At 69.5% G+C, this 113,515-nt stretch carries 97 protein-coding genes, 2 tRNA genes, 3 pseudogenes and 1 riboswitch (2 of these 103 only partly in view); of the genes and pseudogenes, 42 read left to right on the top strand and 60 right to left on the bottom strand.

Annotation, left to right across the window (positions count from 1 at the left end; translation table 11 throughout):
• Positions 1-229 carry the beginning of a branched-chain amino acid aminotransferase gene (locus QE438_RS00735; protein ID WP_306993201.1) on the bottom strand. It extends 866 nt beyond the left edge of the window, so the window shows 229 of its 1,095 coding nt (coding positions 1-229); it begins with the start codon at positions 227-229; its stop codon lies beyond the left edge, outside the window.
• A gap of 109 nt (positions 230-338) precedes the next feature.
• The gene (gene sufT, locus QE438_RS00730) at positions 339-890 is read right to left on the bottom strand and encodes a putative Fe-S cluster assembly protein SufT (RefSeq protein WP_306993203.1); all 552 of its coding nucleotides are present in this window, start codon (positions 888-890) and stop codon (positions 339-341) included.
• Positions 891-1,045: 155 nt separating this feature from the next.
• On the opposite strand from sufT, the gene QE438_RS00725 reads away from it, so the two are divergent.
• Positions 1,046-1,459 (top strand): hypothetical protein, encoded by a 414-nt coding sequence (locus QE438_RS00725; protein WP_130515891.1) that lies wholly within the window; start codon positions 1,046-1,048, stop codon positions 1,457-1,459.
• Between the two features lie 28 nt (positions 1,460-1,487).
• On the opposite strand, the gene QE438_RS00720 is transcribed toward QE438_RS00725, so the two are convergent.
• Positions 1,488-2,942: an NAD(P)(+) transhydrogenase (Re/Si-specific) subunit beta gene (locus tag QE438_RS00720; RefSeq protein ID WP_306993205.1), complete on the bottom strand. Its 1,455-nt coding sequence runs from the start codon at positions 2,940-2,942 to the stop codon at positions 1,488-1,490.
• Positions 2,939-3,238 carry an NAD(P) transhydrogenase subunit alpha gene (locus tag QE438_RS00715; protein ID WP_130533625.1) on the bottom strand — a complete coding sequence of 100 codons (300 nt, stop codon included), beginning with the start codon at positions 3,236-3,238 and terminating at the stop codon, positions 2,939-2,941. The genes QE438_RS00720 and QE438_RS00715 overlap by 4 nt, the downstream gene beginning before the upstream one ends.
• A gap of 151 nt (positions 3,239-3,389) precedes the next feature.
• On the opposite strand from QE438_RS00715, the gene QE438_RS00710 reads away from it, so the two are divergent.
• Genes QE438_RS00710 through QE438_RS00700 form a run of 3 tightly spaced genes read left to right on the top strand, consistent with a single transcriptional unit; the run spans position 3,390 to position 4,803 of the window.
• The gene (locus QE438_RS00710; RefSeq protein WP_228257775.1) at positions 3,390-3,956 is read left to right on the top strand and encodes an RNA polymerase sigma factor; all 567 of its coding nucleotides are present in this window, start codon (positions 3,390-3,392) and stop codon (positions 3,954-3,956) included.
• Positions 3,953-4,321: a hypothetical protein gene (locus QE438_RS00705; RefSeq protein WP_130528899.1), complete on the top strand. Its 369-nt coding sequence runs from the start codon at positions 3,953-3,955 to the stop codon at positions 4,319-4,321. Before QE438_RS00710 ends, QE438_RS00705 begins: the two co-directional genes overlap by 4 nt.
• Complete coding sequence (locus tag QE438_RS00700; RefSeq protein WP_130523391.1) at positions 4,318-4,803, top strand: DUF3106 domain-containing protein; 486 nt, start codon at positions 4,318-4,320, stop codon at positions 4,801-4,803. The genes QE438_RS00705 and QE438_RS00700 overlap by 4 nt, the downstream gene beginning before the upstream one ends.
• A 187-nt stretch (positions 4,804-4,990) precedes the next feature.
• Here QE438_RS00700 and QE438_RS00695 read toward each other — a convergent pair whose 3' ends face one another.
• The 3 genes from QE438_RS00695 to QE438_RS00685 form a co-directional block, all read right to left on the bottom strand.
• Positions 4,991-6,088 carry an NAD(P) transhydrogenase subunit alpha gene (locus QE438_RS00695; RefSeq protein WP_306993207.1) on the bottom strand — a complete coding sequence of 366 codons (1,098 nt, stop codon included), beginning with the start codon at positions 6,086-6,088 and terminating at the stop codon, positions 4,991-4,993.
• 67 nt (positions 6,089-6,155) lie between these two features.
• Complete coding sequence (locus tag QE438_RS00690; RefSeq protein WP_306993210.1) at positions 6,156-8,546, bottom strand: DUF1631 domain-containing protein; 2,391 nt, start codon at positions 8,544-8,546, stop codon at positions 6,156-6,158.
• Positions 8,547-8,682: 136 nt separating this feature from the next.
• On the bottom strand, positions 8,683-10,908 hold the full coding sequence (locus QE438_RS00685) for a DUF1631 family protein (protein WP_306993212.1): 2,226 nt from the start codon (positions 10,906-10,908) through the stop codon (positions 8,683-8,685).
• Positions 10,909-11,046: 138 nt separating this feature from the next.
• Here QE438_RS00685 and QE438_RS00680 point away from each other — a divergent pair, with 138 nt between their 5' ends.
• From QE438_RS00680 to QE438_RS00660, 5 genes and pseudogenes are all read left to right on the top strand, one after another.
• Entirely contained in the window at positions 11,047-11,631 is a 585-nt protein-coding gene (locus QE438_RS00680; RefSeq protein ID WP_306996196.1) for a nitroreductase, read from the top strand.
• A gap of 60 nt (positions 11,632-11,691) precedes the next feature.
• The gene (locus tag QE438_RS00675; RefSeq protein ID WP_306993214.1) at positions 11,692-12,642 is read left to right on the top strand and encodes a 5'-3' exonuclease H3TH domain-containing protein; all 951 of its coding nucleotides are present in this window, start codon (positions 11,692-11,694) and stop codon (positions 12,640-12,642) included.
• Positions 12,639-13,190 (top strand): NUDIX hydrolase, encoded by a 552-nt coding sequence (locus QE438_RS00670; protein WP_306993216.1) that lies wholly within the window; start codon positions 12,639-12,641, stop codon positions 13,188-13,190. The genes QE438_RS00675 and QE438_RS00670 overlap by 4 nt, the downstream gene beginning before the upstream one ends.
• Positions 13,183-13,959: an N-formylglutamate amidohydrolase gene (locus tag QE438_RS00665; protein WP_306993218.1), complete on the top strand. Its 777-nt coding sequence runs from the start codon at positions 13,183-13,185 to the stop codon at positions 13,957-13,959. The genes QE438_RS00670 and QE438_RS00665 overlap by 8 nt, the downstream gene beginning before the upstream one ends.
• A 43-nt stretch (positions 13,960-14,002) precedes the next feature.
• Positions 14,003-14,617 (top strand): annotated as a pseudogene (locus tag QE438_RS00660) (transglutaminase family protein); the annotation flags it as partial.
• A 266-nt stretch (positions 14,618-14,883) separates the two neighbouring features.
• On the opposite strand, the gene pip reads toward QE438_RS00660, so the two are convergent.
• Together pip and prmC are read right to left on the bottom strand one after the other, a co-directional pair.
• Positions 14,884-15,825 carry a prolyl aminopeptidase gene (gene pip / locus QE438_RS00655; protein ID WP_306993221.1) on the bottom strand — a complete coding sequence of 314 codons (942 nt, stop codon included), beginning with the start codon at positions 15,823-15,825 and terminating at the stop codon, positions 14,884-14,886.
• Positions 15,826-15,860: 35 nt separating this feature from the next.
• On the bottom strand, positions 15,861-16,733 hold the full coding sequence (prmC, locus tag QE438_RS00650) for a peptide chain release factor N(5)-glutamine methyltransferase (protein WP_306993222.1): 873 nt from the start codon (positions 16,731-16,733) through the stop codon (positions 15,861-15,863).
• 63 nt (positions 16,734-16,796) lie between these two features.
• Here prmC and QE438_RS00645 point away from each other — a divergent pair, with 63 nt between their 5' ends.
• The 5 genes from QE438_RS00645 (at position 16,797) to QE438_RS00625 (ending at position 22,721) form a co-directional block, all read left to right on the top strand.
• Positions 16,797-17,636 (top strand): alpha/beta hydrolase, encoded by an 840-nt coding sequence (locus QE438_RS00645; RefSeq protein ID WP_306993224.1) that lies wholly within the window; start codon positions 16,797-16,799, stop codon positions 17,634-17,636.
• A gap of 154 nt (positions 17,637-17,790) precedes the next feature.
• On the top strand, positions 17,791-18,351 hold the full coding sequence (ahpC, locus tag QE438_RS00640; RefSeq protein ID WP_130515863.1) for an alkyl hydroperoxide reductase subunit C: 561 nt from the start codon (positions 17,791-17,793) through the stop codon (positions 18,349-18,351).
• 158 nt (positions 18,352-18,509) lie between these two features.
• Positions 18,510-20,105: an alkyl hydroperoxide reductase subunit F gene (ahpF, locus tag QE438_RS00635; protein ID WP_306993226.1), complete on the top strand. Its 1,596-nt coding sequence runs from the start codon at positions 18,510-18,512 to the stop codon at positions 20,103-20,105.
• Positions 20,106-20,755: 650 nt separating this feature from the next.
• Positions 20,756-21,718 (top strand): LysR substrate-binding domain-containing protein, encoded by a 963-nt coding sequence (locus QE438_RS00630; protein WP_131660854.1) that lies wholly within the window; start codon positions 20,756-20,758, stop codon positions 21,716-21,718.
• Positions 21,719-21,761: 43 nt separating this feature from the next.
• Positions 21,762-22,721: a transaldolase gene (locus QE438_RS00625; RefSeq protein ID WP_286576878.1), complete on the top strand. Its 960-nt coding sequence runs from the start codon at positions 21,762-21,764 to the stop codon at positions 22,719-22,721.
• A gap of 93 nt (positions 22,722-22,814) precedes the next feature.
• Here QE438_RS00625 and serB read toward each other — a convergent pair whose 3' ends face one another.
• The 22 genes from serB to aspS form a co-directional block, all read right to left on the bottom strand.
• Entirely contained in the window at positions 22,815-23,528 is a 714-nt protein-coding gene (gene serB / locus QE438_RS00620; protein ID WP_306993229.1) for a phosphoserine phosphatase SerB, read from the bottom strand.
• 72 nt (positions 23,529-23,600) lie between these two features.
• Positions 23,601-24,287: a YoaK family protein gene (locus QE438_RS00615; protein ID WP_130515852.1), complete on the bottom strand. Its 687-nt coding sequence runs from the start codon at positions 24,285-24,287 to the stop codon at positions 23,601-23,603.
• A 111-nt stretch (positions 24,288-24,398) separates the two neighbouring features.
• Positions 24,399-25,307, bottom strand: coding sequence for a DUF922 domain-containing protein (locus QE438_RS00610; RefSeq protein WP_306993231.1), 909 nt, complete (start codon positions 25,305-25,307; stop codon positions 24,399-24,401).
• Positions 25,308-25,811: 504 nt separating this feature from the next.
• Positions 25,812-25,887, bottom strand: a tRNA-Lys gene (locus QE438_RS00605).
• A 70-nt stretch (positions 25,888-25,957) separates the two neighbouring features.
• A complete protein-coding gene (gene queC, locus QE438_RS00600; RefSeq protein ID WP_130528873.1) occupies positions 25,958-26,623 on the bottom strand; it encodes a 7-cyano-7-deazaguanine synthase QueC in 666 nt (221 codons plus the stop codon).
• Positions 26,624-26,708: 85 nt separating this feature from the next.
• Entirely contained in the window at positions 26,709-27,398 is a 690-nt protein-coding gene (gene queE, locus QE438_RS00595; RefSeq protein ID WP_306993234.1) for a 7-carboxy-7-deazaguanine synthase QueE, read from the bottom strand.
• 104 nt (positions 27,399-27,502) lie between these two features.
• Complete coding sequence (gene ybgF / locus QE438_RS00590) at positions 27,503-28,336, bottom strand: tol-pal system protein YbgF (RefSeq protein ID WP_306993236.1); 834 nt, start codon at positions 28,334-28,336, stop codon at positions 27,503-27,505.
• Positions 28,337-28,505: 169 nt separating this feature from the next.
• A complete protein-coding gene (pal, locus tag QE438_RS00585) occupies positions 28,506-29,021 on the bottom strand; it encodes a peptidoglycan-associated lipoprotein Pal (protein WP_130528867.1) in 516 nt (171 codons plus the stop codon).
• Positions 29,022-29,110: 89 nt separating this feature from the next.
• Positions 29,111-30,439, bottom strand: coding sequence for a Tol-Pal system beta propeller repeat protein TolB (gene tolB, locus QE438_RS00580; RefSeq protein ID WP_130515839.1), 1,329 nt, complete (start codon positions 30,437-30,439; stop codon positions 29,111-29,113).
• A 109-nt stretch (positions 30,440-30,548) separates the two neighbouring features.
• Positions 30,549-31,580: a cell envelope integrity protein TolA gene (tolA, locus tag QE438_RS00575; RefSeq protein WP_306993240.1), complete on the bottom strand. Its 1,032-nt coding sequence runs from the start codon at positions 31,578-31,580 to the stop codon at positions 30,549-30,551.
• Positions 31,570-32,028 (bottom strand): protein TolR, encoded by a 459-nt coding sequence (gene tolR / locus QE438_RS00570; RefSeq protein WP_130515836.1) that lies wholly within the window; start codon positions 32,026-32,028, stop codon positions 31,570-31,572. The genes tolA and tolR overlap by 11 nt, the downstream gene beginning before the upstream one ends.
• An 11-nt stretch (positions 32,029-32,039) precedes the next feature.
• Positions 32,040-32,813 (bottom strand): protein TolQ, encoded by a 774-nt coding sequence (gene tolQ, locus QE438_RS00565; RefSeq protein ID WP_306993243.1) that lies wholly within the window; start codon positions 32,811-32,813, stop codon positions 32,040-32,042.
• A gap of 52 nt (positions 32,814-32,865) precedes the next feature.
• Positions 32,866-33,315 carry a tol-pal system-associated acyl-CoA thioesterase gene (gene ybgC, locus QE438_RS00560; protein WP_306993245.1) on the bottom strand — a complete coding sequence of 150 codons (450 nt, stop codon included), beginning with the start codon at positions 33,313-33,315 and terminating at the stop codon, positions 32,866-32,868.
• Between the two features lie 52 nt (positions 33,316-33,367).
• Entirely contained in the window at positions 33,368-34,408 is a 1,041-nt protein-coding gene (gene ruvB, locus QE438_RS00555) for a Holliday junction branch migration DNA helicase RuvB (protein ID WP_286576869.1), read from the bottom strand.
• Positions 34,409-34,495: 87 nt separating this feature from the next.
• Complete coding sequence (locus QE438_RS00550) at positions 34,496-36,349, bottom strand: potassium transporter Kup (RefSeq protein ID WP_286577680.1); 1,854 nt, start codon at positions 36,347-36,349, stop codon at positions 34,496-34,498.
• Between the two features lie 114 nt (positions 36,350-36,463).
• Entirely contained in the window at positions 36,464-37,054 is a 591-nt protein-coding gene (gene ruvA, locus QE438_RS00545; RefSeq protein WP_306993249.1) for a Holliday junction branch migration protein RuvA, read from the bottom strand.
• A complete protein-coding gene (gene ruvC / locus QE438_RS00540) occupies positions 37,051-37,563 on the bottom strand; it encodes a crossover junction endodeoxyribonuclease RuvC (protein ID WP_306996199.1) in 513 nt (170 codons plus the stop codon). Before ruvC ends, ruvA begins: the two co-directional genes overlap by 4 nt.
• A gap of 149 nt (positions 37,564-37,712) precedes the next feature.
• Positions 37,713-38,450 (bottom strand): YebC/PmpR family DNA-binding transcriptional regulator, encoded by a 738-nt coding sequence (locus tag QE438_RS00535; RefSeq protein ID WP_130515824.1) that lies wholly within the window; start codon positions 38,448-38,450, stop codon positions 37,713-37,715.
• A gap of 345 nt (positions 38,451-38,795) precedes the next feature.
• Complete coding sequence (locus tag QE438_RS00530) at positions 38,796-39,356, bottom strand: alpha/beta fold hydrolase (RefSeq protein ID WP_130516237.1); 561 nt, start codon at positions 39,354-39,356, stop codon at positions 38,796-38,798.
• An 83-nt stretch (positions 39,357-39,439) separates the two neighbouring features.
• Positions 39,440-39,694: a hypothetical protein gene (locus QE438_RS00525; RefSeq protein WP_306993252.1), complete on the bottom strand. Its 255-nt coding sequence runs from the start codon at positions 39,692-39,694 to the stop codon at positions 39,440-39,442.
• A gap of 86 nt (positions 39,695-39,780) precedes the next feature.
• Positions 39,781-40,290, bottom strand: a complete 510-nt coding sequence (locus QE438_RS00520; protein WP_130515820.1) for a GNAT family N-acetyltransferase — start codon at positions 40,288-40,290, stop codon at positions 39,781-39,783.
• An 82-nt stretch (positions 40,291-40,372) separates the two neighbouring features.
• Positions 40,373-42,124, bottom strand: a complete 1,752-nt coding sequence (gene aspS, locus QE438_RS00515; RefSeq protein WP_306993254.1) for an aspartate--tRNA ligase — start codon at positions 42,122-42,124, stop codon at positions 40,373-40,375.
• Between the two features lie 165 nt (positions 42,125-42,289).
• Between aspS and QE438_RS00510 the strand changes: the two genes are divergently transcribed.
• Positions 42,290-42,997 carry a DUF3011 domain-containing protein gene (locus QE438_RS00510; protein WP_306993256.1) on the top strand — a complete coding sequence of 236 codons (708 nt, stop codon included), beginning with the start codon at positions 42,290-42,292 and terminating at the stop codon, positions 42,995-42,997.
• Between the two features lie 693 nt (positions 42,998-43,690).
• Here QE438_RS00510 and QE438_RS00505 read toward each other — a convergent pair.
• Both QE438_RS00505 and QE438_RS00500 read right to left on the bottom strand, forming a co-directional pair.
• Positions 43,691-43,987 (bottom strand): zinc ribbon domain-containing protein, encoded by a 297-nt coding sequence (locus QE438_RS00505; protein ID WP_130523365.1) that lies wholly within the window; start codon positions 43,985-43,987, stop codon positions 43,691-43,693.
• A gap of 65 nt (positions 43,988-44,052) precedes the next feature.
• Positions 44,053-45,354 (bottom strand): cation:proton antiporter, encoded by a 1,302-nt coding sequence (locus QE438_RS00500; RefSeq protein WP_130523364.1) that lies wholly within the window; start codon positions 45,352-45,354, stop codon positions 44,053-44,055.
• 223 nt (positions 45,355-45,577) lie between these two features.
• Between QE438_RS00500 and QE438_RS00495 the strand changes: the two genes are divergently transcribed.
• From QE438_RS00495 to QE438_RS00485, 3 genes and pseudogenes are all read left to right on the top strand, one after another.
• Positions 45,578-46,819 carry an MFS transporter gene (locus QE438_RS00495; RefSeq protein WP_306993259.1) on the top strand — a complete coding sequence of 414 codons (1,242 nt, stop codon included), beginning with the start codon at positions 45,578-45,580 and terminating at the stop codon, positions 46,817-46,819.
• Positions 46,820-46,880: 61 nt separating this feature from the next.
• Positions 46,881-49,172: a glucosylglycerol-phosphate synthase gene (gene ggpS, locus QE438_RS00490; protein WP_307184155.1), complete on the top strand. Its 2,292-nt coding sequence runs from the start codon at positions 46,881-46,883 to the stop codon at positions 49,170-49,172.
• Between the two features lie 38 nt (positions 49,173-49,210).
• Positions 49,211-49,351 (top strand): annotated as a pseudogene (locus QE438_RS00485) (phosphatidate cytidylyltransferase); the annotation flags it as partial.
• A 28-nt stretch (positions 49,352-49,379) separates the two neighbouring features.
• Here QE438_RS00485 and QE438_RS00480 read toward each other — a convergent pair.
• Positions 49,380-50,708, bottom strand: a complete 1,329-nt coding sequence (locus tag QE438_RS00480; protein WP_306993263.1) for a DUF6056 family protein — start codon at positions 50,706-50,708, stop codon at positions 49,380-49,382.
• Positions 50,705-51,217: a hypothetical protein gene (locus tag QE438_RS00475; protein ID WP_306993265.1), complete on the bottom strand. Its 513-nt coding sequence runs from the start codon at positions 51,215-51,217 to the stop codon at positions 50,705-50,707. The genes QE438_RS00480 and QE438_RS00475 overlap by 4 nt, the downstream gene beginning before the upstream one ends.
• 47 nt (positions 51,218-51,264) lie before the next feature.
• Here QE438_RS00475 and QE438_RS00470 point away from each other — a divergent pair, with 47 nt between their 5' ends.
• A complete protein-coding gene (locus QE438_RS00470) occupies positions 51,265-53,166 on the top strand; it encodes an ATP-binding cassette domain-containing protein (RefSeq protein ID WP_306993267.1) in 1,902 nt (633 codons plus the stop codon).
• 380 nt (positions 53,167-53,546) lie between these two features.
• On the opposite strand, the gene QE438_RS00465 is transcribed toward QE438_RS00470, so the two are convergent.
• Entirely contained in the window at positions 53,547-54,575 is a 1,029-nt protein-coding gene (locus QE438_RS00465; RefSeq protein WP_306993269.1) for a DUF4105 domain-containing protein, read from the bottom strand.
• 110 nt (positions 54,576-54,685) lie between these two features.
• Here QE438_RS00465 and QE438_RS00460 point away from each other — a divergent pair, with 110 nt between their 5' ends.
• Positions 54,686-55,513: an aldo/keto reductase gene (locus tag QE438_RS00460; protein WP_131660594.1), complete on the top strand. Its 828-nt coding sequence runs from the start codon at positions 54,686-54,688 to the stop codon at positions 55,511-55,513.
• Positions 55,514-55,751: 238 nt separating this feature from the next.
• Here QE438_RS00460 and ppc read toward each other — a convergent pair whose 3' ends face one another.
• Complete coding sequence (gene ppc / locus QE438_RS00455) at positions 55,752-58,463, bottom strand: phosphoenolpyruvate carboxylase (protein ID WP_306996202.1); 2,712 nt, start codon at positions 58,461-58,463, stop codon at positions 55,752-55,754.
• Positions 58,464-58,579: 116 nt separating this feature from the next.
• Positions 58,580-58,669: riboswitch (S-adenosyl-L-homocysteine riboswitch) on the top strand.
• 38 nt (positions 58,670-58,707) lie between these two features.
• Between ppc and ahcY the strand changes: the two genes are divergently transcribed.
• The 4 genes from ahcY (at position 58,708) to ybaK (ending at position 61,724) form a co-directional block, all read left to right on the top strand.
• Positions 58,708-60,150 (top strand): adenosylhomocysteinase, encoded by a 1,443-nt coding sequence (gene ahcY, locus QE438_RS00450; RefSeq protein ID WP_130515798.1) that lies wholly within the window; start codon positions 58,708-58,710, stop codon positions 60,148-60,150.
• A 149-nt stretch (positions 60,151-60,299) separates the two neighbouring features.
• A complete protein-coding gene (locus QE438_RS00445) occupies positions 60,300-60,584 on the top strand; it encodes a DUF1778 domain-containing protein (RefSeq protein WP_130533591.1) in 285 nt (94 codons plus the stop codon).
• Between the two features lies 1 nt (position 60,585).
• The gene (locus tag QE438_RS00440; protein ID WP_306993273.1) at positions 60,586-60,885 is read left to right on the top strand and encodes a type II toxin-antitoxin system RelE/ParE family toxin; all 300 of its coding nucleotides are present in this window, start codon (positions 60,586-60,588) and stop codon (positions 60,883-60,885) included.
• A 365-nt stretch (positions 60,886-61,250) separates the two neighbouring features.
• Positions 61,251-61,724 (top strand): Cys-tRNA(Pro) deacylase, encoded by a 474-nt coding sequence (gene ybaK / locus QE438_RS00435; protein ID WP_130515794.1) that lies wholly within the window; start codon positions 61,251-61,253, stop codon positions 61,722-61,724.
• Positions 61,725-61,739: 15 nt separating this feature from the next.
• On the opposite strand, the gene QE438_RS00430 is transcribed toward ybaK, so the two are convergent.
• The 5 genes from QE438_RS00430 to QE438_RS00410 form a co-directional block, all read right to left on the bottom strand.
• Positions 61,740-63,164, bottom strand: coding sequence for a porin (locus tag QE438_RS00430; protein WP_306993276.1), 1,425 nt, complete (start codon positions 63,162-63,164; stop codon positions 61,740-61,742).
• A gap of 116 nt (positions 63,165-63,280) precedes the next feature.
• Positions 63,281-64,057 (bottom strand): ABC transporter permease, encoded by a 777-nt coding sequence (locus QE438_RS00425; RefSeq protein ID WP_130515792.1) that lies wholly within the window; start codon positions 64,055-64,057, stop codon positions 63,281-63,283.
• Complete coding sequence (locus QE438_RS00420) at positions 64,041-64,874, bottom strand: ABC transporter ATP-binding protein (RefSeq protein ID WP_306993278.1); 834 nt, start codon at positions 64,872-64,874, stop codon at positions 64,041-64,043. Before QE438_RS00420 ends, QE438_RS00425 begins: the two co-directional genes overlap by 17 nt.
• Positions 64,875-64,889: 15 nt before the next feature.
• A complete protein-coding gene (locus QE438_RS00415) occupies positions 64,890-65,966 on the bottom strand; it encodes an ABC transporter substrate-binding protein (RefSeq protein ID WP_130515788.1) in 1,077 nt (358 codons plus the stop codon).
• A gap of 61 nt (positions 65,967-66,027) precedes the next feature.
• Positions 66,028-67,134 (bottom strand): 4-oxalomesaconate tautomerase, encoded by a 1,107-nt coding sequence (locus tag QE438_RS00410; RefSeq protein ID WP_306993280.1) that lies wholly within the window; start codon positions 67,132-67,134, stop codon positions 66,028-66,030.
• A 108-nt stretch (positions 67,135-67,242) separates the two neighbouring features.
• Between QE438_RS00410 and QE438_RS00405 the strand changes: the two genes are divergently transcribed.
• Positions 67,243-68,163: a LysR family transcriptional regulator gene (locus tag QE438_RS00405; RefSeq protein WP_130523353.1), complete on the top strand. Its 921-nt coding sequence runs from the start codon at positions 67,243-67,245 to the stop codon at positions 68,161-68,163.
• Between the two features lie 361 nt (positions 68,164-68,524).
• On the opposite strand, the gene QE438_RS00400 is transcribed toward QE438_RS00405, so the two are convergent.
• Entirely contained in the window at positions 68,525-71,398 is a 2,874-nt protein-coding gene (locus QE438_RS00400) for a TonB-dependent receptor (RefSeq protein ID WP_306993282.1), read from the bottom strand.
• 142 nt (positions 71,399-71,540) lie between these two features.
• Here QE438_RS00400 and agaR point away from each other — a divergent pair, with 142 nt between their 5' ends.
• A complete protein-coding gene (gene agaR, locus QE438_RS00395) occupies positions 71,541-72,323 on the top strand; it encodes a transcriptional repressor AgaR (RefSeq protein WP_306993284.1) in 783 nt (260 codons plus the stop codon).
• Positions 72,324-72,570: 247 nt separating this feature from the next.
• Here the strand turns inward: agaR and QE438_RS00390 are convergent, their stop codons facing one another.
• Positions 72,571-73,713, bottom strand: a complete 1,143-nt coding sequence (locus QE438_RS00390; RefSeq protein ID WP_306993286.1) for an amidohydrolase family protein — start codon at positions 73,711-73,713, stop codon at positions 72,571-72,573.
• A 117-nt stretch (positions 73,714-73,830) separates the two neighbouring features.
• On the opposite strand from QE438_RS00390, the gene QE438_RS00385 reads away from it, so the two are divergent.
• The 7 genes and pseudogenes from QE438_RS00385 to QE438_RS00355 all read left to right on the top strand — a co-directional run bounded on the left by QE438_RS00385 (position 73,831) and on the right by QE438_RS00355 (position 82,130).
• A complete protein-coding gene (locus tag QE438_RS00385; RefSeq protein ID WP_306993288.1) occupies positions 73,831-75,921 on the top strand; it encodes a glycoside hydrolase family 36 protein in 2,091 nt (696 codons plus the stop codon).
• Positions 75,918-76,838: a DMT family transporter gene (locus QE438_RS00380; RefSeq protein ID WP_306993290.1), complete on the top strand. Its 921-nt coding sequence runs from the start codon at positions 75,918-75,920 to the stop codon at positions 76,836-76,838. Before QE438_RS00385 ends, QE438_RS00380 begins: the two co-directional genes overlap by 4 nt.
• A gap of 16 nt (positions 76,839-76,854) precedes the next feature.
• Positions 76,855-78,144, top strand: a complete 1,290-nt coding sequence (locus QE438_RS00375) for a D-tagatose-bisphosphate aldolase, class II, non-catalytic subunit (RefSeq protein WP_306993292.1) — start codon at positions 76,855-76,857, stop codon at positions 78,142-78,144.
• Positions 78,104-78,622: pseudogene (locus QE438_RS00370) on the top strand (SIS domain-containing protein); the annotation flags it as partial. The gene QE438_RS00375 and the pseudogene QE438_RS00370, both read left to right, overlap by 41 nt.
• A 139-nt stretch (positions 78,623-78,761) precedes the next feature.
• Positions 78,762-79,289: an SIS domain-containing protein gene (locus QE438_RS00365; protein WP_309736112.1), complete on the top strand. Its 528-nt coding sequence runs from the start codon at positions 78,762-78,764 to the stop codon at positions 79,287-79,289.
• Positions 79,290-79,294: 5 nt separating this feature from the next.
• Positions 79,295-80,242 (top strand): BadF/BadG/BcrA/BcrD ATPase family protein, encoded by a 948-nt coding sequence (locus QE438_RS00360; RefSeq protein ID WP_306993295.1) that lies wholly within the window; start codon positions 79,295-79,297, stop codon positions 80,240-80,242.
• A gap of 43 nt (positions 80,243-80,285) precedes the next feature.
• Positions 80,286-82,130, top strand: a complete 1,845-nt coding sequence (locus tag QE438_RS00355) for an NPCBM/NEW2 domain-containing protein (protein WP_306993297.1) — start codon at positions 80,286-80,288, stop codon at positions 82,128-82,130.
• 72 nt (positions 82,131-82,202) lie between these two features.
• Here the strand turns inward: QE438_RS00355 and QE438_RS00350 are convergent, their stop codons facing one another.
• Entirely contained in the window at positions 82,203-82,760 is a 558-nt protein-coding gene (locus QE438_RS00350; RefSeq protein WP_130523344.1) for a DUF3228 family protein, read from the bottom strand.
• Positions 82,761-82,766: 6 nt separating this feature from the next.
• Positions 82,767-83,690, bottom strand: coding sequence for a M14 family metallocarboxypeptidase (locus tag QE438_RS00345; RefSeq protein WP_306993299.1), 924 nt, complete (start codon positions 83,688-83,690; stop codon positions 82,767-82,769).
• Between the two features lie 137 nt (positions 83,691-83,827).
• Between QE438_RS00345 and metF the strand changes: the two genes are divergently transcribed.
• Both metF and QE438_RS00335 read left to right on the top strand, forming a co-directional pair.
• Positions 83,828-84,658 (top strand): methylenetetrahydrofolate reductase [NAD(P)H], encoded by an 831-nt coding sequence (gene metF, locus QE438_RS00340; RefSeq protein ID WP_130515763.1) that lies wholly within the window; start codon positions 83,828-83,830, stop codon positions 84,656-84,658.
• A gap of 471 nt (positions 84,659-85,129) precedes the next feature.
• On the top strand, positions 85,130-85,732 hold the full coding sequence (locus QE438_RS00335) for a DUF4124 domain-containing protein (RefSeq protein WP_306993302.1): 603 nt from the start codon (positions 85,130-85,132) through the stop codon (positions 85,730-85,732).
• A 76-nt stretch (positions 85,733-85,808) separates the two neighbouring features.
• Here the strand turns inward: QE438_RS00335 and QE438_RS00330 are convergent, their stop codons facing one another.
• The 8 genes from QE438_RS00330 to QE438_RS00295 form a co-directional block, all read right to left on the bottom strand.
• Entirely contained in the window at positions 85,809-87,176 is a 1,368-nt protein-coding gene (locus tag QE438_RS00330; RefSeq protein ID WP_130528804.1) for a HAMP domain-containing sensor histidine kinase, read from the bottom strand.
• Positions 87,139-87,816 (bottom strand): response regulator transcription factor, encoded by a 678-nt coding sequence (locus QE438_RS00325; protein WP_130515758.1) that lies wholly within the window; start codon positions 87,814-87,816, stop codon positions 87,139-87,141. Before QE438_RS00325 ends, QE438_RS00330 begins: the two co-directional genes overlap by 38 nt.
• A 186-nt stretch (positions 87,817-88,002) precedes the next feature.
• Positions 88,003-88,920, bottom strand: a complete 918-nt coding sequence (gene rimK, locus QE438_RS00320; RefSeq protein ID WP_306993304.1) for a 30S ribosomal protein S6--L-glutamate ligase — start codon at positions 88,918-88,920, stop codon at positions 88,003-88,005.
• A gap of 79 nt (positions 88,921-88,999) precedes the next feature.
• On the bottom strand, positions 89,000-90,289 hold the full coding sequence (locus QE438_RS00315) for a hypothetical protein (protein WP_307184045.1): 1,290 nt from the start codon (positions 90,287-90,289) through the stop codon (positions 89,000-89,002).
• Positions 90,290-90,400: 111 nt separating this feature from the next.
• Positions 90,401-92,086: a CshA/CshB family fibrillar adhesin-related protein gene (locus QE438_RS00310; protein ID WP_306993310.1), complete on the bottom strand. Its 1,686-nt coding sequence runs from the start codon at positions 92,084-92,086 to the stop codon at positions 90,401-90,403.
• On the bottom strand, positions 92,086-92,958 hold the full coding sequence (locus tag QE438_RS00305) for a hypothetical protein (protein WP_306993312.1): 873 nt from the start codon (positions 92,956-92,958) through the stop codon (positions 92,086-92,088). Before QE438_RS00305 ends, QE438_RS00310 begins: the two co-directional genes overlap by 1 nt.
• A 294-nt stretch (positions 92,959-93,252) precedes the next feature.
• On the bottom strand, positions 93,253-95,805 hold the full coding sequence (locus QE438_RS00300; RefSeq protein WP_306993314.1) for a hypothetical protein: 2,553 nt from the start codon (positions 95,803-95,805) through the stop codon (positions 93,253-93,255).
• A gap of 48 nt (positions 95,806-95,853) precedes the next feature.
• Positions 95,854-100,221 carry an Ig-like domain-containing protein gene (locus QE438_RS00295; RefSeq protein ID WP_307184046.1) on the bottom strand — a complete coding sequence of 1,456 codons (4,368 nt, stop codon included), beginning with the start codon at positions 100,219-100,221 and terminating at the stop codon, positions 95,854-95,856.
• 633 nt (positions 100,222-100,854) lie between these two features.
• Between QE438_RS00295 and QE438_RS00290 the strand changes: the two genes are divergently transcribed.
• Positions 100,855-101,097 carry a hypothetical protein gene (locus QE438_RS00290; RefSeq protein WP_306993330.1) on the top strand — a complete coding sequence of 81 codons (243 nt, stop codon included), beginning with the start codon at positions 100,855-100,857 and terminating at the stop codon, positions 101,095-101,097.
• A 27-nt stretch (positions 101,098-101,124) separates the two neighbouring features.
• On the opposite strand, the gene QE438_RS00285 is transcribed toward QE438_RS00290, so the two are convergent.
• Positions 101,125-102,645: an XVIPCD domain-containing protein gene (locus QE438_RS00285; RefSeq protein ID WP_306993332.1), complete on the bottom strand. Its 1,521-nt coding sequence runs from the start codon at positions 102,643-102,645 to the stop codon at positions 101,125-101,127.
• 654 nt (positions 102,646-103,299) lie between these two features.
• Between QE438_RS00285 and QE438_RS00280 the strand changes: the two genes are divergently transcribed.
• Positions 103,300-104,040 carry a DNA/RNA non-specific endonuclease gene (locus QE438_RS00280; protein ID WP_130523334.1) on the top strand — a complete coding sequence of 247 codons (741 nt, stop codon included), beginning with the start codon at positions 103,300-103,302 and terminating at the stop codon, positions 104,038-104,040.
• Positions 104,041-104,049: 9 nt separating this feature from the next.
• On the opposite strand, the gene QE438_RS00275 is transcribed toward QE438_RS00280, so the two are convergent.
• A complete protein-coding gene (locus tag QE438_RS00275) occupies positions 104,050-104,751 on the bottom strand; it encodes a response regulator transcription factor (protein ID WP_306993335.1) in 702 nt (233 codons plus the stop codon).
• Between the two features lies 1 nt (position 104,752).
• Complete coding sequence (locus QE438_RS00270) at positions 104,753-106,105, bottom strand: HAMP domain-containing sensor histidine kinase (RefSeq protein ID WP_306993337.1); 1,353 nt, start codon at positions 106,103-106,105, stop codon at positions 104,753-104,755.
• A gap of 121 nt (positions 106,106-106,226) precedes the next feature.
• Between QE438_RS00270 and QE438_RS00265 the strand changes: the two genes are divergently transcribed.
• Entirely contained in the window at positions 106,227-106,961 is a 735-nt protein-coding gene (locus tag QE438_RS00265) for a hemolysin III family protein (RefSeq protein ID WP_306993338.1), read from the top strand.
• A gap of 367 nt (positions 106,962-107,328) precedes the next feature.
• Here the strand turns inward: QE438_RS00265 and QE438_RS00260 are convergent.
• Together QE438_RS00260 and QE438_RS00255 are read right to left on the bottom strand one after the other, a co-directional pair.
• A tRNA-Gly gene (locus tag QE438_RS00260) sits at positions 107,329-107,402 on the bottom strand.
• A gap of 109 nt (positions 107,403-107,511) precedes the next feature.
• A complete protein-coding gene (locus tag QE438_RS00255) occupies positions 107,512-109,308 on the bottom strand; it encodes an autotransporter domain-containing protein (protein WP_306996204.1) in 1,797 nt (598 codons plus the stop codon).
• A gap of 404 nt (positions 109,309-109,712) precedes the next feature.
• On the opposite strand from QE438_RS00255, the gene trmB reads away from it, so the two are divergent.
• From trmB to QE438_RS00240, 3 genes are read left to right on the top strand one after another with little or no spacing between them, the layout of a single operon-like run.
• Positions 109,713-110,447: a tRNA (guanosine(46)-N7)-methyltransferase TrmB gene (gene trmB / locus QE438_RS00250; protein ID WP_130523298.1), complete on the top strand. Its 735-nt coding sequence runs from the start codon at positions 109,713-109,715 to the stop codon at positions 110,445-110,447.
• A 36-nt stretch (positions 110,448-110,483) separates the two neighbouring features.
• Positions 110,484-112,346: an SLC13 family permease gene (locus QE438_RS00245; RefSeq protein ID WP_130515739.1), complete on the top strand. Its 1,863-nt coding sequence runs from the start codon at positions 110,484-110,486 to the stop codon at positions 112,344-112,346.
• Between the two features lie 18 nt (positions 112,347-112,364).
• On the top strand, positions 112,365-112,769 hold the full coding sequence (locus QE438_RS00240; protein WP_306993341.1) for an ACT domain-containing protein: 405 nt from the start codon (positions 112,365-112,367) through the stop codon (positions 112,767-112,769).
• A gap of 240 nt (positions 112,770-113,009) precedes the next feature.
• Here the strand turns inward: QE438_RS00240 and QE438_RS00235 are convergent, their stop codons facing one another.
• Entirely contained in the window at positions 113,010-113,333 is a 324-nt protein-coding gene (locus QE438_RS00235; protein ID WP_130515735.1) for a Rieske (2Fe-2S) protein, read from the bottom strand.
• An 83-nt stretch (positions 113,334-113,416) separates the two neighbouring features.
• Between QE438_RS00235 and QE438_RS00230 the strand changes: the two genes are divergently transcribed.
• On the top strand, positions 113,417-113,515 hold the beginning of the coding sequence (locus QE438_RS00230) for a hypothetical protein (RefSeq protein WP_130515732.1). It continues 177 nt past the right edge of the window; only the first 99 of its 276 coding nucleotides appear in the window; the start codon lies at positions 113,417-113,419; the stop codon falls past the right edge of the window.

The raw sequence follows: 113,515 nt of genomic DNA, 5'->3' as shown, positions 1-113,515 counted from the left end.
CGAAGATCTCCTGGCCGTAGTGCAGCACCGAGGCGGCCGGATCCAGCGACAGCGGACCGTAGGGCTGCACGCGGGCGTCGTGCCAGCCGTCGGCGCGCGTCCAGCGGATGGCGACCATGTGGTCGGTGAAGTGGTTGCCGAAGCCCGGTGCGGCGAGGATCGCCTGGCGATCGGCATCGCTGCGCGCGGCGGCGGAGGGCTGGACGGTGAAAGCCTGGGACGAAGACATGGACCGCGACCTTGCTGGAGGACAAAACCCGGCAAGGATAGCGCCGCGCGCGCGGCGATTCACCCGACGCGACCACACGCAACCAATGCGCCGGCCCCGGCGCGGCGCCTTACAGCATGCCGGTTTCCAGGCGCGCAGCCTCGGACATCATCGTGCGGTTCCACGGCGGGTCGAACACCAGCTCGACATCGGCCTCGGTGACGGTGGGGATCATCTCCAGCTTGCTGCGCACGTCGTCGACCAGGATCTCGCCCATGCCGCAGCCGGGCGCGGTCAGGGTCATCTTGACGCCCACCTCGCGCTGCCCACCGTCGCGATGGCGCAGGTCGACCTCGTAGACCAGGCCCAGATCGACGATGTTGAACGGGATCTCCGGGTCGAAGCAGGTGCGCAGCTGGCGCCAGACCAGCTGCTCGACCTGCTCGTCGCTGGCGTTGTCGTCCAGTTCCAGCGGCTCGGGCGGCTCCTTGCCCAGCGCATCGGCGTCCTTGCCCGCGATGCGGAACAGGTTGCCTTCGACGAAGACGGTGTAACTGCCGCCCAGGGCCTGGGTGATGTAGCCGTAGGTGCCGGCCGGGAGCGTCACCGACTCGCCGGCGGGCACCATGACGGCGGCGCAATCACGCTCGAACTGGACCGGTTCGCTGCTGCTGGAATACATGGGGGAGAAATGGGGACGCGGGGCCGCGAGGCAAGCGCGCATTCTACCCGGCGCATCGCCCGGCCACGGCGCCACGCCGCGCGCCACAGCGTTGCGGGCCGATCGCGCCGGCCGGGACAGGTATGCTTGTCCGATTGCCCTGCGCGCCGTTGCCGATGCCCGCCCCGTCCGTTCGCTTCCCTCCGCTGACCGCCCTGGTCGTCTTCGCGCTGCTGGCCCTGCTGCAATCGCTGATGTGGATCGGCCTGGCCGCCTGGCTGGACCGCCAGTGCGGCTGGATGGCGCTGCTGCCGGCGCTGACCGCGGCCTGGCTGCTGCGCGCCGGCGGCATGGCGCCCGGCGCGTGGCGCGCGCTGTGGGCCGGCCTGCTGACCCTGCTGACGGTGGCCTGGGCCAACTGGGGCATCGTGGTGCTGCAGGTAGGCGTGATGATGGGCGTGACGCCGCAGGAATCGGCCGGCAAGCTCGGCGCGCACCTGGCCTGGACCCTGATCACGCTGGCCACCACGCCGCTGGACTGGGCGCTGATGGCGCTGGCGGTGATCGTGGCGGCGGTGCTGGCGCGCTGACGGCCAGCGCGCAGGTGCTGCCGGTGGCTCAGTGGCCGCCGTCGAGCGCCTTGAGTTCGCTCACCAGCGCGCTGGCCATCTCCGCGCCGTCGCCGTAGAGCATGCGCGTGTTGTCGGCGTAGAACAGCGCGTTCTCGATGCCGGCAAAGCCGGTGCCCTTGCCGCGCTTGATCACGATGACGTTGCGGGACTCGACCACGTCCAGGATCGGCATGCCGTAGATCGGGCTGGCCGGATCGGTCTTGGCGACCGGGTTGACCACGTCGTTGGCGCCGATCACCAGCGACACGTCGGTGTTGGGGAACTCGGGGTTGATGTCGTCCATGTCGGCGATCAGGTCGTAGGGCACGCCCGCCTCGGCCAGCAGCACGTTCATGTGCCCGGGCATGCGCCCGGCGACCGGATGGATGGCGAACTTCACCTTCACCCCGCGCGCGATCAGGCGCTGGGCCAGTTCCCAGATCTTGTGCTGGGCCTGGGCCACGGCCATGCCGTAGCCGGGCACGATCACCACGCGCTCGGCGTAGGCCATCATCGCCGCCACGTCGCCGGCCTCGATCGGCTTCTGCGTGCCGCTGATCTCGGCGGCCGCGCCGCCGCCGCCGAAGTTGGAGAACAGCACGCCGCTGACCGGGCGGTTCATCGCCTTGGCCATCAGCCGGGTCAGCAGGATGCCGGCCGCACCGACCATCATGCCGGCGATGATCAGCGCCTCGTTGCCCAGCACATAGCCCTCGAAGGACACCGCCAGGCCGGTGAAGGCGTTGTACAGCGAGATCACCACCGGCATGTCCGCCCCGCCGATGGGCAGGGTCATCAGCACGCCCAGCGCCAGCGCGGCCACGAAGAAGGCCACGATCGCCAGCGGCGACAGCGACACCGCCGCCCACACGCCCAGCGCGACCACCGCCAGCGCCACGCCCAGGTTGAACAGCTGCTGGCCCGGGAAGGTCACGCGCCGGTCCAGGCGCCCGTCCAGCTTGGCCCAGGCGATCACCGAGCCGGACAGCGACACCGCGCCGATGGCCGAGCCGATCACCGCCAGCGCCAGCGTGGTCGCTCCGGGCGCACGCGCGGCCAGCTGGGCCACGGCGGCCTCGCTCCAGTTGGACGTGTCGCGATGGACGATGAAGGCGTAGCGCAGCAGCTCCACCGCGCCGATGGCCGCGGCCGAGCCGCCGCCCATGCCGTTGTACAGCGCCACCATCTGCGGCATGTCGGTGATGGCCACCTTCTTGGCCGAGATCCAGGCCGCGCCGACGCCGATCGCCATCGCCAGCACGATCAGCGCCAGGTTGTGCAGGCCCGGCAGGAAGAACGTGGCGCCGGTGGCCAGCAGCATGCCCGCGCCGGCCCAGCGGATGCCGCTGCGCGCGGTCACCGGCGAGGCCATGCGCTGCAGGCCCAGCAGGAACAGCGTGGCCGCCACCAGATAGCTCGCGCTGACCACCCAGTCCAGCACGCCCACGGTGATCGGGTTCACGGCGTGTCCCCGGGTTTGCGGCTGGGCTTGAACATGTCCAGCATCCGCTCGGTCACCACGTAGCCGCCGGCGGCGTTGCCCGCGCCCAGCAGCACCGCGACGAAGCCCAGCGCCTTCTCCAGCGTGGTGTCGGCATGGCCCAGCACCACCATCGCGCCGATCAGCACGATGCCGTGGATGAAGTTGGAACCGGACATCAGCGGCGTGTGCAGGATCACCGGCACGCGCGAGATGATGACGTGGCCGGCGATGGCCGCCAGCATGAAGATGTACAGCGCAACGAAGCCGTCGATCATGGAACCGCGCTCCTCATGGACCCGCGCCCGGCACCGACCGGGGCGGGGCGCATCATAACCGCGACCTGACCGGGCCCGCCGCGCCGGTCAACCGCGCCGCGCGCGGCGCGTTTGCTCCGGTAACCGTGCTGCGTTGGCTATCCTCGTGCTGGTGAGTCCCCTGCTCCCCGATCCACCCGACATCCAATCGCCTGCGCCCGCCGTGCCCCCGGCCTCGCTGGAGGCGTTCCTGGGCGGCATTTCCACCCGCGCCTTCCGCTTCGCCGAGGCCGGGCTGCGCAGCCGCGAGGACGCCTTGGACGCGGTCCAGGATGCGATGATCAAGATGCTGACCTACGCCGACAAACCCGCCGCCGAATGGACGCCGCTGTTCTGGAGCATCCTGCGCCGGCGCATGATCGACCTGCAGCGCCGCGGGCGCTTCCGCCTGCGCTGGATGGTGCCGGCCAGCGAGCGCAGCGAGGAGTCGCTCATCGACTGGGCCGATCCGCATGCCGGCCCGGCCGACACCCACGACCAGCGCGAAGGCTATGCGCGCCTGGTCGAGGCCCTGCGCGGCCTGCCCGCCCGCCAGCGCGAGGCCTTCACCCTGCGCGTGCTGGAGGAGCTGGACGTGGCCCAGACCGCGCGCGCGATGGGCTGCTCGGAAGGCTCGGTCAAGACGCATCTGTCGCGTGCGCGCGACGCTCTGCAGAAACAACTGGAGGAGTTCCGATGAACGCCCCGTCCGACTTCGACCACCGCATGCGCCAGTGCCATGCCGCCTCGCTGCAGGCGCTGTCGCCGCAGACGCTCGCGCGGCTGCGCGATGCGCGCCACGGCGCCGGTCGCGCGCGGCGGCCGCGCGGCTACGCCTGGCTGGGCGCCAGCGCGTTGGCGGCCGTGCTGGCGGTGGCCGCCGCCGCCCGGCTGATGCCGCCTTCTTCCCCGGCCGTTTCGTCCAGCGCCACCCACCAGGTGCTGGCCGTGCAGGCCACCCTGCCTTCCGATGCCACCGACGCCTACGTCAGCACCGCCGACGTGCTGGACCAGAACCCGGACCTGTACGTCTGGCTGGGGGCCTCGGACACCAAGATGGAATGACGCCCATGCGCCGCTTTGCTTCCCCCCTGCTGCTGTTGCTGCTCGCGTTGTGCTCCGTCACGGCCACCGCGCAGGACCGTCGTCCGCCGCCCCCGCCTCCGCCGCCCCCGGGCGACCAGGGGCCGCAGCAGAACTGGCCGGCCTGGGACCAGCTCACCGCGCAGCAGCGCGACGTGCTGGTCTCGCAGCTGCGCGATCGCTGGAACGACGACCCGTCCCGGCGCGGCCGGATGATGGACCACGCCCAGCGTTGGCAGCGCATGAGCCCGCAGCAGCGCGACCAGGCCAAGCGCGGCATGGAGCGCTACGAGCGCATGAGTCCCGAGCAGCGCGACCAGGCCCGCGCCCTGTTCGACCGGATGCGCACCCTGCCCCCGGCCCAGCGCAAGCAGCTGCGCGACCAGTGGGACGCCATGACGCCGCAGCAGCGCGAGGACTGGGTCCGCGCCCACCCGCCGTCGCCGGAAGACGATCCGGATTGACGGTGTGCGCCGTGTTCGTGGCCTTCGGGCCAGTGGCGGCGATCGGTCTCTCGGTAAAGCCGCATCGCCGGCATGCCGGCTCCCACTCGTAGAGCGGAGCTCGCTCCGCTGGGGCTTCCCCGATTGATCCCACCGAAGAGCAGCGGAGCAAGCTCCGCTCTACAGGTGAGGGACGTGCCGGCCGTCTTCAGGCCGGCACGGCCTCGGCCTGCCACCGCGTCTTGGCCAGCAGCTCGTCCTCCCAGTCGAACGAGAGGGCATCGCCCTTCAGGAACAGCGCCACGAAGTTGTAGACGTTGCGCGCATACATCTCGCTGGCGTGCACCGCGCCCAGGCTGGCCAGGTTGAGCGGCCCGGCGACGGTCACGCCGCCCTCCGTGGTCACGGTCTGGCCGGGCTGGGTCAGTTCACAGTTGCCGCCGGTCTCGGCCGCCAGGTCGACGATCACGCTGCCAGGCCGCATGCCTTCCACCATCGCGGCGCTGACGATCTTCGGCGCCGGGCGCCCGGGCACCGCGGCGGTGCACACCAGGGTGTCCACGCTCTTGAGATGTTCGGCCAGGCGGCGCTGCTGCTCGGCGCGCTCGTCCTCGGTGAGCTGGCGCGCATAGCCGCCCTCGCCGGCCGCGCTCACGCCCAGGTCGAGGAACTTGCCGCCCAGCGATTCGATCTGCTCGCGCGTCTCCGGACGCACGTCGAAGCCTTCCACCTGCGCGCCCAGCCGGCGCGCGGTGGCGATCGCCTGCAGCCCGGCCACGCCGGCGCCGACGATCAGCACCTTGGAGGGCCGGATGGTGCCGGCCGCGGTGGTCAGCATCGGGAAGAAGCGCGGCGTCAGCTCGGCCGCGATCAGCACCGCCTTGTAGCCAGCCATGCCGGCCTGCGAGCTGAGCACGTCCATGGCCTGGGCGCGCGTGGTGCGCGGCAGCCGCTCCAGCGGGAAGGCCAGCACGCCGGCGCGCTGCAGCGCCTGCGCGCGGTCCGCATCGGCCTGCGGATGCAGGATGCCCACCAGCACGGTGCCGGCCGGCCAATTGGCGATGGCCGGCGCCGGCGGGCATTGCACGCACAGCACCAGCCCGCCGCCGATCGGCGCGCCGGCGTCCACCACGGCCGCGCCGGCATCGCGATAGGCCTGGTCGGGGAACCCGGCCTCGGCCCCGGCGCCGGACTCGACCTGCACGGCGGCGCCGGCGGCGATGAGCTTCTTCACGGTCTCCGGGACGGCGGCCACGCGCCGTTCGCCCGCTGCCGTCTCCCGCACCACCCGTACCTCGACCGTCATCCCGGTTGCGCCCGCCATCGAAGGAGCCGCGATGCTAGCAAAGCGCCGCGCCGCCGGTGGCCGGCCCTCAGCCCGGACCGGGCTGGCGCAGCACGCCGTCCAGGCGGTCGATCACGCCCTGCATGGCGCTGTCGAAGGCGTCCTCGTGCCGGTGCCGGCGCAGGCGGCCCAGCCGCACCATCACCGCCAGCTCCTCGGGCGAGGCCACGCAGAAGCGCACGCCACGGCGGTTGACGAACAGCAGCCGCGCCGAGATCGGGCTGACCCAGGACAGCTTGCCGGCCTGGACCTTGTTGTCCTTGTCGATGAAGTCCAGCCAGGTGCCGATCGGCAGCCCGCGGAAATGCTCGGCGTCGGCGCTGTCGAACTCCAGCGCGTCGGTGCCGCCGACCAGGGCCAGGTTGGGCGACTGCGCCGCGGCCGCGGCGGCCTGCGCGGCCGGTTCGGCCACCGGCGGCAGATCGGGCAGCGCGCGTTCCAGGTCCGGACGCGAGACCGACACCGCCTGCAGCGTGTCGTGCAGCGCGTCGATCGCCGCGCCGGCGGCCTCGCCGCCCATGCCCACGCTGCTGAACACCTTGATCAGCCCGTGCCGCCATTCGGACAGCCACGGCTTGCCGACCACCTGCGCCTGGGCCTCGGCCAGCTCGTGCAGCACGCCGTCGGCCAGGGCCAGGGCGCTGTCCGCCATCTGGCTGTCCTCGCCCTCGCGCAGCAGGGCCATGGTCAGATGGTGCGCCCAGGGCTGGCGCAGGAAGTCCTCGATCGTCTGCGGCACGCGCCGGCTCTCCAGGCGCTTGGTCAGCTCGATCGCGGCGCGCGCCCGCGCCGCCTCCAGCCGCTCCTGGCCGCGCTGCAGCTCGGTGGCGCGCCGTTCGGCGATCTCGATGCGGCGCTTGTGCTGGCCGAGGAAGTCGCGGAACTCCTCCTCCAGCATCTGGAAAATCGCCAGGTTCTCGTTGAACTCGGCCACCAGCCGGTCGACCACTTCCTCCACCTTGGCCAGCAGCGTGCGGTCGGCCTGCGACTCGCCGGTATTGCCCTCGCAGGCCTCGGCCAGCACGTTGAGCAGGCGCCGCGCCGGATGGGTCTTCTGCACGAACATGCGCCGGTCCAGCAGCGCGACCTTGACGAAGGGCACCACCAGCTTGCCCATCAGCTCGCGCGAGTGGGTCTCCAGGTCGCGCTCGTCGAGCATCACGTCGAACAGCATGCCGACCAGGTCGATGGCGTCCTCGTCCACCGGCGACAGGCGCGTGGCGCCCGGCTCCATGCCCAGGCGCGAGGCGTTCTGGATGACCTCGCTCTTCAGGCGCTGGGCCAGCGATTCGCTGCTGCTGCCGGTGGCCACCTCCTGCAGCGTGTCGCTGGGCGTGGTCTGCAGCATGGACAGCACCGAGAGCATCTCGCGCTTGGACAGCGAGCGGCTGTCCATGCCTTCCACGCCCTGGCCGCGGCCGTCGCCAGGCCCCGCCGCGGCGGCGTCGCCGACGCGGTGGCTGCGCGATTCCTGCAGCAGGTGGTGCAGGGCCTCGAGCAACACGCCCTGCGCGCCGGGCGCCAGCGGCGCCTCGGCCCCGGACCAGGCGCCGTAGCCGTCGCCGCCCTGGCCCTCGCCGGGCCAGCGCTGCGCGGGCGAGCTCAGGCGCTCGGTGAAGCGCGCCATCCATGCGGGCAGCGCGTCGTCGTCGTTGACTGCGCTCTGGCCCTCGCTGGCGGCCTGGCGCACCTCCACCGATTCCAGGCCCGGGATCGCCGCCGGCGGCGGCGCGGCCGGACGCGGCACCGGCCTGCGCGCGGCGGTGGGGTGCTCGGGCATCACCCCGGCCTGGGCCAGCAGCAGATCGAGCGTGTCGTAGATGCGGCCCAGCTGCGGGACCAGCTCGCGTTCGCCCAGCTTGAGCACGGTCAGGCGCACTTCCAGGGCGAAGTCGCAGGGCGCGAAGGCCTCGTGCAGGGCCACGCCCACGTGCTCGGCGCCGATCGGGTTGTGCTCGGCGTCCAGCTCCTCGATCCCGGCGATCAGGGCCAGGCGCCGGTCCAGGCGCTGCAGCACCTGGCGGCAGTCGCGGCCGACCACGCTGGCCAGGTTGCGCGCGGCCAGGCGCGATTCCAGCTCGGTCTCCGACAGCAGGCTCAGGCCGGTGACGTTGGCATCGGTCAGCGCGGTGTCGACCGACAGCGGCTTACCGTCCTCCAGCGCGCGCCAGGCCTTTTCCAGGTGATCGCGGAAGCGGGCCACGGAGGGTTCGCGCTGGCGGCGCAGTTCGCGCATGCCGTCCAGGAAGGCCATCTGCGCCGGACCCGCGCGCTCGGCGCGGTCGAACAAGGCATCGTCGAACCGCCCCAGCGCCTCGCCGAACGCGCTGGTCAGCGCGGGCAGTACCGTGCGCCGGGCCTGCTCGAGCAGACGCGGACTGCGTCCCAGTCCGTGCTGGAAGTCGGCGTAAGAAGACATACGGGCATCGTGTCCGTGGGGGTCAGACTGGGGGGAATGCGGTCCCCGACCGCTGCGTCATCCTAGTGTGAGCCCGGGCCATGAACCGTGACGGAACTCCCACTGCCTGTCCCTCCAAAAACAAGGACTTAGCGCCTCAGTTCTCCAGCTGATCGATGGCGCCCTGCATGGCGCTGTAGAAGGCGTCCTCGTGCCTGTGCATGCGCACGCGATCCAGCTGCGCCATCGCCGACAGCTCGTCGGGCGAGGCCACGCACATGCGGCTGCCGCTGCGGTCCACGAACATCAGCCGCGCCGAGATCGGGCTGATCCAGCTCAGCTTGCCGGCGCGCACGCTGCCGCTGCGCGAGACGAAGTCCAGCCAGGTGCCCATCGGCAGCTGGCGGAAGTAGTCGGCGGTGACCTCGTCGACCTCGGCCAGCGCGTGCGGCTCCTCCCACGCCGCCGGCGCGGGCGCCTCGGGCTGGGCGATCAGCGGCGGACGCGGCAGCGGCGGCAGCTCGGACAGGGCCGCCGCATCCTTGCTGGCCTGGCCGGACAGCGCATCGCGCAGCGCGGCGCGCGCGGCCTGCGCATCGGCCTGGCTCAGCCCCAGGTTGTCCAGCAGCTTGGTCAGCGCCGGCTGCAGCTGCTCCAGCCAGGGCCGGGCCTGGTCGTGGACGCGGGCCAGGTCCAGTTCCTCCAGCAGCGCATCGGCCAGCGCCAGCGCCTGAGCCAGGTCGTCCGCGCCGCTCTCCCCGCGCAGCACGGTCATGCCCACATAGGGCGACCAGTAGCGGGTCATGAAATCGCTGATTGCCGGCGGCAGGGTGCGGCCCTGCAGCCGCGCGGCGGCGGCGCCGTCGGCGAAGCGGCGCGCTTCCTCGCGGCGCTCCTGGGCGCGATGCAGCTCGGTGGCGCGGCGCTCGGCGATCTCGACCCGGCGCTTGTAGCTGGCAAAGGCGGTGCCGAAGGACTGCAGCCAGCCGGCGAACACCTCGGTGTGCTCGGCGAAGTCCTGCTGGATGGCGTCGACGGTGCGGTCGAACTCCGCGCGCAGGGCCTTCTCGGCAGCCTCGTCGCCGACCAGGGATTCGGCCGCATCCGCCAGCAGGTTGAGCAGGCGGCGCGGCGGGTCGTTCTCGCGCAGAAACAGGTCCGGGCTCAGCAGCGCGACCTTGGCGTAGGGCACCAGCAGCTGCTGCATGTCCTGGCGCACCGGGCCCTGCAGGTTGCATTCGTCGAGCATCACCTCGAACAGCATCGCCACCAGGTCCAGCATGTCCTCATCGACCGGATCCAGCCGCACCCGCGCCGGGTCGATGCCCAGCTTGGCGCCGGTGGCGCGGATGTCGTCCTTCAGCCGGTCCTTGAGCCGCACCGGGCGCGGGCCGGCGGGCGACTCCTCCGGCATGGACTGCAGCAGCGAGAGCACCGAGAGCAGCTCGCGCTGGGACAGCGCCCGCCGCGCGTCCGGGCCGGCCTGCTGCTCGAGCTGGCGCGAGCGCTGCAGCAGCGCGTGCAGGTCCGCCGGCAGGATCTCCTGCACCGCGCGGGCGTGCTCGTTGCCGGCCGGCGCGGCGCCGGCCGCGTCCGGCGGCTGCCACTGGGCGAAGAAGCGCGCGATCCAGTCCGGCGCCTGCTCGCCATCGGCCTCACCCTCGGTGATCAGCCGCGCGCTGGGGATGCGCCGGCGCGAACGCGGCTGCAGCAGCGCGCGCTCTGAGGCCTGGATCACCTGCATCAGGCGCTGTTCCAGCCCGGCATACAGCACGCCCAGGCGCGACTGCAGCTCGTCCTCGCAGATGCGGATGATCTCCAGGCGCGCGGCCGGGGCCAGGGTCAGCTCCTCGAAGGCGTCGAACACACCGGCGCCGAGGTGGTGCGGGCCGAACGGCAGCGTGTCGTCGCTGAGCTTGATCCCACCGGCGAGCAGGCCGACGTAGCGGTTCACCCGCATCAGCTCGGTCCGCCAGCGCGCGGCAATGGCGTCGGCCATGCGCCGGATCGCCAGGCGCACCTCCATGTCCTGGTAGCTGAGCAGGCTCAGGCGCGCGGCGCCATCGCGGTCCAGGTCGGCCTCGGCCAGCTTGTACTCCACCGACAGTGGCCGGCCCAGTTCCAGCAGTTGCCAGGCGTTGACCAGATGGCTGCGGAAGCGCGACAGGCTGTGTTCGCGGCGGCGGCGGACTTCCTGCTTGGCCTCGATCAGGTCGATCTGCGAGGCGCCGCCGCTGCCGGCCTGTTCATCCAGGCGCGCGGGCAATACGTCCATCACCGACTGGAAAATCTCGCCCAGCGGCACGACGGCCAACAGCCGCACGTGCTCCAGCAGCGCCGCATTGCGGTCGCGCCTGCTGTCCTGGGTGAAACCGTTCAACATGCCCCGATCCCACGCCCCCGTCAGTGCCGTCAAGTCGCTCGAGAATCTCCTGGCCGGATGACCATGAGACCGGCGCCGCATGCGCCGGTCGACCTGTCCAACACTCAAAAACCGTGCCAAGCCGCTAAACTTCAGCGTATGCCGACCCCAGAACTGCTGCAAGCGCTCGACCAGCGCCGTTCAGTCCCGTCAAAGCAGCTTCATGCGCCCGGGCCGGACACGCCGACGCTGTTGCGCATGCTGGAGAGCGCCAGCCGCGTGCCCGACCACGGCAAGCTGGTGCCGTGGCGCTTCATCCGCATCGAAGGCCAGGCCCGCGCGGCGATGAGCCGGCTGCTGGAAGCCCGCACGCGGCAGAAGGATCCGCAGGCCTCCGAGGCGGCGTTAGAGAAGGAGCGCGGCAGGTTTTCTTACGCGCCCGTCATCATCACCGTGGTCGCCCGCCTGCAGCCCGGTCACAAAGTGCCGCTCGAGGAGCAATGGCTGACCGCCGGCAGCGTGTGCTTCGCCCTGCTGCAGGCCGCGCAGGCGCTCGGCTTCGGCGCGCAATGGCTGACCGGCTGGGCGGCAAGCGATCCGGTAGTGTGCACCGAACTGGGCCTGGGCCCGGACGAGCGCATCGCCGGCTTCATCCATATCGGCACCGCCACGATCGAGGTCCCCGAGCGCGAGCGCCCGGACGCGGCGGCCCTGCTCACCGACTGGACCGGCGAACGTGCCTAGTCCCCACCCGGCCTGCGTGCGGCCTTGCCGGGCCAGGCATGGCGGCGGAGGTGGGTCGTGATGAAGGACCTGTATCTGGTCGATGCCAGCCTGTACGTGTTCCGGGCCTGGCACTCGATGCCCGATCAGTTCCGCGATGCCGAGGGCTGGCCGACCAATGCCGTGCATGGCTTCGCACGCTTCCTGCTGGAGCTGGGCGAACGCCAGCGCCCGACGCATATCGCGGTGGCCTTCGACGAGGCGCTGAACAGCTGCTTCCGCCACGGCCTGTATCCGGCCTACAAGGGCAACCGCGAGCCGGCGCCGCCCGAGCTGCGGCGCCAGTTCGCGCACTGCAAGGCGCTGTGCGCGGCGCTGGGCTTCAACGTGCTGGCCCACACCGAGTACGAGGCCGATGACCTGATCGGCAGCGCCCTGCACGCGGCGCGGCCGCTGGGCTTCCGCGGGGTGATCGTCTCGGCCGACAAGGACCTCTCCCAGCTGCTGGGCGAAGGCGACGAGCAGTGGGATTTCGCCCGCGGTGTGCGCTGGGGCGCGGCCGGGGTCAAGGCGCGCCATGGCGTGGAAGCCCACCAGATCGCCGACTACCTGGCCCTGTGCGGCGATGCCATCGACAACATCCCTGGCGTCAGCGGCATCGGCGCCAAGACCGCGGCGATCCTGCTGGCGCACTTCGGCAGCCTGGACGCGCTGCTGGCGCGCTGCGACGAAGTCGCCTTCCTGCGCCTGCGCGGCGCCGCCCAGGTCGCCCTGCGCCTGCGCGAGCAGCGCGAGCACGCGCTGCTGTGGCGCCAGCTGACCACCATCGCGCTGGACGCGCCGCTGGACGGCATCATGCCCGGCTTCGCGCGCGCGCCGGCCGATGGTCAGCTGCTCGACGCACTGTGCGAAGCGCTGCGCTTCGGTCCGACCCTGCGCCGGCGCCTGCGCGCCGCCTCCGGGCTGGAACAGCCGTGGACGCCACCGCACGACGACGCCCCCCATTTCCCCTCCTACGAGCCGGCCCAATGAGTTCCAAGACCGAACCCGCAGAAGTGATGTACGACGGCCAGTACCTGCGCCTGATCCGGCGCGGCACCTGGGAATACGCCGAGCGCGCCCACGCCGGCGGACTGGCGGCGATCATCATCGCCGTCACGCCGCAGGACAAGATCGTCTTCGTCGAGCAGTTCCGCGTGCCGCTGCAGGCCAAGACCATCGAGATGCCGGCTGGCCTGGTCGGCGACATCCACGCCGGTGAGTCGATCGAGGTCTCGGCCATCCGCGAGCTGGAGGAAGAAACCGGCTGGACCGCCGAGCATGCCGAGGTGCTGCTGATCGGGCCGGTGTCCTCGGGCTCGACCAACGAGCGCATCGCCTTCGTGCTCGCCACCGGCCTGCGCCGCGTCGGTCCCGGCGGCGGCGACGAGGACGAGAACATCACCGTGCACGAGATCCCGCGCGCGCAGGCCGCGGCCTGGCTGGTGGGCAAGCTCAGCGAGGGCTATGAGCTCGACGCCAAGCTCTGGGCCGGCCTGTGGATGATCGAGCACCACCTGGACGGCACGCCGCGTGGCTGAGCCGACCCTGCTGGGGCCGCAGGACCCGCCGCCGTTCACCGTGATCGGCGCGCAGGGCGCCTCGCCCTACCTGCTCATCGCCGACCACGCCGGCCAGGCCGTGCCGGCCGCGCTGGACCAGCTGGGCCTGCCGCAAGCCGAACTGGACCGCCACATCGGCTGGGACATCGGCATCGCCGGCACCACGCGCGCGCTGGCCGCGCTGCTGGACGCCACCGCGATCCTGCAGACCTATTCGCGCCTGGTGATCGACTGCAACCGGCCGCTGGACGCGCCGGGCTCGATCGCCGCGGTCAGCGACGGCACCGACATCGCCGCCAACGTCGCCGCCAACCCGCAGCAGCGCGCGCAGCGGGCCGCGGAGATCTTCCAGCCCTACCACGACGCGATCCGCGGCCAGCTCGACGCGCGCGCCGCGCGCGGGCAGCCGACGATCCTGATCGCCATGCACAGCTTCACCCCGGTGTTCGCCGGCATCGTGCGGCCCTGGCACGCCGGCGTGCTCTACCAGCGCGACGCACGCCTGGCCCACGCCCTCAAGCCGCTGCTCGAGGCCGAGGGGCTGACCGTCGGCGACAACGAACCCTACGCGGTCAGCGACGCCACCGACTACGCCATCCCCGTGCACGGCGAGGCGCGCGGGCTGGTGCACCTGGAGCTGGAAATCCGCCAGGACCTGATCGCCACCGACGAGGGCCAGCGCGCCTGGGCGCAGCGGCTGGCGCGCCTGTTCACCCGTCTGGCGCCGGATTTCACACCACAACCCTGAAAATCCCGCTATATGGAGGGCTGTCCCCCGACCGCCCTCCCACATGCTCATCCGCCTGGGTTACGAAATCGCCTTCCGGCTGCCGCAGCCCACCTCGATGCTGGTGACGCTGAACATCCACGACAGCCGCCGCACCGACATCGTCATCGGCCAGGAGCTGCGCGCCCTGCCCGGCGTGCCGATGCGCCAATACCACGACAGCTTCGGCAATACCTGCACCCGCCTGCACGCGCCGGCCGGGCTGTTCACCCTGTACGCCGACGCGGTGGTGCAGGACGACGGCCAGCCCGATCCCGTCGCGCCAGGCGCACGCGAGGTGCCGGTGGACCAGTTGCCGGACGACACGCTGCTGTTCCTGCTCGGCAGCCGCTACTGCGAGACCGACCAGTTGGTCTCCATGGCCTGGGACCTGTTTGGCGCCACGCCGCCGGGCTGGGCGCGCGTGCAGGCGATCTGCGACTACGTGCACAACGCGATCCAGTTCGGCTACCAGCATGCGCGCGCCACCAAGGGCGCGGTCGAGGCGCTGCAGGAGGGCCGCGGCGTGTGCCGCGATTTCGCGCACTCGGCCATCGCGCTGTGCCGCTGCATGAACATCCCGGCGCGCTACTGCACCGGTTATCTGGGCGACATCGGCATCCCGCCGGTGGATGCACCCATGGATTTCTCGGCCTGGTTCGAGGCCTATCTGGACGGGCGCTGGTACACCTTCGACGCGCGCCACAACACCCCCGCGCATCGGCCGCGTGCTGATCGCCCGCGGCCGCGATGCGGCCGATGCGGCGATCAGCAACAGCTTTGGCTTCAACACGCTGGAGAAGTTCGAGGTCTGGACCGACGAGACCGACGATCCGACCCTCTCCCCGCGCGTGCCGGTGCCGCCCATGCCGCTGGGCTACGCGCTCACCTGAGCGCGCGGCCGGCTCAGGCGAAGCGGTCCGTCGCGCGCACCAGCGCGTCGATGTTCTCTTCCTCGAAGGCCGAGTGGCCCGAGGTCGGCGTGATCTCCAGGCTCGCCTTCGGCCAGGCCTGGTGCAGGTCCCACGCATTCTGGAGCGGGCAGACCACGTCGTAGCGGCCGTGCACGATCACGCCGGGGATGTCGGCGATACGGTGCGCGGCGCGCAGCAGCTGGTCCTCGACCTCGAAGAAGCCGCCGTTGACGAAGTAGTGGTTCTCGATGCGGGCGAAGACCAGCGCGAACTCCGCATCCTCATGGCCGCTGACGAAGTCCTCGTCCACCCGCAGATAGCTGGTCGCGCCTTCCCACACCGACCAGGCGCGCGCGGCGGCCAGGCGCGTGGCCGCATCGTCGCTGGTCAGCCGGCGGTGGAAGGCCGAGATCAGATCGGCGCGCTCCACTTCGGGGATCGCGGCGATGTAGTGCTGCCAGGCCTCGGGGAACAGGCGGTTGGCGCCTTCCTGGTAGAACCACTCCAGCTCCCAGCGGCGCAGCATGAAGATGCCGCGCAGCACCAGCTCGGTCACGCGCTGCGGATGGGTCTGCGCGTAGGCCAGCGCCAGGGTCGAGCCCCAGCTGCCGCCGAACACCTGCCAGGTCTCGATGCCCAGGTGCGCGCGCAGCTTCTCGATGTCGGCCACCAGGTCCCAGGTGGTGTTGTCCACCAGATCGGCGTGCGGCCGCGAGCGGCCGGAGCCGCGCTGATCGAACAGCACGATGCGGTACTTGGCCGGATCGTGGAACTGGCGCATCTTCGCGTTGCAGCCGCCGCCCGGCCCGCCATGCAGCATCACCACCGGCTTGCCCTGCGGATTGCCGCACTGCTCGAAGTAGAGCGTATGACGCGCGTCGACCTGGAGTTCGCCGGTGTCGAAGGGTTCGATGGCGGGATAGAGCTGGCGCATGGACGGCCTGTAAGTCGGGAAAAACGATCGGCAGTTTACGCCACGCCCCGTTGCGACTCGCCGGGCCAGTGGCCCAGGCTCACGCGGTCGCGGTGCTCCAGATCCTGTTCGGTGCGCGCCTGATCGAAGCCCGCCTCGCGCAGCAGCGCGCGCACTGCCTCGCCCTGGTCCAAGCCATGCTCCAGCAGCAGCCATCCGCCCGGCCGCAGGTGCGCGGGCGCCTGGGCGACGATGCGGCGGATGTCGTCCAGGCCGTCGGCGCCCGAGGCCAGCGCGCTGGCCGGCTCGAAGCGCAGGTCGCCGCGCGTCAGGTGGGCATCGCCGGCCTCGATGTAGGGCGGGTTGCTGGCGATCAGGTCGAAGCGCTCGCCAGCCAGCGGCGCCAGCCAGTCGCCGTGGACGAAGCGCACCTGGCCCAGGCCGTGTTCGCGCGCGTTGGCCTGGGCGATCTCGAGCGCGGCGGCGCTGGCGTCGGTGGCGACCACCTGCGCGCGGGGACGCTCGCTGGCGATGGCCAGGGCGATGGCGCCGCTGCCGGTGCCCAGGTCCGCGACCCGTGCCGGTGTGTCGGCCGGCAGGCGGTCCAGGGCCAGTTCGACCAGGCGTTCGGTCTCGGCGCGCGGGATCAGCGTGGCGGGGCCGACCCGCAGGTCCAGCGTCCAGAAGCCGCGCCGGCCCGTGATGTAGGCGATCGGCTCGCCGGCCGCACGCCGCGCCAGCAGCGCGGCGTAGGCGTCGTGCACGGTGGGTTCGACCGGGTCGGAGCCATGCGCGAACAGCCAGGCGCGGTCGCGGCCCAGGGCGTGCAGCAGCAACAGCTCGGCCTCGAAGCGCGCCGCGTCGCTGCCCAGCTGTGCGGCGCCGTGCCGCAGCAGCGCGTCCAGGCGTTCGGGTGACTGCGTTTTCATTCGCGCCATGGTAGCCGTTGCACCCTGCGCCCTTTCCTATCGTCCCTACCGGAGCCCTACGCCTTGAAGCCTTCCCGTTTGCTGCGCCTGGGTCTGGGCGCGCTGAGCGCACTGACCCTGAGCGCCTGCCAGAGCCTGGCCTTCGGCATCGCCAACCATGGTCAGGGCCAGCCCGACGCCACGGCCGTCTACGACCCGGTGCGGCAGCTCTCGCTGGACGTCTATCGCCCCGTCGCCGCGGGCCACGACGCGCCGGTGCTGGTCTATTTCTACGGCGGCAGCTGGCAGCACGGGTCCCGCAGCGATTACCGCTTCGTCGGCCGGCGGCTGGCCTCGACCGGCGCGGTGGTGATGATCGCCGATTACCGGCTGGCGCCGGACACGGTCTTTCCCGGCTTCGTCGAGGACGGCGCGCGCGCGGTGGCCTGGGCGCGCGCCCATGCGGCCGATTACGGCGCCAACCCGGCGCGGATCTTCCTGGCTGGCCATTCGGCCGGGGCGCAGATCGCCGCCCTGCTGGGCACCGATGCGCACTATCTGGCCGACCAAGGCGTGCCCCGCTCGGCGATCGCCGGCGTGATCGGGCTGGCCGGGCCGTACGACTTTCAAATCAGCGGGGAACTCACCGAGGTGTTCGGGCCGCCTTCGCGCTGGCCGCGGGCGCAGCCGATCGGCTTCGTCGATGGCGACGAGCCGCCCTTCCTGCTGGTCAGCGGGCGCAAGGACACCGAAGTCGAACCGCGCCAGACCGAGGACCTGGCCGAGCGCCTGCGCGCGGCGGGCGGGCAGGTCGAGGTGCTGTGGCTGCCCGGTGGCCATTTGGCGCCGCTGATCGACCTGTACGCGCCCCGCCGGCACCCGGCGCTGCTGGCGCGGATCGGGGAGTTCGTCCGCGCGCCGTGACCGAACTGAAACGTGGCGCGGCCTAGGATGAGGCACTCGCCCGTTAATTGATATCAGCTATCGATTCGATGCCATCCATCGATTTGAGAAATCGATTCGCGGTGCGTAGGATGCCCCTATCGCCTCCACCCCCTCAGCAAAAAGGAAGAAAACGATGTCCGTCATCAACACCGAAATCCTGCCGTTCAAGGCCACCGCCTACAAGGACGGCGAGTTCATCGAAGTCTCCGATGCCGACCTGAAGGGCAAGTGGTCCGTGGTCGTGTTTTACCCGGCCGACTTCACCTTCGTCTGCCCGACCGAGCTGGAAGACCTGGCCGACCATTACGCCGAGTTCCAGAAGCTGGGCGTCGAGGTCTACTCGGTCTCCACCGACACGCACTTCTCGCACAAGGCCTGGCACGACACCTCGGCGGCGATCGGCAAGATCAAGTACGCCATGATCGGCGACCCGACCCACCAGATCTCGAAGAACTTCGACGTGCTGCGTCCGGCGGGTCTGGCCGACCGCGGCACCTTCATCATCGACCCGCAGGGCGTGATCCAGTCGGTGGAAATCACCGCCGAGGGCATCGGCCGCGAGGCCGGCGACACCCTGCGCAAGGTCAAGGCTGCGCTGTACGTGGCCTCGCACCCGGGTGAGGTCTGCCCGGCCAAGTGGAAGGAAGGCGCCAAGACCCTGGCTCCGTCGCTGGACCTGGTCGGCAAGATCTAAGCCGTTCCGCTGCTGCCACGCCGCCCCGCCTCACGCGGGGCGGCGCAGGCGGTAAACCGGAGCCCGCCTACGTCGCGGTCTGCGGTTTGCCCCCTGACCCCCTCGTCTGCCCACTCCGGGCCGGACGGTCCTTTGCCGCCCTTTCAAGGAGAAGCGCCATGTTGGACGACACCCTCAAGACCCAACTCAAGGCCTACCTGGAGCGCCTGACGCGCCCGGTGGAGCTGATCGCCTCGGTCGACGACTCGCCTACCTCCAAGGAGATGCTCGAGCTGCTGAGCGACATCGTGCTGCTGTCCGACCAGGTCTCGCTGGTCGAGCACCGCGATGCCGACGTGCACACGCCCTCCTTCGCCCTCAACTCGCCGGGCCAGGACATCCACCTGCGCTTCGCCGGCCTGCCGATGGGCCATGAGTTCACCTCGCTGGTGCTGGCGCTGCTGCAGGTCGGCGGCTATCCGTCCAAGGCCTCGCTGGAGACCATCGAGCAGGTGCAGGGGCTGGAAGGCGACTACAGGTTCGAGACCTATTTCTCGCAGAGCTGCCAGAACTGCCCGGACGTGGTCCAGGCCCTGAACCTGATGGCGGTGCTCAACCCCAGGATCCAGCACGTGGCCATCGACGGCGCGGTGTTCCCCGACGAGGTGGAACAGCGGCAGGTGATGTCGGTGCCGACCGTGTACCTCAATGGTGAAACCTTCGGCCAGGGTCGCATGAACCTGGAAGAGATCGTCGGGCGTCTTGACGCTGGTGCGGCCAAGCGCGACGCCAAGAAGATCTCGGCCAAGGCGCCGTTCGAGGTGCTCGTGGTCGGCGGTGGCCCGGCGGGCTCGGCCGCGGCGATCTACGCCGCGCGCAAGGGCATCCGCACGGGCGTGGCCGCCGAGCGCTTCGGTGGCCAGGTGCTGGACACCATGGCGATCGAGAACTTCATCTCCGTGCAGGAGACCGAGGGGCCGAAGATGGCCGCCGCGCTCGAGGCGCATGTGCGTCAGTACGAGGTGGACATCATGAACCTGCAGCGGGCCGAGAAGCTGATCCCCGCCGGGCCCGATGGCCTGATCGAGGTGCAGCTGGCCAACGGTGCCTCGCTCAAGAGCAAGACGGTGATCCTGTCCACCGGTGCGCGCTGGCGGCAGATGAACGTGCCGGGCGAGAACGAGTACCGCAACAAGGGCGTGGCCTATTGCCCGCATTGCGACGGTCCGTTGTTCAAGGGCAAGCGCGTGGCGGTGATCGGCGGTGGCAACTCGGGCGTCGAGGCGGCCATCGACCTGGCCGGCATCGTCAAGCACGTCACGCTGATCGAGTTCGATCACAAGCTGCGTGCCGACGAGGTCCTGCAGCGCAAGCTGCGCAGCCTGCCCAACGTGGACATCATCGTCTCGGCGCTGTCCACCGAGGTGCACGGCGACGGCAACAAGGTCACTGGTCTGTCCTACACCGACCGCACCAACGAGGCCAAGCACACGCTGGAGCTGGAAGGCATCTTCGTGCAGATCGGTCTGCTGCCCAACACCGAGTGGCTCAAGGACACCGTGGCGCTGTCGCCGCGCGGGGAGATCATCGTCGACGACCGCGGCGCGACCAACGTGCCGGGGGTGTTCGCCGCCGGCGATGCCACCACGGTGCCGTACAAGCAGATCGTGATCGCCATGGGCGAAGGCTCCAAGGCTGCGCTGAGCGCCTTCGACCACCTGATCCGCCACAGCGCCCCCGCTGCGCAGGAGCCGGCTGCCGCCAAGGCTGCCTGATCCGGACACGCGACAAGGTGCGAATGACGCCCGCCGGCAAAACCGGCGGGCTTTTGCTTTTCGCGGTTGAGGGATCGCCACGGCTGAGTGCTGCGGCTTCGGATGGGCAGCGGTCCGGCGGGCAGGGGCCGCTTTTCCCTCAATCAGGGCATCCTGCCCTGATTCGGGCGCTCGGCTCCTGCCTCGCTGGTCGCGGCCCCTGCCCGCCGGCCCGCTGCTCGCGCGTGTTGGTCTATGCCTTCGGGTCGAAAGAAGTCCCGCTCCATCCGTAGCGGGCCTCTAGCGGTAAGGCGCGGACCCCAGGTCATCGTGGGAGCCGCCATGGCGGCGATAGGGCTTTCCCATCAAAGTTTCAGCGCTGCTCAAGCATTATCCGGCCGAGCCCATCGCCGCCATGGCGACTCCCACCCAAGCGTGAGGCGCGGTCAATCCTTTCCCATCCCGGCGTCGGCGAACCAAGCCGAGGAGCCGTGCCCGGCCGGGTCGAGGCTGCTCGGCGGAGTCCGCTCACCTACCTCGCGGGCACCATCAACTCATTCAAGTCCCCAAACCCTTGCCGGGGGTTCAGCCTGCGTCGATTGATCGGGCGAGGCAAAAGGCGTTGAATGCATCGACGGCGCCGATGGCCGTGTCAGACAAGTCCTCCAGCCGTGAACCTGCGTGACCTCAAGTACCTGGTCGCCCTCGCCGACCACATGCATTTCGGCCGCGCCGCGGCGGCCAGCTTCGTCAGCCAGCCCACCCTGTCCACCCAGATCAAGAAGCTGGAGGACGAGCTGGGCGTGTCGCTGGTCGAGCGTGCGCCGCGCAAGGTCATGCTGACCCCGGCCGGTCGCGACGCGGCCGAGCGCGCACGCCGGATCGTGGCCGAGGTCGAGCAGATGAAGGAATCGGCGCGGCGCAGCCAGGACCCCGAGGCCGGCACCGTGCGGCTGGGCATCTTCCCCACGCTCGGCCCGTATCTGCTGCCGCATGTGGTGCCGTCCATCCGCACGCGATTCCCGCAGCTGGAGCTGCTGCTGGTGGAGGAGAAGAGCGACGTGCTGCTGCAGCGGCTGCGCGAGGGCAAGCTCGACGCCGGCCTGCTGGCGCTGCCGGTGGACGAGGATCAGCTGCACGTGGAGTTCCTGTTCGAGGAGCCCTTCGTGCTGGCCGTGCCCGAGGGGCATCCGCTGGCGGCGCGCGATTCGCTGACCCTGGACGAACTGTCCGACCAGAAGCTGCTGCTGCTCGAGGATGGCCACTGCCTGCGCGAACAGGCGCTGGAGGTATGCCGGCTCTCGGGCGCCAACGAGAAGTCCGAGTTCCGCGCCACCAGCCTGGAAACCCTGCGCCAGATGGTCGCCGCCGACGTCGGCGTGACCCTGCTGCCGACGCTGGCGGTCAAGCCGCCGGTGGCGCGCTCGGACAACATCCATCTGCTGGGGTTCAGTGACTCCCATCCCAGCCGGCGCATCGCCATGGTGTGGCGCAAGAGCTCGGCGATGTCCGGCTTCCTGATGCAGCTTGCGCAGGTCTTCAAGGATCTGCCGCCCGCGCTGCTGGATCCTTCCGCGCCTGCCGCCGCACCGCCGCGCCGCGCCGCATCGACGATCCGGCAACGACGCGCGTGAGACCCTTTCCCCATTCCTCTCTTCCAACCTGACGGAACGACCCATGAGTGCCCCAAGCAAACTGCAGCAGCTGCGCGACCTGTCGGTGGTCGTGGCCGACACCGGCGACTTCGATGCGATCAAGCGCCTCAAGCCGGTGGACTGCACCACCAACCCGACCCTGGTGAAGAAGGCGCTGGACCTGCCGGTCTATGCCGACCTGATCGACGAGCAGATCGCCTGGGCGCGCGGCCAGGGCGAGGTCACCGATGAACTGGTGGCCGAGGTCGCCGACCGCCTCACCGTCGGCGTTGGCACCAAGCTCTCCGGCCTGATCGAGGGCCGCGTGTCGACCGAGGTCGATGCCGACCTGGCCTATGACACCGCCGCCAGCGTGGCCAAGGCGAAGAAGTTCATCGCCATGTACGCCGACAACGGCGTGCCCAAGGACCGCGTGCTGATCAAGCTCGCCTCGACCTGGGAAGGCGTGGAGGCCTGCCGCCAGCTACAGGCCGAGGGCATCGACTGCAACTGCACGCTGATCTTCAACCCGACCCAGGCCCTGGCCTGCGCCGAGGCCGATGCGTTCCTGATCTCGCCGTTCGTGGGCCGCATCCTGGACTGGTACAAGGCCCACGGCCAGGCACCGGCCAACATCGATGAGGACCAGGGCGTGGTGTTCGTGCGCGGCGTCTACGACACCTTCAAGCGCCGCGGCATCAAGACCGTGGTGATGGGCGCCTCGTTCCGCTCGACCGAGCAGATCGAAGCGCTGGCCGGCTGCGATCGCCTGACCATCTCGCCGGACCTGCTGGACAAGCTCGATGCCGACCACGGCGAGCTGCCGCGCAAGCTGACGCCCGCCAAGGCCGAAGGCGGCAGCCACACGCCGGTGGATGCGGCCAAGTTCAAGGCCGACGTCGAAGCCGACCCGATGGCCAAGGAGAAGCTGGCCGACGGCATCCGCATCTTCGCCGAAGACCTCAAGAGCCTGCGCAAGACCATCGCCGACCGTCTGGCCTGATCGGCTCCGCCGCGCCCTGCCCTCGCTCGTGAGGGTAGGCGCTGCACCCGGGCCTGCTTCCGCGCCAACCGCGGAAGCGGGCTCGCGACTGCGCTATCCCAGGACGTCCAGCAGCCGTTCCAGCCCACCCGTGTCGATCGACACCTCCGCCACCTCGCGCACGCGCGGCTTGGCGTGGAAGGCCACCGACAGGCCCGCGGCCTGCATCATCGGGATGTCGTTGGAGCCATCGCCCACCGCGATCGTGCGCGCCGGGTCCAGGCCCAGCAGCGAGGCCACGTCCAGCAGCGTCGCGCGCTTGACCGCGCCATCGCAGACATCGCCCCAAGCCTGGGCCAGCACGCGCCCGGTCAGCACGCCGTCGGCCACCTCCAGCCGATTGGAGCGGACGAAGTCCAGCCCCAGCCGCGCGCGCAGGCGCTCGGCGAAGAAGGTGAAACCGCCGGAGACCAGCAGCGTCTTCAGCCCGGCGGCCTTGCAGGCCTCGAGCAGCTGCTCTGCGCCAGGCGTGAGCTGCAGGCGTGTGTCGTAGACCTCCTGCAGCGCACCCTCGGGCACGCCCTTGAGCAGGGCCACGCGGCGCAGCAGGCTCTCGCGGAAGTCGGCGATCTCCCCGCGCATGGTCGCCTCGGTGATCGCGGCCACCTGCGCCTTCAGGCCCACCGCCGCGGCGATCTCGTCGATGCATTCGATGGTGATCAGCGTCGAATCCATGTCCAGCGCGATCAGGCCGAAGTGCGCCAGCGGCGGGAGCGGCGTGGCGCGACGCAGCTGCAGGCCATCGGCGGGTGCGTGGAAATCGGTCATGGGCGAACAGGCGCACCGGCCGTGGGACGAAGGGCCTGCAAGCGTAAAGACCTCGGCCGCGCCGGGATAGGCCTAGGCGACGCCCTTGGAAGCGGCATGCTCCGCCACGCGCCGCGCATAGAGCGCGTACACGCAGGCCAGCGCCAGGCAGATCAACGCCGGCGCGATCAGCACCGTATACGACCAGCGGTGGAACCCCAGCGCGCCGGCCAGGCCGCCGGCCAGGAAGCCGGTGATCACCGTCACGCACAGCGACAGCCGGCGCCACGGCAGCGGCATGCGCCGCAGCCCATGGCCGATGGCCAGCCCCAGGTCGGTGAACATGCCCGAGACATGCGTGGTGCGCACGACCGCGCCGCTGTAGGTGGTGGCCATCGCGTTCTGCAGGCCGCAGGCGCAGGCCGCCAGCCACAGGCCCCACATCGAGGCACGGGTCATCAGCGGCACCGAGGCCAGCAGCAGGCCGGCTTCCAGCACCAGCACCAGCCCGTAGCGCCGCCCCAGCTGCAGGGCGACATCGCCGATCAGCGCCCCGCTGAGCGCGCTTCCCGCCACGAAGAAGAACGCGCCACCGGCCAGCTGCGCCAGCCCCCGCAGATCCAGCACCGCCGCGCGCGCGCCCATCTCCGAGGTGATGCCGGTCATATGGCTCACGCCCTGATGGCCGAACCCCAGCAGCGCCACGACATTGACGATGCCCGCGGTAAAGGCCATGACCCAGGCACCGGACCAGACCCAGCGCGGCAGTTTGGAAATCATCGAAGGGGCGCCAATGGCTTGCGGACGCAGCAAGCGTCGCGCCGCGGCGCGATGGCTGTCAACGCCACGGCCGGCAAAATCTCAATGGTGGCGACGGACCGTTCGCCAACACTAGCGCCGCTTGACTCCGGCCATGATGCGTCCTGCAACGATGGCTGCCGGAACGATCGAGCATCCCCAGGCCAGGATGAAAATCAGCACCGCAGGCCCGCTCGCTCTCCCATGCTCGATCAAGAGCATGGCCAATGGCGGAAGGATTGCGGTGGCGAAGAGGCAAGCGACCGCGACCACGTCGTCTTGCAGCCTCGGGCCGGCCCGCGTGCGTTCGGCCGCAGCCTGCCTGCGCGCCATCAGCGCCCAGAGATAGCGCGCGCCGATGCCATACGCGGCGAAGAAGAAGACCCACAGCAGGGATTTGCTCGCTCGCGAATTCGACAGCCTGCGTTCGACCGCCGCACCAGGCTTCGCCCATGAAAGCTTCAGGTGTCCATCGACCTTGTCGAAGTCCGCTTGCGCCTTCTGCATCTGAGCGACGACCTCGGTACCCTTCTGCTTGGCCAGCCGCTCAGCGGTTGAACACGAAGAGGCCTGGATGCGCTCGACCGCGTCTGCCAGCTGGTGTGCATAGCGGCGGGCGATCGCCACATGGTGCTCTTCATGGACCTGCACTCGCTGCTGGAGATCACGCCAGAATTGGCGCGTCGCCACCGACGCCCTGGGATCCGGGGTCCAGACAGGCAAGGCGACGGAGATACCGATCCCCACTTGACTCCTGGTGATGCGGCAAGCCCCTGACGACTCGCGCAGGACATAATCCAGGCGCATTTTTGCGCGCGTCAGGCCAGCGAGTGTTTCCTCCGCCGGCCCATCATCCTTTCCCAGCTGAGCCTTGGCCCGATCGCTCCAGGCCTTCATGGAGGCAAGGATCTGGTGACCATCCCGCCCCGTCACGGTGTAGCTGGAATCCTTGCGGTTCTCCCGAACCGTGCCAGCGTGCGCACCGGTGGCCAGGGCAAGCATGACCACGACAGCAAGACGCCATCCAGCGCGTCGCAACATCCTTGAGCACATTAGACCGTCCATTGTCTGTCCCCTCGGATCAGCCTAACGCATCCACCTCGCGGAAAGATGTTCGCGGACTAGCAGGACAGTGGCTGAATCTCTCAAAGCGTCGGCACTCGCAAGGGACTGGAGATCTGCATGACCAAGTGAGACTGGCGGGCTGCCGTACAGCGCTGAGAAGTGGACAAGGCTCGGCGGAACCAATTGTTCAAGCCACCTGTTGTTCTGGCGGTACGCATCGCTGCAGCGCGGGTCATTATTCCTGCGGAGTCCGCAGTCTGCGGCAGCGTTAATGCGCTCATTCTGAGCGCTCGTCTTTTTGCAACGCGGGCAGTCGCTTACTCGAGCGGAAGACCGCCGACTCATGGAGGGCGGTCCGAGACTCACTGAGACCTAAACCATGTACTTTTAAGGCCTTTCCGGCATTGCTGAAAACTCACCGGACACCCTGAAATCCTGCGATGGTGGGCCGTGAAGGATTCGAACCTTCGACCAAAAGATTAAAAGTCTTCTGCTCTACCGACTGAGCTAACGGCCCGGACACGCGGCCCGGCGTTGCGCCGGGGCCGGCCATTCTACCGGAAAGGGCTGGTGATGCGACCCGCGCTTCAGGCGTAGCGCGTGGGATCGGGCACGCCCGCGTCGGCGAAGCCCGCCGCGCGCAGGCGGCAGGCGTCGCAGCGCCCGCAGGCCGCGCCGCTGGCATCGGCGTTATAGCAGGACACGGTGGCACCGAAGTCCACGCCCAGGCGCACGCCCTCGCGCACGATGTCGGCCTTGCTCATGAACTGCAGCGGCGCATGCACGCGCAGGCCGGCGCCTTCCACGCCCGCCTTGGTCGCCAGGTTGGCCAGGGTCTGGAAGGCGGAGATGAATTCGGGCCGGCAGTCCGGATAGCCGGAGTAGTCCACGGCGTTGACGCCGCAGAAGATGTCCGCCGCGCCGAGCACCTCGGCCCAGCCCAGCGCGATGGACAGCATGATGGTGTTGCGCGCCGGCACGTAGGTGACCGGGATGCCTTCGCCGCCGGCCTGCGGCACCTCGATGTCGTCGGTCAGCGCCGAGCCGCCGATGCTGCGCAGGTCGACGTGGACGGTCTTGTGCGCGGCGGCGCCGAGTTGCTGCGACACGCGCGCGGCGGCGTCGAGTTCGGACGTGTGGCGTTGGCCGTATTGCACGCTCAGCGCGTGCGTGCGGAAACCGTGTTCGCGGGCGATGGCCAGGACGACGGCCGAATCCATGCCCCCGGAGACGAGGACGACTGCATTGTTCATGTGGGGTGTTCTTCTTGCCGGCGAGACAGGCCGGGGAGCGCATAGCCTACCGCCCGGGCGCCGGGCCGGCACTTCCCGCGCGGGTTCAGCGGCCGGGTTCGTCGTTCCACAGCAGCTTGTGCAGCTGCATCTGGAAGCGCACCGGCAGGCGGTCCGCGACGATCCAGTCGGCCAGCGCGCGCGGGCTCACCTGGTCCTTGGACGGCGAGAACAGCACGGCGCAGCGCTGGTCCAGCGCGTGCTCGCGCACGACCTCGCGCGCCCATTCGTAGTCGGCGCGGCTGCACAGCACGAACTTGACCTGGTCGCGCGCGGTCAGCAGCGGCAGGTTGTCCCAGCGGTTGCGGTGTTCCTCGGCCGAGCCGGGGGTCTTGATGTCGACCACGCGCGAGACGCGCGGATCAACCTGCGAGACGTCCAGCGCGCCGGAGGTCTCCAGCGAGACGTCGTAGCCGGCATCGCACAGCCGCGCCAGCAGGCCGATACAGCGCTTCTGCGCCAGCGGCTCGCCGCCGGTCACGCAGACATGGCGCACGCCCGCGCGCGCGACCTCGGCCAGGATGTCCTCGATCTCCCACCAGGTGCCGCCGTGGAAGGCGTAGGCGGTGTCGCAGTACTGGCAGCGCAGCGGGCAGCCGGTCAGGCGCACGAACACGGTCGGCCAGCCGGCGGCGTCGGCCTCGCCTTGCAGCGAGACGAAGATCTCGGTGATCTTCAGCCGGTCCTGCGGCGATTGTTCGATCTGGCTGGGGACGGCGGCGGCGGCGGCGTTCATTGCGGGGACTCTCTCAAAACGGCGGCGCCACCGCAGACCTCGCGGTGGCGTTCGAGTGATGCGTGTTGCGGTACTGCGGAAGGTCCTGGCGGACCTCGTCGGGCTCAGCGGATCTGCCCGACCTGGATCGAATGCAGGCGATCGTCGGCGGTGCGGGCCACGTCGCTGCCGGGGTATTGCTGGATCACCTGTTGCAGCGTGGTCTGGGCCTCGTTGACCTTGCCCAGTCCGTACTGCGCCAGCCCCAGCTTGAGCAGGGCGCCTGGCGCCTTGTCATGGGTGGGATAACGCGAGAGCAGCGCGCGGAACTGGTCGGCGGCCATCTGGTAGTTCTGGGTGACGTAATAGCTCTCGCCCAGCCAGTACAGCGCGTTGGGCGCATAGACGCCGCTGGGATACAGCTGCAGGAAGCTGGTGAACAGGTTGGCCGCGTCGGCGTAGTCGCCCTTCTTCAGCGCGTCGAAGGCCACACCGTAGGCGGTGCGCTCGTCGCCGGCCTGGGCCATCGCGCCGGCATCGCCGTGAACCGCGGGCGGGGCCTCTGCGGCCGCGGCCGGCGCACCCGCCGCCGGCGGCGCAGCCTTGGCGCCGGCCGCGGGCGCCGCGGACACGGGCGGCTGCGCGCCGGCGGCCGCGCCGCCGCCGCTCTCCAGGCGGCCGATGCGGCCGTCCAGGTCGAGGTACTGGTCGCGCGCGCGCTGCTTGAGCTGCTCGTTCTCGTTCTGCAGCTGCTCGACGGTGCCGCGCAGGCTGGCCAGGTCCTGGCGCAGCTGGGTGATCTGGTTGAGCAGGTCGGTATTGGCCTGGGTGTTGTTGGCACGCACTTCCAGCGCGGCGACGCGGTCGGCCAGGCTGGCCTTCTGCGCGAAGGCGGCGGGCGCGGCGCCCAGCGACAGCAGCAGGGCCGGCAGGAGAAGACGGAATCGGATGGGACGCATGGCGCTCACGTAACGAGGGTTGCGGATCGGACGGCCGGAGCATTGAACCATGGCCATCCAACGAAAAGGGCCGGTGCCGACCGGGGCAGACAGGTTGTGTCCTGTTGCCCCGCCCCGGTCACCGGCCCCGTTGGACCACCGCGAACGGTGGCCCGAGGTCGAACGTCGATTACTTCGCGGTGTACACGATCTCGACGCGACGGTTCTTGGCCCAGCACTCCTCGGTCGACTCGGTGCAGACCGGGCGCTCTTCGCCGTAGCTCACCACCGACAGCTGGCTGGCCGAACCACCGGCGGCCTGCAGGGCGGAGGAGACCGCGTTGCCGCGACGCTCGCCCAGGCCCATGTTGTACTCACGCGAACCGCGCTCGTCGGTGTTGCCTTCCAGGTTGATGCGGGCCGACGGACGATCGTTGAGGTACTTGGCGTGGCAGGCCATGATCGCCTGGAACTCCGGCTTGACGGCGTCCTGGTCCAGATCGAAGTACACCACGCGCTGGCGCAGGCACGCGTCGGTATCCAGATCGCTCGGGCCGTAGGCACCGGCGTTGGTGGTCGGCTGGGTCATGGCCGGCGGCGGCTCGACGGCCGGCGGCGGCGGCGGAGCCTTGGTGTTCTTCTTACAACCGGCCAGAACGGCCACGGACATCAGGGACAAAGCAACGACGCGGAGAGTGGTGTTCATTTGGGTTCCTTACGCGGATCCGGGGTGGTGGATGCAAAAACGCGGGTTAGTTTAACGCAATGTTAAACCGGCGGAATGACCCTTTCGCATTATTTTTGCGGGGTCTGGTTCCGATACGGCGACCATGCCGGCTCACGCACATCGCCCTGGGCCAGCACCAGGCGCTGGCGGACACGGCCATCGGCGGACACGGCGTACAGCACCCCCCGACCGCCCTCGCGTGCGGCGTACAGAATCATCGAGGCGTTGGGGGCAAAGCTCGGCGACTCATCGAGCGAACCGGGCGAAAGCGTGGTCCAGCGCGGCGAACCGGTGCTGGAATCCATCATGGCGATGCGATAGGTGTTGCCCGAACCCTGGGCCACGGCGATCTTCTTGTCGTCGTAGGAGACGGTCGGGGTGGCGTTGTAGTTGCCCTCGAAGGTCACGCGCGTGGCGCCGCCGCCGCTGGCCGAGGCCTTGTAGATCTGCGGACGGCCGCCGCGGTCGGAGGTGAAGTAGATCGAGCTGCCGTCGGCGCTCCAGGTCGGCTCGGTGTCGATGCCGTACTGATTGGTGATCTGGGTCAGCGCCTTGCTGCCCAGGTCCATCACGTAGATCTCCGGATTGCCGCTGCGCGAGAGCGTCAGCGCCAGCTTGCGGCCATCCGGCGAGAACGCCGGCGCGCCGTTGATGCCGCGGAAGCTGGCGACCAGCTCGCGTGCGCCGGTGGTGATGTCCTGGATGTAGATCGAGGAGTTGCCGCGCTCGAAGCTCACATAGGCCAGCTTGCGGCCATCCGGGCTCCAGGCCGGCGACAGCAGCGGCTCGGCCGAGCGCACGATGGTCTGCGGGTTGAAGCCGTCCGAGTCGGCGACCATCAGCGCGTAGCGCGCATTGGCGCCCAGGCCGGTCTGGGTGACGTAGGCGATGCGGGTCCAGAAGGCGCCGCGGATGCCAGTGATCTTCTCGTAGATGGCGTCGGCCATCTGGTGGGCGACATCGCGCATGGCGTTGGCGCGGCCGGTCATGGCCAGGCCGAGCAGGCGCTCCTGCTTGGCCACGTCGAACAGTTCGTACTCGACGCGGTAGGCGCCGTTGCCGCCGTCCAGCACGCGACCGACAACAATGTAATCCTGCTTGAGCGCGCGCCAGGTCGGGTACTGGATCTCCGAGCCGCGGGTCGGCTTCTCGACGATGCTGGCCACCGGCAGGGTGCGGAACGCGCCGGAGCGATCCAGGTCGGCGCTGACGACCTGCGAGACGTCGGTGGTCGGTGCGGCGCCCGAGCCCTGGTAGGGCATCGGCACGATGGTGATCGGCAGCGCGGAAGGGTTGCCACCGACGATGTTGATCTCAAGGCCCTGGCTCTGGGCGAAGGCCGCTGCAGGCAGGAACAGGGCCACGACAAGGGCGAAGTACCGCGTGAGTTTCTTCATGAAGGCTGGGCTTGTGCGAAAAGATCGGCTAGGGATAGCAGCCGACGGGTGAACATTTTCGCAATCATGAACGCCAAGGCGGTGTGAACCACCGCCCGGCGTGCCGCGATCAGCGGTCCTGCGCCTCGAAATTGAAGATCAGGCGGCGGTTGAACACCGGTTCGAAGCCGCGGTACGGCAGCGGCTGGGCCTTGAGCACGGCCGCCTCGATCGAACGCTGACCGGCCGCGTCCATCGGACAGCCCGGCTGTACCTCGGCCGAGATCACCTCGCCGCCGGGCAGCTGGGTCACCAGCACCTTGCAGCGCGTGCCCACCGCCACCGAGTCCGGACGCGTCCACTGGTTCATGACCGCGCTCTGGATGGCCGCTTGGTACTTGGCCAGCAGGCCCGGATCGGTGCCGTTCTGCCCCGGCGAGGGGTTGGACGCGGCGGCCTGCGACGAGGACGCCTGCGTGGCCTGCTGCTGCGAGGCCTGGCGGGCGCGCGCGTCGGCCAGCTGGCGCAGCTTCTGCTCGGCCAGCTGGGCCTGCTTGTCGGCCTGGGCGCGCTGGGCGCGGATGGCGGCCAGCTTCTTCTGCCGGTCGTCCTCTTCCTGCTGCGCGGCCAGGCGCTGGAGGCGCTCGGCTTCTTCCTGCTTCTTGCGCTCGGTCAGGTCGATCTGCTCCTGGCGGCGCTTGGCTTCCTGCTCCTTCTCGGCCTTCTCCTGGGCGATGGCCAGGCGGCTGGCCTCTTCCTGGTTGACCTGCTGCGGATCGGGCACGCGCTCCTGGGCCTGCTGCTGGCGCGGCACGGGCGAATCCTGCGGCTTGGGCTCCGGCACCGGCTGCGGCGGCGGCACGGTGTCCTCGTCGGCCACCGGCGGCGGCATGGGCGTGGGCGGAGTCGGCTTGGGCTCGACCTTGGCCGACTCGCGCACGGCCTGCTGCGCGGCGCGCATGTCGGCGGCCGACAGGTCCAGCGAGGCCTCGATCGCGGGCGAGCCGGCGGCGGCCTCGGCCTGGTCCTGGTTCCAGTGGAAATAGGAGGAGGCGATGATCAGGGCCAGCAGCAATACGTGCACGCCCACGGCCAGGGCGACCGCCGTGCCAGGGCGGTCGCGCGGGTCGCGGCGATCCAGATGCGTGGCCTCAGCGTGCATTGCCGCCCGTGCCGCCGGGTTGCGAGACCAGCCCCACCTTCTTGACGCCGGACTCGGACAGCAGCGCGGTGGCAGTGATCACCTTCTGGTAGTCCGCATCGCCGGGCGCGGCCAGCATCACGCTGATCTTGTCCTCGCCCTGCTCGGCCACCATCGCCTTCAGGCGCGCGGAGATCTCCTCGGGCGAATACGCCTGCAGCTTGTCGTCCTTGGTGACCTTGAGGAAGTAGTTGCCGTCCTTGTCCACGGTCATGATGATCGGATCGCTCTTGCTCTCCACCGACTTGGCGTGCGACTTGGGCAGTTCCACGTTGACCGCCAGGGTCAGCATCGGCGCGGTCACCATGAAGATGATCAGCAGCACCAGCATCACGTCGATGTAGGGCACGACGTTGATCTCGGATTTCAGCTTGCGCCGCTTGCGGCTGCGCGAAATGGCCGACTGCATGGACGCCTCCCTCAGGCTTCGCCGGTCTGGCGCTGCAGGATGGAGCTGAACTCGTCGGCGAAGGTTTCATAGCGCACCGAGATGCGCTCGACGCGGGTGGTGAAGCGGTTGTAGGCCCACACCGCCGGGATGGCCACGAACAGGCCAATGGCCGTGGCGAACAGCGCCTCGGAAATGCCCGGCGCGACCGCGGCGATGCCGGCCTGCTCACCACTGTTGAGCATGTCGTGCATGGTCACCATGATGCCGAACACCGTGCCGACCAGGCCCACGTAGGGCGCGGTCGAGCCGATGTTGGCCAGCAGCTCCAGGTTGCGCTCCAGCGCGTCGATCTCGCGCACGTAGGCGGTGCGCATGGCGCGCTGGGCGCCCTCCAGCTGCACGCGCCCATCGGTGTGGCGCTTGTCGCGCAGGCGGGCGAACTCGCGGAAGCCCGACTCGAAGATCGCCTCCAGGCCGGTGACCACGCGACCGCGATCGGTGGCCGCCGCGTACAGCTTGCCCAGATCGGCGCCGGACCAGAACCGGCCCTCGAACTCGTCGGCATCGCGGTTGACGCGCTTGAACACGCCGGCCTTGCGGAAAATGATGATCCAGCTCACCAGCGAGCCGGTCAGCAGCAGCAGCACGATCACCTTGACCGGCAGGCTGGCCTTGAGCAGCAGCTCGAAGTAGTTGATGGAGCTGTGGGCGGCCTGCGCGGTGGCCTGGGCAGCCGCGGCGGCAGCCTCCGGCGGCAGGGTCTCGGTCACGGCGTCCTGCAGCGCCAGGAGCAATCCAATCATCCGTTGTTTCCTCGGGGGTTCTACGCTTTAAAGAAGGGGGAGCGGCAAAGGGTCAGGCGGGGACTTCCAACAGCTTGAATTCCTGGTACAGCGTCTCGTCCAGCCCGACCGGGCGGAACGCGGACGCGGACACCGCGGCGATCTTCACCTGCGCGGCCAGCAGCCGTTCCTCCCCGCGCCAGATCGCCTGGTCGAACAAGATGCTGGCGCGCCGCACCTGGCGCACCTGCACGGTCACGGTGAGCAGGTCGTCCAGGCGCGCGGGCCTGAGGAAGTCCAGCTGCATGCCGCGCACCACGAACACCAGATCGTGCTCGCGGCGCAGTTGTTCCTGCATCTGGCCGCGCGATCGCATCCATTCGCTGCGCGCGCGCTCGAGGAAGGCCACGTACTGCGCGTGGTAGACCACCCCGCCCGCGTCGGTATCTTCCCAGTAGACCCTTGTCGGAATACTGAACGGTTGCCCATCGCTGGCGGCCTGGGCGGGGGATTCGACAGTCATCAGGTGCTCCGGAGCGCTGCGGGGCGCGGGAATCGGCGGGCCGTATGCGGCATCAGAACAAGGCCTCGGAGTCCGGGAACGGCAGCCCGGCGTCGCGCTTGGGCTGCAGCCCCAGGTGCGAATAGGCCTTGGCCGTGGCCATGCGCCCGCGTGCGGTCCGCACCAGGAAACCCTGCTGGATCAGGTAGGGCTCGATCACGTCTTCCAGCGTGCCGCGCTCCTCGGACAGGGCCGCGGCCAGCGACTCCACGCCGACCGGCCCACCGTCGAAGCTCTCCACGATGGTGTGCAGCAGGCGGCGGTCGAGCTCGTCGAAGCCTTCCGGATCGACCTTGAGCATGGCCATGGCGGCATCGGCGGTGTCGCGGCTGATCTGGCCACCGGCCTTGACCTGCGCGTAATCGCGCACGCGCCGCAGCAGGCGGTTGGCGATGCGCGGCGTACCGCGCGAGCGGCGCGCGATCTCGGCCGCGCCCTCGGGCTCGCAGGGAATGCCCATGATCTGCGCCGAGCGGCGCACGATCCGGGTCAGCTCGGCGGTGTCGTAGAACTGCAGGCGCTGGACGATGCCAAAGCGGTCGCGCAGCGGCGCGGTCAGCAGGCCGGCGCGGGTGGTCGCGCCGATCAGGGTGAACGGCGGCAGGTCGATCTTGATCGAACGCGCGGCCGGGCCCTCGCCGATCATGATGTCCAGCTGGAAATCCTCCATCGCCGGGTACAGCACTTCCTCCACCACCGGCGAGAGACGATGGATCTCGTCGATGAACAGCACATCGTGCGGCTGCAGGTTGGTCAGCAGCGCGGCCAGGTCGCCAGCCTTCTCGATCACAGGGCCAGAGGTCGTGCGCAGGCTGACGCCCAGCTCGTTGGCGATGACGTGGCTGAGCGTGGTCTTGCCCAGACCCGGCGGCCCGAAGATCAGCACATGGTCCAGCGCCTCGCCGCGACCCTTGGCGGCCTGGATGTAGATGTCCAGCTGCTCGCGCACCGGCTGCTGGCCCAGGTAGTCGGCCAGGCGCTTGGGCCGGATCGAGGCCTCCAGGGCATCGTCCTCACGGGTGGCGTCGGCGGCGATGATGCGGTCCTGGGTCATGCGGCTATGGTACGGGCAGGAGTGCGGCGTGAGGGGAAGCGAGCCTGCTTTGACGCGTGCTCACTGCGCTTCGCTTACGCCCCGCCCTCAGATCTCCACCTGCGCCCCCAGCTCCACCAGGCGGTTGCCGGGGATGCGGAAGAAGTTGGTGGCCGGGGCGGCGTTGCGGTGCATGGCGGCGAACAGCTTGTCGCGCCAGACCGGCATGCCGCGGTGGGCGCTGGCCACGATGTTCTCGCGGCTGGCGAAGAAGGTGGTGTCCATCGGGTCGAAGTACGGCCCGCCCTGATCGCAGCTGCGCATCAGCGCCAGCGGCACGTCCGGGGTCTCCATGAAGCCGAACTTGACGATGACGCGGTAGAACTCGTCGCCGATCTCCTCGACCTTCATGCGCTTGTCGGCCGGCGCGTACGGCAGCGGCAGCGTATACACGGTCAGGAAGACGTTGCGCTCGTGCAGCACCTTGTTGTGCTTGAGGTTGTGCAGCAGCGCGTGCGGCACCATGCCGGTCTGCGCGGTCAGGAACACCGCCGTGCCCGGCACGCGCGCCGGCGGGGCCAGCATCAGCCCGGGCAGGAAGCTGTCCAGCGCGATGCCGTCCTTGCGGATCTCCGCGCCCAGCAGCTCGCGCCCGCGCCGCCAGGTGCGCAGCAGGGTGAACACCACCAGGCCCAGCGCCAGCGGGAACCAGGCGCCGTCGAAGAACTTGGCGCCGTTGGCGATGACGAAGCCCACATCGACGATGAAGAACACCACGCACAGCGGCAGCACCCAGGTGCGCCACTTCGGCCACAGCGCGCGCGCCACCAGCGCCAGCAGCATGGTGTCGATCATCATCGTGGCCGACACCGAGATGCCGTAGGCGGTGGCCAGCGCGGTGGAGCTGCCGAAGGCCAGGACCACGGCCAGCACCGCCAGCATCATCATCCAGTTCACGCCCGGCACGTAGATCTGGCCGATGGTGTCGTGCGAGGTGTGCTTGACCGTCATGCGCGGGATGTAGCCCAGCTGCATGGCCTGGCGCGCCACCGAGAAGGCGCCGCTGATGACCGCCTGCGAGGCGATGATGGCCGCCATGGTGGCCAGCACGATCATCGGGTACAGCGCCCAGTCCGGCACGGCCTCGTAGAACGGGTTGTTGACCGCGGCCGGGTCCTGCAGCACCAGCGCGCCTTGGCCCAGGTAGTTGAGCATCAGGCATGGCAGCACCAGGATGTACCAGGCGTAGCGGATTGGCTGGGCGCCGAAGTGGCCCATGTCCGCGTACAGCGCCTCGCCGCCGGTCACCGCCAGCACCACCGCGCCCAGGATCAGCACCGAGTGCCAGCCGTGGGTCATGAAGAAGTTCACCGCCCAGAACGGGCTGAAGGCCTTGAGCACCTCGGGCGCATCAACGATGTTGTAGATGCCGATCGCCGCCAGGGACAGGAACCACACCGTGGTGATCGGCCCGAAGATCTTGCCCACCTTCTCGGTGCCGAAGCGCTGGGCCATGAACACCAGGATCAGGATCACCACCGTGATCGGCACGATCCAGTGGTCCAGCGCCGGCGCGGCCACCTCCAGGCCCTCGACCGCGCCCAGCACCGAGATGGCCGGGGTGATCACGCCGTCGCCGAAGAACAGCGAGGCGCCGAAGATGCCGAGGATGCCGACCACGTAGGCCGAGCGCGAGCCCTTGGGCAGGGTGCGCTGGGCCAGGGTCATCAGCGCCATGATCCCGCCCTCGCCGTCGTTGTCGGCGCGCATGATGATGGTGACGTACTTGACCGTCACGGTGATCACCAGCGCCCAGAACACCAGCGACAGGATCCCCAGGATGGTGTCGTGGTTGCCGACCAGGCCGAAGTGCGGCGAGAAGGCTTCCTTGAGCGTGTACAGCGGGCTGGTGCCGATGTCGCCGAACACCACGCCGATGGCGCCCAGCACCAGGCCGGGCATGCCCTGGTTGCCGTGGCCGTGGTGGGCGGGCGCGTTGCTGGTCGAGGTCGTGGCGGAGGGCGAAGACATGCGGCGCTAGCCTACTGCTGAAAAAGTGAGGATGTCCTGCACGCTTCAGCGCAGGGCCGAACGCAGCGCCTTGCGGATGATCTGCGCCGCGTCGTCGCCGGCGGCGGCCGCGTCGCGGGCCATGCGCTGGGCCTCGGCCGGCTTGTAGCCGAGCTGCTGCAGGGCGATGACCGCCTCGGACTGCGGGTCGGCCGGCGCGCTCATCGGCGTGACCACATCGCCGCCGGTCAGCGCCGCGGCGCGGTCGCGCAGCTCCACCACCATGCGCTCGGCGGTCTTCTTGCCGATGCCGGGGACGCGGGTGAGCGCGGTGACGTCGCCGGCCTGCACCAGCCGGGCGAACTCGTCCACGCTGACGCCGGACAGGATGGCCAGGGCGATCTTGGCGCCGATGCCGGTGACCTTCTGCACGTCGCGGAACAGCCGGCGCTCGCCCTCGCGCAGGAAGCCATACAGCGAGACGCTGTCCTCCTTCTGCGCGTAATGGGTGAACAGGGTGACCTCGCGGCCGAGCTCGGGCAGGTCGTAGATGGTGCTCATCGGCGCCTCCAGCTCGTAGCCGACGCCGCCGCCGACCTCGATCAGGAGCCAGGGCGGGGACTTGGCGATGAGGATGCCGCGCAGGCGCCCGATCATTTGCGGCTCCACGCCATGCGCGCGTCCACGCCCATGCGGGCGGCGGTGGCGCGCACGTGGGCATGGGTGATGGCCACCGCCAGCGCATCGGCGGCGTCGGCCTGCAGCTTGCCTTTCAGGTTGAGCATGATCGCGACCATGTGCTGGATCTGTTCCTTCTCGGCGCTGCCCCGACCGACCAGCGCCAGCTTGATTTCCTTCGGCGCGTACTCGTGCACCGGCAGGTCGCGCAGGACCACGGCGCTGATCGCCGCGCCACGCGCCTGGCCCAGCTTGAGCGCCGAGTCGGCGCTCTTGCCGACAAACACCTGCTCGATCGCCACCTCGTGCGGTCGCCAGGCGTCCAACAGCTCGGCCAGCCCCAGCAGCAGGCGCTTGAGCCGCAGCGGGAACCCACCCTCGCCCAGCAGCACCAGCGGGCCGTTGTACACGTGCACCGCGCGCCCGGCGGCATCCACATCGATGATGCCGATGCCGGTGCGCTGCGAGCCCGGGTCGATGCCGAGGATGCGGACGAAACCGGGACCGGGGACCGGGGACCGGGGACCGGGGGAAGCGTGGTCGGTAGCGTTTGCCTCTGCGGAGATCGCCGCTTTTCCCGGGTCCCGGGTCCCCGGTCCCCGGTCCCGCCCAGGCCGGCGCCCCGGGCCGCGTCACCTCAGCTTCCCTCGCCCAGCGCCGCCTGATCGGCGTTGGAATAGACGTTCTGCACGTCGTCCAGGTCCTCGAGCATGGCCAGCAGCTTGGACACCTGCTGGGCGGTCTCGCCGTCCACCGCCACGTCGTTGTCGGCGCGGAAGGTGACCTCGGCATAGCCGGGGGTGAAGCCGGCGGCGGCGAGCGCCTGCCGGACTTCCTCGAAGCCCTCCGGCGTGGTCAGCACGTCGATCGCGCCGTCCTCCGGGTACACCACCACGTCTTCGGCGCCGGCCTCGATGGCCGCCTCGGTCAGCGCGTCCTCGTCCAGGCCACCGTCGAAGCTCAGCACGCCGAGCTTCTTGAACATGAAGGCCACCGAGCCCTCGGTGCCCATGTTGCCGCCGCACTTGGCGAAGGCATGACGCACGTCGGCCACGGTGCGCACGCGGTTGTCGGTCAGGCAGTCCACGATCACGGCCACGCCACCGGGCGCGTAGCCCTCGTAGCGGATGGTCTCGTACTCGACGCCTTCCAGCTCGCCGGTGGCCTTCTTGATCGCACGTTCCATGACGTCCTTGGTCATGTTGGCCGCCAGGCCCTTGTCCATGGCCGTGCGCAGGGCAGGATTGTTGGCCGGATCGCCGCCGCCGGGGCCGCGCGCGGCCACGCTGATCTCGCGGATGATCTTGGTGAACACCTTGCCGCGCTTGGCGTCCATGGCGTTCTTGCGGGCTTCGATCGAAGGGCCTCGACCCATGACACACTTCCGTTGGCTGAACTTGAGACGAAGCGGCAATTTTACCCCATGCCGCGCGCCCTGCCGCTGGGGACTAGGGCCTGTCATTCCTCCCCGGGCAGGCCGCGCCGCCCTTGCGCGTGCCCGGGGCAAGGAAGCGGGAGGGAGTGGACGTCCGTCCACGACCGAGCAATGACGCAGCCCCGGGTGCGCGCAAGGGCGGCCCTCCGGGTTGGCGCTGCAAGGCCGCCATCTTCGCGCCGCGCGGCTTGGCCTGACGGCCAGTCAAGCCTGCGCCACGCGACGCAAACCTGACGGCCTTGCAGCGCCAACGCGGCCTACCCGGGGAGGAATGACAGGCCCTACCTAGCGCCGGAACCGCCCGTGCCGCAGGAAGGCCACCACCTGGCGCGCGGCCTGCGGCGAGAACGGCAGGCCGGTATGGCTGGCGTGCACGCAGCAGTGATCGACCAGGCCGGACAGGCGGGTCTCGGCCAGGGCCACGGTGCCGTCTGAAGTCTCGTCCACGCCGGCCAGCAGGCGGCCCACGCCGCGCGGCACATCGCCGGCGATCATGCCGACCTCGGTCGGGCCACTCCAGGGCGGACAGCCCCGGTCCAGCAGCAGCGCGCTGCGGCCGAGCACGCTGCCCCAGCCGCGCTGCGCGAGCACCTGCGCGGTCGCACTGCCGGACAGCGGCGAGCCCAGACAGACCAGGCGCGGCACGGGCAGGCCCGGATGCCGGCGCAAGGTCTCCAGCGCGATCAGCCCGCCGAGGCTATGCCCGACCAGATGGGTCGGGCGCGCCTGGCGCAGATGCGCGGCCAGGCGCGCGATGGCCACCTGTGGACCGCCGGTGACGCCGGGATAGCCGAAGGGCTCGGCGGCGAAGCCCGCCCGCCGCAGCCGCCAGGCCAGCGGCTGCATCCACAGCGGCGCGTTCCAGATGCCATGCAGCACCAGCACCGATGGCAACGGCGCCCGCAGCGCGTCGCGGGCGTCGGGTCGGCTCAGTCGCAGGTCACCGCGGTGATCCGGTCCTGCGCGTCGACGTGGACGGTGACCCGATCCATGCCGATATCGGACGAGGTCTCGCCGGCGCCGAGGGTGCGCAGGCGCTTGGCCCGGCTCTCGGCCTGGATGCGGTCCAGCACGCCCTGCTCGGCCACCCGGCCGATGGCCCAGCTGCCCGAGGCCGACGTACAGCGCATCATCTTCTCTCCCCCGCAGCCGGCCAACAGCCCGCAGGCCAGGGACAGTGCCAACAGCGCGCGCCTTCCGTGCATTTCGGATTCCTCCTTGGACATGGGGCGCAGCATGACCCAAGCGCGGGCCGCGCTCAACCGCGCGCTCAGGCCGGGCGCCGCAGGATGAACTCGTCGTCCAGCACGTTGCCCACGGCGAACTGGTACTCGCCCACCTTGTGAAACCCGTGCCGGGCATAGAAGCGCTGCGCGCCGAAGTTCTGCGACCACACCCCGACCCACAGCGTGCGCGGCCCCTCGCGCAGCAGCCAGTCGAGGGTGGCCTGGAACAGGTGGGTGCCGACGCCGGCGTTCTGCTGCCCCTGCAGCAGATAGAGGCGCTTGAGCTCGCCATCGCCGGGCTGCACGCCCGGATGCGGCAGCCCGCAGGGACCGGCGGCCGAATGCCCGATCGCCTGGCCATCGCGCTCGGCCAGGAAGATCGCGTAGTCCGGATGCGCCAGCACGATCCGCATGCGCTCCAGCGCATAGGCCTCGTCGAGGAAATCGCGCAGGTCGCCCGGCGGATACAGATGACCGAAGGTCTGCACGAAGGTGCGCTCGGCCAGCGCCGAGAGCGTGTGGGCGTCGTCGAGGGTGGCGCGGCGGATCAGCATCGGGCCAGAAGTGAGCGTTGAGGAGTGAGAAGTGAGTGAAAGCGGATCGCGCCGCCCGCCCTTGCTCACTCCTCAGCGCTGGTCACTCGCTCTTTGGCCGCACCTGCACGTGCACCTCGGCCAGCTGCGCGTCCGGGATCGGCGAGGGCGCGTCGGTCATCAGGTCCTGCGCGCCGGTGGTCTTGGGGAACGGAATCACGTCGCGGATCGACTCGGTGCCGGCCATCAGCGCGGCGATGCGGTCGATGCCGAAGGCGATGCCGCCGTGCGGCGGGGCGCCGTAGTTGAGCGCGTCGAGCAGGAAGCCGAACTTGGCGCGCGCCTCCTCGGCGCCGATGCCGAGCAGTTCGAACACCGCGCTCTGCATCTCCGGGCGATGGATGCGGATCGAACCGCCGCCGATCTCATTGCCGTTGAGCACCATGTCGTAGCCGCGCGAGACCGCGGTCCTGGCGTGAGCGCGCAGGTCCTCGATCGAATCCACCGCCGGCGCGGTGAAGGGATGATGCAGGGCCACATAGCGCTGCGCCTCCTCGTCCCACTCGAACATCGGGAAGTCGGTGACCCACAGCGGGCGCCAACCCTCCTGGACCAGGCCGAAGTCCTTGCCGGCCTTCAGGCGCACGGCGCCCATGAAGTCCGAGACCTTGCCGTAGGCACCGGCGCCGAAGAACACCAGGTCGCCCTTGCCCGCGCCGACATGCGCGATGAGCGCGGCGAACTTGTCCTCGGCGAAGAACTTGGCGATCGGCGAGGTGATCTCGCCGCTCTCGCCGATCTTGATATAGGCCAGGCCCTTGCTGCCGTACTTGGCCGCGTGCGCGGCGTACTCGTCGATCTGCTTGCGCGACAGCGTCGCGCCGCCCGGGATGCGCAGCGCGGCCACGCGGCCGTCGGCATCGTTGGCCGGGCCGGTGAACACGGCGAAGTCGCTGTCCTTGACCAGCTCGGCCACGTCGACAAGTTCCAGGTCGATGCGCAGGTCCGGCTTGTCCGAGCCGTAGCGGCGCATCGCCTCGGCCCAGGTCATGCGCGGGAACTGCGCATCCAGTTCCACGTCCACGACCTCCTTGAAGATCGCGCGGATCATCTCCTCGACGAAGTCCTGCACGTCGCGCTCGCGCACGAAGGCGAACTCCATGTCCAGCTGGGTGAACTCCAGCTGGCGGTCGGCGCGCAGGGCCTCGTCGCGGAAGCAGCGCGCGATCTGGTAGTAGCGGTCGAAGCCGGCCACCATCAGGATCTGCTTGAACAGCTGCGGGCTCTGCGGCAGGGCGTAGAACTCGCCCGGGTGCATGCGCGCCGGCACCAGGAAGTCGCGCGCGCCCTCCGGCGTGGCCTTGGTCAGGATCGGCGTCTCGATGTCCTGGAAGCCGCGCGCATCCAGATGACGGCGCAGGGCCTGCACCAGCCTGATGCGGGTGCGCTGCATGCGCTGCATCTCCGGACGGCGCAGATCGAGATACCGGTACTTCAGGCGGGTGTCCTCGCCGGGGTTCTCGTGCGCGTGGAACGGCAGCGGCGCGGCCTTGTTGAGCACGGTGATCTTCGAGGCGATCACCTCGACCTTGCCGGTCTTGAGCTTGTCGTTGACCGCGTGGCGCGCGCGGACCACGCCCTCGACCTGCAGCACGTCCTCGTAGCCCAGCGAGGCGGCCACGGCGAACACCTCGGCGTTGTCCAGCTCGACGGTGACCTGGACGATGCCCTCGTGGTCGCGCAGGTCGATGAAGCACACCCCGCCCTGATTGCGGGCCACGTCGGTCCAGCCGGCCAGAGTGACAGTTTGGCCGATCAGGGTCTCATCGACCAGGCCGCAGAAGTGGGTACGCATGTGAGCAAACTCCGGGCAGGCCGCACGCCGCGGCCGGGAAAGCCGGCTATTTTGCGGCCCGCGCCGGGGCGCGGCAAATGCGGGCCCAGCGGCCCGCGCCGGCTGACGGGACGGCGGCGGGGCCGCGTGTATAGTCCGGCCCACTCGACCACCCGGAGCCGTGCCATGTTGCGACTGTTTGCGGTGCTGCTGTTTGCCTTGGGCTTGTATGCGGCCGCGCCGGCCCACGCCCAGGATTCAGTCACCTGCGAGAGCCAGAACAACCGCTACCGCGAATGCCGCGGCTTTGGCGGCCGCGTGCGGCTGGACCGCGCGCTGTCCGACTCGCCCTGTATCGAGGGCCGCACCTGGGGCACGCGCGGGGACGTGATCTGGGTCGACCGCGGCTGCCGGGGGCGCTTCGTGTCCGTGCGCGGCGGCTGGGGCGACCGCCCCGGCGCGGGCCGAACGGTGCGCTGCGAAAGCACCGACAACCGCACCCGCGAGTGCGCCACCGGCTTCCGCGGCCGCGCCGTGCTGGTGCGCCAGCTGTCCGACAGCCGCTGCGTGGAGGGCCGCAGCTGGGGCCAGCGCGGCGGCAACATCTGGGTCAGCCAGGGCTGCCGCGGCGAGTTCACCGAAGGCCGCGGCGGCGGCTGGGGCGGCGGCCCCCCGGGCGACCCGGGCTGGGGCAACGCCAATCCCAATTACACCGTGACCTGCTCAAGCAGCGACAACCGCCGCACCAGCTGCGGCTGGGACCGCCGCAATGGCCGCCCGGTGATCGTCAAGCAGCTCTCCAGCAGCCCCTGCATCGAGGGCAGCACCTGGGCCTGGCGCGGCGATCAGATCTGGGTCGATGAAGGCTGCCGCGCCCGCTTCGGCGCCCGCTGATCGGTTTCTCGATCGATGGCTGCCACACGGACACGCGTGGCAGGCATCGCAATAGAGGCCGAGCTGACGCCCGGCCTCTTTTTTTGTGCGCTCCGCCGTTCGCCGAATGCCTGGTCAGTAAGGCGGACTTCGCCAAGCAGGCTCGACCTGGCCGGCCGCGGCTCCTCGGCTTGGCCCGCCGCCCCTGGCGGATTTTCCGGTTAACCGCGCCTCATCGTTCGATCGGAGCCGCCCTTGTGACCGTTTTGGCCAACGGCGGCTCCCACCTGTAGAGCGGAGCTTGCTCCGCTGGGGCCTTTCCCACGAACCGAACGAAGAGCAGCGGAGTCCCCAAGAGGGGATTGCCACAAGCTCCGCTCTACAAGGAGGGCGGCGTGAACGGAAGAGACAGTGGCGCACACGGCGATTGAGTCCGCGCCCGACAGAGTCGAGGCTGCACGTCAATCGAACAGGGCTTCCTTCGACTTTCGGCCCGAGGCCATCTGCGTAACGTGCGCGGCAGCGGTCCGGCGGGCGGGGGGCCGCGCCTAGCGAGGCAGGACGCCGAGCAACCGAATCAGGGCAGGATGTCCTGATTGAGGGAAAAGCGGCTCCCGCCCGCCGGACCGCTGCCCTTCCGGAGCCAGAGCGCGCTCGCCGGGCTCCGGAAGATTGAGGGACGAACCTCTTGCAGCAAAGCAAGCAGGCGATCGATCAATCGCCGCTGGAAGGCGTAGCTGGCTTGGCCTCGCTGGCCGCCGGCTTGGACTCGCTGCTGCCGGAAGCGCTGCTGCCCGCCCCCTCGACCAGGTTGCGCTTCTTGTCGCCGTCCTTCTTGAAGTCGGTCTCGTACCAGCCGCCGCCGGCCAGGCGGAACGCCGGCGCCGTCACCTGGCGCCTGACGGTCTGCGCGCCGCATTGCGGGCAGGTGTCCGGGTCGGGGTCGGAGAGCTTCTGCAGCTTGTCGAAGCTGTGGCCACAGGTGGTGCACTGGTAGGCGTAGATCGGCATGGCGATGACAGGGGTTGGCGTTAGCGGATGGCGGGCGCCAACGGTGGGGGCTGGAGGGCGCCGAATCAAGCGGTCCGGTCGGTGCGATCGGCATCCTCGGGCAGCGGACCCGAGTCCTGCGCCGGTGGCGCGGCCGCGCGCACCCGCTCCTGGTGGAACTCCGAGGCCCCCGGCGCCAGCAGCGTGGCCGCCGCCCCGCCGGCCGCCGGCGCGTAACGCTCCGGCGCCGTCTCCACCGGATCCACGTCGAACGGCGTGCGGAACACCAGCGAAGGCAGTAGCGTGGTCAGCGTCGCATACAGCAGCAGCCCGCCGAACAGCGCATCGGGGATGGCGAAGCGCTCGCGCAGCACCCCGGCCAGCACCAGCGTGAAGATCAGCGTCGGCGCCAGCGCCGTGCCGATGCGCAGGCCGGTGCGGAAGGATTCGCCGAAGGTCAGCTTGCGCTGCAGCGCCAGCAGGCCCACCCGCAGCGGCAGCACCACTGCGGTCAGCGCCAGGCCCACACCCAGCGCCCCCAGACTCAAGGCGCCGGCCGGCACCTTGGTGCCCGAATAGAAGAAATAGAACGGCACGAAGAAACTGGCGAACAGCCGCACCGCGTGCAGGTTGTCGTGCGAGGCCAGCGTCGGCATGCGCTGGCGCAGCAGGCGCGCCACCAGACCGGTGACGAAGGCGCCGACCAGATCGTGCACGCCGATCAGATGGGTCACGTAGGCGGCGATCACGCCGACCATCACCAGCAGCGAGAACTCCGCGCCCGGCGAATGCGGCAGCACCCAGCGCCCCAGCGCGATGAACAGCAGCGGCAGGCCGACCAGCATGGCCAGCAGCGCCAGCGTCGAGCCCAGCATCTCCAGCGGCGGGCTGGCCGACTGCAGCACCACGAACAGCGCCGCCAGCGCCAGCAGCTCGCCGGCGATGGCCTTGTTGGTCACCCAGAACTGCTCCTTGGTGTCCAGCCCCAGCCGGCCCAGCGTGTCGATGATGAAGCCGGTGGAAGGCGTCAGCAGGGCCAGCGCCAGCAGCGCGGCCGCCTGCCAGGACAGCCCTGCATAGCGCCAGGCCAGCCACGCCACCACGGCCAGGCTGGCCGAGCGCGCCACCAGATGGATGACCAGCTGCTTCCAGCCCTTGCGCAGCGCCTTGGGATCCACCTCCAGACCGGCGAACAGGAACAGCGAGGAGATGCCCAGCGAGGCCATCAGCGCCACCACCCCGTCCTCGACCGGCTTGCCGATGATCAGCGCGGCGACCACGCCGAAGGCCAGGCAGGTCAGCGGCGCCGGCAGCTTGAACTGCTGCAGGAATCGCGGAATGACTAGGAGCCCGAAGATCAGCAGCAGGTAGATCAGTTCTTGGCTCACGACGGTCCTTTCATGCGGGGTGGGCGAGGATGCGAGGCATGCTGCAATGCAGCATGCCCGTCCCGGAGGATGCGGCCAAGGGATGGCTTCGGGCACCCCGGCGCGCGGACGCAGGACGCCGCTGCGCTCGAGGGTCGCGCACCTTACGCAACTTTCCCCAAATTAATCAATATGTTATGATGATGAAGGTGACCAACTCCCCTTCCCCCAGAAGGTCGCGTTGATGCTGCGGCTGTTCACCCTGCTGCTGGGCGTGGCCCTGCTGCTGACCGGCAGCGGCCTGCTCGGCACGCTGCTCGCGGTCCGCGGCGCGCAGGCCGGCTTCGACGATCGCACGCTGGGCCTGGTGATGTCCTGCTACTTCGCCGGGTATTTCTTCGGCACCTTCATCGGCCCGCCGCTGATCGGCCGCATCGGGCATATCCGCGCCTTCGCCTTCTTCGCCGCGCTGGCGGCCATCGCCGTGCTGCTGCACCCGATCTGGCTCGATCCCTGGGCCTGGGGCCTGCTGCGCCTGGTCACCGGCGTGGCGCTGGTCGGGCTGTACACCGTCATCGAGAGCTGGCTCAACGCCGAGCCCAATGCGAGCACCCGCGCGCGGGTGTTCTCGGTCTACATGATGGTCAACCTGTCGGCGCTGGCGCTGGGCCAGGTGCTGCTGGGCTGGGGCGGGATGGCGATGGCTACCCTGTTCTCGCTGACCGCCATCCTGCTGTGCGCCTCGGTGATGCCGGTGGCGGCCACGCGCCTGCAGCAGCCCGAGGTGCCGCCGATCCAGCGCTTCAGCCTGCGCCGGCTGTATGCGCTGGCGCCGGCGGCCACGGTCGGCGCGGCGCTGTCGGGCCTGGCGATGGGCGGCTTCTGGGGCCTGTCGCCGGTGTACGCCGGCCGCATCGGCCTGGACACGCGCGGCGTGGCGCTGTTCATGCTGGCCGCGATCGCCGGCGGCGCGCTGCTGCAGGTGCCGATCGGCCGGATCAGCGATGGCCGCGACCGCCGCCTGGCGCTGGCGCTGGCCGCGCTGGCCGCCGCGGGCGTGGCCCTGGCGATGCTGCTGCCGGCGGTCCAGGCCGACCGGCGGGCGCTGTTCGGGCTGTTCTTCCTGTTCGGCGGGCTGAGCTTCTCGCTGTATCCGTTCGCGGTGGCGCACATGCTCGACTACCTGCCGCGCGAGCACCTGCTGTCGGGCTGTTCAAGCCTGCTGCTGGTCAACGGCGTCGGCTCGGCCATCGGCCCGGCGCTGGCCGGCGGGGCGATGCAGCGTCTGGGCCCCTCCGCGCTGCCGATCTACTTCGCGGTGATGCTGATCGCGCTGGCGGCCTATCTATTCGCCCGGCTGCGCTTCCACCGCGACCGCACCTTCGCCGCGCCCTTCCGCCCGATGCTGCGCACCACGCCCACCGCGCTGGAGCTGATGCCGGAAACCGAACCCCCATCGCAACCTCAAGAGGAACGTTTTGACTGATCTGACCCCACCCATCCGCAACACCTCACCCCGCTCCACCCAGGCCCGGCCCGATCCGCGCCTGATCCTGGCGACCGACCTGGACGGCACCTTCCTGGCAGGCGACGCCGAGCAGCGCCACCGCCTGTACCGCCTGGTCGACCAGCACCCCGAGATCTGCCTGATCTTCATCACCGGGCGCGGCCTGGAAGCGGTGATGCCGCTGCTCACCGACCCCGCGATTCCCCGGCCCGACTATGTGGTGTGCGACGTCGGCGCCACCGTGGTCGATGGCCATACGCTGCAGCCGCTGCAGCCGCTGCAGTCCAAGATCGACAGCCGCTGGCCCGGCGACTACACCGTGGCCGCCGCGATGCGCGCCTTCCCCGACCTGGTCCGCCAGGACGTGCCGCAGGAACGCCGCTGCTCCTACTACTGCGACCCGGACACGCTGGCGCCGATCCGCGCCGACCTGGAGGAGGCCGCGCATGCGCTGGGCTGCTCGGTGCTGTATTCGGCCGACCGCTACCTGGACATCCTGCCGCCGGACACCGACAAGGGCCGTACGCTCAAGGCGCTGGCCCGGCAGCTCAAGCTGCCCAGCGAACGCGTGCTGGTCGCCGGCGACACGCTCAACGATCTGTCGATGTATCTGGCCGGCTTCCGCGGCGTGTGCGTGGGCGATTCGGAGGCCGCGCTGATCGAGGCCACCGGCGCGCTCTCCGACGTGCTGCACGCCAAGGCGCCCGGCTGCGGCGGCATCCTGGAGGCCATCGCCCACTTCAAGCTGCTCGACAAGGACGACCCGTGGCTGCCGGTGGCGCGCACCGCGCCAACCGGCAAGGCGCAGCTGCTGATGGTCTACCACCGCCTGCCCTACGAGGAGGTCGTGGAGGACGGCGAGCTGGTGCGCCGCCAGCCCAAGTCGCCCAACGGCATCATTCCCTCGCTGCTGGGGTTCTTCCAGGGCGGGCAGACCGGCTCCTGGGTGGCCTGGAGCATCGACGATCCCAAGCACGGGCCGTTCCAGACCCATACCTCGGTCGATGAGCGCTATCCCAACCTCACCGCCGCGCGGGTGCCGCTGAGCAAGACCGAGGTGGACATCTTCTACAAGCGCTTCAGCAAGGAGGCCTTCTGGCCGATGCTGCACGTGTTCTGGGAGCGCGCGCGCTTCCGCGAGGACGACTGGAAGGTGTTCCTCAAGGTCAACCGCAAGTTCGCCGAGGCCACCGCGGCCGAGGCGGCCGAAGGGGCGACGGTGTGGCTCCACGACTACAACCTGTGGATGGTGCCGGCCTACCTGCGCGAGATGCGCCCGGACCTGAAGATCGCCTTCTTCCACCACACCTACTTCCCCTCGGCCGACGTGTTCAACGTGGTGCCGTGGCGGCGCGAGATCATCGGCAGCCTGCTGTCCTGCGATTACGTGGGCTTCCACATCCCGCGCCAGGTGGAGAACTTCGTCGATGTGGTGCGCGGGGTGGCGCCGGTGGAGCGCCTGCGCACCGAGAGCTGCGCGCCGCGCTTTCTCACCTATGGCTGCGCGGTGGGCCTGGACACGATGACCACCCGCCTGCGCGTGGCCGGCCGCGAGGTGGCCCTGGGCGCCCATCCGGTCGGCACCGACCTGCGCCGCATCAACCAGGTGCTGGCCAACCCGGAGGTGCGCAACAACATCTTCAAGCTGCGCCGCGAGATCGGCGCGCGCAAGCTGGTGCTCTCGGTCGAACGCCTGGACTACACCAAGGGCACGCTGGCCAAGCTGGAGGCGTTCGAGCGCCTGCTCGAATCCCACCCGCAGCTGCACAACAAGGTCACCCTGCTGATGATCTGCGTGCCGGCGGCCAAGGAGATGACGGTCTACCGCCAGCTGCAGAACGCCATCGAACAGGCGGTCGGCCGCATCAACGGCCGCTTCGCGCGGATGGACTGGACGCCGGTGCGCTTCTTCGCCCAGGCCTTCCCGTTCGAGGAGGTGGTGGCGCATTACGCCGCCGCACAGGTGATGTGGATCACGCCGCTGCGCGACGGGCTGAACCTGGTGGCCAAGGAGTTTGTCGCCACCCAGGGCATCGAGGGCGGCAACGGCGTGCTGGTGCTGAGCGAGTTCGCCGGCGCGGCGGCCGAGCTGAAGGGCGCGGTGTTGACCAATCCGCACGACCAGGCCGACCTGACCGCGGCCCTGTCCCAGGCCCTGCGCATGCCCGAGGACGAGGCCGCCGGCCGCCTGCGCCAGCTCAACGACATCGTCGAGTACTACGACGTGGACCGCTGGGGCCGCGACTTCCTGGCGGCGGTGCGCGACTTCACCCCGGCCTCGGCCGAGGTGCACGCGCTGGCCGCCGCGCCGAAGCGGGCCGCCCACGCCTGACCGGCCACGGCCGGCGCCCCTGCCCGGGCGCCGGCCGCTTCCTCGGCGGGCTGGCGCTGTCGGCGACCAAGCGCAGCCTGGGCGCCAAGGCCTGGGGCACGATGATCGAGGGCTACGGCGGCGCGCTGGACCGCCTGGATCCGATGGTGTTCTCCGCACCGGTGTTCCACGTCTTGCGCGACGCGTTCGACGCCTGCCGATGGGCCTTCAGACAAAGGCGGCCATCGTCACACGCCAGCTGGCCAGCACCACGATCAGCGCCAGCAGGCCGCCGCGCACGCGCGGCCCGTAGTCCAGCCCGATGCGGTCGAGCTGACGCAGGCTGACCACCACCAGCGCCAGCAGACACAGGAAGGCGATGCGCTGGCCGGACAGATAGGCCGTGGGCGAGAAGCCCATCATCCCCAGCGAGGCCAGGCCCAGCAGCAGCAGGCCCAGCATCCGTGCAGCCTCGCGCCCATCGCGCCAGAAGCCGCAGGCCGCGGCGATCACCACGCAGCCCACGGTGAAGGCCGACCACGCGCTGAGCGCATACAGCCACGGGTTCCACACCGCATCGCCATCCAGGCGCAGCGGCAGCGACAGCTGCAGGGGATCGCCCGGCACGTGCGGCACGAACAGCAGCATCTGCAGCAGCGACACCGCCAGCACCACGCCCAGCCCCGCCTTGAGGCAGCGCGCCAGCGGCGCGCGCCACAGCAGCACCAGGGTCAGCGCGGTGACCGTGCCGAACAGGTAGTTGCGCGGGTCGGTCATCGCCCGCTCGATCAACCCTAGGCCGATGCGCAGCTTCTCCAGCACGTCCAGGTCGGCGAAGTTGGGAAAGCGCATGCCGGTCTCCTCGCGGAACCGCTCGACATTGCCCGGCGCGCTGAGGGCGAAGGCCGCGTTGGCGCACAGCAGCGCCAGCTGCGCCCAGTCCCAGCCGCTGGCCCGGCGCTGCCGGGCGCGCCACAGGCACAGCCCGAGGGTCAGCGGCACCAGCACCAGCGCCAGCTGGTCGCAGTACGCCGCCAGCGCCGCGGCCAGGCAGGCGGCCAGGCGCGCCGGCCAGCGATGGGGGGTTCCCTCGACCAGCGGCACCAGGCTCCACACGCCCAGCGTCACCGGCCACAGATAGTTGAGCGAGCCGGTCAGCCACCAGCACGCCTCGTAGATGGCCTGCGGCGTCATCAGCATCACCAGCGCGAACACCACCCCCGTCGCGGCCGGCCACGACCAGCGCGTGCCTGGCCGCGCCAGCCGCGCCAGGCCCACGCACAGCAGCGCCATCACCACCGCGTTGCAGGCGCGCCACAGGCCGGGCGCATGGACGATGGTCACCAGCAGCGCCTCGATCGGCAGCCGCCCGGTCCAGGTGTGATAGCGGTGGACCAGGTAGTCGCGCAGCGTGTAGGTGTCGAGCATGCTGGCGAAGTAGCTGTCGTCGGCCACCGGCGCCGAGCTGATGCCGAAGGCGTGGATCGAGGCGATCGAGGCCAGCATCCAGGCCAGGCCCAGCAGCGGCCAGTGCCAGCGCAGGCGCAACGCACTCACGGCGACAGCCCCGCGCAGTCCAGCGGCAGCAGCGCAGGCGTGTCGCCGGCGCGCCAGTCGAGGAACAGCCGCGCACCCTGCAGCGAGACACCGGCCACGGCCAGGTTCAGCGAGGCGGCGAAGCCGGGCGCGTAATAGGTGCGCTTCTCGCCGGTGCGCGCCTTCAGCAGCGGCGCCAGCTGCGGCCGCGCCTGCCAGGCGGTGTCCAGCGCGCGCAGGCGGCCGTCGGCCAGGCGCAGCAGCACGCGGTTGCCGCCGATCGGCCAGCCCTGGCCCCTGCGGAGGGCCCAGCCCTGCACGCCCAGGCGCTCGCCGTCGACCTCGCAGCGCTCGGTCGCGTACAGGAACATCCCCGGCACCGGCGCCGCGGCCGCCGCGTCGCTCGCCACCGGCGCGGCGTTGTCGCGCCAGAACAGCAGCGCGTAGAACGCGGCGAAGCCCAGCGCGCAGGCCGCCACGCCGATTCCCGCCCAGCGCGACAGCGCGCGCCCTTCCCTCACCGCCGCCATGCCCTCGTGCCCGCTGCCCGTGCCAGATGCCCGGCTACAATGGTCGCATGTCCCTCCTGCAACTTTCCCGCGTCGACTACAGCGTCGGCGGCCCGCTGCTGCTCGAACAGGTCGAGCTGTCCATCGAACCCCACGAGCGCGTGTGCATCGTCGGCCGCAACGGCGCCGGCAAGTCCACGCTGATGAAGCTGATCGCCGGCGAGCTGCAGGCCGACGACGGCGAGGTGCGCCTGCAGTCGGGCACGGTGGTCGCGCGCATGGCCCAGGAAGTGCCGCCGGACACCGCCGGCAGCATCTTCGACGTGGTCGCCCAGGGACTGGGCGCGCTGGGCCGGATGCTGGCCGACTACCACCACGCCGTGCACGAGGGCGACATGGACGCCATGGGCCGCGCCCAGGCGCAGATCGAGGCCCACAACGCCTGGGACCTGGACCGCCGCGTGCAGGCCACGCTGGACCGGCTGGAGCTGGACGGCGAATCGGACTTCGCCGGCCTGTCCGGCGGCATGAAGCGCCGCGTGCTGCTGGCCCAGGCGCTGGTGCGCCAGCCGGACATCCTGCTGCTGGACGAGCCGACCAACCACCTGGACATCGAGGCCATCGACTGGCTGGAAGGCTTCCTCAAGTCCTTCGAAGGTAGCCTGATCTTCATCACCCACGACCGCAGCTTCCTGCGCAACCTGGCCACGCGCATCGTCGAGATCGACCGCGGCCAGGTCACCAGCTGGCCCGGCGACTACGACAACTACCTGCGCCGCCGCGAGGAGCGCCTGCACGCGCAGGCGCAGGAGAACGCGCGCTTCGACAAGCTGCTGGCCCAGGAGGAAGTCTGGATCCGCCAGGGCATCAAGGCCCGCCGCACCCGCAACGAGGGCCGCGTGACCGCGCTCAAGGCGATGCGCCGCGAACGCGCCGCGCGCCGCGACCTGCAGGGCAACGTGCGCATGGAGACCTCCAACGCGCAGGCCTCGGGCAAGAAGGTCATCAGCGCCGAACACATCACCCAGGCCTACGCCGGGCGCACGCTGCTGGACGATGTCGCGGTGACGATCATGCGCGGCGACCGCGTCGGCATCATCGGCCCCAACGGCTCGGGCAAGTCGACGCTGCTGAAGATCCTGCTGGGCGAACTGGCGCCGCAGCAGGGCACGGTCGAGCTGGGCACCAATCTGCAGATCGCCTACTTCGACCAGCATCGCAGCCAGCTGGACGAATCGCGCAACGCACTGGAGAACGTCGCCCAGGGCACCGACTTCGTGGAGATCAACGGCAGCCGCAAGCACATCATCGGCTACCTGCAAGACTTCCTGTTCTCGCCCGAACGCGCGCGCGCGCCGATCACCCGCCTGTCCGGCGGCGAGCGCAACCGCCTGCTGCTGGCCAAGCTGTTCGCCCAGCCCTCCAACCTGCTGGTCATGGACGAACCGACCAACGACCTGGACGTGGAAACGCTGGAACTGCTGGAAGAGCTGCTGGCCGAGTACAAGGGCACGCTGCTGCTGGTCAGCCACGACCGCGACTTCATCGACAACGTGGTCACCAGCACGCTGGTGCTGGAAGGCGAGGGCCGCGTCGGCGACTACGTCGGCGGCTACAACGACTGGCTGCGCCAGCGCCCGCGCGGCCGCGCCGGCTTCGACAGCCAGGCCCGGCAGACCGACCGCAGCGTGACCGAGCAGGTGGTCGCGGCCAACGCCGCCGCCGCGGCGGCCACGCCCGCTGCCGCGCCGAAGAAGAAGCTCAGCTTCAAGGAGCAGCGCGAACTGGAGCAGCTGCCCGCCCGCATCGAGCAGCTGGAAGCCGACATCGAGGCGCGCACCGCGGCAATGTCCGGCCCGGCCTTCTTCCAGCAGGACAGCGCCACCATCGTCGCCGAGAACGAGGCCCTGGCCGGCCTGCAGGCCGAACTGGAACGCGCCTACGCCCGTTGGAGCGAGCTGGACGGCTGAGCGGCAAGCCTCGGCCGAGGCCCGAGCTCGCCGGCATGCTCGCTACATGAACCCACCCGGCGCCATGCGCACCTGAGGCGCAAGCCGCCGAACCCGCCGCAGTTGCGCAGCCAGCGCCTGATGCAGATGCGGGATCTGGATCCCGACCCCGCATCCAGCTAAAAGCAGCGGAAAGCCCACTACCGTCGTTCCCGCGAACGCGGGAACCCAGCGACTTCCGCATGCAAGCTCAATGACGCTTGGGCCGCTCAAAATCCTCGTCGTTCCCGCGAAAGCGGGAACCCATGGACTTTCGCGTCGAAGCCTCAAGCCGCTGGCTTCCCGCGTTCACGGAAACGACGAGTCCTGAGCTCTTCCGCATCGATCAGCGCGCGGCGCCCCTACGGCCCCACTTCTCCCGGCACCCCAACCCGAATCGCCCGCGAAAAATCCTCCCCCTCCCCCACCGCCCGCGCCTTGGCCGTGATATGCCCCCGCGCCCGCAGCGTCGCGAAGTCGATCCCCGGCATCAACCCGCCGTGGTCGGCCACGTAGCGGTCGAAGTACCCCGACAGCAGCAGCCGCCAGTCCAGCGGCAGGCGGGCATCGATGCGTCTGGCCAGCTGGAAGATCACCGTGGTGCAGTTGCTCATCACGGTGTTGTAGAACGCCGGCCGCGCGCGCAGCGCGCCGGCCTTATCCAGATAGGCCAGGAACAGCTGGCGCAGCGCGGCCGGCGGCAGGTTGAGCCGGTACAGCCACATGTCCTCGCCACGCACATTGGTGCGCACGCGCAGGATGTCGTCCTCCTCGGCGGCGACCAGCGTTTCCTCGTACTGGCGGAAGAAGCCGCCCAGCGCGGAGAACGCCTCACCGCGCTCCTTGCGGATCTCCAGCGAGAACACCAGATGCCGGCCATCGGCGAAGCCGAAGGACACCAGCGTGTGGGCGATGGCCGGCCCCATCCAGTACGACAGCGCCAGATCGGCCGACCGCAGCTGGGACAGGTCGTAGCGGCGCGTCTCCCAGCGCACGTCGTAGTCGGTGTCGCTGCGCCAGCGGAAGTCGCGCACGTTCTCCAGCACCACTGTATCGCCCTGCACCTGCGCCTGCAGCAGGCGCGCGACATCGTCGGCCCACAGACGGTCCTGCCGCGGTGCCTGCAGCGACCAGCCGGCCAGAAACCCCAGCCAGACCAGCAGCGCAGCGCCCGCCCAGCGCGCGCCGCCGGCGCGATGACGCGCACGCAGCACCCTCCATCCCAGCCAGAGCCATGCCAGCGCCAGCACGCCGCGCAACACGTGCGGCCAATGGTCCAGATAGACGCTCGCCAGCACCGCCCAAGCCAGCAGCGGCGGCAGCAGGCACCAGGTCAGCGCGCGGCGCCAGCGACCGGAGACCGGCGCGGGAGGGTATGAGTCAGAGCGCATCAGCGCGAGTCCGTGAAGGCGTGCATCGTGGCCATCATCGTGCCGGCCTTGGCATGGAGGCAACGTCGTGCCGCCTACACTGCTTAGGTCTATCGCGACAGGAGGCTTCCATGCACACGATCCCCGCCCTTGAAATGCTCGACGGCCGCACGATTCCCCAGTTCGGCCTGGGCGTGTGGCAGACCCCGGCCGACGAGACTGCCAACGTGGTCAGCGAGGCCTTCCGGCTGGGCTATCGCCACATCGACACGGCGGCCATCTACAAGAACGAGGAAGGCGTCGGCCAGGCCATCGCCACCTCCGGCCTGCCGCGCGACGAGCTGTTCATCACCACCAAGCTGTGGAACGAGGACCAGGGCTACGACAGCGCGCTCAAGGCCCTGGACACCAGCCTGGGCAAGCTGCAGCTGGACTATGTCGACCTGTACCTGATCCACTGGCCCTGCCCGGCCAAGGGCAAGTTCGTCGACAGCTGGAAGGCGCTGATCGCCGCGCGCGACGCGGGCAAGGTCAAGTCCATCGGCGTGTCCAACTTCCGCGTCGAGGACATCGAGCACATCGCCGCCGAGACCGGCGTGCTGCCGGTGGTCAACCAGATCGAGCTGCATCCGCTGCTGCAGCAGACATCGCTGCGCGACTATGGCCAGACCCACGGCATCCTGACCGAGGCCTGGAGCCCGCTGGCCCAGGGCGGCGAGCTGCTGGAGAACGCGATCCTCAAGGACATCGCCGCGCGCCACGGCAAGACCGCCGCCCAGGTGATCCTGCGCTGGCACATCCAGCTGGGCAACATCGTGTTCCCCAAGTCGGCCAACCCGGCGCGGCTCAAGGAGAACATCGACGTGTTCGACTTCAAGCTCAGCCTGGACGACATGGCCGCCATCGCCAGCCTGGATGCCGGCAAGCGGCGCGGGCCGGATCCGGCGGAGCTCAACTGAGGCATTGAATTGGTGGGAGCATTCCCGCCGATTCTTCAGCAGCCTCAGAGCTTCGTCCTCGCCGCCTGACCATTACCCCTGTGGGAGCCGCTATGGCGGCGATGGGCTCTACCGGTAAAGCCCCATCGCCGCCATGGCGGCTCCCACGAGGCATTCCCGCGACCTGCGCGGACGTCCATGGATTCCCGCGTTCGCGGGAATGACGGGCAGTTGTTGCGACCGGCGCGACCTGCGCGGCTCAGCCGGTGTTCTGCAAGCCCTGCGAGACGCCGTTGACGCTGGCCACCAGGGCGCGCAGCAGGGCGTCGTCCTCGCGGTCGGCGGCGCGCCAGCGCTTGAGCAGGTCCACCTGCAGCAGGCTCATCGGATCGACGTAGGGGTTGCGCAGGCGGATGGACAGGTCCAGGCGCTGGTCGTGCTGGAGCAGGCTGTCGTTGCCCGACAGCCTGAGCACCCAGTGGCGGGTGCGTTCGTGCTCGGCCTGGATGCGCGGGAAGAACTGCCCGTGCAGGTCGCCGGAGAGCTGGGAGAACAGCGCCGCGATATTCAGATCGCCCTTGGCCAGCACCATGGCGATGTCGTCCAGGAAGGTGCGCACGAACGGCCAGTCGCGGCCCATCTCGCGCACCGCCTCCTCGCCGAACTGCTCCACCGCCGCGGCCAGGCCGCTGCCCACGCCGTACCAGCCGGGGATGGTGGCGCGCGCCTGGCTCCAGGCGAACACCCACGGGATCGCGCGCAGATTGCTCAGCGCCGCGTCCTGGCCCAGCCGCCGCGAGGGACGCGAGCCCAGGGTCATGCGTTCGATCACGTCGATCGGCGTGGCGGTGCGGAAATAGTCCATGAAGCCCTTGGCGCCGACGAAGTCGCGATAGGCCTCGGTGCTGGCGCGCGCGACGGTGCCCATCAGCGTGCGCCAGTGCGCCTCGCGCGGCTCGGGCGGGCGCGGACGGATGCTCGACACCAGCACCGCGCCCAGCGACTGCTCCAGCGAGCGCAGCGCCAGCGCGCGGATACCGTACTTGCGATGGATCACCTCGCCCTGTTCGGTCACGCGCAGGCGGCCGTCGACGCTGCCGCGCGGCGAGGCGTCGACCGCGCGCGTGGTCTTGCCGCCGCCACGGCTGATCGAGCCGCCACGGCCGTGGAAGAAGGTCAGCTTGATGCCGAGCTCGTGCGCGGCCTCGAGCAGTTCGACCTGGCCACGCTGCAGACCCCAGCGCGAGGCCGCCGTGCCACCGTCCTTGCCGCTGTCCGAATAGCCCAGCATCACCATCTGCGTATCGCCGCGCGCGGCCAGATGCTGGCGGTAGACCGGGTCGGCGGCCAGGTCGCGCAGCACCTCGGGCCCGTGGCGCAGATCGTCCACCGTCTCGAACAGCGGCGCGATGTCCAGCGGCACCTGGCCGCCGTCATCCACCAGCCCGCCGCGCCGGGCCAGGGCCAGCACGGTGAGCACATCGGCGCGGCTGTGCGCCATCGAGATGATGTAAGCGCCCAGCGCGTCGGCGCCGTGCAGCCGGCGCGCTTCGCCTAGCGCGGCGAACACCGCGTCCAGACGCGGATTGCCTTCGTCCTGGCTGGCCGGCAGCGTTTCGGTGCCGGCCGCGTACGGGCGCAGCAGCGTGGCGCGCGCGGCCGCGTCCAGCGTGTCCCAGTCGCCCTGGCCCAGCGCGGCGGCGACCGCGCGGCCGTGCACGCTGGATTCCTGGCGCACGTCCAGCCGCGCCAGGTGGAAGCCGAAGGTGCGCACGCGCCAAAGCAGGCGGCGCACCGCGAACCAGCCCGCGTGCAGGCCCTTGTGCGCCTGCAGGCTGTCGAGGATCAGCTGGATGTCGGCCTCGAATTCCTCCGGCGCGCCGTACGCGCCCGGCGCGTCGTCCAGGGTCGCGCGCAGCCTGGCGCGCATCAGGTCGTTGAGCAGGCGGTACGGCATGTCGCCGTGGCGCGGGCGCGAGCGCGCGGCGGCTTGCGGCAGCTGCGCCTGGTACTGCGCCAGGCGCGCGCGCAGGGCCTCGCTCACCGGCACCAGCGTGGTCGACTGGCTCAGCAGGCTGGCCAGCTGCCACAGCTCCTTCAGATAGCGCTCCAGCACCACCGCGCGCTGGGCGCGCAGCGTGTCGGCGATGGTGGTGGCATCCACGTTGGGGTTGCCGTCCATGTCCCCGCCCACCCAGGTGCCGAAGCGCAGCACGCGCGGCAGCGGCGGCGCACTGCCGTAGACCTCGGTGAAGGCGTGCTCCAGCGACTCGTAGAACACCGGCACCACGCGGTACAGCACCTGGGTCAGATAGAAGCCCACGTGCTCGCGCTCGTCGGCCACCGTCGGCCGCACCGGCGAGGAGTCGGCGGTCTGCCAGGCCGCGGTCAGCGCCATGCGGAAGCGCGCCGCCTCGCTGGCCGCCTCGCCCGGCGTCTGCGCGCCGTCCAGCCCGGCCACCAGCGCGGCGACCATCAGCTGCTCCTTCTCCAGCAGCGCGCGGCGCACCGCTTCGGTCGGGTGGGCGGTGAACACCGGCTCCAGATCCAGCCGCTCCAGCCAGGCGGTGGCCTCCTCCAGGCCGACGCCCTGCTCCTTGAGCCTGAGCAGGCTGGCGTGCAGCCCTTCCGGCTGCGGCGCATCGCCCTGGCGCTGGTAGTCGCGGCGGCGGCGGATGCGGTGCACGCGCTCAGCGATGTTGACCACCTGGAAGTAGGCGCTGAAGGCGCGGATCAGCGCCTCGGCGTCCTCGGCGGACATGCCGGCCAGGATCGCGGCCAGGCCCTGCGTGCCCTCGCCCTTCTGCCTGCGGGCGATGGCGCGGGTGCGGATGCGCTCGACCTGGGCGAGGAATTCATCGGACACCTGCTCGGCCAGCATGTCGCCGACCAGCGCGCCGAGCCGGCGCACATCGTCGCGCAGCGGCAGGTCCGGCGCGGCGAATTCCAAGATCGCAGACGATGCCGACAAAGTTGCAGGTGAATTCATCGCGGTCGCGCCAGATGCCGATCGTGGAGGGACGCCAAGCCTACTGCAAAGGCGGCCGTGTTCATCGCCGCCGCGACGCACGGCGATATACTGCCGGCTTCGCCGAGGGGCGCTGCGACCCAAGCCGTGCCATGCACGCGCCACGGGCCAGGCTCGGCGATCCACCTGTGCAACGGCGCCCGGCAACCGCGAGCTTTCCACGCCCGCCCTTGACCGGAGCAACTCCATGAATGCGCAACTGAAGACCTTCTCGACCGAAGGCGACTACAAGGTCGCCGACATCTCCCTGGCCGACTGGGGCCGCAAGGAACTGGACATCGCCGAGCACGAGATGCCGGGCCTGATGTCGATCCGCCGCAAGTACCAGGCCACCGCACCGCTCAAGGGCGTGCGCGTGACCGGTTCGCTGCACATGACCATCCAGACCGCGGTGCTGATCGAGACGCTCAAGGACATCGGCGCGGACGTGCGCTGGGCCTCGTGCAACATCTTCTCGACCCAGGACCACGCCGCCGCCGCGATCGCCGCGACCGGTACGCCGGTGTTCGCCTGGAAGGGCGAGACGCTGGAGGAATACTGGGACTGCACGCTGGACGCGCTGACCTTCACCCTGCCCGACGGCACCCTGACCGGCCCGGAGCTGGTGGTGGACGACGGCGGCGACGTGACCCTGCTGATCCATAAGGGCTACGAGCTGGAGAACGGCAGCAAGTGGGTCGACGAGCCGGCCTCCTCGCACGAGGAGCAGGTGATCAAGAACCTGCTCAAGCGCGTGGCCAGCGAGCGCCCGGGCTACTGGACGCGCGTGGTCGCCGACTGGAAGGGCGTGTCCGAGGAGACCACCACCGGCGTGCACCGCCTCTACCAGATCGCCGAGGCCGGCAAGCTGCTGGTGCCGGCGATCAACGTCAACGACTCGGTCACCAAGTCCAAGTTCGACAACCTCTATGGCTGCCGCGAGTCGCTGGCCGATGGCCTGAAGCGCGCGATGGACGTGATGCTGGCCGGCAAGGTCGCCGTGGTCTGCGGCTACGGCGATGTGGGCAAGGGCTCGGCGCATTCGCTGCGCGCCTACGGCGCCCGCGTGATCGTCACCGAGATCGACCCGATCTGCGCCCTGCAGGCGGCGATGGAAGGCTTCGAGGTCAACACCGTCGAAGACACCCTGGGTCAGGCCGACATCTACGTCACCACCACCGGCAACAAGGACATCATCACCCTGGAACATATGAAGGCGATGAAGGACCAGGCCATCGTGTGCAACATCGGCCACTTCGACAACGAGATCCAGGTCGATGCGCTGTACGCCTCGGGCGCGGTGAAGACCAACATCAAGCCGCAGGTGGACAAGTTCACCTTCGCCAACGGCAACAGCATCTTCCTGCTGGCCGAAGGCCGCCTGGTCAACCTGGGCTGCGCCACCGGCCATCCGAGCTTCGTGATGTCCAACAGCTTCGCCAACCAGACCCTGGCGCAGATCGACCTGTGGGCCAACAAGGACGTGTATGAGAAGACGGTCTACCGCCTGCCCAAGCAGCTGGACGAGGAAGTCGCGCGCCTGCACCTGGACAAGATCGGCGTGAAGCTGACCAAGCTCACCGCGCAGCAGGCCGATTACCTCGGCGTGCCGGTGGAAGGCCCGTACAAGCCGGACCACTACCGCTATTGATCGACGCAGCGGTCACATCGCGTGATCACGAACGGGCGCCGCGAGGCGCCCGTTCGCATTTGGCGGCTGGGCAGCGTGATCGCCCGGACTGGGTCGCCTGTAGCACGCCTGTGCTACATTGCTGCAAGGTCACCGCCTGAAGCCCTCTCATGAGCACCACGACCATCCGCCTGCCGGACGCACTCAAGGCCCGCATCGCGAAAGCGGCCGAAGCCGCGGGCACCACGTCGCACAACTTCATCCTGGAAGCCATCGCCGAGAAGACCGACCAGGCGGAACGGCGCGCGGACTTCCTGGCGGAGGCCGATCAGCGCTGGGCCGAGTTTCTGGAGACGGGTGAAACCATCCCTTGGGAAGAGGCGCGCGCGTACTTCAGGGCCCGGGTCGCAGGAAAGCCCGCGAAGCGGCCGGTGGCGCGCAAGCTGGAAGACTGAGGTGACGCGTATTCGCCTCGGCCCCGGCGTGATCGAGGATCTGGAGCGGATTGCCGCTTACTTGCGCGACCACGAGAGCGAGCACGCTGGAGACAGGGCCGAGGACATCGTCAGCGCGTTGGACGTGCTGACAGGCAATCCCCTGATCGGCCGCCCGGCCCATGGAGACAACCGCGAACTGGTGATCGGCCGCGGCTCGCGTGGGTACTTGGCGTTGTATCGCTATGTGGACGTGACCGACACCGTAGTCGTGATGGCGCTCCGCGCACAGCGGGAAGCAGGCTATGCACGCGGCACATGAGGCAGAGGCCGACACGCGCGCCGCGGGAGCGACGATAGAGGATTCGTTGGCGGCTCCAAGTTATTTGCCCCTGACCGCATGCACATCCACGCTCGACCCGTCACGGCCAAGCTCCGCGAACCAGCCAGAACGCTTATCGACCCGAAGTCGTCTGCCTGACGCGCGAGGCAGCGGGCCGGTGCGCGGTGGCTGCGACGAGCGAGGCAGGAGGCCGAGCGCATTAAGTCAGGGCAGGATGCCCTGATTGAGGGATAAGCGGCCACCGCCCGCCGGACCGCTGCCCTTCCGGAGCCTGGACGCTCAAGCGCGATCTCCAGCAGAGAGAAGAGTTCCCTTCAAAACAGCACCATCATCGACATTCACTCATGACCCCCGCCATCGCCCTGCTCAAGCGCGAGAAGATCGCCCACACCGTGCACAGCTACGCGCACGATCCCAAGGCCGATTCCTACGGCGGCGAGGCGGTGGAGAAGCTGGGCCTGGACCCCGCGCAGGTGTTCAAGACCCTGCTGGCGAGCAGCGAAACGCATGAACTGCTGGTGGCGATCGTGCCCGTGGCCGGGCAGCTCGACCTCAAGGCCCTGGCGGAAGCCGCCGGCTGCAAGCGCTGCGAGATGGCCGGCGTCGACGAAGCGCAGCGCGCCACCGGCTACCTGGTCGGCGGCATCAGCCCGCTGGCGCAGAAGAAGCGCCTGCGCAGCTTCCTCGACGCCAGCGCACAGGCCCTGCCCCGCCTGCACGTCAGCGCCGGACGGCGCGGCCTGGAAGTCGAACTGGCCCCCGCCGACCTGCTGCGCCTGACCGGCGGCCGCTACGCCCCGATCGGCAAGCCGCGCTGAGCAACCCGCGCCGCCTCAGAACGCCACCTGGAAGCGCGTGTTGAACGTATAGCCCTCGTCCTGCCCCCGATAGGCACCGCTGCGGTTGTCGGTCTGCCAGAAGACCGCATCGAGCATGACGCGCGCATAGTCGTTGAGATACCAGTTGGTGCCCACCGTCCAGGCATGCCCTGTGCCGCCCGTGGGCAGCTCGTCGTAGTCCACATCCTCGTAGCGCGCGCGCAGCTCCCAGGCCCCGCGCCCGCCCGACGTCACCGGATCCTGCACCTTGACCTTGCCCCAGGTGCCGCTCTTGGCCGTATAGGCCGGGCTGGCCCCGAACAGGAACACACCGCCGGACACCGTCCAGGCCGAATGATCCACGTCGTAGCGGCCCGCACTGCCCACCCCGCCGATGCGGCGCGTGCCCCACTCGCCGCTCACCCAGCCCGACCCGAAGAAACCGGCCGCTTCCACGCCATAAGCCGTGCCACGCTCGGCACCGGCCAGCGCGCCTGGCGCGATCTTGACCAGATCGTTGAAGTGGCCCGAGATCGCCGAGCTGCGCAGCACGCCGGTGGCCCCGGCCGGAATGTCCTCGTGGAACGCCCACGCCCCCAGATGCACCGTGGCGGCCTCGCTCAGCAGCGGGTTCCAGTGCGCGCGCGCGGCCACTGTCAGGCTGTCGTTGTCCTCGCCTGCATTGTTGAGGTCGTTGCCCGCGACCGACAGGCTGGCGTGCCAGCCCTGCCCGAACACCCGCTCGGTCAGCCCCACGCCGAACAGGCCGCGCTGGGGCAGGATCAGCGTGCCGACCACGTTGCGATCGGCGAACGGCGTGTTGGTCGTGCTGCTGGAACCATCCAGGCCGCGGTCGTTGAGCCGGTTGCCGATGCTCAGCTCGGCCTGGGTGCCGAACAGGCGGTGATCGACGCTGGCATAGACCGATTTCCAGGCCACCTCGTTGTCGGCGAAGTCGCCTTCCACCACATAGCCCAGGCGCCCGTAGCTGCCTTCGGCGCCAAGGCGCACCGAGCGGATCTCGGTGCCGGAGATGTTGCGGTCGGCGAAGTCCGAGCCGCCCGTGCTGGAGGCGTCCACGAACAACCGACCGCGCGGCCGGAAGGTGAAGCTGCCATCGGCGTTGGAGAATTGCGGCGCGCCCTTGGACCAGCTCACCTTGGGCGCCTTGGCCTGGGCGGCCTCGACCTTGGCCACGCGCGCCTCCAGCGCGGGGTCCGCCGCGGCCGGCGCCGGCGCGGCCGCCGCGGTGCTCGTGCTGCCGCCGCCTTCGACCGCCTTCAGGCGCGCCTCCAGCTGCTCGATCTTCAGGGCCTGCGCCTGCACCAGGCGGGTCAGTTCTGCCTGGCTCAGCGCCTGCGCGCCGGCCTGGCCGGTGGTCAGCAACAGGCCGATCGCCACCGTCAGCGCTGCCTTGGGCAGCACGTGGATTCGCATCATGGGGAAGCTCTCTCTCGGGCACGGCGACGCAGGCGCGTCGGCGGCCACACGGGGATGGTGCGGGGGATGGGTCCAGCGCGGTGCCGGCTAGAACGCCGGCACCGTGACGCGTGCGATCAGCTGGTCGCGCCCTGCTGGGCGTTGGGACGCCAGGTGATCACGCGGTTCTCGACGATGTCGAGCAAGGCATCGATGATCAGCACGAAGGCGGCCAGGATGATGATGCCGGCGAACACGCCGACCGCGTTGAAGTTGCCTTCGGCCTGCGCGATCAGATAGCCCAGGCCCGCCGAGGCGCCCAGATACTCGCCGATGATCGCGCCGACCACCGCAAAGCCCACCGAGGTGCGCAGCGAGGACAGGATCCAGCTGGCCGCCGCCGGGAAGTACACATGCCGCAACAGATCGCCGCGCCCCGCGCCGAGGATGCGCGCATTGGCCAGCACGGTGGGATTGACCTCGCGCACGCCCTGCATCGCGTTGAAGAAGGTGGTGAAGAACACCAGCGTCACCGCCAGCGCCACCTTCGACCACAGCCCCAGGCCCAGCCACAGCACGAAGATCGGCGCCAGCACCACGCGCGGGATCGCGTTGAAGCCCTTGATGAACGGGTCCAGGATCCGCGCCGACCGCCGGCTCAGCCCCAGCCACACGCCGCCGGCCACGCCCAGCGCGGTGCCGATCAGATAGCCCAGCGCGGTCTCGGTCAGGGTGATGTAGACGTGCTGGTAGAACGAGGTGTCCGACAGCCAGGTCCACATCTGCCGCGCGATGCCCGACGGCGCCGGGAAGAAGAACGGATCGATCAGCCCGCTGGCCACGCCGGCTTCCCAGCCGCCGAACAGCACGACGATCAGGACGATCTGGATCAGTTTGTCAGTCTTGGCGTGCATAGCTCTTCTCCACTTCGCCGCGCAGGCAGGCCCAGATGTCGCGGTACAGGTCGGTGAATCGTTGATCCAGCTTGATCTCGGCCACGTTGCGCGGGCGCTCCAGGTCGACATCGAAGCTGCGCACCACGCGGCTGGCCGGCCCCGCCGAGAGCACCACCACGCGGTCGCCCAGCGCGATGGCTTCTTCAAGGTCGTGGGTGATCAGCACGACCGAGCGGCGGTCTTCCTGCCACAGCCGCAGTAGTTCGTTCTGCATCAGGTGGCGGGTGTGGATGTCGAGCGCGGAGAACGGCTCGTCCATCAGGATCACCTTGGGCTCGACGATCAGCGCCTGCGCCATCTGCACGCGCTTGCGCTGGCCACCGGAGAGCTGGTGCGGATACCGATGCTCGAAGCCGGACAGGCCCACCTTGGCCAGCCAGGCGCGCGCACGCTCCTCGCGCTCCCTGGCCGCCATGCCGCGGAAGCGCAGGCCGAGTTCGACGTTCTGCAGCGCGGTCTTCCACGGCAGCAGCGCGTCCTGCTGGAACAGGTAGCCCACCGACTTCTGCACGCCCTTGACCGGCACGCCATCGATCGTGATGCCGCCGCTGGCCGGCGTCAGCAAGCCGGCCACCGCGTTGAGCACCGTGCTCTTGCCGCAGCCGGTCGGCCCGACGATGGCGACGAACTCGCCGTTGCCCACCTGCAGGTCGACCTCGCGCACCGCGGTGAAGTCGCCGAAGGACATGGTCACCTTGTCGATGGCGACCATGGTCTCGGCGGGATGGAACTGGGGTGCGCCATTGAGGCTGCGCACACTGGCGTTGAGCGCCATCAGGGAATCCTCCGGTTATTGCCTGGCCGCGGCGGTGGCCGATGCGCCACCTCCGGCGGCCAGGGCACGATCGACGAACGCGTTGGTATAGGTCTTGGACAGGTCCACCTTGGCCTGGGCCACGCCGTCGTTGAACTCGCTCAGCACGGCCAGCGGCGTGGTCAGGTCCTCGGGCACGAAGCGCCCGTCGCGGGTGAAGATGGCGCGCGCGTTCTCCACCGCCTTGGCGTAGGTCGCGCGGTCGCCGGAGACGTAGCTGTCCGGCAGCGCGGCCACGATCTGCTCGCCGCTGTGATCGGCGATGAAGGCCAGCGCGCGCTGCTCGGCCCGCACGATCTTCTCCACCGCCTGCGGCCGCTGCTGCAGGAACGCCGACTGCGCGTACAGCACCGAGGTCGGATACAGCCCGCCGTAGACCTGGCGCGCGCCGGCGTCGCTGCGCGCATCGATCAGGATCTTGCCGACCTTGCGTTCGGCGATCAGCGTAGCGGCCGGATCGTAGTTGACCAGCAGGTCGACCTTGCCCTGTTCCAGCGCGGCCACCGCGGCGGCGCCGGAGCCCACGCCGATCAGCGACACGGCCGTCTCGGGAATCTTGTTGCGCGCCAGGTAGTGGCGGACGAAGAAGTCCGACGAGGAACCCGGCGCGGTGATGCCGACCTTCATGCCCTGGATCGTCTGCGGCCTGGCCGGATCGAAGGTGCCGTCGTTGCGCCCGGCCAGCACCAGGCCCGAATTGCGCGAGAGCAGGATGAAGGCAGTGACGTCCTTGCGCTTGGCCTGCATCTGGATGGTGTGGTCGTAGAAGCCCACCGCCACATCGGTCGAACCGGCGACCAGCGCCTGCAGCACCTTCGAGCCGCCCTGGGCGAAGTTCTCGGTCTTGACCTGGAGGCCCTCGTCCTTGAAGTAGCCCTGGGCATCGGCCACGAAGAACGGCAGGTTGTTGAGATTGTAGGAGCCGACGCTGATGCGCACCGGCGCATCGTCGGCGCCCGGCGCGGCGCCGGAGGCGTGGCTGGCGTCCTTGCCGCAGGCGGACAGGACGAGGGCGGCGGCGACCAGGGTGGCCGCCATGAGTGGCTTGTACATCGATCCCTCCCAGGATGTATGCGATGCGAAACGTGGACCGGGTCGGACCCGGCGAATCAGGTCATGCCGCTGAGGTCCATTCGGCAGCGACGGAGGTACGTGGCGAGGGGGCGAACACGCGGCCTTCGAACAGGCGCCGCGCGGTCCGCACGACGCTGGCGACGACCGCATCGCTCCCCGCGGCGCGGCTGAGCCCGACGGCCAGGCTGCCACTGGGATGCTCAAGGGTAATCGTGGTCGGCAGCGGCAGATATCCCACCATGGTGTGGGCCAGCGTGCTCTCGGTGACCACCGCCGTGGCCAGCCCCACCGCACCGGTGATGGCCAGCGCGGTGTGGCACTGATGCGGCATGAAGTAGCGGACCTGCAGGTGGCCGCCGTGCTGCGGCGCAGCAAGCAGCACCGGCTTGGGAATCACGCGATCGGCGGCGTCGGCGATGCCCATGCGTCGCCCTGCCTCGACGCGGATGGACTCGATCCGCGCCAGCAGCGCGGCATCGGCGTTGAGGCGGGCCGGCGTCTCGTCGCCGCGCAGGCCCAGCGCCTCGGCGCGGATCAGCACCAGCGGCATGGCGCAGTCGACCAGGCTCACCTCGACCTCGTCGATCCATTCGCTGGCGCGCCCGCTCGGCAGCAGCTTGCCGGTGCGCGCGCCGGCGGCATCCAGGAAGGCCAGCGAGATCGGCGCGGCGGTGCCGGGCGCGCCGGCGATGCGGGTATCGCCCAGGTAGGCCACCTGGCCATTGGGCGTCTCCACCGTGGCCACGATCACCTTGCCGGTGTTGACGTTGTGGATGCGCACCTGGGTGCGCGGATGCCGCGCCGGCACCAGGCCGCGCTCGATCGCATACGGCCCCACCGCCGCCAGCATGTTGCCGCAGTTGGGCGCGGTATCGACCACGCGCTGGTCCACGCGCACCTGGGCGAACAGGTAATCGACATCGGCGTCGGCGCGGCTGGCGCGATCGATGATCGCGACCTTGCTGGTCAGCGCGTTGCCGCCGCCGATGCCGTCGATCTGCAGCGGATGGCCCGAACCCATCACCTCCAGCAGCAGGCGGTCGCGCTCGGCCGCATCGGCAGGCAGGTCCGAGGCGAGGAAGAACGGCCCCTTTGAGGTGCCGCCGCGCATCAGAACACAGGGAACGCTGAGCAGGTCGTTGGACATGGGCGTGGTAGATTCATACCAGTTCCGGATTAATGATCCGGTGTGATGCGATCCTGGCATGGCCACGATTGATCTGTGAATTGCTATTTTTCGGTGGATTGATCCGATATGAGCATGAATTGCGAGATCCTGGACCTGCGCGCCTTCCTGCTGGTGGCCGAGTCGCGCAGCTTCCACCGCGCGGCCGAGACCCTGCACGTCTCACAGCCCGCGCTGAGCCGGCGCATCCAGAAACTCGAGCAGGCGATCGGCTCGCCGCTGCTCGAGCGCACCACGCGCAGCGTCTCCACCACGGCCGTGGGCGAGAACCTGCTGCCGCTGGTGCGTCGCATGCTGGAGGAGTTCGACGGCTCGCTGTTCGCCCAGCGCGGCGATCACGTCGGCCGCCAGATCACCATCGCCTGCCTGCCCACCGCGGCGTTCTACTTCCTGCCCAGCGTGATGGCGCGCTTCCATGCCGAGCATCCCAACGTGCGCTTCCGCATCCTGGACGTGCCGGCCACCGAGGGCCTGCAGGCGGTGGAGCGCGGCGAGGTCGAGTTCGGCATCAACTTCATGGGCGCCTCCGATCCCAATCTGAGCTTCGAGGTGCTGGTGGAGGATCCCTTCGTGCTCGCCTGCCGGCGCGATCACCCGCTGGCGAAGAAGCGCAAGATCGCCTGGAGCGACCTGGAGAAGCACCAGCTGATCACCGTGCACCGCACCAGCGGCAACCGCACCCTGCTCGACGGCGCGCTCGCACGCGAGAACCTGAAGCTGCGCTGGTTCTACGAGGTCACCCACCTGTCGACCTCGCTGGGCATGGTCGAGGCCGGCATCGGCGTGTCGGTGCTGCCGCGCATGGCCACGCCGCAGGGCGACCACCCCACCCTGGTCACGCGCCCGATCGACAGCCCGGTGGTCTCGCGCACCATCGGCATCGTGCGCCGGAACAACGCGGCGCTCTCGCCGATGGCCGAGCGCTTCCTGCAGATGCTGCAGAAGCAGTGGAAGCCCGGCGCCCGCACGACCGAGCGCACGCGCGGTTAGCGCGGCACGCGCAACGCAACTGGAGAGATGCCTCGCCGACGTGCGAGGCGCGAACCGATCGATGCAGTGAGCGGGTGCGAAAAGCCCGTTTCGCCGCCCAGCCTCGACCGGGCCGGGCGCCGCGCCTCGGTTCGCCAGCCCCAACTGATGGACGCTTGGCTGGAACAGCGCGTCACGCCTCTGTGGGAGCAACTCCTTCTTCCGATGACGTCGCGCCCCCCTTGTAGAGCGGAGCTTGCTCCGCTGCTCTCCATTCGGTTCGTGGGGAAAGCCCCAGCGGAGCGAGCTCCGCTCTACAGGGAGGACACCAACAGAAAAGGCCTCTCGCGAGGCCTTTTCCGTGAGGCAAAGCGCGCGGCGATCAGAACCGCATCGTCAGGCCCAGGGTCAGGCTGCGGCCGTAGCGGTAGTAGCTGTTGAGCAGCAGCGGATTGCCGTTGATGCTGGTGGTCTGCTCCTCGTCGAGCAGGTTGTTGCCTTCCAGCGAGACGGTGAACATGTCGTTGATGTTGTAGGTGATGTGCGCGGTCATCCAGGTGATCGGATCGGCCTTCTCGTTGTAGCCGGCGCCCAGCACGTTGACCGCACTGACGAAGCCGTCGGTGTGGTCGGCGGTCACGCCCAGGTCCCACGGACCCTTCTCGTACATCAGGCTGACCGAGTAGACCGACGGCGCGATGCCCTCCAGCGGACGCTTCTCGCCATCGACCCAGCTCTCGGACCAGTTGCGCGTGTACTGCGCGCGGAAGCCCAGGCCGTTGTCCCAGAAGTGCTGCAGGCCCGCCTCGATGCCGTGCACCTTGGCGTAATCGCCGTTGATCGGGCGCATGACGTTGAACAGCGTCGGGCCCGGCGAGACCACATTGCCGCTGGCATCGGTGATGCCGCCCACGCCGATGTCCTGGCCGGTCTCCCAGCTGGTGGTGATCTGGTTGTCGATGCGCTTGTAGAACACCGCCAGGTTGGCGATGGAGTGCTCTGAGAAGTACCACTCCAGCGAGGCGTCGCCCTGCTTGGCGCTATAGGGCTTCAGGTCGACGTTGCCGCCGTAGACCTGGGTGAACTCGCCCCAGGACACGCTCTGCGTGGTGCTGGTCGGCGCCAGCTGCTCCACCGAGGGCCGCGCCATGGTCTTGGCCGCGCCCAGGCGCAGCTGCAGGTCGTCGCTGAAGTGCCAGACGAAGTTGGCCGCCGGCAGCACATAGGTATAGCTGCCCTTCTGGCTGATGCTGGTGGGATCGGCGTAGGTCGCGGTGTAGTTGAACGCCCCGTTCTCGGTGATGCTGGTGATCTTGGCGTCCCAGGCCTGGGAGGTGGTGTTGGTCGAAACCACGCGCACGCCCACGTTGCCATCCCAGCGATCGCCGGACAGGTCGGCCTGCACATAGAACGAGGCGGTCTTCTCGCTGACGCGGTAGCTCTCCAGCGGATTCCACGCCGGCGCGGCGTTGCTGTAGTCGTAGGCGCTGCCATCGGCGCGCGTGCCCTTGTACGCAGCCAGCGCGGCCTCGTAGGCCGGCACGTCGAAGGCGATAAAGCTGCGCGGGAAGCGCGACTTCACCCCGCTCATGAAGTTGGGCAGCGAGTACACCGAGAGCAGATCGCCGCCCAGCGCGCCGACGTTGATCGCGTTGTCGCCGGAATAGTAGTCGGCGCCGCCGGTGAGCGTGTTGGTGATCAGGTCGCGCGACTTGCGGCGATCGGTCAGGCTCACGCCGAACTTCAGATGGTCCACATGCCCGGCGCCGACGAACAGGTCGCCGCCGACCGTGCCGCCGGTGATGCGGTCCTCGATGTTGTCGCCGGCCAGTTCGTTGTAGTGGGTGATGAAGTCGTTGGGGCCGAACTCGCCCTTGGCCAGCCCGCTGGCCCAGTCGCGACCATCGGTCAGCGAGGTAGTGACATTGGGGATGCCGGAGGGATTGAGCGAGATGGTGGTGGTGTTGGGCTGGTTGAGGCGCAGCACCACATAGCTGTCCTGGCCGCCGGAATGACGACGCGAGGTGGAGCGGTAGACATCGCCGGTCACGGTGAAGTCGTCGGTGACCTTCCACTGCGCGTTGGCGCCGTAGAGCGCGGTATCGACCACGCGGTACTCGGTCTTGTTGAGCAGTTCGGGATTGAGGCGCAGCTCCGGATCGGGATTGTCCAGGGTCAGGCCGGTGACGATGCCGTTCTGCACGGTCACATTGGACCAGCGGCCGGGCGAGAACAGCGGGTAATAGGACTGCTGGTAACCGACCTGCGGCGAGTCGAGCTTGGTCTTCAGCCCGTCGACGGTCAGCCTGAAGCTGTCGCTGGGCCGCCATTCGAACTTGCCGGAGAAGGCGGTGCGCTTCTTGTTCTCCAGGATCGAGCCGACGCGGAACTGGCCCGGCGCGATCAGGCCGTACTCGTCCGGATCCAGCTCGCCGTTGTTGTTGAGATCGATGTTGCCGCCCCAGGCGTTGCCGCCCCAGGAGGGATCGTTCGGATCGGGGTTGCGGGTCCAGCCGCCGTCGTTGCCGGCGGTGTCGGTGCGGTCCTTGCGGCGCGCCGAGACCACGCCCAGGATTACGCCCATGGTGTCGTCGGCGAAGGTGTTGCTGTAGACGCCGGAGAACTTGTGCCCGTTGAGGTCGGACATCTGGTTGCGGTCGCCCTCGATGCGCACCACGCCGTGCTGGCCCGGCTGGTCGAACGGGCTGGCCGAGCGCAGATTCACCAGGCCGCCGATCGCGCCCTCGGTGTTGGCGGCCTCGGCGCCCTTGATCACGTCGGCGCCGCTGATCACGTCGGCCGGCAGCACGTCGTAGGCGAAGTCGCGGCCTTCGCCGTCGGTGGCCAGGATGCGGCCGTTGAACGTGGTCAGGGTGTACTCCGGCCCCAGGCCGCGCACGCTGACCTTCTGGCCCTCGCCGCCGGCGGTGCGGCTGATCGACACGCCGGTGATGTGGCTGAGCGAATCGGCGACGTTGTTGTCCGGGAACTTGCCCAGCTCCAGCGCGGTGATCGAGTCCTGCACCGTGGACGCGTCGCGCTTGAGATCGTTGGAGCGGGTCAGCGCGGCGCGCACGCCCTTGACCTGGACGGTCTGCAGATCGGTGGCGTCCTGCGCATCGGCCGGCGCGGCCTCCTGCTGGACCTGCGGTCCAGGCGCCGGGGTGGTCTCCTGGGACCAGGCGGTAGCCGGCACCAACAGGGCGAGGGCGATTCCATGACACAGACGGCGGCGCTGCAGAGGGACGGCGTTCACGGCGATCTCCTGGAGAGGAAGGCTGGTGGGGGCCTGGCTGATGAAGCAACGAAACCGAGCCTAAATGATGTTTCGTTTTGTATCAATAGCGAAATTTAACGAAATGCCCGTATACTCTGGAGCGTTTGCCCCAGGAGTCTCCATGCCGCCCGTCACCCGCGACACCAGCCAGCGCCGCCTGCAGATCAGCGAGCTCGTGCGCCAGTACGGCAGCGTCCAGGTCACCGCGCTGGCGAAGCGGTTCGGCGTGAGCATGCAGACCGTCCGCAAGGACCTGCGCTACCTGGAGGAACGCGGCGTCATGGCGCGCGCCTATGGCGGCGCGATCGACAGCAACGTGGTCGGCCACACCGCCACCGAACCGCCTTACGAAACGAAACGCACCGCCCACCTGGACGAAAAGCGCCGCATCGGCGCGCGCGCCGCCGCGCTGGTGCAGGCCGGCGACACCATCGCCATCGACTCGGGCACCACTGCGATCCAGCTGGCTGAGGCGCTGCCGGACATCGAGATCACCGTGGTCACCAACGACTTCGGCGTGCTGTCCTCGCTGGCGCCCAAGTCCAACATCAACATCGTGATGCTGGGCGGCGAGCTGCGCCGCAAGAACATGGCCTTCTACGGCGGCCTGACCGTCGAGGCGCTGGACGCCCTGCACGTGGACAAGCTGTTCCTGGGCGTGGATGGGCTCGACCTGGAACGCGGCATCACCACCCACTACGAGCCCGAGGCCATGCTCAACCGCAAGATGGTCGAGGCCGCGCGCATGGTGGTGGCGATCACCGACAGCTCCAAGTTCGGCAAGGTCTGCCTGCACCGGATCATCCCGGTGTCCGGGCTCAACGCGCTGATCACCGACACCGGCGCGCCGGACGACATCACCAGCGCCTGCCAGGCCCTCGGCGTCGAAGTCGTGCGCGCCTGACCACGGATCAGGGGGGAGCCACTGGCCCCTCAAACGCCCAGCTGTAGAGCGGAGCTCGCTCCGCTGCTCTGCGTTCGGTTCGTGGTAAAGCCCCCCCCCCCCCGCGGGCGGTTCGTGGGAAAGCCCCGGCGGACGGCTCATGGGAAAGCCCCAGCGGAGCGAGCTCCGCTCTACAGGGGGGCCATGGCGGAGATGAAGGTCTCCCGGTGAACCCGCCACCCCTAGCCAGCGCCACGCGGCCTTCGGACTACCTGGCGGCCACCTGCCGCTCCAAACCGAACTCACGCAGCGCATTGGCGTAGTAGATCCTGTCGATCACCGCGCGCGGCAGCGCCAGACCCGGCACGTCGGCCTTGAGCATGTCGATGCGCTGGGATTCGCCCGTCGCCAGGTACTTCCAGTCCGAAGTCCACATCGCGTGCGCCTCGGCGCGGAAGGCGGCCGGGTCGGCATCGGGCGCCTGGGTCAGGTCGGTGCCGTACAGCAGCCGGTCCTGGTAGCGGACGAAGAAGTCGCGCACCTTGGCCGGGTCGCGCAGCGACTGGTACTGCACCTGGCTCATGCGCGCCGCCAGATCGACCGTGGCGTTGGGATGGGTGTCGAGGAACTTGGCCAGCACGTCCACGTCGTATTCCAGGCTGGCCATGTGCGCGCCCACGAAGCGCAGCCGCGGGTGCGCGGCGACGAAGCGGTCGCGCGCCGCCACCAGCGTCTCGTGCGAGGGCATCTCCGGATGCAGATACATGTAGTAGTCCGGATGGTGCGCGAAGTACTCGCGGTCGTTGTCGGTGGTCATCTGGTCCAGCGGCAGCCAGCAGTTGTACGGCTCGGCCTGGTGCGCGATCAGCGGTACGCCGAGGGACTGGACGTGATCGGCCACCGGCGACAGGCCCGGGTCGTCGAGCGTGATCAGCTCGCCCCTGGCGTTGCGCTCGACCATGCCGATGTTCTTCCACACCTTCACCGCGCGCGCGCCTTCGGACACCGCCGCGTCCAGGCCCTGGTTGGTGCGCGCCAGCCAGCCCGGCGTGCCGAAGCCCTTCATCGTGAAGGACGCCGCCCAATGGAAGCGCTGCGGCTCTTCCCGGGCCAGCGCCAGGGCGACGCGATGCTGCGCCTCGAGCGTGGGGAAGTCCGGGTAGTCGACGTTGATCGACAGCAGTTCGAAGTTGTCCGACCGCGCCAACTGCAGGAACACCGGATCGGTCCCGTTGGCATGCACATGCGCATCGAACTTGCGCACCCTGGCGTAGTCGTCCATGGCGTAGGTCGACGGCGGCGCGGCGCCAGCCTCGGCGGGCGCGGACACCGCGGGCTGCATCGAGGGCGAGCAGGCCGCCAACCCCAGCACCGCCACACCGATGAAGAGCCCCTGCTGCTTCCAACGCATCGCACGCCCTCTTCCGGTAATCAAACGAAACTTATTGGAACCATATCGCAACAAAACGCTTGCATCAACGCGCCCTGCGCACGCAGAATGCCTGGCATCGCCACCGGATCAGCCCACATGCCCCCGATTGGACGCCGCACCGCCCTGAAGTTCATCGCTGGCAGCGTGGCCGGCGGCATGACCTGGAGCACCCTGCCCTGGGCGCGCGCCGCGGCTGCCGCACCGGCCACCGGTTCGCAGGCGGGCGATGCGGTGCTGGGCATCGCCTTCGACCAGCGCATGCATACGCGCCTGTCGGCCTGGGGCAAGCCGCTGACCGACTGGCAGCCCAGCGAGGTCCTGCTGCTGGACGGCGATCAGATCGGCGATTTCAGCCTGAGCGGCCAGCAGGCCCACGACCTGGACGATCCGCGTCATGGCCGTGGCCGGCAGGTGGTGTTCACCGGCCGCGCCACGCAGGGCGTGGAGAAGCAGGTCGCCGTGAGCTGGTTCGAGGCCCTGCCCGGCCTGGCCCTGCTGCAGGTGCGCTACCGCAACCTGGGCGATACGCCGCTGAGCGTGACCGGCTGGCGCAGCAGCGCCCACGCGCTGCGCAAGGCGCCGGGCGGCTTCTGGAGCTTCTCCGGGTCCACCCATACCGATCGCCGCGACTGGGTGCAGCCGCTGGGCGAGGACTTCGACCAGCGCAACAGCCTGGCGATGGATTCCTCCGACTACGGCGGCGGCACGCCGGTGGCCAACCTGTGGCGCCGCGATGTCGGCCTGGCGGTCGGCCATGTCGAACCGGTGCCGCGGCCGCTGGCCATGCCGGTCAAGCGCACCGCGGCCGGCGCCTCAATCGCCATCGAGGGCCAGCAGCCGGTCACCCTGGCGCCCGGCGCCGAGCTGGTCACCGAGCGCACCTTCCTGGCCGTGCATCGCGGCGACTTCTACGCACCGCTGCAGCAGTACCGGCAGTTCATGGCGGCCGAGGGCATCGAAGGCCCGCGTCCGCCGGACTCGGCCTTCGCGCCGATCTGGTGCGCCTGGGGCTACGAGCGCGACTTCACCGTCAAGCAGATCGTCGACACGCTGCCCAAGGCGCAGGCGCTGGGTTTCGAATGGGCGGTGCTGGACGACGGCTGGCAGACCAACGAGGGCGACTGGAAGATCGACCTGAAGAAGTTCCCGCGCGGCGATGCGGACATGCGCGCCTTCACCGCGCAGGTGCGCCAGCACGGCATGCGCCCGCGCCTGTGGCTGGCGCCGCTGGCCGCCGATCCGGGCAGCGATGTGCTGCACGACCACGTCGACATGCTGCTGCTGGACAAGACCGGCGCCTTCCAGACCGTGACCTGGTGGAACGCGCTGACCCAGTGCCCGGCCTACCAACCGGTGATCGACTTCTACGTGGCGCTGGTGAAGAAGATCATCGGCGACTGGGGTTTCGAGGGCATCAAGCTGGACGGCCAGCACCTCAATGCGGTGGCGCCCTGCTACAACCCGGCGCACCGCCACGCCCGGCCGGAGGACTCGGTCGAAGGCCTGGCCAGGTTCTGGCAGGCGATCTACCACGCCGCGCACGAGGCCAATCCCGAGGCGGTGGTCGAACTGTGTCCGTGCGGGACCGCGTTCGCCTTCCACAACCTGCCGGCCACCGACCAGTACCCGGCCTCCGATCCGCTGTCCTCCTGGCAGGTGCGCAGCAAGGGCAAGTCGATCAAGGCGCTGATGGGCCATCGCAGCAGCTATGCCGGCGACCATGTGGAGCTGTCGGACCAGCGCGACGACTTCGCCTCCACCGTCGGCATCGGCGCGGTGATCTCCACCAAGTTCACCTGGCCCAGGGACACCGAGCATCCGGCCGAGCCGCTGCCGCCGGGCGGCTTCGTGCTGACGCCCGAGCGCGAGGCGCTGTGGCGCAAGTGGGTCGACCTGTACAAGGCGCACATGCTGCCCAAGGGCGAGTACCTGGGCACGCTCTACGACATCGGCTTCGACCGGCCCGAGACCCACGTCATCGCCAAGGACGGGGCGCAGTACTACACCTTCTACGCGCCGCGCTTCGACGGGCAGGTGGAACTGCGCGGGCTGGCCGCGGGCCGCTGGAAGGTGCGCGACCTGTTCAACGCACGCGAGCTGGGCGTGGTCCAGGGGCCGACGGCGAGGCTGCCTGCGTCGTTCGAGCGCTTCCTGTTCCTGCAGGCCACGCCGGAGACCGCCGCATGAGCGCCACGCTTACCGCGAGCGCGCCGCGTCGGCGCCCCTGGCTGGCCTATGCGCTGGTCACCGTCGTGCTGTGGGGCGTATGGGGCGCGCTGTCGCCGCTGTCGGCCGCGCACGGGTTCCCCGATACGCTGGTCTATGTGGTGTGGGCGCTGACCATGCTGCCGCCGGCGCTCTACATCCTGTGGCGCGGCGGCTGGCAGCTGGAGCGCTCGCCCAGGGCCGTGGTCTACGGCCTGACCATCGGCCTGCTCGGCGCGGGCGGGCAGATGCTGCTGTTCCATACGCTGACCATCGGGCCGGCGTACTTCGTGTTCCCGATCATCTCGCTCTCGCCGGTGGTGACCATCGCGCTGTCCTTCGTGCTGCTGCGCGAGCGCACCGGCTGGCAGGGCACGCTGGGCATCGTGCTGGCGCTGGTCGCGCTGCCGATGCTGGACCTGTCCTTCGGCCGCGGTGCGGGCGGGGGGCTGGGCTGGTTCGTGCAGTCGCTGCTGATCATGCTGGCCTGGGGCGTGCAGGCGTTCTTCATGAAGCTGGCCAACGACAGCGTGCGCGCCGACAGCATCTTCGCCTACATGACCCTCGGCGCGCTGCTGCTGGCCCCGGTCGCACTGTGGATGACCGACTTCGACCAGCCGATCAACACCGGCCTGACCGGCCCGTGGCTGGCCGCCGGCATCCAGGTGCTCAACGCCATCGGCGCGCTGACCCTGGTGTTCGCCTTCCGCTACGGCAAGGCGATGGTGGTCGCGCCCTTGAGCAATGCCGGCGCGCCCCTGGTCACCGCCGCGCTGGCGCTGCTGTTCGCCGGCGTGGTGCCCGGCCCGCTCAAGGCCGCCGGCCTGGTGCTGGCCCTGATCGCCTCGCTGCTGCTGGTGCTCGAACCCGAGCGCCCGGCCGACGCTCCTCTTTCCTGATCCGGATCATTCCCCCGTGCAAGTTCTGCTCGACCTCATCGCACGCCACACCTCGGGCCACGCCGTCGGCGTGACCTCGATCTGCTCGGCGCATCCGCTCGTCATCGAAGCCGCGCTGCATCACGCCCAGCGCACCGGACAGGACCTGGTGCTGTTCGAGGCGACCTGCAACCAGGTCAACCAGGACGGCGGCTATACCGGCATGACGCCGGCCGACTTCGTCGCCTTCGTGCACGGCATCGCCCGGCGCCTGGGTTTCGATGCCTCGCGCATCGCGCTGGGCGGCGATCACCTGGGGCCGAACCCCTGGACGACGCTGGAAGCGTCGGCCGCGATGGACAAGGCCGAGGTGATGGTCGCCGCCTACGTCGCGGCGGGTTTCCGCAAGATCCACCTGGACTGCTCGATGGCCTGCGCGGGCGATGCCGAGCCGCTGCCGGAGGCGCAGATCGTGCAGCGCGCCGTGCGGCTGGCGCGCGCGGCCGAGGCCGCCTGGCAGCAGGCCGGCGGCGAGGCGCCGGTCTACGTGATCGGTACCGAGGTCCCGGTCCCCGGCGGCGCCACCGAGGCCATCGAGGGCCTGGCCGTGACCACGCCGGAAGCGGCGCTGGCCACCATCGAGGCCCACCGCGTCGCCTTCGTCGAGGCCGGCCTGGAGGCCGCCTGGCAGCGCGTGGTCGCCTCGGTCGTGCAGCCGGGCGTGGAGTTCGACCACCACAGCGTCATCGACTACGCGCCCGACAAGGCCGTGGCGCTGAGCCGGTCGATCACCACCGTGCCCAACATGGTGTTCGAGGCGCACTCCACCGACTACCAGACCCGCGATGCGCTGGCCGCGCTGGTGCGCGATCACTTCGCCATCCTCAAGGTGGGCCCGGGCCTGACCTTCGCCCTGCGCGAGGCGCTGTGGGCGCTGGATGCGATCGAGCGCGAGTGGATCGAGCCGACCCGGCAGGCGCGCCTGCGCGAGGTGGTGCTGCAGCGCCTGCACGCCGAATCCGGCCACTGGCGCCGCTACTACCATGGCCAGGGCCACGCGCTGGAGATCGACCTGCAGTACAGCCTGTCCGACCGCATCCGCTACTACTGGCCGGATGCGCGCATCGAACAGGCGCGCCTGCAGCTGTTCGACAACCTGCGGCGCGACCCGCCGCCGATCTCGCTGGTCAGCCAGTTCCTTCCCCACGCATTGCACGCCCTCCGCACCGGAACCGCGACGCTCGACCCGCAGTCCCTGGCCATGGCCCACGTCAGTGCCGTTCTCGATGAGTATCACCATGCATGCCATGACCAAGACCGTTCCTGAGCTCCTCGGCGTGCCCGAGGCCGAGCTGGAGGACAGCCACGCCATCTGGACCGCGCGCGAGATCGCCCAGCAGCCACGGCTGCTGCGCCGCACCCATGCGCTGATCGCCGACCTGCATGCGCAGCTGCAGGCCTTCGCCGCGCCGATCGCCAACGACCCGGCCGCGCGCGTGATCCTCACCGGTGCGGGCACCTCGGCCTATATCGGCCAGTGCCTGGCGCCGCTGCTGGACCGTGCGCTGGCCGCGCGCGTGGACGCGGTGCCGACCACCGATCTGGTGTGCGCGCCGCAGCTGTATCTGGACCCGGCGCAACCGCTGCTGCTGATCTCCTTCGGCCGCTCGGGCAACAGCCCGGAGAGCATCGCCGCGGTCGAGCTGACCGAATCGCTGGTGCGCGACGTGCGCCATCTGGTGGTGACCTGCAACGCGCAGGGCAAGCTGGCCACCGCGCCGGTCAGGCAGGCGATGACCGTGACGCTGCCGGAAGAGACGCACGACACCAGCTTCGCCATGACCTCCTCCTTCAGTTGCATGATGTACGCCCGCCCTGGCCGCGCTGCTGCCGGCCGGCGCACTGGATGCGCGCATCGCGCCGATCGCGCAGGCGACCGAGGCGGTGATCCAGGACGCGCTGCCGCTGCTGCAGGCCCTGGCCAATGCCCGCCACGACCGCGTCGTGTACCTGGGCAGCGGGCTGTTCCAGGGCCTGGCGCGCGAGGCCACCCTCAAGCTGGGCGAGCTGACCAATGGCGCGGTGGCGACCTGCTACGACTCGCCGCTGGGCTTCCGCCATGGGCCCAAGACCTTCGTCACCGCCAAGACCCTGGTGGTGGTGTTCGTGTCGAACGATCCCTACACCCGCCGCTACGACCACGACCTGATCGACGAGCTGCGCCGCGATGGCGTGGCCGCGCGCGTGATCGAGATCTCCGCCCGGCCGCGCAGCGACGATGCCGACACGCTGGCCGTGCCCGGCCTGGCCCAGGCCGCCGACGTGGACCTGCTGTGGCCCTACGTGGCCGCCGCGCAGATCTACGCCTTCCTGCACGCGCGCGTGCGCGGCGTCACACCGGACAATCCCAACCCGGCCGGCATCGTCAACCGCGTCGTGCAGGGCGTGCGGCTGTACGCGCTGGAATCCTGAGCCCGATGCCTGGACACGCGCTGTATCTGGGCGTCGATGGCGGCGGCACCAAGACGCGCTTCGCGCTGATCGATGCCGCCGGCACGCTGCTGGCGCAGACCCAGCTGGGCACCGCCTACCACCCGCAGGTCGGGCTGGACGGCGTGCGCCGCATCCTGGAGGAAGGCATCGCCACCGTGCTGGCGCCGCTGCAGCGCGGCCGCGAGGACATCGCGCAGGCGTTTTTCGGCCTGCCGGCCTATGGCGAGGACCGCCGCGCCACCGCCGCGCTGGACCTCATCCCCGGCCAGGTGCTGGGGCACCAGCGCTACGCCTGCGACAACGACATGGTGTGCGGCTGGGCCGGCTCGCTGGCCTGCGCCGATGGCATCAACATCATCGCGGGCACCGGCTCGATGGGCTATGGACGGCGCGGCGCGGCCGCGGCGCGCGCAGGAGGCTGGGGCGAGGCGTTCGGCGACGAAGGGTCGGCCCACTGGATCGCCACGCAGGGGCTCAACGCCTTCTCGCGCATGAGCGATGGCCGCCTGCCGCGCGGGCCCCTGCACGCGATCCTGCGCGCGCACTTCGACCTGGACGACGACCTGGACCTGTGCGCGCATGTCTATGGCGAGGGCGTCGGCACGCGCGGCGACATCGCCCGCCTGTCCGTGCAGGTGGCGCAGGCCGCCGACGCGGGCGATGCGGTGGCGATCGGCATCTACCAGCAGGCCGGCGAGGAACTGGCGGGGATCGCGCAGGCGCTGCGCGCGCTGCTCGGCTTCGAACCGGGCGAGCCGGTGCCGCTGTCCTACTCCGGCGGCGCCTTCAGTGCCGGCGCGCTGCTGATGCAGCCGTTCCAGACGGCGCTGGCCCGATCGAGCGCGGACTTCGTCCTGCGCACGCCGATCCATCCCCCGCACTACGGCGCGGCGCTCTACGCGCTGCAGCTGGCCGGCACCGGCCCGCGCTAACCGCCCCGCCGCAGTCCGCCGGCCCCGCAGAAGGAATGAAGCGATGAATCGACGGCTGCTGGCCTCCCTGCTCGCGCTGTGCGCCTTGCCCGCCGCGGCCGGCCAGCCCAGCGATGCGCTGCAGCCGAGCGGGCGCTTCAGCGTCTACGGGCACGGCGCGGCGGCCACGCCGCCGATGGGCTTCAACCCCTGGAACGCGTTCCGCACCGAGGTCGATCAGGCGCGGATCCTGTCGGTGGTCGACGCCCTGCAGCAGCGCGGCCTGCAGCAGGCCGGCTATCGCTACGTCAACCTCGACGATGGCTGGTGGCTGCGGCGCGACGCGCAAGGGCGCATCGAAATCCGCACGAGCATGTTCCCCATCGCCAGGCAGGCCGACGGCGGCACCGGCTTCCGCGCCTGGACCGACCTGCTGCACGCACGCGGCTTCAAGGCCGGGCTGTATACCGATGCCGGCCGCAACGCGTGCTCGCAGGCCTTCGACCGGCGCAGCCCCAACCTGCCGGTCGGCAGCGTGGCGCAGCGCGAGATCGGGCTGCAGGGCCTCGAGGCCTCGGACCTGAAGACGATGTTCCAGGACTGGGGCTTCGATTACCTCAAGGTCGATGCCTGCGGGCTGGCGGACTTCGGCGCCGACAGCGAGCCGGTGCGGCAGAGCGGCCATCGCCCGCTGCGGGCGCTGATCGTGCGCGGCGACGCGCAGCGCACCGATGCCGACGCGGTGGAGACGCGCTACGCCCGCATCGGGCGGCTGCTGGCCGACCTCAATGCGGACGACGATTTCGTGCTGTCGATCTGCCCCTGGGGCGAGGCCGGCGTGCGCGACTGGGGCGGCGCGCACGGCAACCTGTGGCGCACCAGTCCGGATATCGAGCCCACCTGGGCCAGCATGCTGCACAACTTCGACTCGGCCTCGCGGCGCGAGCTCTACGCCGGCCCCGGCCGCTGGAACGACCCGGACATGCTGGCGATCGGGCTGGGCGAGTTCGACGCACAGCATCTGGCGCAGGCGCGCACGCATTTCTCGCTGTGGGCGATGCTGTCGGCGCCGCTGCTGCTGGGCTTCGATCTGCGCAGCGCGCCGCAGCCGCTGATCGATCTGCTGTCCAATCCCGAGGTGATCGCGATCGACCAGGACCCGGCCGGCAACCAGGCCGTGCTGGTCTCCGATACCGATGGGCTGCAGCTGCTGGTCAAGCCGCTGGCGGCACGCGGCGAACGCGCGGTGCTGCTGTTCAACCGCGGCGATGCGCCGGCCACGGCGCAGGTCACGCCGGCGCAGATGAAGCTGGCCGAGGCCGGCTTCAGCGCGCGCGATCTGTGGCAGCGCAAGGATCTGACGCAGACGCGCGGCAGCCTGCGGTTCGCGCTCGCCCCACGCGAGGTCGTGCTGCTCAAGGTCAGCGGCACGCCGGTGCAGGCCGGCGGCGCCCTGCTCAGCGAGCTGACCGCGCGCGTCCATGTGGCCGCCGATGGCCTGCCGCTCTACAGCACGCGGTTCGACCAGCCGGCCGGCACGCCCCGCGCCGACCTCACCCCCGACGGCGCGACGCTGCGCGTGGCCGGCAGGGCCTCTCCATATGGCATCGGCGCCCACGCCAACTCGCGCCTGGAAGTCGCCACGCGCGGAGATTTCGTGCGCTTCCGCGCGCGGGTCGGACCGCAGGACGACACGGCGCCGGTGCGAGACCGTGTCGTGTTCCGCGTCTACGGCGACGGCCGGCTGCTGCACGCCACCGCGCCGCTGGGCGCGCATCAGGCGGCCACGCTCGACCTGCCGATCGACGGCGTGCGCACCCTGGAGCTGGTGGCCGAGGCGCAGGACACCTCCGCAGGCGCCCTGCCGCCGGTGATCGCCTGGGCTGACGCGCGGCTGCTCGAACGCTAGCGCGCGTCGCTGATCATCCCGAGGCGCTTCCCGCTTGGTCTGCCGCCTGAGAACGCGTGGTCTTGAGGCGCCTCAAGGCCGCCAGTTCGCGTTGCGCTCCCAGAACGCCACCGCGCGCCGATAGGCCTCGCGGTCCAGCGGCACGCCGGAGCCGCCCTCCTCCACGCCCAGCGCGTTGCGCAGCATGGTGATCGGGGCCATCGGGATTTCCTCCGGCTCGGCGGTGTACAGGCAGCCGACCACGCCCCAGTCAGCGTCGATGGCCTCACCCTCCCTGGCCAGCTGCGCGCGGCTGTAGAGGATCGGCAGCAGGTACTCGGCGCGCGGGGCCTGCACACCTTCGAACCAGCGCACCAGCACCGGCAGCTCGGCCGAGGTGCGCGCCTCGTAGCCCGAGCGCAGCAGATGCCGGTTGTCGGCGGTGATCGGCACGGTCAGGCAGCGGGTCGAGGTCCAGTTGCGGTGCACGTGCAGCTTGCAGAACGGCGCGTAGCCGTCGAGCACGCGCAGCGGCGTGTGGGCGTTGAGATAGGCCTCGAACCCTTCCGCGGTGCAGTCCTGGATGGTGTTGCCGCGCGGCGTGCGCGGGAACAGCCGCGCACGCGCGAACGGGGTCAGCACGATCGACATCGCGACTCAGCCCCGCTGCGCCAGCGCGTAGTCGATCGCCGCGCGGATCGCCGCCACCTGCGCGTCGTTGCACTGCTGCGGCGTGGCGCGCGGGCTGTCGGGATAGACCTCGGTGGTGGTGCGATAGGGCGCATCGGTGATGCCCGCGCACAGGCCCAGGGCCTTGCAGTCGTACTCGATCACGCCCGGGGCGACCGCCGGCGAGCCGATCAGCGTGCCGTCCGGATCGGCCGGGGCGATGTGGGTCACCTTGGCCACCGCGGCGTTGACCGCCTGCTGGAAGGCCGGCGCCGGCGCGGCGCTGTCGGCGCACAGATAGAAGCCGTCGGGGATCGTGCCCGGCACATAGGGCTTGCCGTCGCGCGCGGCCAGCGCCGGGCGGAACTCGGTCTCGTCGCTGTCGGTGGTCTCGTGCAGGTCGATGTGCATCACGATGCCGGCGCGCAGCGGCGCGATCAGCGCCAGCAGGGCGGCCGATTCGGCGGCCGGGCTGTGCGCGCGGAAGTTGCGGTTGGGGTCCAGCGCGTCGGGATTCCAGCGGTGGATGCGCTCGTAGCCCCACGGGCTCACGCACGGCACCACCAGCAGGTTGGCGCGGCCGGCGTAGGCGGCTGCGTGGTGTTTGAGGAACTGCAGCGCGCCCTGCACGCCGCTGGTCTCGTAGCCGTGCACGCCGCCGGTGACCAGCATCGTCGGCAGCGCCGGGTCCCAGGGGCGGCTGCGCACGGCGAACAGGTCGTACTGGTCCGCGTCGTAATCCAGATGGCCGTATGGCGCGACGTCGAAGCGCGCACGCAGCGGTTCGATCCGGGCCAGCACCTCGTCGGCATAGCTGCGCTTGCGGGTCTGGGCGGCGCGCCACTGCGCCTTCTCGGCCGCCCCCCAGGGGCGGCCCGGCGTGCCGATGGAAAGGGATGTGGACACGGTCATGCAGCGACACCCTGACAGCGGAAGGAGGCGCGGGACTTTAGCACCCGTCTGCCGCCCGGCTGGCTGCATCGGATTCTCTCCATGCATCCATCGCGATGAAGCGATAAGATGCCGCACCCGCCGCCCAACGCCCCGCCATGACGCCGATCAGCTTCGAGTTCTACCCGCCCAAGACCGACGAGCAGCGGGCCCAGCTGAATCGTACCGCCGAGCGGCTGGCGCGCTACGCGCCGGAGTACGTCTCGTGCACCTTCGGCGCCGGCGGCTCGACCCTGAGCTACACCGCCGAGACGGTGCGCCACCTCAAGCAGCACCACGGCTTCGACGCCGCACCGCATCTGTCCTGCGTGGGCGGCAGCCGCGAGGAGATCCGCGAGCTGCTCAAGCTCTACCGCGCGATCGGCTGCAAGCGCATCGTCGCGCTGCGCGGCGACCTGCCCTCGGGCATGGGCCATGCGGGCGATCTGCGCTATGCCTCCGAGCTGATCGCCTTCATCCGCGCCGAGCACGGCGATGCGTTCCAGCTGGAGGTCGGCGCCTATCCGGAAACCCATCCGCAGGCCAGCGACGCGCTGTCGGACCTGAAGCACTTCAAGGCCAAGGTCGACGCCGGCGCCGACGCGGCCATCACCCAGTACTTCTACAACGCCGATGCCTATTTCGGCTTCGTCGAGGCGGTACGCAGGCTGGGCGTGGAGATCCCGATCATTCCCGGGATCATGCCGATCGCCAACTTCGCCCAGCTGCGGCGCTTCTCCGAACAGTGCGGCGCGGAGATCCCGCGCTGGATCGCCAAGCGCATGGCGGCCTACGGCGACGACGCGGCGGCGGTGAAGGACTTCGGCGCCGACGTGGTCGCCCAGCTGTGCCAGCGCCTGATCGACGGCGGCGCGCCGTCACTGCACTTCTACACGCTCAATCTGGCCAAGCCCACGCAGACGGTGCTGCAGCGGCTGGGGATTCGCTAGGGACGCGCAGTTGGGCATTCCCTGGGAGCGCAGTGCTCCTGCGGAAGCGCGGGCTGGGGTGTTTGGCCTTTGCGCGGGAAGTCGCTGGGTTCCCGCGTTCGCGGGAACGACGAGGGAGGTTTCGCCGCTGCGTGCGGTGCGCGCCGTAAACCTGGCCGCTCGCCCGAACCCACGCGCTCGCCGGAAAGCGCCACCGGGTGCGCGCGCCAACCCCAAAGCTCGTCATCCCCGCGAACGCGGGGATCCAGGGACGTTCGGACAGGCCGCGCAACGTCCATGGGTTCCCGCGTTCGCGGGAACGAAGGTAGGGGTTTTTGCAGCGGTTTCCGGTCTTCTGTTCTTCGCTGCCTTGGCAGTCCTCTGGCCCGCGGCGGTGGTGGCTTCACGGGTGAGGCCCATCGCCGGCATGCCGGCTCCCACCCTCGTCATGGACTTCAGCTTGGCTGGGGTAGGCTGCGCCCCTTCATGCGCATGCCTGCCCCGCTCCTGCTGCTGACCCTGGCCCTCGCGCTGACCGCGCTGGCGTGGTCGGCTTCGGCGCGGGCCCAGGCGATCCATCGCTGCACCGACGCCAGCGGCGTGAGCGTGTTCACCGATCGCCGCTGCGAGGACCTGGGCGCGGCCAGCCGCGTGCCGCGCCCGCTGCCGACCATCGCCGGCGAGGCCGGCGACGCGCCGGCGCGCACCCACCTGGGCTGCCCGCGCAAGCTGTCCGACTTGGTCCAGCGCATCGGCGCGGCCATCGCCGCCAAGGACGCCAACGACCTGGCCGCGCTGTACCAGTGGAACGGCATCTCCGACGCGTCGGCCAATCGCCTGCTCGACCGCATGGAGGGCATCGTGCGCCGGCCCCTGATGGACATCACCCCGGTGCTGCCGGCGCCCGACCCGGTGGTCGAGGCCGACGGCACCATCACCGACGCCAACACCGACGGCTTCTATCCGCAGGCCACCCCGCCGCAGCGCAGGCGCCCGGTCGGCCTGCGCCTGCAGCAGACGCTGTCCAACGGCACGCCCACCTCCACGGTACTGGGCATCCGCCGCAGCTACGACTGCTTCTGGATCTCGCTCTGACCCACCATGCCCGCGGGTGCGGGCCTCCATGGTCGGAGGTGCCGCGAGCGGCTCAGGAACGTCTTGGTCACGGCCGTCAGGCCGGATGGAACCGCAGCGTGGCCACCACACCGCGCTCGGCGCCAGGCCGCACGCTGACCTGCCAGCCGTAGAGATCGCACAGGCGGCTGACGATGGACAGGCCGATGCCGCCGCCCTGGGAGTGCCCGGCGTGCGTGCCGCGATAGCCGCGGTCGAACAGCCGCGCCGCGTCCTCCTCGCTCAGACCCGGGCCGGAGTCGATGACCTCGACCGCATCGTTGAGCACGCGCACCCGCACCGTGCCCTCCTGGGTGTACTTGACCGCATTGCCGACCAGATTGCCCAGCGCCACCGACAGCGCCGCCTCGGGCGCGTCGATGACCAGGTCCTGGTTGCCTTCCAGCATCAGCTCCAGCGGCTTGCCGCCGATCTGCGCGCGGTGGGAGTCCAGCAGCTGATCGGCGACCTTGGCCACATTGCTGGTGCCCTGCCCGCGCTCGTTGCGCGAGAGCAGCAGCAGCGAACCGATCAGGTCCGAACAGGCCTGCTCGGCGCGCTGGATGCGCAGCAGGCGCGCCTGGATCTTGGGCTCCAGGTCGGGCTTGCCCAGCAGCAGCTCGGTCGCGCCGCGGATCACCGCCAGCGGCGTGCGCAGCTCGTGGCTGACGTCGGCGTTGAACTCGCGATCGCGCTGCACGACCTCGGTCAGGCGGTTGGAGTAGTCGTCCAGCGCGCGCGCCAGTTCGCCTACCTCGTCTTCGGGGAACAGCGGCCCCAGCTGGGTGGGGTTGCTGCTGCCGCGGTAGGCGCGCAGGCGATTGGCCAGCTCGGACACCGGGCTCATCACCCGCGAGGCCGCCCACCAGCCGATCAGCAGCGAGACCAGCGTGAACAGCAGCACCGTGGCATACAGGGTGCGCTTGAACTGCACCTCGCCCAGCGCGACCTGGCCCATGTCGTAGGCGATGAAGAACCAGGCATTGGGCGTCTTGCGCACGCCGACCTTGTAGGCGAACGGCTTGCCATCCGGATCGGTGCCCGACATGGGGTGGATGCCGTCGTCGAGTTTTTCCCACTCGGGGAAATCGCGCCGCAGGCTGTCCAGCTTGTCCGGGCGATAGACGAAGCCCTTCATCTGCTGGACCGGGATGTCCAGGTTGCGCCCGCCGCTGGCCACATAGCTGCGCCAGGACGCTTCCATGTTGCGGTTCATCACGTCCTCGACCAGCTGGTTCTCCACGCGCTGGCGGGCCAGGATCGAGGCATAGGCGAACAGCACCGTCAGGCACAGACCCAGCAGGGCGAAGGACCAGACGATGCGGGTGCGCAGCCGCCGGCGGAACTTACGCGCCCGCGTCGCGGCCGGCCGCGCGGACGCGGGGCCCTCAGGCTTCGGGAGCGGCGATGCGGTAACCGATGCCATGGCGGGTCTGGATGAGCGGGACTTCGAACGGCTTGTCGACCACCGCACGCAGACCATGGATGTGCACGCGCAGCGAGTCCGAGTCCGGCAGCTCCTCGCCCCACACGCGCGTCTCCAGCTCCTGGCGGGTGACCACCGCCGGCGAGGCCTCCATCAGCGCCTGCAGGATCTTCAGCGCGGTCGGGTTGAGCTGCAGCAGCTTGCCCTGGCGGCGCACTTCCAGCGTGTCCAGGTTGTATTCCAGGTCGCCCACGTCCAGCACGCGGGTCTGCACGCCCTTGCCGCGGCGCGAGAGCGCGTTGAGGCGCACCTCCACTTCCTGCAGGGCGAAGGGCTTGATCAGGTAGTCGTCGGCGCCGGAGTCGAATCCGGCCAGCTTGTTGTCCAGGCTGTCGCGGGCGGTGAGCATCAGCACCGGGGTCTGCTTGCGCGCCTCGTTGCGCAGCTTGCGGCAGACCTCCAGGCCATCCATGCCCGGCAGGTTGAGGTCGAGCACGATGGCGTCGAAGTCGTGGACCACGGCCAGGTGCAGGCCGGTGACGCCGTCGGCGGCGAAATCCACGGTGTGGCCGCGATCTTCGAGGTAATCCCCCAGATTGGCGGCGATATCGCTGTTGTCTTCGATGACGAGGATGCGCATGTCAGCAGGTCTCCTGCGGCCGGGCGGCCGGGACGGCGCCAGCACGGCGCATCGGGAATGGGAAAGTCATGGGGATCCTTGGGTTGTTCCTGTGCGGGCCAAGCCGCAGCGGGCCGGCCTGTTCAGCCTTCCGCGCGGGACGGGGCGATTCTGTCACACCGTCGGTGAGCCTCCCTGCATGGCCGTTCACGTTCGGCTGGCGGGGCGGCGTGCGAGGGAGGCTGGGCGTTGGACCGCGGCGGCCGCCACCAGTTCCACCACCGCCCCGGCGATGTCCACCCCGGACACCTGCTCGATGCCTTCCAGGCCCGGCGTGGAGTTGACCTCCAGCACCAGCGGGCCGCGCGCCGAGCGGATCAGGTCCACCCCGGCCACGCCCAGGCCCAGCACCTGGGCCGCGCGCACGGCCACGGCCGCCTCCTCATCGCTGGCGATGGCCGGAAACGCCTCGCCGCCGCGATGCAGGTTGGAGCGGAAGTCGCCCTCCGGCGCCTGCCGGCGCATCGCCGCCACCACCCGGTCGCCGACCACGAAGCAGCGCAGGTCCGCGCCTTTGGCCTCCTCGACGAACTCCTGCACCACGAAGCTGGCGTACAGCCCGCGCAGCGCCTCGACCACCGAGCGCGAGGCCGAGGGCTTCTCGGTCAGCATCACCCCGGCGCCCTGCGCGCCCTCGTTGAGCTTGATCACGTGCGGCGGCGGGCCCAGCAGCGCCAGAAGGTCGGCGGTGTCGTCCGGGTTGTCGCCGAACACGGTGGCCGGCAGGTCGATGCCGTGGGCGGCCAGCAGCTGGTGCGCACGCAGCTTGTCGCGCGCGCGCAGGATCGCATCGGAGCTGTTGGGCGTGTGGCAGCCCATCAGCTCGAACTGGCGCAGCACCGCGGTGGCGTAGCGGGTGACCGAGGCGCCGATGCGCGGAATGACTGCGTCGAAACCGGACAGGGTGGCGCCCTTGTAGCGCAGGTCGAAGCGGCCGCGGTCGATGCGCATGTAGCAGCGCAGCGGATCGAGCACGCGCACGGTGTGGCCGCGCTGGCGTCCGGCTTCGACCAAGCGCTTGGTCGAATACAGCCGCGTGTTGCGGGAGAGGATCGCCAGTTTCATGCGGCTGCGGGCCGGGGTCGAAAACGGCGCACAGCATGACACGGCGCCGTGACCGCTCATGCGCGCGCCGCCGCGGCCCTCAGTCGACGGTGCAGTCGACCGTGAAGGTCAGCGCGCCGCCCACCGGCAAGGTCTGCAGCTGCAGGCCGGTGTTGGACTGCAGTGCGGCCAGCAGCGCGGCATCGCTGCCGGTCGGGCAGATCGCGCCGCCGCTGGCGTCGCCGCAGCGGGCCGCGGTGCAGGTCAAGCCAGGCGCGGCCGGATCGCGGAGCTCCGCACCATCGGCCGCGACCGGCCCCGCATTACCGACCACGATCCGGTAGCTGGTCGCCTCGCCACGGGTCAGCGTGTCGCCGGCCTGGTCGTTGGGACCGGACGACGGTGTATTGGTCTTGGTCACGCTCAGCTCGGCGCGCAGCGAATAGCACACCCGCACCGATCCGTTGCGCCCGCTGCCGCCGCCGTCGGCGCCGGCCACGCGTGTGGGCGAGGTCGCACTGGCCGCGACATAGGAACCGCCACCGCCCGGATAGGCCGACTCGGGCGCGCCGCCGCCGCCGGAGTACCCGCCGCCGCCGCCACTCTCGCGATCGTCCGCGCCACCGCCGCCGCACACGCCCCAGCCGCCGGCCACGCCGATGCGATCGCCGGCCTGCGGTTCGCCCGTGCCACCGGCGCCCCCGGAAGCCCCGTTGATCGAACACTGGCCGCCGCCCCGCGGACCCTGGTGCGCGCCCGCATAGGTCACGCCCTGCCCGGGACTGTTGAAGCCACCGCCACCGGCACCACCGTCGCCGGTCTGGCAGGTGGTGCTGCCATCGGCGGCGACTTCACCGAACTGGCCCCCTGCCCCGTTGACGCCGCCCAGCCCGCCGGCCGCGCAGTCGCCGCCGGCCGGCGAGCCGCCGTTGCCGCCATCCAGGCCCGCGCGACCGCCGCCGCCATTGCCGGTGTTGTCGTCGCCACCGCCCGCGCCCGCGATCAGTGCCAGCGTGCCGTTGAGATACGCGCCCGAGGCGCCGCCGCCGCCGGACTCCTGGTCGTTGGCACCGGGCGGTGCCTGGCCCGCCAGCAGCGTGATCACATCGCCCGGCGCGACCGCGAACGTGCCCTCGACCCGCGCGCCGGCGCCGCCCTGATACGGGTTGGGCGTGCGCTCGCCGCCGTCGGCGCCGACGGCGATCAGACGCACCGAGGTCACCCGCGCCGGCACGGTGAACGTGGCGGGCGCATTGCCCGTGTAGGCATACAGGCGGGTCTGCTCGAGACCGGCCGGGCAGCTGGTGACTTCCTGGGCCTGGGCCGAGGCCAGGGCCGCGAGCAGCGCCAAGCCGAGCCCCACACGGACGAACACGAACGAAGACTTCATCGAACCTGGAGACCTTGCTCAATCACGGGAAATGCCCGATCGCGATGGGAAGCGCGAAGCAAGGCCGCTGACGGAAGCACCCCGCCTGGATGGGCGGGGCGCAGCGTGATCTTAGTTGACGGTGCAGGTGACCGTCAGGGTGACCGTGCCGGTATTGGGCAGCGTGGGAATCGCAGCCCCGCCGGAGCTTTGCAGGGCACCCAACAGCGCGCTGCCGCTGGCCTGGGTCGGGCAGGCCGCACCGTTGGTGGCGCCGGTGCAGGCAGCGCTGGTGCAGGTCAGGCCGCTGCTGGCCGGATCGCGCACGATCGCGCCATTGGCCGGCTGCGGACCGTTGTTGGTGACCACGATGGTGTAGGTCTGGCTCGAGCCCTTGACCACCGTGTCGTTGGCCTGATCGCTGGCGCCCGCGGCGGGCGTGTTGGTCTTGGTGACCACCAGGTTGGCGCTGGCCTGGGCGATGGTGATCTGCGCGTCCTCGACCTCGCCGCTGGTCGCCGTACCGGACGGGCTGGCGACCTCGCTGGCGTTCTGCGCGTAACGCAGGCGGACCCAGGTCGTGCCGGCCTGGATGTCGTCGGGCACCGTCCAGCTCAGGCTGGCCGTGCCATTGGCACCCGAGCATGCGCCGGCGGCGCCCTCGTCGCCGTCGAAGCTGCCGTTGCCGTCGAAGTCGATCCAGCCGGCCACCGTACCGGTGCCGCTGCAGGCGATGCTGCGCGTCAGCACGGTGTTCCCGCTGCCGGCATTGATCGCCGGCGAGGTGGGCCAACCGTTTTCCTCATTGGCGCCGGCGATGCCATAGGCGTTGTCGGACGACGACGTACCGGGCTCGCCATCCGGGCCGACCGTGCCCAAGTGATCGGTGGTCAGCGGCGACAGGCCACCAGGGCGGAAGGACGCGTCGTTGATGTCCGTGCCGCTGGCCGATACGCCGCTGTCGTTGCCGTGCACCCAGTCATAGAACAGGTGCGCGGCGGTGCCATAGCTGCTGGGCGCATCGCCGTAGTCCGCGCGCGGCACGAGCAGGCCGATGGACATGGCGGTGATACCGCCGCCGCGCATGGCGAAGGACATGCTGGGCGTGGCGGTCGGCGTGGTGAAGGTCAGATAGCTGAGCGCCACGGGACTGGTGCCGCCGCCTTGCCCGCCCGGACCGAACTCCATGGTCTGGCTGCCGCCGTTGGTGGTCTTGGTGGCGGTATAGGGATTGCCGTTGCCGGCGAACATCTCCAGGATGTTCCAGTTGCCCGCGGCCGTGCCGCGGATGTATTCGCTGGGGACGCCGTTGCCGTCCAAGGTGGATTCGAGCGACTCTGCATCGGCGATGACCAGGCCGGGAATCGGATACGACGCCCCGTTGCGGGTCGCCGAGCAGTCGATATCGAAGCTGGCCGTCGAGGTCATCGCCGTGGCCAGACCCGCCACCAGGTTGTTGGCGCCGCCGGTGCCATCGATGTTGTACATGTCCTCCAGGCCGTCGCCGCTGTAATCGCCGGAGCGATAGCTGCTCAGCGCGCCGTTGAGGTTGGACAGCGTGCAGGTCACCTGGATCTGCTGGCCGTTGGCCACCTGCAGGGTGGCCGTGGTCTGCGCGCCGTTGGCCAGCGCCACGCCGTCGGTGCCGTTGACGCCGCCGCCCCAGGTCAGCCAGAGGATCTCGTTGCGGTACTTGCCCGTGCCGCCGGTGGCGTAGGCCGCGGCCTGCGCCTGCTGCATCGGCGCCAGCGCCGCGCCGGCGGCCAGCGCCAGCCCCAGGCCGCGCGCGGCCCAGCCATGGATGAAGTGCTTGCGCATCAGTAGCTCCCCACCAGGTTGATGAACCAGCCCTTGTGGTCGTAGTCGAAGTCGGTCAGGTCGTCGCTGAACTGGGTGAAGTTGTAGCCCAGCCCGATCCGCAGGTTCTTGCCGATGTCGCGGTCCACGCCGGCCAGCCAGCCCTGGCGGTTGCCGCCGTCCTCGACCTTGAGCAGGCGGTACTCGCCCATCGCATGCCATTGCTGGCCCAGGTCGTAGCGCACGGTGGTGCCGTAGAAGGTCGTGGTCGAATCGAACCACTGGCCCGTGCCGCGGCCGTAGCGCGCCTTGCCCACACGCTGGGCGACCTTGGCCGCGAACTCCCAGCGCTGGTCGGGCTTGTACACACCTTCCAGCGAGAGCACCTGGGTCTTCTGGTCGTAGTCGTGCCCGCCGATCTGCGCCAGCGTGGCCAGGTCGTACAGATAGGTGTAGCGGCCGAACACGGCCCAGCGCACCGAGTCCCAAGGACGCCAGGCGAAGCCCAGGTTGCCCTCGATGAACCTGGCGCCGGCGAGCGGATCGAGCTTGTCGTCGGTGTCGGAGTAGTTCAGGCGACCGGCGATGCGCCAGCTGTCGTTGAAGCGGTGCGTCAGGCGATTGGTGGACACCCACTGCTCGCGCTCCTCCGCACCGGTGTCGCGCCGCCATTCCACCTTGGAAGCCCAATCCGTATCGGGCGAGGTGCGACCCAGGCTGACGCTGATCGCGCGCCGCTCGACTTGCCCGCCGGCGCTGTTGACCAGATCGCCGCGCTGCAGGGTGAAGCCGCTGGTCCAGCCCTGCGCCGGGTAGAAATCCAGGCCGAAGGTATGCGCCAGGCCGGATTCGCCGGCGGTGTCGTCCTTGAGGAACTGGCTCTCGTTGAACACGTTGATCTGGTTGGACAGGCGCCAGCGCTGGCCCAGCGTCCAGCCGTCGCGCGCGCTGTTGTTGAACAGCGGGTCGTAGGCCTGGGTGTCGTCGTGGGTGGCGGTGTAGGCGCCGTACAGGCTGTGATCGGGCGTGAGGCGGTACTCGGCATTGACCGTGGCCGCATCGCCCCGATCGCCGCTGGTGACTTCCGCGCCGACCGAGGACAGGTTGCCGAACAGGTACTTGCCGCCGACGGTGTAGGCGTCGTTGTCGGCGTACCTGCCGTGGTCGTCGTCCAGGGTCAGCTGCGCCTAGCCATACAGGTCGAAGGTGTCGCCGAAGCGGTGCGTGTACTTCAACGCGCCCAGCAGGCCGGCGGCATCGCCGACGGTGCGCTGCTCCTCGACGCGGCGGATCTCGGCGGCCAGCGTGTCGAAGTCGCCGATGCGCCACTCGCTGGTGACCTGGGCCTGGATCAGCGACTGCGCACCGCTCTGCGTCTTGCTGTAGCGCGCGTACACGCTCAGGTCCTGGGTGAACTGGCCGGTGACTTCCGCGCCGTACTCGGTGAGGTCCTCGCCGGTGTCGTAGCGGCTGATCGAATAGCCAGCGCCGACCTCGCGCCACCACGCGCCGGCCGCCCAGTCCTGCTGGGTCCAGCCGAGCTCCTTCAGATTGGCGCGCGCCTCCACGGCCTTGGCCTCGCCCTGGCGCGGCCCGGTGGCGTTGATCTGGGTGAAGGTGAAGCCACCGTTGTCGGAGAAGAACACCGGCGCGGCATAGGATTCGGTCTGGCTGTACTCGGCCTTCAGATAGGTGCCGCGACCGGCCTGCAGGGTGACATCGCCGCCCTTGAGCGTGTAGTCCTCGCCGCTGCGGTTCTCGTCGACATAGGTCGCACCGACGGCCACGTGGTCGCCCAGCCACTGCTTGCCGCGGAAGCCGGCGGTGACCTCGTCGTCGTCGAACCCGGTCGGGACGAATTCGTAGTCCACCAGCAGGCGCTGCGTGTAGCCGTCCAGCGGCGTGTCGCGGGTGAGCGTGGTGACGTTGTCGCGCGTGATCTGGGCCAGCGGACGGGTCAGCAGGATGCGGCCCTGGATCTGGTCGATCTCGTAGTCCACTCCGCGCACCAGCGTCGCCCGGTCGACCACGCGGCCGGTGGTCGGGTCGCTGACTTCCAGCACCACCTGGTCGGAACCGGCCAGGATCTCGGTGTGCTTGAGGTAGTACAGGCTGCCGCCGGTGCCGAGGAACTCGCTATGCCCCGGCGCGCTCTGCGCCTGCGAGCCGAACGCGCGCACCTGGGTCTTGGCCTCGCCCCAGGGATTGATCGCATGCGAGCGCCAGTCGATCGCCGCGCCGTACAGCGAGCGCACGTACTGAGCGTACTCGGTGTCGGTGAAGCCGGTGGCGTAGTTGCCCCACAGCGCCTGGTTCTTGTCCCAGTCCACGCGCACGTAGAACCGGCCCTGCGTGTCCACGTCGCGACGCACGGACGAGTCGTCGCCGTAGGTCGGGTAATACAGGTCCGGGTCCAGGCTGCGGAACACGTCCGTGGCATAGGCCTGGGTGAAGTGGTCGAACAGGTGCTCCAGATCCTGCTCGGTGGTGTCCGCCTGCGCGGTCACCAGGTACTTGCCGTTGAACTTGGCCTTGCCGTAGAAGGCCAGGCGGCCGTCGCTGATGATGTCGTCGGCGTAGCGCGGATCGGTGGCCGACAGCGTCGCGGTCGAACCGGACACCTTGTTCTGCGCCACGGTCACATCGGCCAGGCCGACGCCGAAGAAATAGCGCCCGGTGACATCCACATCCAGCGTGCGGTGCGCGGCCGGCACGCCGGTGCCCGCGGCCGCGCCGCCCAGCCCGTCGGCGCCGTCCTGCAGCGCCACGTCGAAACTGTGATGGCCCACCGGCACCAGGTACTCGGCGGCGAACTTGCGCTCCAGGTCGACCGGATAGGTCTCGCCGTTGATCGCCAGCTGATAACCCTCGGGCAGGTTGCGGCCCTGGATGCGCACGCGCGAGCCGTACAGCGGGATGTTCTGCAGGCGCAGCCCGTTGCCGGCGAACACGTCCTCCACCAGGCGCTGGGTCTGGGCCTGGTCGTCGGTCAGCGCCGTGCCGAGGCTGCGTTCGGTCGACGTGCGCAGCAGGTCGCTACCGCGCTGGGCCTCGTCGGGCCGGACCAGCTGCAGTGTGCGCGGCGTGGTCTCGTCGAAGCGGCCCTGCGCGTCGTAGGCGCGCAGCACATAGGCCAGCGAATCGCCGGCGCGATAGTGGTAGTCGGCCGGCAGCTGCCCATCCCAGTCGACATGGCTGACGTTGCCCACCTGCATCGGCACGGTGGCCAGCGGCGCGACCAGGTCGGTGTCGGTGGCGCGATAGATCGCCAGCTCGTAGCGCGCGACGAAGGCCGAGTAGTTGCTGCGCACATAGAACTGCACCGGCTTGGTGATGCGCGCACCGTCGAAGGCGACCAGCCCCGGCGCCGACACCGACAGCTCGGCCGTGCCGATCTGGGGATCCTCGGTCGCCCAGATCACCCCGCCGTTGGCGAGATTGATCGAGAACTTGCCGGTGGCCGTGGCCTGGCCCGGCTGCACCTGCAGGATGTCCACGCGGCGGTCCGCCGCCAGCGCGGCGGCGTCGGACGCCTGCGGCGCGGTGACCGGCTGCGTATCGCCGCGGGTGCGCACCTTGAACAACAGGCCTTCGCTCGCCTGGCAGCCCTCCGGGCCGCACTGCGGCTCGGGGGTCTCGGGCTGAGCGGGGGACGCCTCCTGCGCGGCCGCCAGCGGCGCGGTGCCGGCCAGCAGGCTGATCAGGGTGTAGTCCAGCAACTTCATCGTGATGGTCTTCATGCTCAGCCCCCTTACTGCCCGGCCACGCCGGCAGGAGCCGTCGGATCGTCACTGGATTGCACCGTCACCTTCGCGCGCGCCTCGGGGCGCAGTCGTTGGGCCAGCGCCTGGTACACCGCCTTGGCGCGGCGCAGGCCGAGTTCGACGTTGCGCGCCGCGTCGCCGCGACGGTCGGCATGGCCGACCAGCGCCACCACGCCACCGCCGCGCTGTTCCAGATAGCGGGCCACGCCATCCAGCAGCGCATCGGCCTGCCGTGGCCTTGCCGGTGTCGAACAGGATCGAGCCCAGCAGCGGGCCGCGTCCGTCCAGGCCGGCGATCATCGTGTCCGGATCGGACGCCTCGCTGCGCAGGCTCACGCGCGTGGCCGCCGCGGTGGCGGCCGTCAGGCGCGGCAGCAGCGCGGCCTTGACCGCGTTGGCGCGGTCGAACGCCAGCGCGGCGCTTTCGCCGTCGGCGGCGATCACCACCTCACCGCCGTGATAGGCCTCGATGCGGCCGGCCATCTTCTCCACCACCGGCAGGTACTGCGGCTTGAGCTGGGCGCTGTCGGCCTCGAACAGCACCTGGCCCAGCTCCAGTTCGACCGTGCGCGCACCGCCTTCGATCAGGCCCTGCGGCAGCTTGATGCCGAAGTCGAAGCGCACCGGCATGCCGGGCGTGATGCGACGGACCAGCGGATTGGCGGTGGTGAACTGCGCGCCGCTCGGCAGCGTGGTCGGATCGACCTTGAGGATGAAGTTGCGGCCGCGCGACCACTGCCCACCGTCGACGCCTTCCAGGTGATAACGGCCGAACTGGTCGGTCTCCATCACCAGGCCTTCGACCGAGGCGATGCGTACGCCAGGAATGCCGCGCTCGTCGATGCCGCTGTTGCGGATCACGTAATCCACCACGTAGCCCTGCTCGCCCTGCGACAGGCGGCGCTCGACCGTCGGCGCGGCCGCGGTGAGGCCCTTGGCGGCCTGGCCGCTGGTGTCCACGCGCGTCCTGCCTGCCGCATCCATGCGCACGGTCACGCCCTGGTCGGTGGTCAGCACGAAGTCGTCGCTGAAGCGCGGCGCGCTGAGCACCTGGCGGATCACCACCTGGTGCGCCTCGACCGGATCGGCCTCGGACTGGCGTGCGCTGAGCTTGCCGACGGCGATGCCGTGCAGCAGCGGCGCGCTCGCGTCGGCCTGCGGCTGCCAGCCCTGGCCGGCGTCCATCAGCGTCGAGTTGGGCATGTAGGCCGAGGGATCGAACCCGCCCTGCACGCGCAGGCCGGTGATGGCCGCGCTGTCCTGCCAGCCATCGCCGTCGCGGTCGTCGAACACCGTGCCCACCAGCAGACTCTCATCGACCAGCGGATCGGAGGAGATGGTCAGCGAGGCGGTGGCGACGTTGGACACCGGCGCACCGGCGGCGGTGACCGCCTGGGCCTGGTTGACCTGGGTGCCCTGGCGCACGCCGGCGCCCACCCGCATCAGGTAGACGAAGGTCGCGCTCTGCCCGGCGGCCACGTCCACGCCGGCGATGCGGATCGGCGACTGGCCGCTGACCGTGGCGCTGCGGTCGTCATCGCCGGCGACCAGCGAGCCGGCCACGTAGGTGAAGCCCGGCGGCGGCGTATCGGTGATCGCGCCGCCGACGAAGTTGCCGTCGCCGACGTTGCGCACGGTCAGCGTGTAGCGCACCAGGTCGCCGACCACGGCGGTGTTGACGGCCACGGTCTTGGTCAGGCGGATATCGTAGCTGGAGGCCACGATGACCGTGGCGATGGCGCTGCCGCAGTTGCTGGGGTTGGCGGCCTCGCAGATCGTGTACGGATAGGCGTAGGTCGCGGCCGGCGTGCCCGCCGCCACGGTGATCGTGCCATCGGCGCGCATGACCAGGCCAGGCTGTGGCGAGGTGCCCGGGGTCAGCACCACATTGGTCATGGTGGCGCCGCTGCCGCCGACGGTGTCGTTGCCGAGCACGCTGGGCAGGGTCGCGCCGGCGCTGCTGTCCACCGTCGGCGGATGGTCGTCCACCGGCACGATCGGGGTCACGGTCACCACCACGGTGGCCACCGCCGGATCGCAGTTGGTCGGATGGGCGCGTTCGCAGATGGTGTACGGATAGCCGTAGCTGCCGGCCGGCGTGCCGCGGCTGACGGTGATGGTGCCGTCGGCGTTCATCGCGATGCCGGCATTGGGCGAGGTCCCCGGCGTGAGCGACACGGTCGAGGTGCTGACCGGCTGGCCGCCGAGGGTGTCGTTGCTCAGCACCGTGGCGGTCGTGCCGGCTTCGTTGATGGCCGGGAAGCGGTCGTCGTTGGCCACGATCGGCGGGGCCACGACCACGGTGGCGACGGCGCTGTCGCAGTTGTTCGCGTTGTTCTTGGCGCAGATGGTGTACGGATAGGCGTAGGTCGCGGCCGGCGTGCCGGGCGCCACGGTGATGGTGCCGTCGGCGTTCATCGTCAGCCCCGCCTGCGGCGAGGCGCCCGGCGTCAGCGTCACCGTGTTGAGCGACACCGGCTGGCCAGCCAGGGTGTCGTTGACCAGGACCGAGGGCGTGGTCCCGCCCGAGCCGCTGCCGATGGCCGGCATGGTGTCGTCGACCGCATCCACGGCCGCCTGGACGACGATGACCTTGGTGGCCGTGTCGCAGGTCGCCGGCGTGGTCGGCGGGTTGATGCACAGCGTGTAGGTCAGGGTATAGCTGCCCGGCGTGGTGCCCTGGGCCACGGTGACGCGGCCGGTGGCCGGGTCCAGCGTGATGCCGCCCGCGGCCGGCGTGCTCGACAGCGTCGAGCCGGTGATCGTGGCGTTGCCGCCGGTGCCCAGCACGGCCGGCGCGTTGTTGACGGTGTCGTTGCTGGTCACAGGCGTGGCGGTCGTGCCCCCGGCGCTGGTCAGCGTCTCGGCCGCGTCGTCGACCGCGTCGATGCCGGCCTGGACCACGATCACCTTGACCGCCGTGTCGCAGGTCGCCGGCGTGGTCGCCGGATTGGTGCACAGCGTGTAGGTCAGCGTATAGCGGCCCGGCGTGGTCCCCGGCGCCACGGTGACGCGGCCGGTGGCCGGATTCAGCGTGATGCCGCCCGCGGCCGGCGTGCTCGACAGCGTCGAGCCGGTGATCGTGGCATTGCCGCCCGTGCCCAGCACGGCGGGCACCGCATTGACCGTGTCGTTGCTGGTCACCGACGTGGCGGTGGTGCCGCCGGCGCTGGTCAGCGTCTCGGTCGCATCGTCGACCGCGTCGATCGCGCTGCCCACGTTGACCGTGACCGTGGCGATGTCGCACACCGCCTGGTTCGGGCTGGCCAGGCACACCTGGTACTGGTAGGTGGTGGTGCCGCTGAAGCCGGCGTTCGGGGTGAAGGTGATGGCGCCGGTCGTCGCGTTGACGGTGGTGCTGCCGTTGGGCGAAGGCGTGGTGACCGTGACCGAGCCCGGGTTGATCGTGCCGCCCACGTGGGTGTCGTTGGTCAGCACGGCGGTGGTCACCGGCGTGGTGGCCGGCGTGCTGGCCGTGTCGTTGACCGCATCGATGCTCGGCGCCGCCACGGTCAGGGTCGCGGTGGCCGTATCGCAGTTGTTCGACTGGCCGGTCTGGCAGATCGTGTAGGGATAGCTGTAGCTGCCCGGCGTGGTGCCCGGCGCGACGGTGATGGTGCCGTCGGCGTTCATGGTGATGCTGCCGGCCGCGGGCGACGGCGCCGTGCCCGGCGTCAGCGCGACCGTCGCGGTGGTGGCCGCCGCGCCGTTGAAGGTGTCGTTGCCCAGCACCGAAGCGGTGCTGGTGCCGCTGACCACGGTGCCGAACGGGTCGTTGACCGCGTCGATCGGCGGATCGATGGCGGTCGCGTCGGACGGGGTGCAGCGCGCCTGGGTCGCGCCGGACGCCGGGCAGGTCGCATCGCCGCCGCCGCTGACGCGCGCGGTATTGGTCACGCTGCCCGTGGTGCCGCTCGCGACCGCGACCGTCAGCGTGATCGGGTTGCCGGACGCGCCGTTGGCGATGGCGTCCGTGCTGGTGCAGGTCACGGTCGGGGCGGTGCTGCTGCAGGCCCAGCCGGCACCGGTGGCCGAGACATAGGTCAGGCCGCTCGGCAGCGTGTCGACCACGCTGATCGCGCCACTGGTGGGCGCGGTGCCGGTGTTGCTGGGGGTCAAGGTGTAGACCCCGTTCTGGCCCTGGCGGAAGTTGCCGCTGTGGCGCTTGGCCAGGTTGAGCTGGGGCGCCACCACCGTGTCCGAGTCGGTGGCCGAGACCTCGCAGCTGCCGCCGGCGGTGCAGGTCACCCCGGACGGGTTGGTGACGGTGACCGTATTGGTGACCGAGCTCTGGGCGGCGGCGGGAAACGCGGCGGCCAGGCCGATCAGCAGCGCGAACGAGGAGAGCGCGCGCAAGACCTTCTGCGCGCCACGGATTGACGTCACTGCCACGGAACTGCCCCCTGTTTCAAAGACACAAGGCAGCGCCGGTCCACCCACGGCCAACGCAGCCTTGCGAGCCTCCCCAATCACGGCCAAGGACCGCGATGTACGACGCGCACCGCAAAAAACTGCTAGGCACGTCGCATTGAAATGATAACTAGCGCACGCTTTTCTGACCACCCCTGAAATAAACGTGACTTGAGTCACGAATTTCACATGCTTGACTCAAAGCGTTCAGCTAAGACGTAAACACTTTGTAAAACAGGCGACTAGCCCCTCCTCTGTGCAAAATGAACAGGGGAGCTGATCAGCCGGCTCGATGCGGGGAGGCGACGACTGGCGGGCACCGACAGACAAACGGCAGCGGCGAGCGGCGCGTGCCGGCAACCGGGGTACGCCGCTTGGTTTCGGATCAGAACAGGAAGAACAGGCGGCTGGAGAGGACCCCGGCCTGATGCAGGCAGGGAGCGTCTCCCGCTCTGATCAGTGCGCCAGGGCAGTCAGCGGCCTATTCCCTAGGACAGGCCGCTCCTGCCGTTTACGCGCGTAGCACGCCGCACCTGGCGGCGATTGCGCCAGCACGGGGTTGCGAGCCGGCATGGCAGGTCCGAGGATTGGCTTCGCCCTCGCTCGTCCCGCCCCATGCCCCCCAAGCCTTCGAAGCCGTCGCTGTCCCGCAAGCCCCCAGCCGAACATGCGGATCAGGCATTGATCCAGGCCGCGATCGCCGAGGCACACCGGCGCATCAAACGCATGCTGTCCGCGCACTTCCACGATTTCACGGACAAGCAGCAGCGTCAGGTTCGGGCCTTGCTGAGCGCAAAGCAGCCCAAGGCTGCTACGCCGGTCGTCAAGGCAAGACCGAGGCGCAAAGCGCCGATCTAGCTCGGTCCGGCGGGCGCAAGTCCGAGGCTATTGATGCGCAGTTTTGTGCAGGGCGTGCGCCTGCGACTGGACCGGGGCTGACATGGCATCGGCGGCGGCCGTGCTGAATGCCATCGGCGTCAGGGCGCCTTCGGTCACCGAGACCTGGGCCCGGCCCAGCACCGCGCCCTGCTTCTCGGCGGCAAACAGCTGGGTGCCTTCTGGCCCACCTTTGTCGACCATGTCGATCCTGGTCATGCCTTGACGCTTGGATTCCACCGCCAGCGCCGCTGCCAGATTCTCGCGATGCGCTTGCGTGGGAAGCACCTGCCCGTTGGGGTCCAGGACCTCGATCCTGCGCATGACCATGTCGAACCGATGATGGTCGGGATGATGCGGATCGGACAGCTGCAATACCGGCCCCGCGGTCGCGCGAGGATCCTGGAAGTCGATCACGCCGCCGGCCTTGAGTTGCGAATACACCTCGGCCTTGTGCTGATCCCTTCCCACGAATGCCTTGATGGCGTCGGTCAGCGCCTGCTGGTCGGCCGCACTCATCGCGCCCGGCACCAGGAAGTTCCTGAACTCTCCGGGCTGCTCCGGCATCTCCTTGAGCGCTTCCTGGTACTGACCCTGGCCACTGAGCTCGAACTCGTGGGACGCATTGGCCGCGCGGCTGACCAGGCGCAGATTGCTGGTGTCGTTGAAGGCATCCAGCACATCGGCCTTCTTCAGGCCCTGGCCGCCGGTGTGCTTGGGCAGCTCTTTGAGAAGCGCCTCGAATGCGATGGCATGATCGATATCGAACGCGTCGCGCGTGCAGAGCTGCCTGGTGACTGCGCACTCGAAGAGCGGCACCTTCATCGTGTCGAAAGGCGCCACCGGACGCGTGACCGAGGCTTCACCGCGGTAGGCGTCCTTCAACGCGCTTTCGAACCACTTCTCCATCACGGCCGTATCGAACGAGAGGTCCTTGCGCGTCATCGCCGGCGTCCAATCGGCCTCGAGCGTCGCGGCGCGCCGCTTGGCGCCGTCGGTGTCCGGATCGAAGGCCGCCCGCGGCGCCGACGGATCGAAGCCGAAACGCGCATGGCACCAGGCGCGCCATTCGGCCGATTGTGGCCCATGTTGGTCGTGGACACGATCCGCTGCATCGCGCGCGCGGTTGACCGCCGCTGGCAGCAATCTGAGGTTGCTCACATCGTTGTAGCCCATCTGGGCTTCGGCCAGATTGCGAACGTCCAGCGCCTTGAGGTGGTCCTTCCACTGCACGATGTGGTCGATATCCAACGCCTCGGGCGTATGCCAGCTCCCCTCTCGCTCGCTGTAATACAGCAGCACCGGGCGCTGTCCAGGCAGCGCTGCCGGCGCCGGGCTCATGTGTTGCCTGGCCCAGTCGTTGCGCATGAACTCTTCGGTGGACCCGTAGAACGCCAGGCCGATGCGCGAGGCCTCCGGATCCCATGCGGCGTTCTGCAGTGCGGCCCCGTGCTGGGGCGGCTTCAACCCCTCCCAATCCACGAGTTCCACCTGCTGCCCGCTTTGGAGCGTGTGCTTCGAGGCGCCCATGGCCAATCTCCTTTTGTGGGATTCCTTCTCTGGAACATCCTAGCGCCGGTGCACAGCGTGGCTGGAAGATCCTGGAGGGGCGGCGCCTCGAAATGTGACTGGACGCTCGAACCGACGTCTGTCGTCTGCAGCCACCTGGATCGATACGGGCCGGTTGGGTCGCCAACCTGCTGAAGTTGCGCGTCTGCAGCCGCGCAATCATTCCGCAGTGCTCAACGATGTGCCAGGTCGGCATGCCAACGACGCAACCCTCATTGATTGCGAGGGCTGCGTCGTGTTGAGGCACGGATGCGGGAGCCGCACGACGCCTGGCAGCATATGGCATGCGCCACGCTCAATCGGCCGGCCCAGCAAGGGCAGCCCTGATCGACGTTTCATCCTGATGGCGCTTCATTGACAGAAGCCGGGTTCAAGGACTCAGTCACAGCTTGCTTGATTGGCGGTTGACCACGCAGAAACTCTGTTGGATATCTGCGGTCACCGCGTGCCACGTCGTGGCAAAGGGGCGCGGTGGTCGTCTCTCTCACACCACTCCGGCATCGCGCCGGTCTCGGCTGTCTGCTCCACCTCCGTCAACTCGCATGTCGCTCAACAGGCACAGCCCAGGGCCGTGCGTGCTGGCTTCGTGCGGCCCGCCAACATCATGGAGAAGTCATGCGATTCCCGATCTTTCTCGCCGTCTTTCTGCTCACCACCTTCAGCGCCGCAGCGCAGGCCCAGGTGGTCACCCTCAACAAGGGGGGCTTCATCCTCACCTACGACTGCACCGAGCACACCGCCACGCGCTACGAATACACCCTCGGCGCCGATAACGGCTCCGCCGCTCGCCCCTCCGACTTCAACCTCGACACGACGTTGCCAAGCGGCTGCGGTGGCCAGACCTCGACGAAGTCCTATTCCAGCGTGCGCTCAGGCTACGATCGCGGCCATCTGGTCACCTCCAACCACATGGACTACAACACGACCTACATCCGGCGCGCCAACCTGATGTCCAACATCGTGCCGCAGGTGTCGGGCTTCAACCAGGGCATCTGGGTGCAGGCCGAAAACGTCGCCGAGTGCTACCGGGACATCAACCCCGTCGAGGTGTACGGCGGCGTGGTCTATGGCGACACCTCCAACGACTACTTTTTGGCCAGCCACGGCATCCGCACGCCGGAATACTTCTGGAAGACCATCATCACCACGGATCCCAACACGGGCGCCGAGAAGGCCATCAGCTGGATCATCCCCAACGAGACAGGCCTGGGCAGCCTGGACGACTACATCGTCTCGATCGCGGATCTGGAGGAACTCATCGGGGCGAGCAATGTCGGCATCACCGCGTCCTATGAGGTGAAGCACATGCTGCCGAGTTCGACCTGGACACTGCCGAGCAACTGCGACCTGAGCTGATCGGGAAGGTCACTGACGAACAGGCCCGGCGCTTTCCTGGCGAATTTCCTGAACCATGTAGCCCAACCCCCGCAACACATGGATCTTGATTCCCGCCCCGCTCTCGGCGAGCGCTCGCCTCAATTTGGAGACATGGGCCTCCAGCGCGTTGGACTCCAGGTGTTCGTCCAACCCGTAGACGCTTTCCAGCAACGCCGCTCTTGAAACCGTCCGTCCGTGGCGCATGAGCAGCGCCTCAAGCACCAGGAGTTGTCGTCTGGGAAGCGTCAGCTTCTCCCCGTCCACCCACACTTCGCGATCGTCGGAGGAGTATCGAACATTGCCGATACGGATCGTCTGGACCACCACCTGCGTCGGGCGGCGCAAGATGGCCCGCAGACGCGCAAGCAGCTCATCCGTCGAAAATGGCTTGGTCAGGTAATCATCCGCACCGCTATCCAGCCCATCGATGCGCTCGCTGATCTCACTCTTTGCGGTCAGGATCACGATGGGCAGCCCCGGGCGTATTTCTCGGGCGCGCGACACAAACTCCGCGCCCTCGCCGTCGGGCAGCTGCCGATCCAGCAGCATCACCCTGTACTCGTGGCTGGCGAGTGCCTGCTCGGCCTGGCGCAGGCTGGGGACCACATCGCCGATCATGCCGTGTCGCGCCAGTTGCGTGGCCAGCACCGACGCGAACTGCTGATCGTCCTCAACGATGAGCAGGCGCATGCTAGTGGTCACCCGAGGTCAGCCGACCGGCGCTCGGCAGGCGCATGGTGAAGCAACAGCCCCCTTGCACAGGCTGGGAGACCGTCAGCACGCCACGATGCTTCTTGACGATCTCCGCCGCCAGATAAAGCCCCAACCCGCTTCCAGCTCCCGAGGGACGCAGACGGAAGAATGGCTCGAAGATCCGCGAGCTGGCCTCGCTCGGCACGCCCTCTCCCTGGTCGAATACGCTCACCGAGCAGTCGGGGCCGACCACGATCCTGATCTCGCCTTGCTTCGATCCGTGATCGATCGCGTTCTGGACCAGGCAAGTGATCACGCGCTGGACCGCGCCCGCATCGCCTTCCACCCACTGCGCCTGATCCGGCGGTTCCCACGAGAACTCATACCCGTTGGCGACGATGAGCGGCGCGGTCACCTCGGCAACCTCCCGCGCGATGGCGACCAGGTCGAAGCGCTCGAAGACACCGATCCTGCGATCGACCCGCTGGATGTCAAGCAGCTGCTCGGTGATGTTCTGCAGGCGCGCCACGTCCAACATCAACTCATCCTTCGCAGCGCCTGCTTCCAGGCCGCTGACCCGGGTCGTCAGAATCGCGATGGGCATTCTGAGTTCGTGCGCGGCATCTGCCAGGAAGCGGTCGCGGGCTTCGGACACGTCCCAGATCCGCTGGAGCGCCTGATTGAAGCCATCAATCAATGGCCTGATCTCAACCGGAACATCCGCCGCCTCCAGCGGCTTGGCGCGACGACTCAGGTCCGTCTGCGCGGCCAGTCTTGCGACTTCGTTCATTCCCTTCAGGCGTCGATGGACCACCAAAGGGATCACAACAATCGAAGTGACCATGAGCGGCAGGCCCACCCAGGGCGCCAGATAAATCGCGATGAAAGCGATGGCGCCAGCCAGGTCATAGCCGCCGTAGCCGCCGACCAGCACACGCAGCGTCCTGCCGCCCTGATGATGCACGATCAACTTCGTCGCTGCGCGGAACGGTGGAACGTTGCTCTTGATGTCGGTCGGTTCAAGCTCACCCATGATCGGCACCCAGGCTTCGAACGCCTTGGGCGCTTTGCCCCAAGCCGCGATATTTCCGAGGTCATCTTTCGCGAGGGCCCATGCATGGGGCGCTTGAGTGGTGAATTCCTGCGGCAGCTGCGCCGGATCGAAGCGAAGCTTTCCGTGCTCGTAGCCCAAGGCCTCGGCGACATCGATCGCCGTGCCATGCGGCAGTTGGCCGATCGAGCGATCCAGAAACGCAATGCACATCACCGCGCCCAACAGCACGAACGCAAGCACTTGCGCCACGCCGACTTGCCAGGAGAGTCGCCACGATAGCGACTGGGTCTTGCGCATGGATCGATCCGTCTACGTCTTCTCGTGAGCATGATGGACAAGCCACCCTGACGGAGCAAACGATTCGACGCGCAACCTTCGGACAACCTTTCCGGTCCACGCTGAGCCCGATCACTCATCGATGGAACGGATCTTCATGCGCCAGACGCGCACTACGACCGATGCCTTCAAGGCACCTGGATTGACGCAGGCGCTTTTTCGGCCTCACCGCATCCGATCAACACCCAAGAAGACGCTTCTGCCTACGGGTGAGTGGCTCAACACGCTCTCCCACGGCGCCGCTGCGCTGCTCTCCATCCCCGCCACCCTTTTTCTCCTGCGCCAAGCGGCCGCCAATGGGGACAGTCGGGGCCTGCTAGGGAGCGGCGTCTTTGGTTTGACGTTGACGATCACCTATGCCGTCTCGTGCCTTTATCACGCGTGCGCTGACCCAAGGGCAAAGGCAAGCCTTCGCCGTGCCGATCACGCGGCGATCTTCCTCTTGATCGCTGGAACTTACACGCCGTTCTGCCTGGCGCTCCCAGTCTCCTGGAGCACCCCGTCCCTGATCGGAATATGGACCTTGGCCCTGGTTGGCATGATGTTCAAAGCCTTCCGCCCCCTGGGTCGAACCCGGCTCTCACTCATCCCCTACATCGGCGTGGGCTGGCTCGTTGCGTGCGCGGCGATGCCCATTATCCGGCACCTTGGATTCGGCACCTTCGCCTGGCTCTTTGCAGGCGGTTGCTTCTACACACTTGGCACGCTGTTCTATCTACGCTCGGCCAAGCCCTACATGCATGCCGTTTGGCATGGCTTCGTCATCCTGGGAAGCGTTTCCCACTACGTGGCCGTCATGCGGTTGCCAGGCACGTAGGCAGATCGAACTTGATCCGCCCAGGCGGGAGAGTCAAACGGAAGTAATAAGAGCCGCTTTCTTCTGAGGGCTGTCGCTCCGACGCCTATTGGCGTGCTACCCCTTCCGCAAACCCTTCTGGGTTTCACCTGACCAGACACGCAGCACCGCCAGCTGACAGGTAGAGAAAAGTGCAATGAGGTAGCGCGCACCCATCGTCCGTTGAAGAACGGTGAGGACGGGGAAGCGTGCGTAGAACCTCGAGCGGCGCGGCAGCATGAACGGTTTGGGCACCCACACCCTGATCGCCCCCCGGGGAGGATCGTTCAAGGGACCGTCTGTCGCTCCCCGCGCACTCTCAGCCATTTACGGACTTCGAGAAGCAGGATGGAGCGGGTGAAGGGAATCGAACCCTCGTCAGTAGCTTGGGAAGCTACAGCTCTACCATTGAGCTACACCCGCGTCGGGTGGGCAGTCTATGCGCTGGCCGGCGGCCGGCGCAACGCCGTCGGGCGATGCACCGCCCGGCGCGGGGCCGGGCGGTGCGGTCCGGCGGGCCGGACCGGATGGATCAGAAGCTGCCGCCCAGGCTGACGAACACGCCCGAGTCGTTGGCGCTGCTCTGGCCGATGGTGCTGCGCGCGCCGAAGTCGGCGTTCAGGCCGGCGACGTGGCCGCGGGCGCCGACCACGACCACACCGTAGTCCTGGTCGAATTCCACGCCCGGCACTGCGTAGCGCATCGCGCCGGGGATGGACTGCAGCGAGGCCCAGGCCTGGGCGGGGCTGTCCTCGAACTCGCGGTTGTAGGTGGCCTGCACGTACGGCGTCCAGGTCGGCGAGATGTCGAAGCTGGCGCGCCAGCCGGCGCTGCCGATCAGCGAATCGAACTTCTGGTTGGGGAAGGACAGCGCCGTGGAGGACAGGTTGTTCTCGTCGTAGCCGTCGACCTTGATCGTCTGCGAGACCAGGCCCAGCACCGGGCCGGTATGCCAGGGGCCGCCCTGATTGAAGTCGAAGCCGGCGTTGATCGCCGCGGTGAAGTTGCTGCCGTCCGGCGAGCCTTCCTGCTTGCGCGTGGCCGTGCCCAGCTGGATCTGGCGGGTCACATCGAAGCTCAGCCAGGTGTAGCTCAGCTGGGCGTTGACCCAGGCGCCGCGCCCGGCCCACTGCGCGAACACGCCGGCGGTGGTGTCTTCCTGGTCGAACTTGCCGCTGGAGTGGCCGAAGTCCTGCTTGCCCTTGCCGTAGCCGGCGAAGGCGCCCAGGGTCCAGCCGTTCTGCGCCCAATCGACGCCGAACAGCCCGGCCGGCGTGGTGCCGTCGTACAGGTCGCCGTCCTGCTGGCGCTGGCGGTCGGCACGCAGGTCGCCCCACCAGCTCCAGCCCTGCGCCTGGCCGGTGGTGTCGGCGTGCATGGACACGCGCTCGGCGCGCGAATAGCCCACCACCGAGGCCGAGTGCGGCAGCACGGCGATCTGGCGCGGGCCTTCCAGCACCGACAGTGCGTACTGGCCCAGCAGCTGGTGCGCGGCGGTACTCGGATGCACGCCGTCGGCGAATACGTAGTCGGTGTTGGCGGTCGGGGTGACGTAGTTGAGCGGGCTGCAGGTCACCGAGGACATCGCGCCGCAGGCCGTGCCGGTGGCATTGGTGAAGCCATACGCGGCCGGGTTGCTGGTGACCTCGTCGATCAGGGTGAAGGTGTCCAGCGGGATCACGCGCAGGCCCGAGGCGGCCAGGCCGTTGAACAGCGCGGTGTTGTAGCCCGTGGCCAGCTGCGTACCGGCGGCCGAGGTCGCCGCGCCGCCTGCGAGGAACTGCGGGGTCTTGCCCAGGTCCGGGATGGTCGGCACCAGCACGTACTGCGCGCCGGCCGCCTGCAGCCGGCCGATCACGCCCACCTGCGCGGTCACCGCCGAGCCGATGATGGTCTGGGCCTGCGCCGGCGCCTGGGCCGCGGCGAACAGGTCGTTGGCGCCGCCCCACACGGTGTACAGCGCCTTGGCGTCGGCGACGCCGCCGGTCTTGGTCAGGTAGCTGTTCACCTGCGACACGATCGATGGGGACGGGCCCAGCGCGGTGTTGACCGTCGCGTTCACGCGCGCGCCGCCCACCGCGTAGTTGGTGCCGCCCTGGTTGTCGCTGGTCGCGTTGGTACCGTAGAAGTCGGCCACGTACTCGCCCCACACCAGACCCGGGTTGGTGGTGAAGCGGCCGACGATGGCCGCCGACGGGCCGGCGACCTGGATCAGGGCCGGGCGGAAATGACCCGAGTCGGTCAGGCTGTCGCCGAAGAACACGGTCTGCGAATAGGCCGGCTGCTCGGCCTGCGCTGGCACGGCGAACGCGGCCAGGGCGACGACCACCGCTGCGGACAGGGTGGACAGGGAACGGGGTGCGGACATGCGATCCTCCAACGGATCAGAAGAAGAACAAGGATGCGGTGGCCGCCATACGGCGGCGCACTGGCGGCAATGGTTCATCTTGCGCTGCGGCAACTCACGCTGCACTGCGGCATGGCGCCCGCCATCGACAGTCAGGCAAGGGACACGCGGCGACAAGGGACGCCACAGGCGCGATGCTCGACTCGAGCGAAGCCTTGGCCCGGCGGACAGGTCAGGCTGCAACCGCCTCCCGGCGACGACCACGCGATCCTGGCGGCGAGTTGGGCGATAATTCGTCTCATGTCGTCCCTGCCCCCGCCCTTCACGCCGGTCGTCTGCACGATCACCGGTCACCGTCGCCACGCCGCCCAAGGACCGATCGGCCGATGACCGATCCGTTCTCCAGCCCCGGCGCCAAGGCCCCGGCCAAGCCGTTCACCGTCACCGAAGGCCGTCGCGAGATCCGCAGCTTCGTGCTGCGCCAGGGGCGCTTCACCGAGGCCCAGCAGCGCGCGTTCGACGTGCAGTGGCCGCGCTTCGGCCTGGACTACACCGGCCAGCTGCGCGATTTCGACGCGGTGTTCGGCCGCGCCGCGCCGCGGGTGGTGGAGATCGGCACCGGCAACGGCGATGCGCTGCGCTTCGCGGCCAGGCAGGACCCGTCGCGCGACTACCTCGGCATCGAGGTGCACGCCCCGGGCGTGGGCCGGCTGCTCAACGCGCTGGAAGCCGACGGCAGCGACCATGTGCGCGTCTACCACCACGATGCGGTGGAAGTGCTGCGCAACGAGGTCGCCGACGGCAGCCTGGACGAGGTGCGCATCTATTTCCCGGACCCCTGGCACAAGAAGCGCCACAACAAGCGCCGGCTGGTCCAGCCCGAGTTCGCCGCGCTGCTGGTGCGCAAGCTGGCCCCGACCGGCCGCCTGCACTGCGCCACCGACTGGGAGGCCTATGCCGAGCACATGTGGGACGTGCTCGACGCCACGCCAGGCCTGCGCAACCGCGCCGGCGCGCGCGGCAGCGTGCCGCGCCCGGACTGGCGCCCGCAGACCCATTTCGAGACTCGCGGGCAGAAGCTCGGCCACGGCGTCTGGGACCTGCTCTATGACCGCTGCTGACGAACCGCCCTCGCCCACCGGGGCTTCCGCCGCGTAATGGACACCGGCCTGACGCTGACCAACGACATGCGCCTGGTGCTGGGGCTGGTCGGCTTCGTCATGGTGATGTTCCTGTTCGAGCGCATCCGCGCCGACGTGGTCGCGCTGGTCGTGTTGGTGGTACTGGGCCTGACCGGGCTGGTCGCGCCGGAGGAGATCTTCGGCGGCTTCTCCGGCAACGCGGTGATGAGCATCATCGCCACCACCATCCTGGGCGCGGGCCTGGAGCGCACCGGCGCGCTGAACCGGCTGGCTTCCTGGCTGTTGCGACGCGGACACGGAGTGGAACAGCGGCTGCTGCTGCTGACCACGGCCATCGCCGGGCTCAACTCCTCGTTCATGCAGAACCCCTCGGTGATGGCGCTGTACCTGCCGGTGGCCGCGCGCCTGTCCTCGCGCACCACGCTCAACCTGCAGCGCCTGCTGCTGCCGATCGCCTCGGCCATCGTCATGGGCGGCGCGCTGACCATGGTCGGCAATTCGCCGCTGATCCTGCTCAACGACCTGATGATCTCGGCCAACAACAACCTGCCCTCGGGCATGGCCACGCTGGAGCCGCTGCGCATGTTCGCGCCGCTGCCGATCGGCGTGGCGCTGGTGCTGGCCTCGCTGGCGTACTTCCGCTTCTACGGCGATGCCAAGCTGCAGCGCGAGACCACCACGTCCACGAGCTCGACGCCGGCCCGCACCGAGAGCTACTTCGCCAGCACCTACGGCATCGAGGGCGAGGTGTTCGAGCTGACCGTCAGCGCCGACAGCCCGCTGGTCGGCATGACCCTGGGCGAGGCCGAGACGCTGCACGGCGCGCCGCTGATGCTGGCCCTGCAGACCGGCAACGACACGCGCCTGGCGCCGCCGGCGGACATGCGCATCTGGGTCGGCAGCGTGCTGGGCGTGATGGGCAGGCGCGCCGAGGTGGCCGACTTCGCGCAGAATCAGTTCCTGCGCATGTCCTCGCGCCTGCGCCACTTCGGCGACCTGTTCAATCCCAGCCGCGCCGGCATCTCCGAGGCGGTGATCCCGCCGACCTCGCGCTTCATCGGCAAGACCGCCGCCGAGCTGGCGCTGCGCAAGCAGGCCGGCATCAGCCTGCTGGCGATCAACCGCGACAAGAAGGTGTTGCGCGAGGACGTGCGCAAGGTGCCGCTGCGCGCCGGCGACATGCTGGTGTTCCACAGCATCTGGCAGGACCTGGCCGCCGCGGCCAAGGGCGGCGACTTCGTGGTGGTCACCGACTACCCCAAGGGCGAGCAGCGTCCGCACAAGTTCAAGATCGCCATGGCGATCTTCGCCCTGACCATCATCATCGCGCTGACCTCGCACATCCCGGTGGCGCTGATCCTGATGACCGGCGTGGCCGGCATGCTGCTGACCGGCGTGCTGCGCATGGACGAGGCCTACGCGGCGATCAACTGGAAGACCGTGTTCCTGATGGCCGGGCTGATCCCGCTGGGCTGGGCGATGGATTCCAGCGGCGCGGCCGCCTGGGTCGCCGGCCACACCATCGAGCGCCTGCCCGACGGGCTGCCGGTGTGGGTGCTGGAGATCGCCATCGCCTTGCTGACCACGGCCTTCTCGCTGGTGATCAGCCACGTCGGCGCGACCATCGTGATGGTGCCCATCGCGATCAGCCTGGCGCTGGCCGCCGGCGGCAACCCGACCTCGTTCGCGCTGATCACGGCGCTGTCGGCGTCCAACAACCTCATGACCGCCTCCAACCCGGTGATCTCCATGGTCACCGGCCCGGCCAACTACACCGCGCGCCAGATGTGGCGCGTGGGCGGGCCGATGTCGCTGATCTACACCTGCGTGGTGGTGGCGATGGTCAACCTGATGTCGTGGTGGGCGACCCGTGCCTGAGTGCGAGGCGCCCGCGGCATGGCGCTGACGCTACGCCTGCTGGGGCTGACCTCCGCGGTGTGCCGCCTGCCGGCCGGCGCGCCGCTGCCGGAGTGGTGCGCGCCGGCCGCGCAGACGCATATCAGTTGGACCGACGAGGAGCTGTCGATCGTCTGCGACGAGGGGCGCGTGCCGGAAGAGGTGCAATGCGAGCGCGGCTGGCGCACGCTGATGCTGCACGGCCCGTTCGCCTTCGAACTCACCGGCATCCTGGCCCAGGTGCTGCAGCCGCTGGCGCAGGCCGGGGTCGGCATCTTCGCCGTCTCGACCTTCGATACCGACTACGTGCTGGTCAAGCAGTCGCAGCTGGAGGCGGCCATCGCGGCCCTGCGCGCGGCCGGGCACACCGTGCTGGACCAGGGCCTGTCCTCAATTCCTGGGTAGGTCGCGCCGCCCTTGCGCGTGCCCGGGGCAAGGAAGCGGGAGGGAGTGGACGTCCGTCCACGACCGAGCAATGACGCTGTCCCGGGTGCGCGCAAGGGCGGCCCTTCGGGTTGGCGCTGCAAGGCCGCCATCTTCGCGCCGCGCGGCTTGGCCTGACGGCCAGTCAAGCCTGCGCCGCGCGACGCAAACCTGACAGCCTTGCAGCGCCAACGCGGCCTACCCAGGAATTGAGGACAGGCCCTAGCCCAGCACCACCTGCCCGTCGCGCACGTGTACCGGCACCTGGCTGAGCGCCTCGCCGCGGCACGGCCCTGACAGACATTGACCGCCTTGTAATTCGAACGTGGCCCCGTGCGCGGCGCACACCAGATGGCCCTGCTTGGTCAGCAGGAACTTGCCCGGGGCCCAGTCCAGGCGCCGCCCCGCATGCGGGCAGACATTGCGCCAGGCGCGCACCTGCGCCCCCTGGCGGACCAGGAGCAGCGATTCGGCGCCGTCGTCCAGCGTGGCTTCCACCTCGGTGGGCTGGCCGTCAGCGAGACTGTCGAAAGGGATCGGATCCATGCAGGGCTTAACGAAGGTTTCACACGTCCGGCGGGCGGCTCGCCATACTGGCATCCGTTCGCCACACATTCTGTCACGAGCCCATGATCCGCACCTTCTCCTTCGACTCTCAGCGCCTGCGCAACGCGTTTGCGCCGCGCAAGCCCCGGCATCCGCTGCTGCGCGTGGTCGTCGGCCTGCTG

Source organism: Pseudoxanthomonas sp. SORGH_AS_0997, from assembly GCF_031453535.1.
Classification (GTDB): domain Bacteria; phylum Pseudomonadota; class Gammaproteobacteria; order Xanthomonadales; family Xanthomonadaceae; genus Pseudoxanthomonas_A; species Pseudoxanthomonas_A winnipegensis.
Note: the sequence above shows the minus strand (reverse complement) of the source record. Positions and strands in the feature narration are given on the sequence as shown.

What these genes read in the sequence shown, in the direction of transcription:
- QE438_RS00495 (WP_306993259.1), top strand. Translation starts at nt 45,578, where the DNA reads ATGCTGCGGCTGTTCACCCTGCTGCTGGGCGTGGCCCTGCTGCTGACC.
- QE438_RS00245 (WP_130515739.1), top strand. Translation starts at nt 110,484, where the DNA reads ATGGACACCGGCCTGACGCTGACCAACGACATGCGCCTGGTGCTGGGG.
- QE438_RS00430 (WP_306993276.1), bottom strand. Translation starts at nt 63,164, where the DNA reads ATGATGCGAATCCACGTGCTGCCCAAGGCAGCGCTGACGGTGGCGATC.
- QE438_RS00355 (WP_306993297.1), top strand. Translation starts at nt 80,286, where the DNA reads ATGAATCGACGGCTGCTGGCCTCCCTGCTCGCGCTGTGCGCCTTGCCC.
- QE438_RS00475 (WP_306993265.1), bottom strand. Translation starts at nt 51,217, where the DNA reads ATGGCGGCGGTGAGGGAAGGGCGCGCGCTGTCGCGCTGGGCGGGAATC.
- rimK (WP_306993304.1), bottom strand. Translation starts at nt 88,920, where the DNA reads ATGAAACTGGCGATCCTCTCCCGCAACACGCGGCTGTATTCGACCAAG.
- sufT (WP_306993203.1), bottom strand. Translation starts at nt 890, where the DNA reads ATGTATTCCAGCAGCAGCGAACCGGTCCAGTTCGAGCGTGATTGCGCC.
- QE438_RS00695 (WP_306993207.1), bottom strand. Translation starts at nt 6,088, where the DNA reads ATGACGGTCGAGGTACGGGTGGTGCGGGAGACGGCAGCGGGCGAACGG.
- QE438_RS00510 (WP_306993256.1), top strand. Translation starts at nt 42,290, where the DNA reads ATGTTGCGACTGTTTGCGGTGCTGCTGTTTGCCTTGGGCTTGTATGCG.
- QE438_RS00285 (WP_306993332.1), bottom strand. Translation starts at nt 102,645, where the DNA reads ATGGGCGCCTCGAAGCACACGCTCCAAAGCGGGCAGCAGGTGGAACTC.
- QE438_RS00350 (WP_130523344.1), bottom strand. Translation starts at nt 82,760, where the DNA reads ATGTCGATCGTGCTGACCCCGTTCGCGCGTGCGCGGCTGTTCCCGCGC.
- QE438_RS00610 (WP_306993231.1), bottom strand. Translation starts at nt 25,307, where the DNA reads ATGCTTGCCCTGGCCACCGGTGCGCACGCTGGCACGGTTCGGGAGAAC.
- QE438_RS00530 (WP_130516237.1), bottom strand. Translation starts at nt 39,356, where the DNA reads ATGCAGCCGCTGGCCTGGCGGCTGCGGCGGGCGGGCTTCGCCGCCGAG.
- QE438_RS00445 (WP_130533591.1), top strand. Translation starts at nt 60,300, where the DNA reads ATGAGCACCACGACCATCCGCCTGCCGGACGCACTCAAGGCCCGCATC.
- QE438_RS00380 (WP_306993290.1), top strand. Translation starts at nt 75,918, where the DNA reads ATGAGCGCCACGCTTACCGCGAGCGCGCCGCGTCGGCGCCCCTGGCTG.
- QE438_RS00625 (WP_286576878.1), top strand. Translation starts at nt 21,762, where the DNA reads ATGAGTGCCCCAAGCAAACTGCAGCAGCTGCGCGACCTGTCGGTGGTC.
- QE438_RS00670 (WP_306993216.1), top strand. Translation starts at nt 12,639, where the DNA reads ATGAGTTCCAAGACCGAACCCGCAGAAGTGATGTACGACGGCCAGTAC.
- ahpC (WP_130515863.1), top strand. Translation starts at nt 17,791, where the DNA reads ATGTCCGTCATCAACACCGAAATCCTGCCGTTCAAGGCCACCGCCTAC.
- queC (WP_130528873.1), bottom strand. Translation starts at nt 26,623, where the DNA reads ATGAACAATGCAGTCGTCCTCGTCTCCGGGGGCATGGATTCGGCCGTC.
- QE438_RS00345 (WP_306993299.1), bottom strand. Translation starts at nt 83,690, where the DNA reads ATGACCGTGTCCACATCCCTTTCCATCGGCACGCCGGGCCGCCCCTGG.
- QE438_RS00310 (WP_306993310.1), bottom strand. Translation starts at nt 92,086, where the DNA reads ATGCGCAAGCACTTCATCCATGGCTGGGCCGCGCGCGGCCTGGGGCTG.
- QE438_RS00535 (WP_130515824.1), bottom strand. Translation starts at nt 38,450, where the DNA reads ATGGGTCGAGGCCCTTCGATCGAAGCCCGCAAGAACGCCATGGACGCC.
- ybgC (WP_306993245.1), bottom strand. Translation starts at nt 33,315, where the DNA reads ATGACTGTCGAATCCCCCGCCCAGGCCGCCAGCGATGGGCAACCGTTC.
- QE438_RS00265 (WP_306993338.1), top strand. Translation starts at nt 106,227, where the DNA reads ATGGAACGGATCTTCATGCGCCAGACGCGCACTACGACCGATGCCTTC.
- aspS (WP_306993254.1), bottom strand. Translation starts at nt 42,124, where the DNA reads ATGCGTACCCACTTCTGCGGCCTGGTCGATGAGACCCTGATCGGCCAA.
- QE438_RS00390 (WP_306993286.1), bottom strand. Translation starts at nt 73,713, where the DNA reads ATGCGTTGGAAGCAGCAGGGGCTCTTCATCGGTGTGGCGGTGCTGGGG.
- pip (WP_306993221.1), bottom strand. Translation starts at nt 15,825, where the DNA reads ATGCGCCAGCTCTATCCCGCCATCGAACCCTTCGACACCGGCGAACTC.
- QE438_RS00505 (WP_130523365.1), bottom strand. Translation starts at nt 43,987, where the DNA reads ATGCCGATCTACGCCTACCAGTGCACCACCTGTGGCCACAGCTTCGAC.
- QE438_RS00420 (WP_306993278.1), bottom strand. Translation starts at nt 64,874, where the DNA reads ATGGCGCTCAACGCCAGTGTGCGCAGCCTCAATGGCGCACCCCAGTTC.
- ruvA (WP_306993249.1), bottom strand. Translation starts at nt 37,054, where the DNA reads ATGATCGGGCGCCTGCGCGGCATCCTCATCGCCAAGTCCCCGCCCTGG.
- ybaK (WP_130515794.1), top strand. Translation starts at nt 61,251, where the DNA reads ATGACCCCCGCCATCGCCCTGCTCAAGCGCGAGAAGATCGCCCACACC.
- tolQ (WP_306993243.1), bottom strand. Translation starts at nt 32,813, where the DNA reads ATGATTGGATTGCTCCTGGCGCTGCAGGACGCCGTGACCGAGACCCTG.
- QE438_RS00300 (WP_306993314.1), bottom strand. Translation starts at nt 95,805, where the DNA reads ATGAAGACCATCACGATGAAGTTGCTGGACTACACCCTGATCAGCCTG.
- QE438_RS00520 (WP_130515820.1), bottom strand. Translation starts at nt 40,290, where the DNA reads ATGCTGATCCGCCGCGCCACCCTCGACGACGCCCACACGCTCTCGGCG.
- QE438_RS00325 (WP_130515758.1), bottom strand. Translation starts at nt 87,816, where the DNA reads ATGCGCATCCTCGTCATCGAAGACAACAGCGATATCGCCGCCAATCTG.
- QE438_RS00405 (WP_130523353.1), top strand. Translation starts at nt 67,243, where the DNA reads ATGAGCATGAATTGCGAGATCCTGGACCTGCGCGCCTTCCTGCTGGTG.
- QE438_RS00415 (WP_130515788.1), bottom strand. Translation starts at nt 65,966, where the DNA reads ATGTACAAGCCACTCATGGCGGCCACCCTGGTCGCCGCCGCCCTCGTC.
- QE438_RS00410 (WP_306993280.1), bottom strand. Translation starts at nt 67,134, where the DNA reads ATGTCCAACGACCTGCTCAGCGTTCCCTGTGTTCTGATGCGCGGCGGC.
- QE438_RS00335 (WP_306993302.1), top strand. Translation starts at nt 85,130, where the DNA reads ATGCCTGCCCCGCTCCTGCTGCTGACCCTGGCCCTCGCGCTGACCGCG.
- queE (WP_306993234.1), bottom strand. Translation starts at nt 27,398, where the DNA reads ATGAACGCCGCCGCCGCCGCCGTCCCCAGCCAGATCGAACAATCGCCG.
- QE438_RS00460 (WP_131660594.1), top strand. Translation starts at nt 54,686, where the DNA reads ATGCACACGATCCCCGCCCTTGAAATGCTCGACGGCCGCACGATTCCC.
- tolB (WP_130515839.1), bottom strand. Translation starts at nt 30,439, where the DNA reads ATGAAGAAACTCACGCGGTACTTCGCCCTTGTCGTGGCCCTGTTCCTG.
- QE438_RS00705 (WP_130528899.1), top strand. Translation starts at nt 3,953, where the DNA reads ATGAACGCCCCGTCCGACTTCGACCACCGCATGCGCCAGTGCCATGCC.
- QE438_RS00550 (WP_286577680.1), bottom strand. Translation starts at nt 36,349, where the DNA reads ATGCCCGGCCTGGTGCTGGGCGCCATCGGCGTGGTGTTCGGCGACATC.
- ahpF (WP_306993226.1), top strand. Translation starts at nt 18,510, where the DNA reads ATGTTGGACGACACCCTCAAGACCCAACTCAAGGCCTACCTGGAGCGC.
- QE438_RS00275 (WP_306993335.1), bottom strand. Translation starts at nt 104,751, where the DNA reads ATGCGCCTGCTCATCGTTGAGGACGATCAGCAGTTCGCGTCGGTGCTG.
- QE438_RS00675 (WP_306993214.1), top strand. Translation starts at nt 11,692, where the DNA reads ATGAAGGACCTGTATCTGGTCGATGCCAGCCTGTACGTGTTCCGGGCC.
- ruvB (WP_286576869.1), bottom strand. Translation starts at nt 34,408, where the DNA reads ATGACCCAGGACCGCATCATCGCCGCCGACGCCACCCGTGAGGACGAT.
- QE438_RS00615 (WP_130515852.1), bottom strand. Translation starts at nt 24,287, where the DNA reads ATGATTTCCAAACTGCCGCGCTGGGTCTGGTCCGGTGCCTGGGTCATG.
- tolR (WP_130515836.1), bottom strand. Translation starts at nt 32,028, where the DNA reads ATGCAGTCGGCCATTTCGCGCAGCCGCAAGCGGCGCAAGCTGAAATCC.
- QE438_RS00240 (WP_306993341.1), top strand. Translation starts at nt 112,365, where the DNA reads ATGGCGCTGACGCTACGCCTGCTGGGGCTGACCTCCGCGGTGTGCCGC.
- pal (WP_130528867.1), bottom strand. Translation starts at nt 29,021, where the DNA reads ATGAACACCACTCTCCGCGTCGTTGCTTTGTCCCTGATGTCCGTGGCC.
- QE438_RS00715 (WP_130533625.1), bottom strand. Translation starts at nt 3,238, where the DNA reads ATGATCGACGGCTTCGTTGCGCTGTACATCTTCATGCTGGCGGCCATC.
- ybgF (WP_306993236.1), bottom strand. Translation starts at nt 28,336, where the DNA reads ATGCGTCCCATCCGATTCCGTCTTCTCCTGCCGGCCCTGCTGCTGTCG.
- QE438_RS00700 (WP_130523391.1), top strand. Translation starts at nt 4,318, where the DNA reads ATGACGCCCATGCGCCGCTTTGCTTCCCCCCTGCTGCTGTTGCTGCTC.
- agaR (WP_306993284.1), top strand. Translation starts at nt 71,541, where the DNA reads ATGCCGCCCGTCACCCGCGACACCAGCCAGCGCCGCCTGCAGATCAGC.
- QE438_RS00690 (WP_306993210.1), bottom strand. Translation starts at nt 8,546, where the DNA reads ATGTCTTCTTACGCCGACTTCCAGCACGGACTGGGACGCAGTCCGCGT.
- QE438_RS00270 (WP_306993337.1), bottom strand. Translation starts at nt 106,105, where the DNA reads ATGCGCAAGACCCAGTCGCTATCGTGGCGACTCTCCTGGCAAGTCGGC.
- QE438_RS00290 (WP_306993330.1), top strand. Translation starts at nt 100,855, where the DNA reads ATGCCCCCCAAGCCTTCGAAGCCGTCGCTGTCCCGCAAGCCCCCAGCC.
- QE438_RS00425 (WP_130515792.1), bottom strand. Translation starts at nt 64,057, where the DNA reads ATGCACGCCAAGACTGACAAACTGATCCAGATCGTCCTGATCGTCGTG.
- trmB (WP_130523298.1), top strand. Translation starts at nt 109,713, where the DNA reads ATGACCGATCCGTTCTCCAGCCCCGGCGCCAAGGCCCCGGCCAAGCCG.
- QE438_RS00470 (WP_306993267.1), top strand. Translation starts at nt 51,265, where the DNA reads ATGTCCCTCCTGCAACTTTCCCGCGTCGACTACAGCGTCGGCGGCCCG.
- QE438_RS00330 (WP_130528804.1), bottom strand. Translation starts at nt 87,176, where the DNA reads ATGGCATCGGTTACCGCATCGCCGCTCCCGAAGCCTGAGGGCCCCGCG.
- QE438_RS00680 (WP_306996196.1), top strand. Translation starts at nt 11,047, where the DNA reads ATGCCGACCCCAGAACTGCTGCAAGCGCTCGACCAGCGCCGTTCAGTC.
- QE438_RS00360 (WP_306993295.1), top strand. Translation starts at nt 79,295, where the DNA reads ATGCCTGGACACGCGCTGTATCTGGGCGTCGATGGCGGCGGCACCAAG.
- serB (WP_306993229.1), bottom strand. Translation starts at nt 23,528, where the DNA reads ATGACCGATTTCCACGCACCCGCCGATGGCCTGCAGCTGCGTCGCGCC.
- QE438_RS00465 (WP_306993269.1), bottom strand. Translation starts at nt 54,575, where the DNA reads ATGCGCTCTGACTCATACCCTCCCGCGCCGGTCTCCGGTCGCTGGCGC.
- QE438_RS00235 (WP_130515735.1), bottom strand. Translation starts at nt 113,333, where the DNA reads ATGGATCCGATCCCTTTCGACAGTCTCGCTGACGGCCAGCCCACCGAG.
- ahcY (WP_130515798.1), top strand. Translation starts at nt 58,708, where the DNA reads ATGAATGCGCAACTGAAGACCTTCTCGACCGAAGGCGACTACAAGGTC.
- QE438_RS00385 (WP_306993288.1), top strand. Translation starts at nt 73,831, where the DNA reads ATGCCCCCGATTGGACGCCGCACCGCCCTGAAGTTCATCGCTGGCAGC.
- QE438_RS00280 (WP_130523334.1), top strand. Translation starts at nt 103,300, where the DNA reads ATGCGATTCCCGATCTTTCTCGCCGTCTTTCTGCTCACCACCTTCAGC.
- QE438_RS00685 (WP_306993212.1), bottom strand. Translation starts at nt 10,908, where the DNA reads ATGTTGAACGGTTTCACCCAGGACAGCAGGCGCGACCGCAATGCGGCG.
- tolA (WP_306993240.1), bottom strand. Translation starts at nt 31,580, where the DNA reads ATGCACGCTGAGGCCACGCATCTGGATCGCCGCGACCCGCGCGACCGC.
- prmC (WP_306993222.1), bottom strand. Translation starts at nt 16,733, where the DNA reads ATGAAAACGCAGTCACCCGAACGCCTGGACGCGCTGCTGCGGCACGGC.
- QE438_RS00725 (WP_130515891.1), top strand. Translation starts at nt 1,046, where the DNA reads ATGCCCGCCCCGTCCGTTCGCTTCCCTCCGCTGACCGCCCTGGTCGTC.
- metF (WP_130515763.1), top strand. Translation starts at nt 83,828, where the DNA reads ATGACGCCGATCAGCTTCGAGTTCTACCCGCCCAAGACCGACGAGCAG.
- QE438_RS00315 (WP_307184045.1), bottom strand. Translation starts at nt 90,289, where the DNA reads ATGAAGTCTTCGTTCGTGTTCGTCCGTGTGGGGCTCGGCTTGGCGCTG.